A 115,343-nucleotide genomic window follows, 5' to 3' on the forward strand; every position below is an offset into this window, starting at 1 on the left:
CATGAAGAGAAAGAAGCAGCTCAACCAGAACACGCGGAGCCTGCCCTTCGTCATGAAGAGAAAGAAGCAGCTCAACCGGAACACGCGGAGCCCGCACTCTGTCATGAAGAGAAAGAAGCGGCTCAACCGGAACACGCGGAGCCCGCACTCCGTCATGAAGAGAAAGAAGCGGCTCAACTAGAACATGCTGAACCCGCGCTTCGTCAAGTAGCGGATGAAGCTCAGGAGACTGAATCTCAGGCCGTACTCTCCATAGAAGAAAGCAGAGAGAAGAAACCAGCCTCAGCTCCAAATGTGGAGAATGACGAAACCGCTTTACAGCTTCATTTCAATCAAAAAGCAAACTTGGAGGAGGCAACTCAAGAAGAGCCTGCACCGGCATACCGTACCTTCCTGCCCGAACATGAAGAGGAGGATTCTTTTTATTCAGCGCCTAAGTTGCTGGAAGAGGAGGAACAAGCGGAAGAAAGCTTTGAAATTGAAGTGAGAAAAATACCACCGGCGAATGAGCCTGAGGAAGAAACACCTCTTCAGTCCTTCCAGCTGCCTGATACCTCAGAGACTGAAAGGAAGGAAGCGAATGCTGTTCCTAGGGTTGCTCCTGCTGCTGAAACGAAGGAACCTCAAACAAAGGAAAGTGATAATTCTCTTTATTTAACAAAACTCTTTACGAGAGAAGAGGAAGAGTTTTCGAGAATGAAAATATGCATTGTTCAGCAGGAAGATACGATCGAACGTTTATGCGAACGGTATGAAATCACATCCCAGCAGCTGATCAGAATGAATTCTTTAGCCTTGGACGATGAATTGAAAGCAGGACAGATCCTCTATATTCCTCAATATAACAACAGCCATGCGTAAACCGTAAGCGATCGGAAAATGTGGTGAATGGAATGGAAGATACCCAATCGGTTCTTCAGAAATACGGACTGACTGCTCAATTTATTGAGCCTGTCAGTCCTCTTGTGTGGAAAGTGTATACAGACTACGGCATATTTGCCCTGAAAAAATTGAAATCAGCTCGCAGCAAACAGTTCACAGATCATATGGTGGCGATTGAAGAAAAAGGTTTTCGTTCATTTGTTCCCGTTTACAGAACAAATAGCGGTGAGTTTTTCTCAGAAGGTATACAATCCGGAGATTCCTATTATTTAATGCCTTGGCTCCAATTTGACCAGGAGGAAGAACGGGATCAGAAGCATGCCTATTTATTTAGAGAAACAGCCCGCCTTCACGAGAGAACCGCGCAGGAAATAAAGGCGAGCCGTGATGATATTGAACGTTATTACGGACAAACGAAAAAAAAGTGGGAACATGATAAAATTTTTTATGAACAGTTTGTAGACAGAGCAGAGAAGGAATGGTACCTTTCCCCTTTTGAACTCCAGGCCGTAACCTATTTTTCAGAAACCATTTCGGCGGTGAACTTTGCGCTGGAGCGGTTGGAAGACTGGTATGAATCAGCAAAAGAAAAGGGCGTCTCAAGGGTTGTGATAAACCACGGCAGCCTGTCTATACACCATTTTCTATATAATGATGCCGGGGCCGGATATTTCACAAATTTCGAAAGAGCGTCTGCAGGCCCGCCGCAAAACGACTTACTGGGCTTTTATACAAAAATGTTCAGAGGCTTTCCGAAAGCTTGTCCGGAATGCGTCGAATGGTTTTATGCATACACGAAATCATTCCCTTTACGTGATGCGGAAGTCAGCCTTTTTCTCAGCTATATGGCATATCCGACGGCCATGTACAAGGTGCTGAACCGTTATCAAACCGGAAAAAGACAGCATGAAAAAAATGAATGTACGCAATTATTAAAGGCTTATTGGCAAATGAAAAATATAGAGCCGTTTGTGATGAAAATCCATCAGGTAGAACAAGAGAAAAAATTCCAGGCTGAAAACGAGTCCACGTCTTAATGGCGCGGACTTGTTTGTTTATATCCATTCTAAATGAAGGGCGCAAGCTAAAAAGATTAGGATTGCGAGCAGCAAAACATCAAAGGTTGTCGGAAAGAAAATAGTTCTGATTCCTTGAAAAATCGTAATGGGAATAATCACTTGTGCGGATACAAGCCGAATTTGCCTAACCCACGGCGGGAGCGAATAAGAGCTGAAACGTTTCTTCACGGTGCATCCTCCTCTACGCATTTACAAGCATCATATGTAAACTTGGGCAATAGGTGCCTGCCCATCTGTATAGAAAGCGGCGTTTTTGGAAAAGATGATTGACGAATCAAAAACACTTTTACTATAATAAAGAACATAAATAATGTATATAATGAGCTGATAAATACACCTGCTTAGAACGGGAAGAGTACAAAAAAGGCGCATGCAGAGAGAGAAGCCGTTTGCTGAAAGGTTTCTTATGTTGTCTGATTGGAAGGTCGCCCGGGAGCATAATTTCTTGAAAGAGAGTAGAGAAATTCGGGAAACACCCGTTATCCGTTGTAAGTGCATGAACTGATAGAGTTCATGAAAAAAGGTGGTACCGCGAAAGAGCTTTTCGTCCTTTTACAGGGATGAAGAGCTCTTTTTTCGTTCTCAGCCATTTTTAAACATGCTGGAGGGTTATCATGGAAACGAATGAACAAACAATGCCGACGAAATACGATCCGGCAGCAGTTGAAAAAGACCGATATGATTTTTGGCTAAAAGGCAAATTTTTCGAAGCTGGCAGTGACCAGACAAAAGAGCCATACTCTGTTGTCATTCCGCCGCCAAACGTAACAGGAAGACTTCACCTTGGCCACGCGTGGGACACAACGCTGCAAGACATTGTAACAAGAATGAAACGCATGCAGGGCTATGATGTGCTGTGGCTTCCGGGTATGGACCACGCCGGCATCGCGACACAGGCTAAAGTGGAAGCGAAACTTCGTGAAGAAGGCAAATCCCGCTACGATTTGGGCCGCGAGAAATTCCTCGAAGAAACGTGGAAGTGGAAAGAAGAGTATGCTGACTTTATTCGCAGCCAGTGGGCGAAATTAGGGCTTGGCCTTGATTATTCCCGTGAACGTTTTACGCTGGATGAAGGCTTAAGCAAAGCGGTTCGCGAAGTTTTCGTTAAGCTTTATGAAAAAGGCCTGATCTACAGAGGCGAATATATTATTAACTGGGACCCTGCGACAAAAACAGCCCTATCCGACATTGAGGTCATTTACAAGGATGTTCAAGGCGCGTTCTATCATATGAGCTATCCGCTCGCTGACGGTTCAGGTTCGATTGAAATTGCGACGACACGTCCTGAAACGATGCTTGGTGATACAGCTGTTGCTGTTCATCCTGAAGATGAGCGCTATAAGCATCTTATCGGAAAAACGGTGATCCTGCCGATTACAAATCGTGAAATTCCGATTGTCGGTGATGACTACGTTGATATGGAATTTGGTTCTGGTGCAGTGAAAATTACGCCTGCTCATGATCCGAACGATTTCGAGCTTGGCAACCGCCACAATTTAGAACGCATTCTTGTCATGAATGAAGACGGAACGATGAATGAAAATGCCCTGCAATATCAAGGTATGGATCGTTTTGAATGCCGCAAAAAGCTCGTAAAAGATTTACAGGAGGCGGGAGTTCTCTTCAAAATCGAGGATCATATGCACTCTGTCGGCCATAGTGAACGAAGCGGGGTTGTTGTTGAGCCTTATCTTTCTACACAATGGTTTGTGCGCATGCAGCCGCTTGCTGATGAAGCGATTGAGCTGCAAAAGAAAGAAGAAAAAGTCAACTTTGTGCCTGACCGTTTCGAAAAAACGTATTTACACTGGATGGAAAATATCCGCGACTGGTGTATTTCCCGTCAGTTGTGGTGGGGCCACCGCATTCCGGCTTGGTATCACAAAGAAACAGGCGAGTTATATGTCGGGCTTGAAGCGCCTGAGGACAGCGAAAATTGGGAACAGGATACAGACGTACTGGATACATGGTTCAGTTCTGCACTCTGGCCTTTCTCCACTATGGGCTGGCCTGATGTAACGGCTGAAGACTTTAAACGCTACTACCCGACAGACGTACTCGTGACAGGGTACGATATCATTTTCTTCTGGGTATCACGCATGATTTTCCAAGGCATTGAATTTACAGGCGAGCGCCCGTTCAAAGATGTTTTGATCCATGGCTTAATCCGTGACGAGCAAGGCCGGAAAATGAGTAAATCTCTCGGCAACGGTGTCGATCCGATGGATGTCATTGACAAGTATGGAGCCGATTCTCTGCGTTATTTCCTTGCGACTGGAAGCTCTCCTGGCCAAGATCTGCGCTTCAGTTATGAAAAAGTGGAATCGACATGGAATTTTGCCAATAAAATTTGGAATGCCTCCCGTTTTGCATTAATGAACATGGACGGCATGACATACGATGAGCTCGATTTGTCAGGCGAAAAATCAGTTGCTGACAAATGGATTTTAACGCGATTAAATGAAACAATCGAACACGTGACCCAGCTTGCTGATCGATATGAATTTGGTGAAGTCGGACGCCATTTATATAACTTTATTTGGGATGATTTCTGTGATTGGTATATTGAAATGGCGAAGCTTCCGCTTTACGGAGAAGACGAAGCGGCTAAGAAAACAACCCGTTCTATCCTTGCTTACGTACTGGATCAAACGATGCGCCTGCTCCATCCGTTTATGCCATTCTTAACGGAGGAAATTTGGCAGCACCTTCCTCATCAAGGGGAATCGATTACAGTAAGTCAATGGCCTGTTGTAGTACCGGAGCATACCGATACTGAAGCGGCAGCTGACATGAAGCTTCTTGTTGAGCTGATTCGTTCTGTACGTAATATCCGCAGTGAAGTCAATACGCCAATGAGCAAGCAAGTCGAATTGTATATTAAAACAAGCACAGATGAAATAGCAGCCCGTCTCGAAGCGAACCGTTCATATGTTGAACGCTTTACGAATCCGAGCGTGCTTAAAATCGGCACGGATATCGAGGCTGTTGATAAAGCGATGACGGCCGTTGTCTCAGGAGCAGAGGTTATTCTTCCGCTAGAAGGCTTAATTAATATTGATGAAGAAATTGCCCGTCTGCAAAAAGAATTTGATAAGCTGACGAAAGAAGTCGAGCGCGTCCAAAAGAAACTTGGTAATGAAGGGTTTATGAAAAAAGCGCCTGCGCACGTAATTGATGAAGAACGTGAAAAAGAAAAAGATTATGTGGCAAAGCGTGACGCTGTTCAAAAACGAATGGCTGAGCTGAAGGGCTAATGAAAAGCCGGGGCGGTTTCTAGAGAAACCGCCTTGTCTTATAAAAGAGGGGATTATCATTGTTTACTGCATATGAAGAAGCGCGCAGCTGGATTCACGGGCGGCTGAAATTCGGAGTGAAGCCCGGACTTGGCCGAATGGAGCAGCTGATGGCGCGGTTAGGGCATCCTGAAAAGAAAATCCGCGCGTTCCACGTCGCAGGAACAAACGGTAAAGGATCAACTGTCGCTTTTATCCGTTCTATGCTGCAAGAAGCCGGATATACGGTTGGAACGTTTACGTCACCTTATATCATTACGTTTAATGAACGGATCAGCGTTAACGGGACACCGATTTCAGATGAGGAATGGACAGCACTCGTCAATCAGATGAAACCGCACGTTGAAGCGCTGGATCAAACGGAATACGGACAGCCGACAGAATTTGAAATTATGACGGCTTGTGCATTTTTATATTTTGCAGAGTTTCATAAGGTCGACTTTGTTATTTTTGAAACAGGTCTGGGAGGTAGATTCGATTCTACGAATGTAGTTGAACCGCTTTTAACTATGATTACAAGCATCGGACACGACCATATGAATATTCTTGGAAACACCATTGAAGAAATTGCTGGAGAAAAGGCCGGAATTATTAAAGAAGGTATACCTATTGTTACAGCTGTTACTCAGCCGGAAGCCGTACAGGTCATTCGTTATGAAGCTGAACGACATGCTGCGCCGTTCCAGTCATTACATGATACATGTGTTATTTTTAATGAAGAGGCTCTGCCTGCGGGAGAACAGTTTTCATTCAAAACGGCCGAGAAGTGTTATGAAGATGTTCGAACAACTCTGATCGGCACCCATCAAAGACAAAATGCGGCTTTGTCCATTTTGGCTGCTGAGTGGCTTAATAGGGAGAGCATTGCCCATATCAGTGATGAAGCGTTAAGAAGCGGGCTTGTAAAGGCTGCTTGGCCGGGTCGCTTAGAGCTTGTTCAGGAACATCCACCGGTATACTTAGATGGTGCGCATAACGAAGAAGGCGTTGAGAAGTTGGCGGAAACGATGAAACAGCGTTTCCCTGATTCCTGCATTTCTGTGGTGTTTAGCGCGTTAAAGGACAAACCGTATCAAAACATGATTAAGAAACTGGAAACCATAGCGCATGCGATTCATTTTGCTTCTTTTGATTTCCCGCGTGCTTCTCTTGCAAAAGATCTCTATGATGCAAGTGAAATCAGCAATAAAAGCTGGAGTGAAGATCCTGGCGATGTGCTCGAATTCATAGAAAGCAAAAAGGGTTCAAATGAAATTGTGCTGATTACGGGATCACTTTATTTTATTTCTGACATTCGCAAAAGATTGAAATAAGGCGTCCAGCCCCGGCAGTATCAAAAAATGAGATTCTGCCGGGGTTTTTATGTGTAAAATTGAATATTCCCGATTAGAATTCAGCCCGCTCACTTTGCTACAATCCATACCAGTATTTTGTAAAGGTGTGTTGTCTATGCTTCCCATTCTTTTTATCCTCGGGCTAATCCTTGGTTCATTTTATTATACGGCCGGGCGCCGTATCCCCTTACATCTATCTATTATCGCGCCCCGTTCATCATGCTCGTTTTGCCGGCGGACCTTAACTCCTGCAGAATTAATTCCCATCCTGTCATTCCTTTTCCAAAAAGGTAAATGTAAAAACTGCGGGCAGAGGATTTCTATTATGTATCCCGTAATAGAGCTTGTGGCAGCGTGTTTATTTGCCGCCGCAGGAATACGCTTTGGCACGTCGCTTGAACTGTTTCCTGCTGTTGTGTTTATCTCTCTTCTTATCATTGTTGCAGTGACAGATATTCATTTTATGCTAATTCCAAATCGAATATTGGTTTTCTTTCTTCCTTTTTTGGCGGGTGCAAGATTGATTTCTCCGCTTGATCCCTGGTATGCCGGCCTGTTAGGTGCTGCCGCCGGGTTTCTATTTCTGGCCTTAATTGCTGCAATCACCCATGGAGGAATAGGGGGAGGAGATATTAAATTATTTGCGGTGATTGGCTTTGTGCTCGGTGTGAAAATGCTGGCAGCTGCCTTTTTCTTTTCTGTTTTGATAGGTTCATTGTATGGAGCGGCAGCCGTTCTGACTGGTAGACTCGCCAAAGGGCAGCCGCTTCCCTTTGCCCCCGCAATTGCGGCAGGGAGCATTTTAGCCTATTTATACGGTGACTCTATCATTTCTTTTTATATTAAAATGGCAATGGGCTGACCGCTGAAAAATTTGACGAACGTTTTTTGGACAAGACGACAAAAGTCTTGTTCTTTTTTTTTTCGCCTGTGCTAAAGTGTGTAGCATGAAAAGCCGACAAGAACGGTCAAGCAAATGAAGGGAGGAAGCGGAATTGAAAAAAAGAAAGAATAAAAAAAACAGTAAAGCCGCAGAAAAAGCCCTCAAGGTGACGATTAATGGAAAAGAAGAGACGGTTTACGAACAAGAAACGTCTGAGACTGAGACGGATAAAAACATGACATTTTCAAATTGGGAGGAAAAGAGAAAGGCAGAACAGGAGGTCGCGGCTTCCCATGAACATCCCGATGAAGATGAATTTAACTGGGATTCAGAAGAGGACAAGGTGTTTAAAGAAGATCCAAAAGTCGTTCCGCCTTACCAAAAGAAAAAAACAAAGCTGTATGCAAAAGGAAAGGCCGGGACTGCCAAGCCGGTAAAAAGAGTGGCGGCGACGATTGCCTTTGCAGCTGTCATAGGCACCGGATTAGGTTTATTCGCGTTGAACATCTCGGGCAATAAAGAAGCGGCAGCACCAGCCTCTTTAGATGATTCTCTGGGCAGCCAAACGGCAAAAGCCGGAGATGTTTCTGCTGATAAACAAAGCTCAGGCGCGGAGAAACAGGCGGCACCAGCTGAAGGTACATATAAAACGTACGCTGTACAAGCCGGAAAATTTTCAAATGAAAAGGGTGCCGAAACGTTAACAGAACAGCTGACTGAAAAAGGTTATTCCGCCGTTTCACTGTCAAAGGATGACGGGTATACGTATGTCATCGCAGGCTTAGCCAGTGATAAGGATGTGTCACAGCAGTTAGGGCAGCTTTTAATCGACAGCGATTTTGAAGCTTGGGGAGGCAAGGAGCTTTCATTATCAATAGAGTCAGATATGACAGATTCTTTCAAGGAAACAGCTGAGCTTGCAGCAAAGGCGATTCTCGGTGAAGATATTACAAAAGCGAGTGTAGAAAAAATAGAAAAGTCGCTTGGTGAAACAGAAGCATCAGAAGCAGGAGAGAAAAAAGCGATTTTGCAGGCATTAAAGGAATTAGAGGACCCAAGTGCTGAAGCCGGATGGAAGGCTCAGCAGCAACTGTTAGCCGTCATTAAATAAGAGAAAGTGCCTGAGCCTTTGTCCTTTAGTGACAGGCTTTTTTTATTTTGTCATGAAAAAGTTATTTTTCTGAAATTGTGACAAGCCTCGTGATTTGGTAGGATAAACGAGTATCTTTTTTTCTTAAGCAAACCCTGAAAGGATGACGAACATGACAAAGCCGCTAATACTTGCATCACAATCTCCGCGCAGGAAAGAACTCCTCGATCTTCTCCAGCTGCCCTACTCCATTATTGTCAGTGAAGTAGAGGAAAAATTAAATCGAAACTTTTCACCTGAAGAAAACGTCCAATGGTTGGCAAAACAAAAAGCTAAGGCTGTAGCTGATCTCCATCCGCATGCAATTGTTATCGGAGCTGATACAATGGTATGCCTGGACGGCAATTGCCTCGGTAAACCGAAAGATCAAGAAGAAGCTGCTTCTATGCTGCGGAGGCTTTCAGGTCGAAGTCATTCAGTAATCACCGCAGTCAGCATACAAGCCGAAAATCACAGCGAGACTTTTTTTGATAAGACAGAAGTTACGTTTTGGCCTCTCAGTGAAGAAGAGATTTGGACTTATATTGAAACAAAAGAGCCGATGGATAAAGCAGGTGCATATGGCATCCAAGGAAGAGGCGCGCTTTTTGTAAAGAAAATAGACGGAGATTATTATTCAGTCATGGGCCTTCCTATATCAAAAACGATGAGAGCTCTTCGCCATTTTGATATAAAGGCATGACGGTTCTATAAACGGGAAGGGAAAGAAAAGGAGTGCTTGATCATACACGATCTGCCATTAAAACTCAGAGATTTCCCAACGAAAGAAAAGCCAAGAGAACGGCTCCTGAAAGTCGGAGCCGAGAACCTAGCGAGTCATGAACTTTTGGCTATATTATTGCGGACAGGCACTAAACAAGAATCTGTTATGGACCTGTCAAACCGGCTGCTGCGCTCTTTTGACGGGTTGCGGCTGCTGAAAGAAGCCTCTGTTGAAGAGCTGTCGAGCATCCCGGGAATCGGTATGGTAAAAGCGGTTCAAATACTGGCGGCGGTTGAGCTTGGAAGCCGTATTCATAAATTAGCCAACGAAGAACATTTCGTCATTCGCTCCCCGGAAGACGGCGCAAATCTTGTCATGGAGGATATGCGCTTTTTAACCCAGGAGCATTTTGTCTGTTTATACTTAAATACAAAAAACCAAGTCATCCATAAACGCACCGTTTTTATCGGAAGCCTGAATTCATCTATTGTCCATCCGCGAGAGGTGTTTAAAGAAGCGTTTAAACGCTCTGCCGCTTCCTTTATCTGTGTTCATAATCATCCTTCTGGAGATCCGACGCCAAGCAGGGAAGATATTGAAGTGACAAGACGGCTGTTTGAATGCGGAAACCTGATTGGCATCGAGCTGCTTGACCATTTGGTGATCGGGGACAAAAAATTTGTGAGTTTAAAGGAAAAAGGATATTTGTAACACTTTTTTTTTCGTCGAATTAAGCTATAATAGAGTTTATGAGTTTTTCCCTTTAGGGTATTTTTGCTTTAAGAAAGGAAGATACATACATATGTTTGGAATTGGTGCAAGAGACCTTGGTATAGATCTTGGAACTGCGAATACGCTTGTTTTTGTAAAAGGAAAAGGAATTGTTGTGAGAGAGCCGTCAGTTGTCGCTTTGCAAACGGATACGAAGTCGATTGTTGCTGTCGGAAATGATGCGAAAAATATGATCGGACGGACACCGGGCAACGTGGTGGCTCTTCGCCCGATGAAAGACGGCGTTATCGCTGATTATGAAACAACGGCGACGATGATGAAATATTACATCAATCAGGCCATTAAAAATAAAGGCATGTTTGCTAGAAAACCATATGTGATGGTTTGTGTTCCATCAGGTATTACGGCTGTTGAGGAACGCGCTGTCATCGATGCGACTAGACAGGCGGGAGCGCGTGACGCGTATCCGATTGAAGAGCCGTTTGCCGCAGCGATCGGCGCCAATCTGCCAGTTTGGGAGCCGACTGGAAGCATGGTTGTTGATATCGGGGGCGGTACGACAGAGGTTGCGATTATTTCACTCGGAGGCATTGTAACGTCTCAATCGATCCGCGTAGCCGGTGATGAGATGGATGATGCGATCATCAACTACATCAGAAAAACGTACAACCTGATGATCGGTGACCGTACGGCTGAAGCGATTAAAATGGAGATCGGATCTGCAGAAGCTCCTGAAGAATCCGATAAAATGGAAATCCGCGGACGCGATTTACTGACAGGTCTGCCGAAAACAATCGAAATTACAGGAAAAGAAATTTCTAATGCTCTGCGCGACACTGTGTCTACAATTGTTGAAGCAGTGAAGAGCACACTTGAAAAAACACCGCCTGAGCTTGCAGCAGATATCATGGACAGAGGTATTGTGTTAACCGGCGGCGGAGCTCTTCTTCGCAATTTGGATAAAGTCATCAGCGAAGAAACAAAAATGCCGGTCCTTATCGCCGAAGACCCGCTTGATTGTGTAGCGATCGGAACAGGGAAAGCACTGGAGCACATCCATCTTTTCAAAGGAAAAACTAGATAATCGGGAGTTCAATAGAAGAGGTGTAACACGATGCCGAATAAACGGTTAATGCTATTACTTCTGTGTATTATCATATTGGTGGCTATGATTGGATTTTCGCTGAAGGGCGGCCGCAATACCACCTGGCCTGAGAAAGTGATCGGCGATACGACGGGAGTATTTCAAAATATTTTTCATACGCCTGCCGAATTTTTTGCAGGGATATTTGAGAACATTAATGATTTAAAAAACACATACAAAGAAAACGAGCGTCTGAGAGAGAAGCTTGACGGACAGACACAATATGAAGCCAAGCTTCAAGAACTTGAAGAAGAAAACAAATCCTTGCGTGACGAGCTTGGCCATGTCAAATCGATTAAAGATTACAAGCCGATTTTAGCAACGGTCATTGCCAGAAGCCCGGATAATTGGGCGAAACAGGTCACGATTAATAAGGGGACTCAGCAAAACGTAGCGAAAGATATGGCTGTAACAAACGAAAAAGGCGCATTAATCGGCAAGATCAAAAGCTCCGGTCTTAATAATTTTACGTCTACTGTTCAGCTTTTAAGCGATACTGACCGCAATAACAGAGTCGCGACGAAAATTTCAGGAAAAAAAGGCAGCAAAGGCTACGGCCTGATCGAAGGATATGACAAAGAGAAAAAACGTCTTAAGATGACAATTATTGAGCGTAAGGATAAACAAGACGTGAAAAAAGGCGATCTTATTGAAACGTCAGGCACAGGCGGTGTTTTCCCTGAGGGGCTGACAATCGGTGAAGTGACTGATATCGAGTCAGATTCCTATGGATTAACGAAAGTTGCTTATGTAAAACCTGCTGCAGACCTTACCGATTTAAATAATGTGATCGTTGTTAACCGTGATTTGCCGACTGTCGATACAGAGGAGGAAGGATCGTGAAACGTTTCCTTCTCCCTTTCGTTATGATGCTTGTTTTTTCTGCGGAAAGCATTTTTACAGATCTGGTGCATTTTCCGTTCGTTACAGATGATCAGGTGCTTGCCCCGCGTTTTCTGATGGTTGTACTGATATTTATGTCAGCTTTCATCAACCAAAAACACGCGATGATTTACGGATTTATTTTTGGCCTTCTATATGACATGAACTATACAAGTCTATTAGGCGTTTATATGTTTGGTTTTGCCGGGTTATGCTATTTGGCTTCAAAAGCGTTTAAAGTGCTGCACACAAACGCATTTGTAGTGATATTGATAGCAGTTCTAGCTGTCTGCCTGCTCGAATTTTACGTATTCGGCATTCAGTCGTTGATTCATAAGGACATCATGACGTTTAACGGGTTTGTGCTTGATCGCTTTATACCGACAATTTTATTAAATATTGTAGCGGCTCTTATTCTGGTTCTGCCATTTAGATTGTTTTTTATGAGTCTAAAGAAAGAATTGAGAGATGAGTAAAAAGGATTTTATCTTTTTTTGACGAAATGAGTATGTTGTTGAGGTGAATATTGTGAAGACCAAAAAGCAGCAATATGTAACAATAAAAGGAACAAAGAATGGATTAACATTGCATCTGGATGATGCGTGTTCTTTTGATGAGCTTCTCGATGGTCTTCAGAATATGCTGTCAATTGAACAATATACGGATGGAAAAGGCCAGAAAATCAGCGTCCATGTTAAGCTGGGAAATCGCTTTTTATATAAGGAGCAAGAGGAACAGCTAACCGAATTGATTGCGTCAAAGAAAGATTTGTTTGTTCATTCTATTGACAGTGAAGTCATTACTAAAAAAGAAGCACAGCGTATGAAAGAGGAAGCTGAAATTATTTCTGTTTCAAAGATTGTCCGTTCAGGCCAAGTGCTGCAGGTGAAAGGCGACTTGCTCCTGATCGGTGACGTGAATCCAGGCGGAACAGTAATGGCTGGAGGGAACATTTTTGTTCTTGGCTCATTGAAAGGAATCGCGCATGCTGGATTCAACGGAAATAATCAAGCGGTCATCGCCGCCTCTGAAATGCTGCCGACACAATTAAGAATCAATCACGTGTTAAATCGCTCCCCAGACCACATTCAAAAAGGGAACGAAATGGAATGTGCTTATTTAGATACAGACGGAAATATGGTCATTGAACGCCTTCAACATTTGGCTCATTTAAGACCTGATCTAACAAGGCTTGAGGGAGGAATGTGAATTGGGTGAGGCTATCGTAATAACTTCGGGAAAAGGCGGAGTAGGTAAAACGACAACATCTGCTAACCTCGGTACCGCCTTAGCCATTTTAGGGAAGCGTGTATGCTTATTAGATACTGATATAGGACTGCGCAACCTTGATGTTGTAATGGGTCTCGAAAATAGAATTATTTACGATCTAGTAGACGTTGTAGAGGGAAGATGCAAAATGCATCAGGCGCTTGTAAAAGACAAACGTTTCGATGATCTGCTCTATTTAATGCCCGCTGCTCAAACGAGCGATAAGACAGCCGTTGTTCCTGAACAAATTAAAAATATGGTTCAAGAGCTCAAACAGGAATTTGATTATGTCATCATAGACTGTCCTGCCGGAATTGAGCAAGGATACAAAAATGCCGTTTCCGGAGCTGATAAAGCGATTGTGGTCACAACGCCTGAAATCTCAGCTGTTCGTGATGCTGACCGTATTATAGGGCTGCTGGAGCAAGAGGAAAATATTGAACCGCCGCGGCTCGTTGTAAACAGAATCAGAAATCACCTGATGAAAAACGGTGACACGATGGATATCGACGAAATCGTACAGCATTTGTCGATCGATTTGCTCGGAATCGTGGCTGATGATGATGAAGTCATTAAAGCTTCCAACCATGGCGAACCGATTGCAATGGATTCGAAAAATCGAGCTTCCATTGCATATCGCAATATTGCCCGCCGCATCTTAGGCGAATCTGTTCCTTTGCAGGTGCTTGAAGAGCAAAACAAAGGAATGGTGGCTAAGATTAAATCATTTTTCGGAGTAAGATCTTAATGTGATAGAATCAAAGAGAAGAATCTGACAAAGCAAATGCTGTGTCAGGTTTTTTTGTTTTTGTCTGCTTTGTGCTTGAGGATAACGAATATTTGCCATGGACAAGACATATCATGTACAAACCCAACGAATGCAAAGGATGATGGCAATGAGTCACAGAGCAGATGAAATCAGAAAACGATTAGAGAAAAGAAGAAAACATCTTTCCGGCTCAAAACGTTTCTCTACTCAGACAGTTTCTGAAAAGCAGAAACCCCCGTCTTGGGTAATGGTATCGGATCAGGAAAAGCATGGAACTCTTCCGGTCTATGAAGATAACATTTCAACATTCAACGGAAAGCACCCTTTGGTTAAAACAGATTCAATTATCCTGAAATGTCTTCTGTCGGCCTGCATTGTTCTCGTTTCCGCCATAGCCTATAAAACAAACATTGGGCCGGTCAGCCAGATTAAACCCGCTGTTGCCAAAACCTTCGAAACTGAATTTCAATTTGCTTCAGCAAGCCATTGGTTTGAAACGAAATTCGGCAATCCGCTCGCTTTTCTGGCTCCTGAACATAAAAATAAGGAAGAGCAGGTTGAAGTGGGCCAAGACTTGGTCGCGCCTGCATCTGGGAAAGTACAGCAGGATTTTCAGGACAACGGGGAAGGGATTAAAGTTGAAACAAGCAGCGATGCAATTGATAGCATAAAAGAAGGCTATGTAGTTGAAGTCAGCAAAGACAGCCAGACGGGACTGACAGTTAAGGTACAGCACGCTGACAATACCTATAGTATTTATGGCAAGCTCAAAGATGTGGATGTTGCTTTATATGATTTTGTAGATAAAGGAAAAAAACTCGGCTCAATTAAACTTGATGATCATAATAAAGGGGTCTATTATTTTGCCATGAAAGACGGCGATAAATTTATTGATCCGATTCAGGTGATTTCATTTGAATAAATGGCTTGACCTTATCTTGAAGATTCATGTGCATCCTTTTCTTTGGATTATCGCGGCGCTTGGGCTGATCACAGGCCATGTGAAAGCATTATTATGTCTGCTCCTGATTGTACTGGTCCATGAGCTGGGGCATGCTGCTCTGGCCGTGTTTTTTTCTTGGAGAATCAAGCGTGTTTTTTTGCTGCCGTTCGGCGGAACGGTGGAAGTGGAAGAGCACGGGAATCGGCCGTTAAAGGAAGAGTTTGCGGTGATTATTGCCGGCCCTCTTCAGCACATTTGGCTTCAGCTTGCTGCCTGGATGCTTGCAGAATTCTCGGTGATTCATCAGCATACCTTTGAACTCTTCACCTTTTATAATCTTTCTATTTTATTTGTGAATCTGCTGCCGATCTGGCCGCTTGACGGCGGAAAACTGTTGTTTTTGCTGTTTTCCAAACAGCTGCCTTTTCAAAAGGCTCACCGGCTCAACTTAAAAACGTCGCTCTGCTTCTGCCTGTTGCTCGGGTGCTGGGTTTTATTTGTGATTCCTCTGCAAATCAGCGCATGGGTTTTGTTTGTCTTTCTCGCTGTTTCTTTGTTCGAGGAATACAGGCAAAGGCATTATATCCATGTGAGATTTCTCCTTGAAAGGTATTATGGAAAAAACCGTGAGCTTGAAAAACTGCTGCCGCTGACTGTAAAGGCAGAGGACAAAGTCTATCATGTGATGGCAGAGTTCAAACGCGGCTGTAAACATCCGATTATAGTAGAGAAATCAGGCCAAAAGCTCAGCCAGCTTGACGAGAATGAAGTGCTCCATGCTTACTTTGCCGATAAGCGGACGAATTCCTCTATGGAGGAACTGCTGCTGCCTTACTAAAATTGATTGACAAACACCTTGTATTTTGGTATATTTTTTAATGTTATGGATGTAGCACCATTGCTACAACCGCTCAGTACAGGTGTTAAGAGCTTTTACAGCCCCCTGGTATCTGGCGAGTCTTAGTCTAATAGGAGGTGCAGAGAATGTACGCAATCATTAAAACAGGCGGTAAACAAATCAAAGTTGAAGAAGGCCAAACTGTTTTCATCGAAAAACTTGCTGCTGAAGCAGGTGAAACAGTTACTTTTGAAGACGTTTTGTTTGTTGGCGGAGACAACGTGAAAGTCGGCAACCCTACAGTTGAAGGCGCAACAGTAACGGCTAAAGTTGAAAAACAAGGTCGCGCGAAAAAAATCACTGTTTTCAGATACAAACCAAAGAAAAACGTTCATAAAAAACAAGGTCATCGTCAGCCTTACACTAAAGTGACGATCGAAAAAATCAACGCGTAAGCATGATTCAGGCAACAATCAGAAGGTCTCATGATAAAGGCATATTGTCTTTTGAAATGACGGGCCATGCGAATTTTGCTGAACATGGACAAGATCTTGTTTGTGCCGGAGTGACAGCCGTTGTGTTTGGAGCCGTTAACGCGGTCATTGTGCTCGCGGGCTTCGAGCCGCTTCTTGATATAGGGGAGGACGGGGGTTATTTTTACTTTGAATTCCCTGAATCTCTTGATCCGGAGGTGCGTCAAAAAGCTCAGCTGCTGATTGAAGGCATGGTTGTTTCGCTGGAGACAATCGAACGGGATTACAAAGATAACTTGCGTGTGACCACAAACATAATATAGGAGGTGAGCTACATGCTTAGATTAGATCTTCAGTTTTTCGCTTCTAAAAAAGGAGTAGGTTCTACAAAGAACGGACGTGACTCTGAGGCTAAACGTTTAGGTGCTAAACGTGCTGACGGTCAATTCGTAACAGGCGGTTCTATCCTTTACCGTCAACGCGGAACAAAAATTTACCCAGGTGAAAACGTGGGCCGCGGCGGAGATGACACTCTATTTGCGAAAATCGACGGAACTGTTAAATTCGAACGTTTCGGCCGTGACCGCAAAAAAGTGAGCGTATATCCTGTAGCTCAATAATGATTCAAAAAACTCCGGTCGATGATGACTGGAGTTTTTTTTGCAATATGCGGAGTAAACACCAAGAATGAAATGCAGAGTATGTGCGAGCAGACCCCGCCAAGAATGAGAATAAACATCTCAAACCCACTGGATATGTTCCCCAAGCAGTAATACATAAAATGTTCTGCCTGGCTGCAAATCAACCATAGTCAGAAAAAAGGAACATGATATTTCTGGGAAAAACAATTGTTTTTCTAACAAAGCCTTCTCTGTTATAATTCATAATACACACTTATACAGACTCCTAAATAAGAAATTAAATGATTGGGAGTGCGAAAATGAAGGATGTTTCAAAAAATCAAGAAGAAAATATAAGCGACACGGCATTAACAAACGAACTGATTCATCTGCTCGGCCATTCCCGGCATGATTGGATGAATAAGCTGCAGCTGATTAAAGGAAACTTAAGCTTGCAGAAGTATGACCGCGTCTTTGAAATGATTGAAGAAATGGTTATAGACGCAAAGCACGAATCAAAGCTCTCAAACCTGAAAACACCGCATTTGGCGTTTGATTTTCTTACGTTTAATTGGAAAACTCATTATATGACGCTTGAATATGAAGTTCTTGGAGAAATTAAGGATTTGTCGGCTTATGATCAAATGCTGGCGAAACTGATGAGAAAGCTGTTTTATCTGTTTGATCAAGCAGTCAGCAGAGAGAGCGAAAATCATTTAACGGTTTCGCTGCAAACGGATCATCCTGACAGAAAGCTGATTCTGTACCTTGATTTTCACGGCGCCTTTGCCGATCCATCTGCTTTTGATGATATTCGGCAGAATGGATATGAGGACGTTGATATCTTGCGTTTTGAGATCACAAGTCACGAATGTCTGATTGAAATTGGGTTGGACTAGCGGAGTTTTTAACGGTTTAGAACGGAGGACATTATGTTTGTAGATCAGGTCAAAGTATATGTAAAAGGCGGCGACGGAGGCAACGGGATGGTTGCGTTTCGCCGTGAAAAATATGTGCCGAAAGGCGGCCCTGCCGGCGGTGACGGAGGAAAGGGAGGAGACGTCGTTTTTGAAGTGGACGAAGGTCTCCGTACCTTGATGGACTTTAGATACAAAAAACACTTTAAAGCGATTCGCGGCGAGCATGGCATGTCCAAAAACCAGCACGGGCGAAATGCTGATGATATGGTCATTAAAGTTCCGCCAGGCACTGTTGTGACAGACGATGATACAAAGCAGGTCATCGCTGATTTAACAGAGCACGGGCAGCAGGCTGTCATCGCAAGGGGCGGAAGAGGCGGAAGAGGGAATTCCCGCTTTGCTACACCGGCTAATCCCGCGCCTCAGCTTTCAGAAAACGGCGAACCGGGAAAAGAACGCTATGTTGTTCTTGAATTAAAAGTGCTTGCAGATGTCGGACTTGTCGGGTTCCCGAGTGTTGGAAAATCCACTTTGCTGTCTGTTGTCTCATCTGCAAAGCCGAAAATTGCGGACTATCACTTTACAACGCTTGTCCCGAATCTCGGCATGGTTGAAACGGATGATGGACGCAGCTTTGTTATGGCCGATTTGCCGGGGCTGATTGAAGGCGCACACCAAGGCGTCGGACTTGGCCACCAGTTTTTGCGCCATATTGAACGGACGCGGGTTATTGTTCACGTTATTGACATGTCTGGCTTGGAAGGCCGCGATCCGTATGAGGATTATGTGACGATTAACCAGGAACTGAGCGAGTACAATCTGCGTCTCACGGAGCGTCCGCAAATTATTGTTGCAAATAAAATGGACATGCCGCAGGCTGCGGAAAATCTTGAAGCCTTTAAAGAAAAGCTGACGGATGATTACCCGGTATTCCCGATCAGTGCGGTGACAAGAGAAGGCCTTCGTGAGCTTCTGTTTGAAGTCGCCAATCAGCTGGAGAACACGCCGGAATTCCCGCTGTATGACGAGGAAGAGCTTACACAAAACCGCGTTATGTACACGATTGAAAATGAAGAAGTGCCATTTGACATTACACGCGATCCAGACGGTGTATTTGTGCTTTCAGGAGACAGCCTTGAGCGGCTCTTCAAGATGACTGATTTCTCACGTGATGAATCGGTTAAACGGTTTGCAAGACAAATGCGCGGAATGGGTGTTGATGAAGCACTCAGAGAACGCGGAGCCAAGGATGGAGATATTATCAGGCTTCTGGAATTCGAATTTGAATTTATTGATTAATGATGGCAAAAAGGAGAGCCTGGATGTCAGGCTCTCTATTTTAAAGGGGGGATGCAAATGAAAGAGGAGACATTTTATCTTGTCCGTGAAGATGTATTGCCCGATGCGATGAGAAAAACATTGGAAGTCAAAAAGCTGCTTGACCGAAAAAAAGCAGATTCAGTGGCAGATGCCGTTCAAAAGGTCGATTTAAGCAGAAGTGCGTTTTATAAATACAGAGATGCTGTTTTTCCGTTCTACACTATGGTTAAAGAGCAAATTATCACACTTTTCTTTCATTTGGAGGATAGGTCAGGTGCGTTATCCCAGCTCCTGCAGGCGGTAGCGGATTCTGGAAGCAACGTTCTTTCCATTCACCAGACCATTCCGCTTCAGGGCAGAGCAAATGTGACACTGTCTATCAGCACGTCTGCCATGGAAGAGGACATTCATACGTTAATGAATAAGCTCAGGAAGTTTGATTTTGTAGAAAAGGTTGAAATATTAGGTTCAGGTGCATAAGGGAGAGAATATTGTCATGAAAGTCGGTTACTTAGGTCCAGCAGCTACATTCACACATCTAGCAGTCAGTTCTTGTTTTCAAAACGGCGCCGAACATGTTGCTTACCGAACCATACCGGAGTGCATAGATGCGGCAGTTGCAGGCGAAGTTGATTTCGCTTTTGTTCCTTTAGAGAATGCATTAGAAGGATCAGTAAATTTAACGATAGACTATTTAATACATGAACAGCCCTTGCCAATCGTGGGTGAAATGACATTGCCGATTCATCAGCACTTGCTTGTCCATCCTTCCAGAGAGAATGCATGGAAAGAGCTCGACAAAATTTACTCGCACTCACATGCGATTGCGCAATGTCATAAATTTCTCCATCGCCAATTTCCTTCTGTTCCATATGAATACGCCAATTCAACTGGGGCGGCAGCAAAATTTGTCAGTGACCATCCTGAGCTGAATATCGGTGTCATTGCCAATGACATGGCAGCTTCTACATACGAATTAAAAATCGTGAAACGAGATATACAGGATTATAGGGACAATCATACGAGATTTGTTATCCTGGCTCCTGATGAAAACATATCTTTTGAAGTGAATTCCAAATTGAGTTCAAGGCCCAAAACAACCCTAATGGTAATGCTACCTCAGGATGAATCAGGGGCGCTGCACAGAGTGCTGTCTGCTTTTTCTTGGAGAAACTTAAACTTGTCAAAAATTGAGTCACGTCCGACTAAGACCGGATTGGGCCATTATTTCTTTATTATTGATATTGAGAAAGCGTTTGATGAGGTATTGATTCCAGGTGCCATGCAGGAGCTCGAAGCACTGGGCTGCAAAGTGAAACTTCTTGGTGCATATCAGTCCTACCAATTATAAAAAAAGCCCAATAAAGGGCTTTTTTTAGTCTTTAATTAAAATACCGACTGCCTCGAGTGCCTGGCAGGCCTGATCGATGCGGTGTTCATCAGGTGCTGTCAGTGTATGGAGATGCACGCCGTCAGTCAGCTGTGATAAATAGGCAGCGTTCGTAGAATTAATTTTTTTTATGAAATTGCTAACTTCCTTCCGGGTGCCTACTTGGATGGCTGCAGTTAAATCTCCGTATACGGGATGCTCGATTTTTACGTCTTTTACTGTAACACCTTCGTCCACGATGAGCTGCAGTTCCTCTTCTGTCCGTTCAGGATCGTGCAGACAAGCTATGATTCTTTCTGCCTGCTGGTGCTGCTGAGCGGCTGCATCCATGTATACATATCCTTGGCTTGTGGCGATGATCGGTTCATTTTTCGCTTTCAAGAGCGAAATATCCTGAACAATTACTTGTCTTGAAACGTTCGCTTTTTTTGCGAGTTCCCCTCCTGTCAGCGGTGATGCAGATTCCTTCAGCCACAGAAGAAGCTGGTCACGCCTGTTGGCGCCCATAAGCTTTAGTTCTTCGGTCAATATTAAATTCTCCTTTCTTTTGCTCCCAAAGCGCTGTAAACGTATGTAATAACTTATCCAGCTGTTCAGCTGTTGTATGCCTTCCAAAAGAGATGCGGATAAATTGCAGAGCTTCTTTTTCTGTTTTTCTTAATGCCTTCATCGTTGCAGACGGACCGTGATAACCTGCAGAACAAGCGCTGCCCGTTGAAATGCAAATATTACTTCGATTACATTCTAACATAACATATTGTCCTTCAAATGAGTGAAAAAAACACCCGATAATATGCGGAAGACATTCCGTTTGTACAGGGTCTGCCACAAGGGTTACAGGGAGAGACCGAATGCTGATTTGCTCTAAAAAGTGTGTTCTTAATGTCTTATTGCGGGATATCTGTTTATCCATTTCGTTTATGATCAGCTCTGCAGCGGCAGTAAAGGCACCGATTCCGGGGACATTCACGGTGCCGGCTCTGAATCCGTGTTCGTGAGTAATGAGAGGGTAAACGGGTTTCCAAGGGACACCTGGGTGAATATAGACCGCACCCACTCCTTTAGGACCGTGGACTTTATGGCTGGACACTGAGAGTGCATCCACCCCCAGCTCTTTTGTATTGATCGGGATTTTCCCGAATGTTTGAACAGCGTCGCAATGAAGAAGAATACCCCTTTTGTGCAGGTATGAAGACAGGCGTTGAATAGGCTGAATGATCCCAGTTTCAGAGTTGGCATGCTGAATAGATACCAGGCCTGTTTCCGGCCGGATATGAGCTGCTAATATTTCCTCGGTAATAAGTCCATATTCATTCGGTTCAATGATCGTTACATCAAATCCATGCTGTTTTAGAAAAGCAGCACAGCTATGAATGGACTGATGTTCCATGGCAGTCGTAATGAAATGTCTTTTTGTATTTGGCAGGCCGTTTAGTAATGATTGAATGGCTAGAAAATTGGATTCAGTGCCGCCGCTTGTAAAATAGATGCCGTTTGCTTCTCCGCCAATGATGTCGGCGATTTTTTCACGGCAGTACTCCAGTATGTGCTTTGCTTTTCCTCCCGCATCATGCAGGCTGCTGGCATTTCCGTACATATCCATGCTGAGCTTCTGATATACGTTAAGGGCTTCCTCGCAAATAGGCGTTGTCGCTGCATAATCTAAATAAATCATCTGGTCTTCCTCCATCCGTTCTCCATAAAAAACTCTTGAGTTTATTTTATCCTTGTGTAAATATAGGTGTCAAGACAGGTGTAAACGACAGGAGGGTGGCATATGTCTAAAAAGACGATTGCAGTCATCGGTTCAGGGGCGGCGGCACTTTCTTTAGCGTCAGCTTTCCCGCCCTCATACAAAGTGACTGTCATCACAAAAAAAAGCGTCAAAAATAGCAACTCTGTCTATGCGCAAGGCGGGATTGCTGCGGCGTATGCAAAAGGTGACTCGATTGAAGCCCATCTGGAGGATACGTTATATGCAGGATGCGGACATAACGATCTAGCTATTGCAGCAGACGTTTTACATGATGGAAAAATCATGATTCAAAGCCTATTGGAGAGTGAATTTCCATTCGACTGCAATGAACAGGGCGATGTTTGTCTTGGCAGAGAAGGAGCCCACTCATACAACCGCATTTTCCATGCGGGCGGAGACGCAACCGGCAGACTGCTTGTTGATTATTTGCTGAAACAGATCGACAGCAAAATCGAGTTAATCGAGCATGAAACAGCAGCTGATTTGCTTGTTGAGAATGGGCGCTGTATCGGCGTCATGACAAAAGACAGCCAGGGACAGATCAAGGTAAGACACGCGGATGAAGTTGTGCTGGCGGCTGGCGGCTGCGGCAGCCTGTTTCTTCATCATACGAATGATCCATCTGTCACAGGTGACGGCCTTTCTTTAGCTTACCGGGCCGGAGCGGAATTAACTGATTTAGAGTTTACTCAGTTTCACCCGACACTACTTGTGAAAAACGGTGTTACATGCGGCCTTGTTTCAGAAGCTGTCAGAGGGGAAGGCGGATATTTAGTAGACGAAAACGGCCGCCGGATTATGGCTGGACGGCATTCTTTAGGTGACTTGGCTCCAAGGGATATTGTCTCACGGGTTATTCATGAAGAAATGGTAAAAGGAAACCGCGTTTATATCGACTGCAGTGCGATTTCTGATTTCGAAGCACGTTTCCCTACCATCACCGCTATTTGTGAAAAAGCAGGAGTTGATCTCCAAAACGGAAAAATACCTGTTGCCCCGGGTATGCACTTCTTAATGGGAGGTGTTTCAGTTAATCACTGGGGGGAAACGACAGTGCCGGGTCTTTATGCAATTGGCGAGACCGCATGTACCGGTTTACATGGAGCAAATCGGCTTGCGAGCAATTCCTTATTGGAGGCGCTGGTGTTTGGAAAAAGAGCAGCTGAGCATATTATGCAAAAACCGGTTTATAACAGGCAATATCAATCATTATCAGAAATCAGCGTAACCTACGAGGTGCCGAATACAGAGCTGTATGAATTGCAAAGCAGAATGACAAGCCACATGTCTATATTGAGGAAACAAGGCAGTCTGATTGAGCTGAGCAACTGGCTTCATATGCTGCCTTTTCAGGAAGTGAATGTGAAGGATATCACAATACCTCAGCTGGAGCTTTCTCATTTATGGCAGGCGGCAAAGCTGATGACATCTTCTGCGCTTTTGCGGGAGGAAAGCAGAGGGGCTCACTTCCGCACCGATTTTCCTCAAGCTGATGTGCGCTGGCAAGGAAGACAAATTGTCCATACAAAAAAAGGAACGAAGATTAGAAAAAACGAGGGGATTTGGAAAAATGAATCATTTACAGCTGAAAAAATTGCTGAATCACTTTTTTCTTGAGGATATAGGCATGGGGGATCTTACATCACAGTCTATCTTTGGAGAACAGAGCTGTGCAGCGGAGATTGTTGCAAAGTCAGACGGCATCTTTGCTGGAGCTGCAGTGATAAAAGAAGGCTTTACTTTATTAGATGAAAATGTTCAAACCATTTTACACAAAACAGATGGGGACATTTTGCGAAAAGGTGAAGTGATTGCCGTATTACGCGGTCCTGCGGCAGCGCTTCTTTCGGGAGAGCGGGTCGTATTAAATCTTATTCAGAGGCTGTCAGGAATTGCGACGATGACAAGGGAGGCTGTTCGTAGGCTGGATGATGAACAGATTAAAATTTGTGACACGAGAAAAACAACACCGGGGCTGAGAATGCTGGAAAAGTATGCTGTCAGAGCGGGTGGCGGGTATAATCATCGATTCGGCTTGTATGACGGCGTCATGATTAAAGACAATCATATTGCAGCATGCGGCTCTATTTTAGAAGCATGCCAAAAAGCGCGTCAGGCCGTCGGCCATATGGTAAATATTGAGGTGGAAATTGAAACGGAGGAACAGCTCCGGGAAGCAATTGAAGCAGGCGCAGATGTTATTATGTTTGACAATTGCCCGCCTGATAAGGTCTGTCATTTTGCGAATCTCACACCGAACCATATAAAAACTGAAGCTTCGGGCGGGATTACGTTAGAATCTTTGGCTGCTTTTAAAGGGACGGGCGTGAATTATATTTCATTAGGGTTTCTGACTCATTCCGTCAAAAGTTTAGATATCAGTATGGATGTTACATTATCAAATGAATCTGTGGAGGAATGCCGTTATGTCAATTCTTGATATGATAAAACAATCGAATGATATGATGCCTGAAGGTTATAAAGAAATATCGAGAAAGGACATGGAAACGCGTGTTGCAGCCATTAAGAAAAAGTTCGGCAGCAGGCTCTTTATACCAGGCCATCATTATCAAAAAGATGAAGTGATACAATTTGCTGACCAAACAGGCGATTCCCTGCAGCTGGCCCAAATTGCGGAAAAAAACAAAGAAGCGGATTATATTGTTTTTTGCGGCGTGCACTTTATGGCAGAGACCGCTGATATGCTGACAGGAGAAGAACAAACAGTCATCCTGCCTGATATGAGAGCAGGATGTTCTATGGCCGACATGGCTGACATGCAGCAGACCAATAGGGCGTGGGAGAAGCTTCAGCATATATTTGGAGATACGATCATACCTTTAACTTATGTGAACTCCACTGCGGAGATCAAGGCTTTCGTCGGTAAGCATGGCGGAGCGACTGTAACTTCTTCGAATGCGAAAAAAGTGCTTGAGTGGGCGTTTACACAGAAAAAACGAATTTTATTTTTGCCTGATCAGCATTTAGGGAGAAATACGGCATATGATCTGGGTATCGCACTTGAGGATATGGCTGTGTGGGATCCGATGAAAGATGAATTAGTGACTGAATTTGATCATAAGAATGTGAAAGTAATTTTGTGGAAAGGGCATTGCTCTGTTCACGAAAAATTCACCGCGAAAAATATCCAAGATGTAAGGGACCGTGATCCTGACATTCGGATCATTGTGCATCCGGAATGCTCACATGAAGTCGTGATGCTAAGTGACGACAGCGGATCAACAAAATATATTATCGATACAATCAACCAGGCTCCGGCGGGAAGCAAGTGGGCAATCGGAACAGAAATGAATCTTGTCCAGCGGATCATTCACGATCACCCTGATAAACAAATCGAATCACTCAATCCTGATATGTGCCCGTGTCTGACAATGAATCGAATCGATTTGCCGCATTTACTGTGGTCTTTGGAACAAATAGAAAAAGGAGAACCTTCAGGCGTGATCAAGGTGCCAAAAGCCATTCAGCAAGATGCCCTCCTTGCCCTGAATCGAATGCTTTCGATCACGTAAATCAGAAATATTTCCCCTCCTGTACTCATAACTTCTTTTGTTCAGGCATATGTTGTGAAGAAACATATTGTAATCACAGCTGAACTGTTCACGTTTTGCATAGGAGGGGAAAACGTTGAAAATCCATATCGTTCAAAAAGGCGATTCGCTCTTGAAAATAGCTGAAAAGTACGGAGTTGATATTGAGGAAGTGAAGAAGCTTAATACACAGCTCAGCAATCCAGACTTAATCATGCCTGGAATGAAAATAAAAGTGCCGTCTGAAGGTGTCCCGGTCAGAAAAGAGCCAAAAGCGGGCAAAAGTCCGGCGGCCGGGAGTGTGAAGCAAGATCATCCATATGCGAAAGAGAAGCCTAAATCCGTTGTCGACGTAGAAGACACAAAGCCGAAAGAAAAGAAGTCTATGCCGTATGTCCCGCCGATGCCTAATCTGCAGGAAAATGTGTATCCCGAAGCTGATGTGAACGATTATTATGATATGAAACAGCTTTTCCAGCCTTGGTCGCCTCCTAAACCGGAGGAGCCGAAAAAACATCATGACGGAAATATGGATCATATGTATCACATGCAAGACCAAGATCAATTTCCACAACAGGAGGCTATGAGTAATATGGAAAATGCAAATTATCCGAATATGCCTAATATGCCAAAGGCGCCAGAGGTAGGCGGTATGGAAGAAGAAAACGTTCATCATACAGTCCCGAATATGCCGGCTGTTCAGCCTTTCCATCATTATCCGGCTCATTTCGTGCCATGTCCGGTTCCTGTTTCACCAATTCTTCCAGGGTCAGGATTATGCTACCCGTACTTTCCACATGCTTACCCAATGTATCCGCAGCATGGATACCAGCCAAGCTTTGTGTCGCCTCAGTATGATCCGGGTCAGTATGAAAACCAGCATCATGAAAACAGCCATCACGGACATTTCGGTTCATACGGAGCGCCTCAATACGCATCTCCGGCTTATGGATCTCCGTATGGACATATGCCGTATGGCCCTTATGGCACTCCACAAGTGATGGGTGCATACCAGCCGGCAGCGGCCCCAGGATACATGCCGTACAAAGGCCATGACGACTGCGGCTGTGACGATGATCATCAGCCATATTTTTCCGCACCTGGCTATTCGGGACTCGGAGCTTATGGAACCCCTAATATGCCTTACGGCGGAGCGAATCCAAATCCATATGCGGCCGGAGTTTCTATGCCAATGGCGAATCAGCCTTCTGTAAACCAAATGTTTGGCCGGCCGGAAGAAGAAAATGAGTGATTGTTCGGAACGATGTAAATCGTTCCTTTTTTTGTTTCGGCGCAGATTACCGCCAAATGGACAGAACTGACACGCTTAACATGCCCCTCGGACGCACATGATAAAAACGAGCAAACATGCTCAATTTGTCTACGGGGGGTTTTTCCATTGGGTAAAAAAGTGATGATCGCTAGCTTGATTTTAATGACAGCCGGCTTAACAGCATGCGGAGCAAACGATAATGCTATGAATGATACGCGCAATAACGGCAATACCCGTCCAATCGGATATTATACAAATGAAAATGACGCTGACAGACAGGGAGAAGGAATTGTCGACAATGACGGACCTGTTACTGAATTAATGGAGGACCAAAACGACGGTAACCGAAACACCACGAATGTAAATGACCGTCGTGACCGTGTTACTGCTGACGACCGCGTTCCTTTGGCAACTGACGGAACATATAACAACACGAATAACAGAAACATGAATCGAAACGCGACGAACAACGGATATGACAACCAAGAAAACAGAAGACTGGCAGCTAAAATTGCCAACCGTGTGAAGCAAGTGAAAAATGTTAATGACACACAAGTGATGGTAACGGACGACCGAGTAGTCGTCGCCGTCAGAAGCCACAGCGATTTCACAAAGTCCGACAGGGATAATGTCGCAAAAGCCGCACGCAACTATGCGAATGGCCGTGACGTTCAAGTGTCCACAGATAAAGGGCTGTTCACAAGACTTCATAAAATGAACGCTCGCTAAGGATGAAAGGCTGCCGGAAGTGATATTCGGCAGCCTTTTTCTTTGCATCAGTGAACAATACAGATTAAAGTGTACATAGAAAATTCGTAAAAAGAAGGTGAAAACATGGCAGGCCATTCTAAGTGGAAAAACATACAAAAAAGAAAAAATGCGCAGGATGCAAAGCGCGGGAAAATATTTATGAAGCTTGCGAAAGAAATCTATGTGGCAGCGAAAGAAGGTGGAGCTGATCCAGAAGCAAATTCAGCATTGCGTCTTGTCATCGAAAAAGCAAAAGGCGCCAATATGCCGAATGACAATATAGACCGTGCCATTAAAAAAGCAGCGGGGAGCCTGGATGGAAGCAGCTATGAGGAAATCACCTATGAAGGCTACGGCCCATCAGGGATTGCCGTGATGGTTGAATGTGTAACAGATAACAAAAACCGAACGGCGTCAAATGTGCGGACAGCATTTAATAAAAATGGCGGAAGTCTGGGAGAAAGCGGATGTGTAGCCTTTTTATTTGAACGGAAGGGATTCATTGCAATCGACCGTACAGAACGGCAAATAGAAGAAGATGAGCTCATGCTTGATGTGCTGGAAGCAGGGGGAGAAGAGCTGCAGACTGAGGAAGACCAATATGAGGTAATAACAGAGCCCGAGCGTTTTGAAGAGGTAAAAACAGCTCTCGAATCGAATTATCCAATTTCTTCGGCAGAGGTGACCATGCTTCCGAAAACCTATGCAGATGCCGATGATCAGGCTGTTGAGAAGCTGGAAAAATTGATCGACATCCTTGAGGGTGACGATGATGTCCAAGAAGTGTATACCAATTATCGCTTATAAAAAACCGGCACGATGTCATATCGGGCCGGTTTTTTTATATTCAAGAGACACGCTCATTTTCCCGTGTGTATTCTTTCTCCCAGAATTCAGCGTTTTTAATGCCTAGCGCTTTCGGATCAAAGACCGGGTCTAAGCCCTGCTTCCTTTGGCGCTCGTAATCCTTTAACGCGAGAAGCGCCGGTTTGGCAAGCAGCACAATCGCAATGACGTTCAGCCATACCATAATGCCAAGTCCTGCATCGCCTAATGCCCAAGCAAGAGAAGCGGTTTTCACAGTTCCATAGAACGTCGCGGCTAAAATAATCACTTTTAAGACAAGCATTGCCCATTTGCTTTCTCTGCCTAGGGCTAAATAGGCGATATTTGTTTCTGCGATATAGTAATACGCCATAATTGTTGTAAATGCGAAGAAGAATAAAGCGATGGCAACAAAGCCTGCACCGAATCCGGGAAGAACGTTGTCAATGGCCGCTTGAGTGAAACCGGGCCCCGCCTCTACGCCTTTAAGTTGATGAACGATAAAGGAACCATCTGCAGCCTGGGTATTGTACATGCCGGTAAACAAGATCATGAAAGCTGTAGCGGAACATACAAATAGCGTGTCGATATAAACAGAAAATGCCTGAACCAGCCCCTGCTTGACCGGATGAGAAACTTCTGCAGCGGCTGCTGGATGGGGGCCTGTTCCCTGTCCGGCTTCGTTTGAGTAAATGCCTCGTTTGACCCCCCAGGAAATCGCCATGCCGATCAGGCCGCCAAAAGCGGAATCTAAAGCAAAAGCGCTTTTGAAAATCAATGAGATCACAGCAGGCAATTCAGAAACATTCATGGCAATAATGATCAAAGACAGCAGGATATAGCCAATGGCCATAAACGGAACAATCATTTGCGCGGCACTGGCAATTCGTTTGACGCCGCCAAAAATAATGAACCCTAATAATAAAACGAGAACACAGCCTGTAATGGCAGGAGAGATGCCGAATGCATTTTTGACGCCAGCCGCAATGGAGTTGGACTGCACGCCCGGCATCAGAAGGGCCATTGAAATGAGGGCGGCTGCGGCAAATAAGACGGCAAACCACTTAATGCCTAAGCCTTTTTCTATATAATAAGCCGGGCCACCCCGATATTGTCCGCCTTGTTTCACTTTGTAAATTTGGGCAAGAGTTGACTCAACAAAGGCGCTCGCCGCACCGATAAAGGCAATCGCCCACATCCAGAACACCGCACCGGGTCCGCCGAATGCAATTGCTGTCGCCACACCCGCAATGTTTCCTGTCCCCACTCGTCCGGACAGTGCAATCGATAACGCTTGAAAAGAAGAGACACCGGCTTCAGAGCTCTTTCCTTTGAACATCAAAACAATCATTTCTTTCAAATGTCTGACTTGTAAAAAGCGGGTCAAAATAGAAAAAATTAATCCAATTCCCAATAAAATATAAATAACGGGGGTACTCCATAAGACCTCGTTTAAACTAGTAACAAAATCTGCCATCAAGCTTCCTCCTCACTTCATTTCGATTACATGTATAAAAATATTTTGGGCTAATCGAACTATTTCTACAATCGATCTGTCACATTATATGACCGGTAAGTATCAATAAGAAGAGGAAGGGAAAAAGAAAAAACGCCGCGTATTGATTACGCTGCGCTTTTCAGCGTTGCACCATATAGCAGGTTCATACTATCTTTACATTTCCTTAAAATTCACTCAATAAAGCGGTGGTATGATGAAATAAAATAAAGGGTGAGGGGAGACAGAGATGGAAAAAACGTATTGTCATTCCAGCGAGAAAGGCTCAGAAGCGGTCTACTTAACTGTGAGAGGCTATCGAATTAAGCTGTCGCCTCAACAAATGAAGCTGATTTCTGCCATCAGAAAGTAAATATATATGGATGAAGGCAGCCGCGTGTGCGGCTGCCTTTTTGATTTAAGAATATTTTCTTTTCCGCTGTGCGAAATGCCTTTGGAACCAATCTTTCTTATATAAAAATGCGATGATCTCCAGCCAAAAACCCGGAATCTTTTTGGGGAATATCGGTTTTTTGTAGAGTGCATGATACGCTGATTTTAAATCGTCCCACTGGGTGCACGTTTTTGTCTGTTCGAATCTTGCAACATCAATCACCCGCACTGCCCCGGATTCTGTCAGAATCAGATTGCGCAAATGAATGTCTGACGGATTCAAGCCGGCTTTACGGGCGTCAGAAAGTGCTTCTTCAACTTGCTGAATCATGCCATCACTGATCGCAATGCCTTTCTTTAGGCAGTTATAAAAGGTTTCGCCTTTAATATATTCCATAAGAATAAATGAATCACCAGTTTCATAAATGTCAGGATAGAAAGCGGAACCAGCTAATTTTTCATAGATCGCGGCTTCTTTGACGGCTGTCGCTTGATACTCCGGAAAAAATACTTTCAGCGCCATTTTTCGATCGCCTTCTGTTAAAGCAAACACATAGGCGCTTCTTCCCTTGCCGATTAGTGTTAATTCCTCAGGTTTTTCTTTGACTTTATCAAATCTGCTGTTCTTGCGGTATATGACTGAATGGGCCAGTGCCTCTGCTTTTGTCAGCATTTCATTCACCTTCTTTGCTCTATTTTATGCAGTTGTTTATAGGAAAATCATAAACTGTTCAGGAAAAAGAGCCTAATTCTAGTGTATCTGGTCTTGAAGAAGAAGGCTACCTATAAGCATTAATTGTGATAAAAGAGACATAGAGCGATCATTTCCATTCTTGAAAAGCGCTTACAAATGGGATAGTATTAATTTAAAATAAAGCGCTTTCGTGAATGTTCAAGGGGGAACAAGCCATGACAAAACAGATTGTGACAGGGATTATCGGTGCAGGGCGCATCGGCAAACTTCATGTTCAAAATATACGCCGGATTCCTCATATGAAAATAAAAGCAGTCTCTGATATTCAGGCAAGCCGTATAAAAAGCTGGGCTGACAGTCACCAGATTGAATACATAACCTCTGATTATCGCGATTTATTACACGACCCGGATATTGACGCTGTTTTTATTTGCTCACCGACAGCCGTACATGCACAGATGATCAGAGAAGCAGCCGAGGCGAAAAAGCATATTTTTTGTGAGAAGCCCGTCAGTTTCTCTCTGAATGAAACAAAAGAAGCGCTTGCGGCCGTCCGGAAACACGGGGTTGCACTCCAAGTCGGATTCAACCGCCGTTTTGATCCTCATTTTAAGAAAATCAAAACAATTGTTGAAAATGGTGAAATCGGTACGCCTCATTTATTAAAAATCACGTCGCGGGACCCAGAGCCCCCGAATATAGATTATGTACGTACTTCAGGCGGCTTGTTTATGGATATGTCGATCCAAGACTTTGATATGGCCAGGTATATTATGGGAAGCGAAGTGACCGAAGTGTATGCAAAAGGGGCAGCTTTGGTGAATCCTTCTTTTGCTGAGCTGGGTGATATTGATACGGCTGTCATTACACTGACTTTTGAAAACGGTGCCATGGCTGTGATTGACAACAGCCGCCAAGCTGTGTACGGATATGACCAGCGGGTCGAGGTTTTTGGGACGAAAGGCTCTGCAGCAGCGGACAACAGCAGGCCGACGACGGTCGAAGTGTCAACTGCTGATTTTGTGATGAAGGATAAACCGCATTTCTTTTTCCTTGAACGCTATAAGGATGCGTATGAGGAGGAGATTCTTCGGTTTGCAGAAGCGATCGACACCAACCGGGAAACTGCTTGCACCGGCAATGACGGTTTTCAGGCGGAACGGATTGCCAGAGCGGCACAGCAATCGCTTGCTTTTGGCATGCCTGTCAGTATTGAGCATACTGAAAAAGTCGCTTTTTGATTAAACAGGATTACAATTCAGTAAGCTTGGGTATAGAACCTCCATTGATACTTTAGAAAAAAAGTAGGCGGTGGAGAAAATGAATACAGCACATGCTAAAGGAAATGTTTTGAATAAAATCGGAATTCCTTCTCACATGGTTTGGGGTTATATTGGCGTTGTCATCTTTATGATTGGAGACGGGCTCGAACAAGGCTGGCTGTCTCCTTTTCTCGTTGATCATGGTCTCAGCATGCAGCAATCCGCATCGCTTTTTACCATATACGGCATTGCTGTCACCATTTCGGCTTGGCTTTCAGGCACGTTTGTCCAAACTTGGGGGCCGAGAAAAACGATGACTGTCGGCTTGCTTGCATTTATCCTCGGTTCAGTCGCTTTTATCGGCTGGGCGATTCCTCATATGCATTATCCGGCTCTCTTAGGCAGCTATGCACTTAGAGGCTTGGGATATCCGCTGTTTGCGTACTCTTTTCTTGTGTGGGTGTCATACAGCACCTCTCAAAAGCTTCTTGGAAAGGCCGTCGGCTGGTTTTGGTTTATGTTTACCTGCGGCCTTAGCGTGCTCGGTCCGTTCTATTCCAGCTATGCGGTTCCGGCCTTTGGAGAAATCAATACGCTTTGGAGCGCTTTACTGTTTGTAGCAGCAGGCGGACTCCTCGCCCTATTTTTTAACAAAGATAAATTTACACAGGTACAAAAACAAGATCAGCCAAAATGGAAAGAACTGTCGAAGGCGTTTACAATTATGTTTGAAAATCCTAAAGTCGGCATTGGCGGAGTTGTCAAGACGATTAATGCCTTAGGACAATTCGGATTTGCCATTTTTCTCCCGACCTATCTAGCGCGTTACGGGTATTCCGTTTCGGAATGGCTGCAAATATGGGGGACGCTGTTTTTTGTTAATATTGTGTTTAATATCATTTTTGGCGCAGTCGGAGATAAACTGGGCTGGCGCACTACCGTGATGTGGTTTGGCGGTGTCGGGTGCGGTATTTTTACGCTGGCGCTTTACTACACGCCTCAGTTGATCGGGCATCAGTATTGGGTGCTGATGATTATCGCCTGCTGTTACGGTGCTGCATTGGCTGGCTACGTGCCATTAAGCGCGCTTTTGCCAACGCTTGCACCTGATAATAAAGGCGCTGCCATGTCAGTGTTGAATCTGGGATCTGGTTTATGTGCGTTTATCGCGCCGGGCATCGTAAGTCTTTTCATTGGACCGCTCGGTGCAGGCGGTGTCATATGGATCTTTGCGGCATTGTATTTTTTCAGCGCTTTTCTGACACAATTCTTGACCATTTCTGAGAAAAGCGCTGATGTGTATACGGAGGAACGGCTTGTCAGAGAAAACGTGCAAACAAATTTCGAGAGAACGGTTAAGCTGTAGCCTCTTTGGTCAAACTAGTCATAAACGTGTGCAAAGAGGTGTAGAGGGTGAAACGATTTAGCACGGCGTATCTTTTGCTGGGCATTCTTTGCTCAGCCGCAGCTTTTCTGATAGTTGCTTCTCCCCGCGCGCTTGGGGCGGAAGTGGAGCACTATGAACCGCTGCAGGTGCATGTGCAGCTTGAGAAGGTGTATTTGGACGGCGATGTCAGCATTGAGCATAAACGTGAAAAAGTGCTTTCTATGGATGATTTTTGGGCAACTTATGCCGGCTGGACGCTTGTCGAACAAAAAAAGGGATATGTGCTCTTCCGAAAGCAAATGGACGATATTTCTCCGCTCAGTAAGGTGAACGGTTATATCGGTGTATCGGATAATGGAGTGATTTCCACTTTTCACGGCCGGCCTGAGTCAGCTTCCGAACCGATTCAGTCTTTTTTTCAAATTGATCTAGAAAGGCTGGAAAGCCATATGCAAAAAAATCTGCTGAAAGGCATTCCATTTCGGACAAAAGCGGAGTTTGAGGATGTCATAGAACACATAAAGACATACAGCGGGTAACGTCCGCTGATTGAAGACATGTATTCATGTCTTTTTTTTCGTGGAAGAATGAGAGAGAAGCGAACGTATGTTAACTTTTCTATAAGACTTTGGCTGTTTTTATGGTACAATGAAGAACAGTCAAAGAGGTGAATTGCGTGATTGAATTTGTTAAAGGGACGATTGATTATGTATCTCCCCAATATATTGTGATAGAGAACGGCGGCATTGGATATCAGATTTTCACGCCGAATCCGTTTATATATAAGGAGAGAAACCAAGAAACGATTTTTACGTACCATCATATTAGAGAGGATGCTTTTTCGCTCTACGGTTTTTCAACAAGAGAGGAGAAGGCGCTCTTTACAAAACTGTTAAACGTGACCGGTATCGGTCCGAAAGGCGCACTCGCCATCTTGGGCTCGGGTGATCCGGGAGCGGTAATCCAAGCGATTGAAAATGAGGATGAAGCCTTTTTGGTCAAGTTTCCTGGTGTAGGAAAGAAAACCGCACGTCAGATTATTCTTGACTTAAAAGGAAAGCTCGCTGATGTTGTGCCTGAAATGATTGAAAATCTGTTTAATCATGAAGAAAGGCTTGAAAAGCAAACAGCAGAAACGGCCCTCGAAGAAGCGCTTGAGGCCCTCAGGGTTCTTGGATATGCTGAAAAAGAAATCAAAAAGGTGCTTCCTCACCTGAAAGAAGATATTGGGCTGACAACAGACCAATACGTGAAAAAAGCATTACAAAAACTATTGAAGTAAGGTGATGTTCATGGATGAACGGCTCGTCTCAAGTGAAGCAGACAACCATGAATCAGTGATAGAGCAAAGCCTGAGGCCGCAAAATTTGGCGCAGTATATCGGTCAGCATAAGGTGAAAGAAAATTTGCGCGTGTTTATAGATGCGGCAAAAATGAGACAGGAGACGCTTGATCATGTTCTTCTGTACGGGCCGCCCGGACTTGGAAAAACGACGCTTGCTTCCATCGTTGCCAATGAAATGGGAGTTGAATTGCGTACGACATCTGGGCCTGCGATTGAAAGACCCGGTGATTTGGCTGCCATATTAACAGCGCTTGAGCCGGGAGATGTGTTATTTATTGATGAAATACATAGACTGCACAGATCGATTGAAGAGGTGCTTTATCCTGCAATGGAAGACTTTTGTCTGGATATAGTGATTGGGAAAGGCCCTTCTGCCCGCTCGGTCCGGCTTGATCTTCCGCCTTTTACGCTGGTAGGCGCCACGACAAGGGTAGGGCTTTTGACGGCGCCGTTAAGAGATCGATTCGGCGTAATGTCGCGCCTTGAGTACTATACGCAAGAAGAGCTGGCGGACATTGTCACAAGAACTGCTGATGTATTCGAGGTTGAAATCGATAAACCGTCTGCTCTCGAAATCGCGAGGAGATCGAGAGGGACGCCCCGCGTAGCGAACCGCCTGCTGAGAAGGGTCCGGGATTTCGCCCAGGTGCTGGGTGACAGCCGGATCACGGAAGAGATTTCGCAGGATGCGCTGGAGCGGCTGCAGGTTGACCGTCTCGGTTTGGATCATATTGATCACAAGCTGCTGATGGGCATGATCGAAAAATTTAACGGCGGCCCGGTGGGTCTTGATACCATTTCAGCCACGATCGGCGAAGAACCGCATACGATTGAGGACGTGTACGAACCGTACCTCCTGCAAATCGGATTTATCCAAAGAACGCCGCGGGGAAGGATCGTGACACCGGCCGTTTATCATCATTTCCAAATGGAGGCTCCCCGGTATGACTGAATTCCCTAAGATCATTATGATTCTTGGTGCTGTTTTGCTTATCATCGGAGCAGTGTTGCATTTTGTCGGCAAGATGCCGGGAGATATTTTTGTGAAAAGAGGGAATGTTACATTTTTCTTCCCGGTTGTCACTTGTATCATCATAAGTGTGGTATTATCAATTTTGCTTAATCTTTTCGGAAGAATGAAATAACAAAAGACTAGAATAAAGGTGAAATCTCATGAAAGTCGATTTATTTGATTTTGAACTACCGGAACGTTTAATTGCACAAGTGCCGTTGGAGCAGCGTGATGCTTCAAGGCTGATGGTGCTTGATAAACATACAGGAGAGCTGACTGACAGCTCGTTTAAACACATTATCAGCTTCTTTAAAGAAGGAGATTGTCTTGTACTAAACAATACCCGCGTGCTGCCTGCGCGGCTATTCGGCACAAAAGAGGATACCGGCGCGAAAGTGGAATTGCTTTTGCTGAAACAGGAAGCTGGTGACAGGTGGGAAACACTTGCCAAACCGGCGAAACGGGTAAAAAAAGGAACCGTTGTGACATTTGGAGACGGAAGATTGAAGGCTGTCTGCACGGAAGAACTTGAGCATGGCGGCAGAAAAATGGAGTTCCAGTATGACGGTATTTTTTACGAAGTGCTGGAATCCCTTGGAGAGATGCCGCTCCCGCCATATATTAAAGAACAGCTTGATGACAGAGAGCGCTACCAGACCGTGTATTCTAAAGAAATCGGCTCTGCGGCCGCGCCTACTGCTGGCCTTCACTTCACTGAAGAAATCTTGCAGCAATTGAAAGACAAAGGTGTGCAGATTGAGTTCATCACTCTGCACGTAGGCCTTGGAACGTTTCGCCCTGTGAGTGCCGATGATGTTGAAGAGCATAATATGCATGCAGAGTTTTATCAAATGTCAGAAGAAACAGCTGCAGCCTTAAACAAAGTAAGGGAAAATGGCGGCCGGATTATTTCTGTCGGCACGACATCGACACGCACGCTTGAAACGATTGCCGGGGAACATGACGGGAAATTTAAAGCATCAAGCGGCTGGACATCTATTTTTATTTATCCGGGCTATGAATTTAAAGCCATTGACGGAATGATCACAAACTTCCATTTGCCGAAATCGTCATTGATTATGCTGGTCAGTGCGCTTGCGGGAAGAGAAAACGTTCTGCGCGCTTATCATCATGCAGTGGAAGAGGAATACCGTTTCTTCAGCTTCGGAGACGCGATGCTGATTCTATAATTTAAGAACAGGAGGCCTCACCAAAAGTGGCTGAACAACCAATACGCTATGAATTTATAAAAGAATGCAAACAAACAGGGGCGCGGCTGGGAAAAGTGCATACTCCTCACGGCTCCTTTGACACACCAGTTTTTATGCCGGTCGGCACACTGGCGACAGTCAAAACAATGTCACCTGAAGAACTGAAAGCAATGGATGCGGGCATCATTTTAAGCAACACTTATCACCTATGGCTCCGTCCGGGTCACGATATTGTCAAAGAAGCGGGCGGGCTCCATAAATTTATGAACTGGGACCGCGCGATTTTAACAGATTCAGGCGGTTTTCAGGTCTTTTCTCTAAGCAAGTTTCGTAATATAGAGGAAGAGGGCGTTCATTTCCGCAATCACTTAAATGGAGACAAGCTGTTTTTATCTCCGGAAAAAGCGATGGAGATCCAAAACGCACTCGGCTCTGATATTATGATGGCATTTGACGAATGCCCGCCATATCCGGCAGAGTACGATTATATGAAGCGGTCAGTAGAACGGACAAGCCGCTGGGCGGAACGCTGCCTGAATGCCCACAACCGTCAGGATGAACAAGGGCTGTTTGGCATTGTACAAGGCGGAGAATATGAAGATCTGCGCACGCAAAGTGCGAAGGACTTGATTTCCCTTGATTTTCCGGGATATGCTATAGGCGGATTATCTGTCGGTGAACCGAAGGATGTCATGAACCGTGTACTAGAGTTTACAACACCGCTTTTGCCGAAGGATAAACCGAGATATCTGATGGGCGTCGGTTCTCCGGACGCGCTGATTGACGGAGCGATCCGCGGGGTCGACATGTTTGACTGTGTACTGCCGACCCGGATTGCAAGAAACGGCACAGTGTTTACAGCTGAAGGCCGTCTCAATATGAAAAATGCGAAATTTGAAAGAGACTTCCGTCCGATTGATAAAGAGTGTGATTGCTATACATGTAAAAACTACACTCGCGCGTATATCAGACACTTGATCCGCTGCAATGAAACATTTGGCCTTCGATTAACAACTTACCATAACCTTCATTTTCTGTTACACTTAATGGAGCAGGTAAGACAGGCTATTCGCGAGGATCGTCTGGGTGATTTCCGAGAAGAGTTCTTTGAGCGTTACGGCTACAACAAGCCAAATGCGAAAAGCTTCTAAATAAAAATAAATAACAGGCTTACAGAAAGGGGTGAAAATGATGACTGGCACTTTAGGTACATTGGTTCCTATTATTTTAATGTTTGCGGTCCTATACTTCTTGCTGATTCGTCCTCAGCAAAAACAGCAAAAGGCAGTACGCCGAATGCAGGAGGAACTGAAAAAAGGCGATTCAGTAGTGACAATCGGGGGATTGCACGGTACTGTTGACTCTATCGACGAAAGCAAAGTCGTAATTAAGACTGGTGAAAACACACGTCTTACATTCGACCGCCGTGCGATCAGAGAAGTTTCTGCTGCTGAATAACAGCAGGAGCTATACATAGCAAACAAAAAAGAGCGGGTGAACCCGCTCTTTTTTATGTGGAAGACCTGTTTCCCCTCAGGTTCACGCCGAAAATCCCGCCAAGCATGCACACCCCTAAAAATCCAAGATGAAAGAGCAGCTGCTCCGCTGTAAATGTCTTTCCGAATCCTAAATACTGAAACAATAAAATAATCAGAGAAAAGCTTAAGGCAGTCAATGCCCCGATCATCCAGCCTCTTTCCTTCCCTTTCCCGCCAGAAATGAACCCGCCGATGAATAAAGATAGAAATGATACAGCTGTGATCAGCCAGTTGAATGATGACTCTTCCAGCGAGGTTGCCGTCAGTAAAAGAGAAACGGCTAAACTCGTCAGGAGCATGGCTGAGAATATGGCGATTAAGCCGTAAAGAATGCCTTTTCCAACTTGTTTTGTTTCCTCCATGAATGTCTCCTCTCTGCCTATATTAAAAGGCTTCTGTTCTTTTTGAACCAAGCCGCCAGACATGCTGATGGCTCGTCTTTGTAAAAATGTATTCCCCTATCCTATGAATTAGACGTAAAAGCTTTATGAAATACGTTAGGTTTTCGTTACATAAATTGTTCGTTTTGTTGCATCCTATGATGAGTTGGAGGTGCATGATGGAAGAGCTTCTCACTATTACGTTTCGCACAATCATATTGTATTTTGTGATATTGATCATTTTTCGTTTCATGGGCAAACGGGAGATCGGGGAGCTTAGTATTTTAGATCTCGTTGTCTTTATCATGATGGCTGAAATTGCTGTTTTAGCAATAGAAAACGTAGATGATCATCTATTCCACACCATTTTGCCAATGCTTGTATTAATGATCATCCAAGTGACTTTCGCATACTTTTCTTTAAAAAACCGAAAAGTCCGCCAGCTTCTTGACGGAAAGCCGACCATTATTATTAAATATGGGAAAATTGACGAAGACGCCATGAAATCACAGCGTTATAATTTTGATGATTTAATGGTTCAGCTCAGAGAAAATAATATCGACAGAGTAGCTGATGTTTCATTTGCCATTTTAGAGCCGTCAGGCAAACTGACTGTTGTAAAGAAAGAAAACAACGGAGAGCACCGGCAGCTCGAAATGCCGCTTATCATAGACGGATCTATTCAAACAGAAAACCTGTCCAGAATCGGCAAAGACAAACATTGGCTGCTTGAAAAATTAAAAAAACACGGATATGCGAATCCTTCAGACATTTCATTTTGTTCGTTTACTGACGATGAGTTATTTATTGATGAGAAAGATGGGCACCGCACGTGACCTTTAGCGGACGATCAGACGTCCGATAATAGGAATGCGGCGAAGCTCATCTTTTTTAATTAAACGGAAAGCGAGCAGGAGGATGATATAGATGGCAGTACTTATCGTAATCCATCCAGCGACATTCACAGCCTCGGACGATCCAAAGCTTACATATTGTTTGATGGCGGAGCTGATGAATCCGCAAATTACTATAACAGCAAAGCTGAGCGCGTACTCCTTGATTTTGATACTGATCGGCAGCACCTTGCTTACGGTTGCCGCGTGCAAAAGCGTAACGAGCACCATGCCTGTCACAATGGCTAATGCCGCCCCCATAATGCCAAGAGACGGTCTGGTGGCAAGGACGAAAATAAGGCCTGTTTTAACAAGTGCTCCGATTAAGCTGTTCATCATCGCAGCCCCCGCTAAATTAAGCGCCTGCAGCACAGCTTGAAGAGGGCCTTGGAAATAATAAAGCAGAAAAAACGGGGCCATCACTTTTATGAATACAGCTGCGCCAGAGGAACCGTACATCACCCTCATCAGCTCATCCGCAAATACAAATAAAATGACAACTGAAATGCCTCCGCTGAGCAGGCAAAGACGCATGGCCTGTTCCAAGCGGTATTCCACCACCTGCAGTTTTTTCTGCTCCATTCCTTCACTGATCGCAGGAACAAGCGCGGTCGACAAAGAATATGTAATAAAGCTGGGCAGAGTCAGCAGCGTCATGGCAAAGCCGGTCAGCTCCCCGTATTGCTTTGTGGCGGCAACTGTCGCTACACCGGCGATAGCAAGGCTTTGAGCGACGACAATCGGCTCGAAAAACCAAGAAAGGTTGCCAATAAAGCGGCTCCCGGTCGTTGGAAGGGACACACTCATTAATTGGGAAAATGTTTGTTTTCCGTTTTTAATCGATTGGAAAAAGTGCTTTCTGATTTTAATTGTCTTTTTATATTTAAAACAAACAAATAAATACAGGAGTGACGCCAGCTCCCCTGCGACTGAGGATAGCATTGCCCCCGCTGCGGCATATTCAATTCCGTAAGGGAGAAAAATCGTTGTACAGAGAGCGACGAGTGAAATGCGGACGACCTGCTCAAGAACCTGGGACACAGCAAGCGGGTTCATATTCTGTTTTCCTTGAAAGTATCCCCTCAGCACACTTGATATAGCGATAATCGGCACAACCGGCGTAATGGCCAGGAGCGGGTACAGTGTTCTCTTATCTGTCAGCATCGTTTCAGCCATAACCGGGGCGAAAAACAGAAACAGCGGTGTAAAGATCAGGCTGAGCACTCCTGTGATGGTAAGAGACATGACTAAAATATTTTTTGTTTTTTGATGATCTCCGCGCGCGCTGGCTTCAGCGACAAGCTTGCTGATCGCGACCGGCAGACCGAATTGAGTTAATGTAGTGGCCAAGAAGAAGGTAGGCGCCGCCATCATGTAAAGCCCGACTCCTTCTTCACCGATAAAACGGGCGATAACCACCCGGTTGACAAACCCGAGCATTCTTGTAACCATTCCTGCTGCGATCAGAATAAGAGTGCCCCTTAAAAACGTCTGTTTCGCCATTTTTACCCCCTGCCTTCTCAAACTACCTGTAATCATATACAATAAAGATATGCGTATATATCGTCCAAGCATGACAAGTCTTCTTGAAAAACAATAAAAAGGAGCGTGGAATTCATGGAGAAGCATCCTGCTGATCTATATAAAGACCACGTCAGGCCGTTTCTTTACAGCAAACTGGAAGAGTTTAAGATTCTAGGGTATGATGATGTTGAACTCGAAAGTTTGTGGTCATACTTAACAGGCAAGAAGTGGAAAAAGAAAACGGAACTGCACATCTATGAAATGACGAGTGATATTTTATCAGTGAAAATTGGCGAATTTATGAACTATGCAACTGTTGAGTCATTTAAAACGTCTAATTGGCTGGGCAGTGAAGAAGGCCAGGAAGCATTGGAAGAACTGCTGAGATAGCAGGTTGATTCGCACAGGTTTAAGGGAGGATATACATAATGAAAAAAGGACGCTTGATTGCGTTTTTCCTTCTCGTTTTATTGATCGGCACGGGCTTGGGCTACTTTACGAAGCCTGCCGCGAACAATATTACGTTAGGATTGGATTTGCAAGGCGGATTTGAGGTGCTGTATGATGTACAGCCTGTAAAAAAAGGTGACAAAATCACAAAAGACGTTCTGGTCAGCACAGTAGAGGCGTTGAACCGCAGGGCCAATGTTCTCGGTGTCAGCGAACCGAACATCCAAATTGAAGGAGATAACCGGATTCGCGTACAGCTCGCTGGGGTGACAAACCAAAACAGAGCGCGTGAAATCTTGGCCACTGAAGCGCAGCTTTCTTTCAGGGATACAAATGATAAGGAATTGCTGAATGGCTCTGACCTCGTCGAAAACGGGGCTAAACAAACATATGACGCCAAAACAAATGAGCCGATTGTCAGTATTAAACTGAAGGATGCTGATAAATTCGGCGAAGTGACCAAGAAGGTCATGAAAATGGCGCCAAATAACCAGCTTGTCATTTGGATGGATTACGAAAAAGGGGACTCCTTTAAAAAAGAAGTTCAAAAAGAACATCCTAAATATGTATCAGCTCCAAATGTAAGTCAGGAATTAAACACAACAGACGTTACAATTGAAGGACAGTTTACTGTTCAAGAAGCAAAAGATTTAGCCAGCATTTTAAACGCCGGCGCGCTTCCTGTGAAACTGACTGAAAAATACTCAACTTCAGTAGGTGCACAATTCGGCCAGCAGGCGCTCCATGATACGGTGTTTGCCGGTATTGTCGGTATCGCAATTATTTTCTTATTTATGCTTTTCTATTACCGCCTGCCGGGATTTATTGCGGTGATTACGCTATCGGTTTATATCTACATTACACTTCAAGTCTTTGACTGGATGAATGCTGTACTCACGCTTCCGGGAATTGCAGCGCTCATTTTAGGTGTCGGGATGGCTGTCGATGCCAACATCATCACCTATGAGCGGATTAAAGAAGAGCTCAAGCTAGGAAAATCAGTCCGCTCTGCCTTCCGTTCAGGAAACAGACGGTCATTCGCAACGATTCTTGATGCGAATGTTACAACGATTATTGCTGCTGTTGTACTCTTCATCTTTGGGACAAGCTCTGTTAAAGGGTTTGCAACGATGCTGATTCTGTCGATTTTGACAAGCTTTATCACTGCCGTTTTCTTATCAAGATTTCTTCTCGCTCTTCTTGTGGAAAGCAGATGGCTTGATCGGAAAAAAGGCTGGTTTGGCGTCAACAAGAAACACATTATGAATATTCAGGATACAGATGAAAATACAGAGCCGCATACGTTGTTCCAAAAATGGGATTTCACGAGCAAACGCAAGTATTTCTTTATCTTCTCAAGTGCAATCACAATTGCCGGGGTTATTATCCTGCTTGTATTTAAGCTGAATCTGGGCATTGACTTTGCGAGCGGTGCACGGATTGAAGTCCAAAGTGATCATAAGCTGACGACAGAGCAGGTGGAGAAAGATTTTGAATCACTTGGCATGGACCCTGACACCATTGTTCTGTCAGGCGAAAAGAAAAATATCGGTGTTGCCCGTTTTGTTGGAGTGCCAGACAAAGAAACGATTGCCAAAGTAAAAACGCACTTTAAAGACAAATACGGGACAGAGCCAAATGTCAGCACAGTTTCACCGACAGTCGGTAAAGAGCTGGCAAGAAATGCTCTGTACGCACTTGCTATCGCTTCTATCGGAATCATTATTTACGTTTCAATCCGATTCGAATATAGAATGGCGATCGCCGCAATAGCTTCACTGCTATATGACGCATTCTTTATCGTCACGGTTTTCAGTATTACAAGGCTGGAGATAGATGTTACATTCATCGCCGCTATACTGACGATTATCGGGTATTCGATTAACGATACAATCGTTACATTTGACAGGATTCGCGAGCATATGAAGAAGCGCAAGCCGAAAACATTTGCCGACCTCAACCATATTGTAAACCTGAGCCTGCAGCAAACCTTTACACGATCAATTAACACTGTATTAACTGTCGTGATTGTTGTAGTGACACTGCTCATCTTTGGGGCATCTTCGATTACAAACTTCTCAGTCGCTTTGTTGGTCGGGCTGTTAACAGGCGTTTATTCCTCTCTCTACATTGCTGCACAAATTTGGCTTGTATGGAAAGGGAAAGAACTGAAAAAAGATTCAGTGCAATAAAAAATGTCAGGCTGTCCTTTGCGGGCAGCCTGTTTTTTAAGTTTCGTTGAACTTAAAATAGACATTTGCTATAATGACATACGCTTACATTTACACATATAAATGGTGTTAAGAGTGTTTGTGACTGGTTTTCAGATATGTAGGAGGGTTTATATATGAGGGTTCGCGAATCGGAGCTGCCGGGCATAGGGCATAAAGTCGAAATCGTTACTAGAAACCGCGATAAAATATCAATTATCATTCATCATGACGGCCGGAGAGAGTTGTACTATTTTGATGAAAACGATCATGAAGAATGTGTTGCCTCCGTGCAGTTTGATGACGCTGAAGCAAGGCAGATTTCTGCAATTCTCGGCGGAATGGCATATAAACCAAAAGCATTAGAAAGGGTCGAGGCAGCACTTGATGATTTAATCATAGAGTGGTGTAAAGCAGAGACGGGAGCGCCTGCCATTCATCATACAATTGGTGACTTGGATGCGAGGCAGGAATACCATGTGACGGTCATTGCGATTATTAAGAAGAATCAGGATAAACAACTTAATCCGGGATCTGAAACAGTCATTGATGAAGGCGATACACTTGTAATTTCCGGTGATGGACATGGACTGAAGAGACTGATCCGGGAAAAATTAACCGCAAACATGGCTTGACCGAGTGTCAAGCCATGTTTAAAACCAGTCCTGACAGGGAAAGTTACCTCAGGTAAATAAACTTTGGGGGAAAGAGAATGAACAAACAATGGACAATAATATTCGCACTTATTTTCACCTTAATTGTCGCTATTTTTGCAGTTATTAATGTAAGGGCCGTAGAAGTTGATTACCTGTTTGGCAGATCGGAGTGGCCGCTCATTCTAGTCATTTTAGGCTCAGTTTTAATGGGCGCGCTGATCGTATTTTCTGCCGGTATTTTTCAGGTGATGAAATTAAAACGGGAAATAAAAGCGTTGCGGAAAGAAAACAACACAACACAAGAGACGATACATAAACAAGAAGATACACTGTATGCTAAACAGAATGACATACAGGATACATCAACCGGACTTGAGAAAAAAGACTAGTTTTCGAATAATATTTGAAACCCCTCAGCCTGCTCTAGTATAATAGGGTGGTTGAGGGGTGAATTTATGTTAGCGTCAAAAATGCGATGGGAAATCCAGCGACCAGATCAGGATAAGGTCAAATCACTCACAGAACAATTGCATATAACACCTCTTGTTGCGTCCCTGCTTGTAAAAAGAGGCTTTGATACGGCAGAAAGCGCAAGGCTGTTTTTACATACAAAGGATGCCGATTTTTATGATCCTTTCGAAATGAAGGGCATGAAAGAAGCGGCAGATCGAATAAAACAGGCGATTTCACAACAAGAACAGATTATGATATATGGCGATTATGACGCCGATGGAGTTACCAGTACGTCAGTGATGCTCCACACGCTGCAAAAGCTGTCGGCTCAAGTTGATTTTTATATACCTGACCGCTTTAAAGAAGGATATGGCCCTAATGAACAGGCGTTTCGTTTGATTAAAGAACGGGGCTTCTCTCTGATTATTACGGTTGATACAGGAATTGCCGCTGTGCATGAAGCGAAGGTGGCAAAGGAACTCGGATTGGATGTCATTATTACCGATCACCATGAACCGGGACCGGAGCTTCCGGATGTCCATGCGATCGTGCATCCGAAGCAGCCCGGCTGCACCTACCCATTTAAAGAACTTGCCGGAGTCGGAGTCGCGTTTAAGCTTGCCCACGCTTTATTGGGCGAACTCCCAGATGAAGTGCTTGACTTGGCGGCAATCGGCACCATTGCCGATCTTGTCCCGTTGCATGACGAAAACAGATTAATTGCAACACTAGGACTTGAAAAACTTCGTCGGACGAATCGGCTGGGCTTAAAAGAGCTGATCAAGCTGTCAGGCGGAGACATCGGAGAAGCGAACGAAGAAACTGTCGGGTTCCAGATAGCACCAAGGCTGAATGCCGTCGGACGGATCGAACAGGCAGATCCCGCTGTTCATTTGCTCATGTCAGAGGATTCGTTTGAAGCGGAAGGGCTAGCCACTGAAATTGACCAGCTGAACAAAGAGCGCCAAAAAATGGTCAGCAAAATGACGGATGAAGCGATTGAAATGGTTGAACAGCAAGGTCTCGATCAAACTGCAATCGTCGTGGCCAAAGCCGGGTGGAATCCAGGAGTCGTCGGGATTGTGGCTTCAAAGCTTGTGGAGCGTTTCTACCGCCCGGCCATTGTGCTTGGCATTGATGAAGAAAAAGGGATCGCTAAAGGCTCGGCCCGAAGCATCAGAGGTTTTAATTTATTCGAGAGCCTTTCTGAATGCAGAGATATTCTTCCTCATTTCGGCGGCCATCCAATGGCGGCTGGGATGACGCTGAATGCTGAAGATGTGCCGGATTTGCGTAACAGGCTGAATGAAATAGCAGACAATACGCTGACGGAAGAGGATTTTATTCCTGTTCAGGAAGTCGATCTCGTCTGCGGTGTCGAGGACATTACGGTTGAAAGCATCACAGAAATGAACCTGCTGTCCCCGTTTGGCATGCTGAACCCGAAACCGCACGTTCTCGTAGAAAACGCTGTGCTGGAAGATGTCCGCAAGATCGGCGCTAATAAAAATCATGTAAAAATGACGGTCAGAAACGAGTCGTCTCAGCTTGATTGCGTCGGTTTTAATAAAGGTGAGCTCGAAGAAAGCATCGTCCCGGGTTCAAAAATTTCAATTGTCGGTGAGATGTCTATCAACGAATGGAACAATAGAAAAAAACCGCAGCTAATGATTAAGGATGCCGCTGTTTCTGAATGGCAGCTGTTTGATTTAAGGGGAAAACGGATGTGGGAAGACACAGTTTCCGTGCTTCCATCTGCTAAACGGGCCATTGTCTCTTTCAAAGAAGACTCAACAACACTTCTTCAGACTGAAGACCTTCGCCGTGAAGTGCACGTCATCAGCTCTGAAGATCAAGCGAAGGCGTTTGACCTCGATGGTGCATATATTGTATTACTGGATCCGCCGCCTTCCTTGGACATGCTTGCACGATTGCTGGAAGGCAAGACGCCTGAGCGGATATATTTCATTTTTCTCAATCAAGAGGACCACTTTTTATCAACATTTCCCGCAAGAGACCACTTTAAATGGTATTATGCGTTCTTGCTGAAAAGAGGCGCTTTTGACGTAAAAAAACACGGTTCAGAGCTAGCGAGACATAAAGGCTGGTCCGTTGAAACAATCAATTTCATGACAAAGGTGTTTTTTGATCTAGGTTTTGTTAAAATAGAGAATGGTGTGCTGTCTGTGGTTAGCGGAGTAAAGAAACGCGACTTAACAGACTCACAAACATATCAGGCGAAACAGCAGCTGATGGAACTGGATCAAAAGCTGAATTATTCTTCTGCTGAAGAGCTGAAGGAATGGCTGAATAAGCTGATGAAACAAGATTCAGAGGCTTATGAAAGTACGAGGAGGACATAAAACAGATGGATTTAAAACAATACGTAACAATTGTACCGGATTACCCGAAAGAGGGCGTGCAATTTAAAGATATTACGACACTGATGGATAAAGGCGACGTATACCGCTATGCCACAGACCAAATTGTTGAATATGCGAAAGAAAAGCAAATTGATTTGGTCGTCGGCCCTGAAGCGCGCGGCTTTATTATCGGCTGTCCCGTTGCTTACGCGCTTGGCGTAGGCTTTGCGCCGGTCCGCAAAGAAGGCAAATTGCCTCGTGAAGTGATCAAAGTGGACTACGGCTTGGAATACGGAAAAGACGTATTAACGATCCACAAAGATGCAATTAAACCGGGTCAGCGTGTGCTGATTACAGACGACTTGCTTGCGACAGGCGGCACAATTGAAGCAACAATCAAACTTGTTGAAGAGCTTGGCGGCATTGTTGCTGGTATCGCTTTCTTAATAGAGCTTTCTTACCTTGACGGCAGAAATAAGCTTGAAGATTATGACATATTGACATTGATGAAATACTAAAGATAATCGCATAACGAAAAAAGCACTCCATGTCAGGGTGCTTTTTTCCTATTGTTTGCATTTATTTTATATAATATTTGGCTATTTGAACTTCTGCTCTTTACATCTTTCGTTTTTTTCTTGATAATAAACTACAATACAGTTTACATTCTAAAAAAGGTGATTCCATGGCGAACGAACAAGTATTGACTGCCGAGCAAGTTATTGATAAAGCGCGCAGCTATCTATCTGATGAGCATATCGCATTTGTCGAAAAAGCATATCTGTACGCTGAAGATGCTCACCGCGAGCAATACCGCAAATCGGGCGAGCCATATATTATTCATCCGATTCAGGTTGCGGGGATTCTCGTTGATCTTGAAATGGACCCTTCCACAATCGCGGGCGGATTTTTGCACGATGTCGTGGAAGATACAGATGTGACGCTCGATGACCTGAAAGAAGCATTTTCCGAAGAAGTGGCAATGCTTGTGGACGGCGTAACGAAGCTCGGTAAAATTAAATATAAATCTCAAGAGGAACAGCAGGCGGAAAATCATCGCAAAATGTTTGTCGCTATGGCTCAAGATATCCGGGTCATACTGATCAAGCTGGCGGATCGTCTTCACAATATGCGGACGCTGAAACATCTGCCTCAAGAAAAACAGCGGAGAATTTCTAATGAAACACTGGAGATTTTTGCTCCTTTGGCACATCGTCTCGGGATTTCAAAAATTAAGTGGGAATTAGAAGATACGGCGCTCCGTTATTTGAATCCTCAGCAATATTACAGAATTGTCAACCTCATGAAGAAGAAACGCGCAGAACGTGAGCTTTATGTCGAAGAGGTTGTCAATGAAGTGAAGAAACGTGTCGAAGAAGTGAACATCAAGGCTGACTTCTCGGGACGTCCGAAACATATTTACAGTATTTATCGAAAAATGGTGCTGCAAAATAAGCAATTCAACGAAATTTACGATTTACTGGCTGTCCGCATTCTTGTGAATAGCATAAAGGACTGCTACGCGGTGCTCGGCATCATTCACACTTGCTGGAAGCCGATGCCCGGCAGATTCAAAGATTATATCGCAATGCCGAAGCCGAATATGTATCAATCGCTTCATACTACGGTTATCGGGCCTAAAGGTGATCCGCTGGAAGTGCAGATCCGCACCTTTGAAATGCATGAAATTGCGGAATACGGGGTTGCGGCTCACTGGGCTTATAAAGAAGGGAAAGCGGCCAATGAAGGCGCAACCTTTGAGAAAAAGCTTTCTTGGTTCCGTGAAATTTTAGAATTCCAAAATGAATCAACAGATGCAGAAGAATTTATGGAATCACTCAAAATCGATTTGTTTTCTGACATGGTGTATGTTTTTACGCCGAAAGGAGATGTAATCGAGCTTCCGTCCGGTTCTGTTCCGATTGATTTTTCTTACCGGATTCACTCGGAAATCGGCAATAAGACAATCGGTGCCAAAGTAAACGGAAAAATGGTAACGCTGGACCATAAGCTTCGGACGGGTGATATCGTTGAAATTCTCACCTCTAAGCATTCCTACGGTCCGAGCCAGGATTGGGTCAAGCTTGCGCAAACATCCCAGGCGAAGCATAAGATCCGTCAATTCTTTAAGAAACAGCGGCGTGAAGAAAATGTCGAAAAAGGCCGTGAACTGGTCGAAAAAGAAATTAAAAATCTGGATTTTGAAGTGAAGGATGTCTTAACGCCGGAGAATATCCAGAAGGTTGCTGACAAGTTTAATTTCTCAAATGAAGAGGATATGTACGCCGCGGTTGGCTACAACGGCATTACAGCCTTACAGGTGGCAAACCGCCTGACGGAAAAAGAGAGAAAGCAGCGCGATCAGGAAGAACAGGAAAAGATCGTTCAGGAAGTCAATGCGGAATCTAAACCATACCCGCAGGGCAGAAAACGGGAAGCGGGCGTTCGTGTCAAAGGCATCGACAATCTTCTTGTCCGTTTATCAAAATGCTGCAATCCTGTACCTGGTGACGATATAGTCGGATTTATCACAAAAGGCAGAGGGGTTTCGGTCCATCGTGAAGACTGTCCGAATGTCAAAACGAATGAAGCTCAGGAACGGCTGATCCCGGTAGAGTGGGAACATGAGTCACAGGTTCAAAAGCGCAAGGAGTACAATGTTGAGATAGAGATTCTTGGCTATGACCGCCGCGGATTGCTGAACGAGGTGCTTCAGGCAGTGAATGAAACGAAAACAAACATTTCATCTGTCTCTGGCAAATCGGATCGCAATAAAGTGGCAACCATTCATATGGCGATTTTTATTCAGAACATCAATCACTTGCATAAAGTCGTCGAGCGTATTAAACAGATAAGAGATATCTATTCTGTGCGCCGCGTCATGAACTAAAGGGGTTAGAAAATGAGATTAGTTGTTCAGCGAGTAACAGAAGCAAGCGTTACAGTGGATGAAGAGGTCGTCGGCCAAATTGGACAAGGCATCATGGTGCTGGTCGGCATTACTCACGATGATACAGAAGAGGATGCAGCTTATTTAGCCGATAAAGTTGTTCATCTTCGTATTTTCGACGACAGTGAAGGAAAAATGAATCTGTCTCTTTTAGATATAGGAGGAGAGATTTTGTCTGTCTCACAGTTTACGCTTTACGGAGATACGAGAAAAGGGCGCCGTCCGAACTACATGAACGCCGCTAAACCTGATAAAGCTTTAGGTCTATATGAAAAATGGAACGACCTGCTTCGTGAAAAAGGAATCAAAGTGGAGACCGGAACGTTTGGAGCGATGATGGATGTCCAGCTTACAAACTCCGGACCGGTCACGCTCATAATGGATTCAAAATAAAAAAGCTGCCAAAAGGCAGCTTTTTTTATTGGAAGTATTTCTCTAATCCGCTTTCGATTCCGTCTGTAACTTTTTCTTGGTATGAATTGCTATGTACAATGGCTTCTTCCTGCGGATGGCTTACATATCCCAGCTCATACAGCATCGCGGGCTGTCTGTTTTCACGTAGCACATAATAATCTCCGAATAATACGCCGCGGTCCGGGATGGAAGAACGTTTCACCACTTCAGAGTGTACATCCGATGCCAGTTCCTCATCTTTGGCAGGACTGTAGTAGTAAGCAGTGCTGCCTCTCGTGGAAGTATCCGCATAGCTGTCATAGTGAATGCTGATAAATGCGTCAGCGTTGCGATAGTGAGATGTGGAGACACGTGACTGTAAGCTGACAAAGGTATCATCCTGGCGTGTCACATACACATCTGCTCCAGCTGATCTGAGTTTGCTGGCGAGCAGTTTTGCCGTTTTGATTGTCAGGTTTTTCTCGAATTTACCCGAATAGCCGATCGTTCCGCTGTCTTTTCCTCCGTGTCCCGGGTCAACAATAATCGTTTTATTGTTCAGAGAACCGTTTCCGGACGGGGAATCAGAGACAGGGGGTTCACCTGCTTCTTCTGCGCTTTTAGACGTTTGGACCACCCAATTGGCTACATAACCAGTCTGTCCGTTATCAAGCTTAATCTCATACCAGCTGCCCTTTGAACCTGTAATGGTGAACGAATCTCCTTTGGCAGCGCGTTCAACGATCGAAGCTGATGTTGATGCATCACTTCTTACATTCGTTCCTCCGTATACAATATAGGCTTTTTTAGCGGAGGATGAACTGCCGGCATTTGCCGAACTTTCCGCTGGATCAGAACTAGTCAAAAGGTAATGGCTTGCAACCCAGCCTTTCAGCCCTTTCACCTCGATGTGAGCCCAGCCGTTTTTCTCGTTGAGAATCGTCAGCTTCGTTCCGCGATCAAGTCTCGTTATAATCGCTGCGTCATGTGAGGCGGAGGCTCTTACATTTAGTGAAGATACACCGACCGTGCCCGTTGAAGCACCGGAAGATTCGGTTTGAGAACTCTCCGAAGACGCTGAACTGCTGTGGCCTGATGTCACATATTCAGATGACACCCATCCGGTAGCATTTTGATAGGATATCTTGACCCAGCCCGAACCTTTATCAATGACGGACGCTTGGCTGCCTTGCGGGAATTTGCCGATGACTTCGTATGAAGTGCCTGGTCCAGTTCTCATCCGCAGATCGGGGTCTGTTGATGTCACAGTATCACTGCTTTCCGAAGAGCTTGTGCTGGCCTGGCCTTCCTTTGTAATAAGCCAGGAGACCACCCATCCTTTTTCTCCGGAACCAAGCTGTATCTGCACCCAGTCTCCATCTTCCTTTAAAATCGGATAGCGCTCTCCTTTTTTTGCTTCCGCTGTAATGCCGTAGCTAAGCCCAGGGCCGCTTCTGACGTTCATTTCGTCTGTTGCGATGACAGCCTCTCCTTGAGCGGCTGTAACGGAGGAAAGTGGCGGGAAAAGCGCCCCGGCGAAAATAATAGATACAATAAGAACAAAGTATTTCTTGCTCATTGTGTCCTCCTTTCTGATGATCATTAAAAAAAGCATTCTTGCTTATTATCGTAAAGTCCTTTCTGATTTTTAAATAAAAATAAAATGATTTGTTTATACTAGGCGTAAATACAATCAAAAAGGTGTGCAAATCATGAAATATCATCCAAAAATGGGACGTGCATTTCACGACGGTGAAGCAAATCTGCATTACAGCGATCACGAAGATCCTGATACGACCGGTTATCTTACTGAAACAGCATCTGAATTTGGTCTTATGTCTAAAGAAGCAGCGATGAGGAAAAACAACCGGAATAAAGCTTGACAGAGAACCCCAATCCCATTATTATAATAGAAATTGAGTACATAGCAAATGATGAAAGATTTGAACCAATAATGGAGAAGAGTAGGTCAGATTGCATGGCTAGAGAGGAACCGCCCCAGGCTGAAAGCGGATCCCATTGCGTCTTTCTCGAAACAACACTCCGGAGGTTTCCTGCTGAACGCGTTAAACCCGTCATTAGGCAGTGAACGTGAACCTGCGTTAAAGGATCGAGCGGGAATATGAACATATTCCAACTAGGGTGGCACCACGGGTATAACTCTCGTCCCTACTATACATGTATAGTAGGGACGAGAGTTTTTTTCATTTTCATCATTAACGATCATTGTATATTTATAAGGGATACATAAGGAGGTCTACATATGGGATATAGCATTCCAAGAGGAACACAGGATATTCTGCCTGGAGAATCAGATCGCTGGCAGTTTGTTGAACAAGTTATGAGAGACACTTGCCGCACTTATCAATATAAAGAAATTCGAACACCGATTTTTGAGCATACAGAACTGTTTGCCAGAGGCGTCGGAGAATCCACGGATATCGTACAAAAAGAAATGTATACCTTTCAGGACCGAAAAGGCAGAAGCCTGACACTTCGTCCAGAAGGAACAGCAGCGGCGGTTCGCGCTTTTAATGAAAACAAGCTATTCGCAAATCCTGTCCAGCCGACAAAACTTTATTATGTTGGGCCAATGTTCCGTTATGAACGTCCGCAGACGGGCCGCTACCGCCAGTTTTATCAGTTTGGAATTGAAGCGATAGGCTCGAAAGATCCTGCAATCGATGCCGAGGTAATGGCGCTTGCGATGAGTATTTATCAAAAAGCAGGATTGCAAAACGTTAAGCTTGTGATAAACAGTCTCGGCGACCAAGAAAGCCGCAAAAGCTACAGAGAAGCACTCGTAAAACATTTTGAGCCTCGCATCGAAGAGTTTTGTTCAGACTGCCAGTCACGGCTGCACACAAACCCGCTCAGAATCTTGGACTGCAAAAAAGACCGAGATCATGAGCTGATGAAATCGGCACCTTCGATTCTGACTTATTTAAATGAAGAATCGGCCGCTTATTTTGAAAAAGTGAAACAATACTTAAACGATCTGGGCATTTCGTATGAAATTGACCCTAACCTTGTGAGAGGGCTGGATTATTACAACCATACCGCATTTGAAATCATGAGCAATGCGGAGGGCTTTGGCGCAATTACGACACTTGCCGGCGGCGGACGCTACGACGGACTTGTCGAACAAATCGGCGGCCCTGAAGCGCCGGGCATCGGTTTTGCGATGAGCATTGAACGCCTGCTTGCCGCAATTGATGCTGAAAAAAGAGAGCTGCCTGTTGATCAGGGAATCGACTGCTATATTGTCACACTCGGTGAAAAAGCGAAGGATTATTCTGTTTCATTGGTGTACAAACTGAGAGAAGCAGGCATTTCCAGCGAAATCGATTATGAAAATAAGAAAATGAAAGGCCAGTTTAAAACTGCTGACCGCCTGAATGCCAGATTTATTGCGATATTGGGTGAAGATGAGCTTGCCCAAAATAAAATCAATGTAAAGGATGCACAGACGGGCGAACAGATTGAAGTGGCACTTGATGAATTTATACATGTGATGAAGGCAAACCAAAAGGGATAAGGAGTGGAATGCATTGTTTGGAAGAACATATTATTGCGGTGATATAACTGAAAAAGCAATTGGCGAATCTGTAACGCTGAAAGGCTGGGTCCAAAAAAGACGGGACCTTGGCGGATTGATATTTATTGACTTGCGTGACCGTACAGGAATTGTTCAAGTCGTGTTTAACCCTGATGTGTCAAAAGAAGCGCTTGCTATTGCGGAAGGCATTAGAAACGAATACGTTCTTGATGTTAAAGGGAAAGTGGTAGCGCGTGAAGAAGGCACAGTCAATGCGAATTTGAAAACAGGCGCAATCGAAATTCAAGCTGATGGAGTGACCGTATTAAGTGCTGCAAAGACACCTCCGTTTGCGATTTCTGACCAAGCAGAGGACGTATCAGAGGACGTCCGTTTAAAACACCGTTACTTAGATTTGCGCAGACCGGCTATGTTTCAAACGATGCAGATGCGCCATAACGTGACGAAAGCTGCCCGCAGCTTTTTAGATGAAAACGGGTTTCTTGATATTGAAACGCCGATTTTAACAAAAAGCACACCTGAGGGCGCACGTGACTACTTGGTGCCGAGTCGTGTGCACGAAGGTGAGTTCTATGCGCTGCCTCAGTCTCCACAGCTATTTAAACAGCTTCTGATGGTATCCGGCATTGAACGCTATTATCAAATTGCCCGCTGTTTCCGCGATGAAGATTTGCGTGCAGACCGCCAGCCTGAGTTTACGCAAATCGATATTGAAATGTCCTTTATGAGCCAAGAAGACATTATGTCATTGGCTGAGGACATGATGGCAAAGATTATGCGCGAAACAAAAGGCGTGGAACTCAAGCTTCCTCTTCCTCGAATGACGTATGACGAGGCAATGAACAAATACGGTTCTGATAAACCTGATACGCGTTTTGACATGCTTTTGACAGATGTGTCTGACATTGTGAAGGATACCGAATTTAAAGTATTCTCATCAGCAGTGGAAAACGGCGGCGTGGTAAAAGCCATCAATGTAAAAGGCGGAGCCGGCGATTACTCCAGAAAAGACATCGACGCTCTTGGCGCTTTTGCTGCTAACTATGGGGCAAAAGGACTTGCCTGGGTAAAAGTTGAGGCAGACGGAGTCAAAGGCCCGATCGCCAAATTCTTTGATGAAGAAAAGCAGTCTAAGCTGATTGAAGCACTTGATGCTGCTGAAGGTGATTTGCTGCTGTTCGGAGCGGATAAATTCGAGGTTGTAGCCGCATCACTAGGCGCCCTGCGCTTAAAGCTTGGGAAAGAGCGCGGACTGATTGACGAAAACCTGTTCAATTTCTTATGGGTCATCGACTGGCCGCTTTTAGAGCATGATCCGGAGGAAGGGCGTTTTTACGCAGCACACCATCCGTTCACAATGCCTGTCCGTGAAGACCTTGAATTGATTGAAACAGCGCCTGAAGACATGAAAGCACAAGCCTATGACCTCGTCTTAAATGGCTATGAGCTTGGCGGCGGTTCAATCCGTATTTTCGAAAAGGATATTCAGGAAAAAATGTTTGCGCTCCTCGGCTTCTCACAAGAAGAAGCGGCTGAGCAGTTCGGATTCTTACTGGAAGCATTTGATTACGGCGCTCCTCCGCACGGCGGAATCGCGCTTGGCTTGGACCGTCTTGTCATGCTTCTGGCAGGTCGTACGAACCTAAGAGATACAATTGCATTCCCGAAAACGGCAAGTGCAAGCTGCCTGATGACAGATGCGCCAGGGGAAGTGAGCGACGCTCAGCTTGACGAGCTTCACCTTGCTATTAAGAAAAAAGTTAAGAGCTGAATAAGCAGTTCGATTCTTGAAAATCAAAATCGTCTGTGATATGATTTTGACAAGTTAAATAAAGTCCTGATGTGTTAGTTGTACACCTAGTTTTGACCGAACATTTTTTTGATTTGGGAGCCCGCATTTTTAAATGGCGTACATGCCTCTTTTCATTCGGTAAAGAGGACTTACAAGATTTAAAAGAGGGCACCCACCTGCTGAGAGCGGGTTCAAAACAAAGGAAAGCTACAACGGCACTATTGGGACTTTATTTTTGTGCGCAGAAAAAACGGCTGCTTTTGAACAGCCATTTTATAGATGAAACCAGAATACGAATGTGGAGTGAGGTTCTTGTTACACCAGTTTTCACGCAATGAATTAGCTATCGGAAAAGAAGGCCTTGAAACGCTGAAGCACAGCACGGTTGCTGTGCTTGGGGTCGGCGGAGTCGGATCGTTCGCAGCGGAAGCTCTTGCGCGGTCAGGCGTCGGGCGCATTCTGCTTGTCGACAAAGATGATGTGGACATTACAAACGTAAACCGTCAGCTTCACGCGCTTCTTTCAACAGTCGGACAGCCGAAAGTTGATTTAATGAAAGCGCGAATCGCAGACATTAACCCGGAGTGTGAAGTGATCGCGTTAAAAATGTTCTATACGGAAGAAACGTATGAGCAATTTTTTGAATATAATCTTGACTATGTCATTGATGCGTCAGACACCATTCATTATAAAATCCATTTAATGAAAGAATGTTTGAAGCGGGATATTCCGCTCATCTCCAGCATGGGTGCTGCGAATAAAACGGATCCGACACGTTTCCAAATCGCTGATATTTCAAAAACGCACACTGATCCAATTGCGAAGGTCGTCCGTACGAGATTACGCAAAGAAGGCATCAAAAAGGGCGTTCAAGTGATTTTCTCTGACGAAAGCCCGATTGTCATTCGGGAAGATGTCAGAAAAGAAGTGGGAAATGACGAAGCGAAAATCCGTAAAGCAAAAATGCCGCCATCCTCTAATGCTTTTGTACCGTCAGTTGCCGGTTTGATTATGGGCGGGCATGTTGTCATGGATCTTTTGAAAGACATTGAAATCAAACGCGTGAAAGATAAATAACGCATAAAAAACAGCCTTGATAATCAAGGCTGTTTTTGTTTTCTTTTCATTAATTTGTCGTACACCTGCTTTAACGCAGATTCGAATTTTCCTGTCTGTTTCGGCTTGTAATATTGCTTGTTCTTTAAAGGATCAGGAAGATATTGCTGTTCAACCCATCCGTTGTCGTAATTGTGCGGGTATTTATAGTCGATTCCTCTTCCTAATTCCTGAGCTCCTTTGTAATGCGCGTCTTTTAAATGCTTTGGAACATCCCCGATTTTTCCGGCTCTGATATCTGCAAGCGCCTCATCGATTGCCAGAATGGCTGAGTTTGATTTCGGCGAGAGACAAAGTTCAATGACTGCGTTGGCCAGCGGGATTCGCGCTTCGGGAAACCCGACTCGCTCAGCGGTCTGAACAGCGTGCAGCACTCTTGGGCCGGCTTGCGGGCTTGCTAAGCCGATATCTTCATAGGCGATGACAAGCAGTCGTCTTGTGATGCTTTCCAGGTCACCGGCTTCAATTAATCTTGCCAAATAGTGAAGAGCGGCGTTGGCATCAGAGCCGCGGATCGATTTTTGAAAAGCGGACAATACATCATAATGCGCATCACCATCTTTATCGTGAGAAAAGCTCTTTTTCTGCAAACATTCTTCCGCAGTTTCTAATGTAATGTGAATTACGCCGTCGGCTGACTCCTTCGTTGACAAGACGGCCAGTTCAAGCGCATTTAAAGCGGAGCGGACATCTCCTCCGCATCCGTGGGCTAAATGCTCCATCGCCTGATCATCGATCGATACAGAATATGTGCCAAGGCCCCGATGCTCATCACGAAGTGCCCGTTCCAAAGCCTGTTTAATCAGTTCCGGTGTTAACGGCTCAAGCTCAAAGATCTGTGTCCGGCTTCTGATCGCCGGATTAATGGCATGATACGGGTTTGCCGTGGTTGCTCCGATCAAAATGATCATCCCATTTTCTAAATAGGGCAAGAGAAAATCTTGCTTCCCTTTATCCAGCCTGTGAACTTCATCCAGAATTAAAATCACTTTGCCTGACATTTTAGCTTCCTGGGCTACGATCTCCATATCTTTTTTATTGTTAATGACAGCGTTCAGCTTTCGAAAAGCAATACTTGTTGAACCGGCGATTGCTGTTGCGATTGATGTTTTTCCAATTCCGGGTGGCCCGTACAAAATCATGGATGACAAATGTTTTGCCTGAACCATTCTGCCAATAATTTTATCTTCAGCCACCAGATGCTGCTGGCCGATAATATCCTCTATTTTAGTCGGACGCATCCGATATGCCAATGGCTTCATCATCATCTCTCCTTACTTAATTACAGGGTAACGGAAAAGCGGACATTAGAAAAGGGGGAAGGCCCGTTTCCGCCTGCCTCAATGAAAATTAGCTGAAGGTATGTTATAATAACAGTTGGTCTATTAGATAATAAACGGACGAATCATATAGAAATTACCATTATAAATGTGGAAAATCATGAAATAACAGAGGTGTTCATGTTGAAAATATCAACTAAGGGAAGATACGGTCTCACGATTATGATTGAGCTTGCAAAAAAGCATGGTGAAGGCCCGACTTCATTAAAAAGCATCGCACAGACGAATAATTTGTCCGAGCATTATTTGGAGCAGCTAGTATCGCCGCTCAGAAATGCCGGTTTAGTAAAAAGCATCAGAGGTGCATACGGCGGATATGTATTAGGCAGCGAGCCGGTTGCGATTACGGCGGGAGATATTATCCGTGTACTTGAGGGGCCGATTAGTCCTGTTGAAGTGCTGGAAGACGAGGAGCCTGCCAAGCGTGAGCTCTGGATTCGCATACGGGATGCTGTGAAAGAGGTTTTAGACAGTACCACATTAGAGGATCTTGCCAGCTATACAGACGGAGAGCAAGAAGCTTATATGTTCTATATTTAGATCAGAGGTGTAAACATAATGGAACGGATTTATTTAGATCATGCCGCAACGTCTCCGATGGATGACCGGGTGCTGGAAAAAATGATACCGCATTTCTCCGGAAATTTTGGTAATCCATCCAGTATTCATTCATTTGGAAGAGAATCTCGAAAATGGGTGGATGAAGCAAGAGCGCAGATTGCAGAAGAAATCGGAGCGGCAGAACAGGAGATCATTTTTACAAGCGGGGGAACGGAAGCCGATAACTTGGCTATCATGGGAACCGCGCTTGCAAAAAAAGATCTGGGCAGACATATCATCACGACAAAAATTGAGCATCACGCTGTGCTTCATACATGTGAAAAACTTGAGGAAGACGGATTTGAAGTAACGTATTTGGACGTTGATCAAAATGGAAGAGTCAGTGCAAAACAGGTGAAAGAAGCACTGCGTGATGATACAATCCTTGTGACAGTGATGTATGGAAATAATGAAGTCGGAACTGTGCAGCCGATCGGTGAAATCGGTGAGTTGCTCAAAGAACATCAGGCTTATTTTCATACCGATGCTGTTCAGGCATTCGGGTTGCTGCCAATCAATGTGAAAAACAGCCATATTGACCTTCTGTCTGTTTCTGGGCACAAGCTCAACGGGCCAAAAGGGACAGGCTTTTTATATGCAAGTAAAGATGTCAAGCTTTCCCCGCTCTTATTCGGAGGAGAGCAAGAAAGAAAACGCCGTGCCGGAACAGAAAATGTTCCCGGCATTATCGGGCTGAAAGAAGCGATCAAGCTGTCAAATGAAGAACGGGACGAAAAAAACGAGAAGTATCATTCGTTTAAAACAATCTTTGTCGACACGCTTGAAAATGCCGGTGTGGCATTCCAGATTAACGGGGACAATGCGCATAGTCTGCCGCATGTTCTGAATCTTTATTTCCCCGGTGCATCAGTGGAAGCGCTGCTGGTGAATCTTGACATGGCGGGAGTCGCTGTCTCAAGCGGGTCAGCATGCACGGCTGGTTCAGTCCTGCCGTCACATGTTCTGACTGCCATGTTCGGAGAAGAGAGTGACCGGCTGACGTCCTCGATTCGGATCAGCTTCGGCCTTGGCAATACGGCTGAGCAAGTGAAAACTGCTGCCAAACATGTGGCTGACGTTGTAAAACGGCTCACACAATAAGGCAGCTTAGTTATTGGAGTGAATGAAATGGAAAAACGGCCGGAAGATACAAGAGTCGTCGTCGGCATGTCCGGCGGAGTAGACTCATCTGTGGCGGCCCTGCTGTTAAAAGAACAGGGCTATGATGTAATCGGAATCTTTATGAAAAACTGGGATGATACGGACGAAAACGGTTTTTGCACGGCGACAGAGGATTATGAAGATGTGATCCGCGTCTGCAACCAAATCGGAATTCCGTACTATGCCGTTAATTTTGAAAAGCAATATTACGAGAAGGTATTTCAATACTTCCTTGATGAATATAAAGCAGGCAGAACACCAAACCCGGATGTGCTGTGCAACAAAGAAATTAAATTTAAGGCATTTTTAGAGCACGCCCTGTCACTTGGCGCAGACTATCTAGCGACTGGCCACTATGCAAGGGTAGATAGAAGCGGCGGCAAAGTCAGAATGCTGCGCGGCATTGATGAAAACAAGGATCAAACGTACTTCTTGAATCAACTGACAGAAGATACGCTAAGCAAAGTCATGTTCCCGATCGGCGAGCTTCAAAAAAGCCGTGTGCGTGAAATTGCCAAAGAAGCAGATCTTGCAACAGCGACGAAAAAAGACAGTACAGGCATCTGTTTTATCGGTGAACGCAACTTCAAAACATTTCTCAGCCAATATCTTCCTGCGCAGCCGGGCGATATGATGACGATGGACGGCGAAGTAAAAGGACGCCACGACGGGTTGATGTACTACACGATCGGACAGCGTCACGGCCTTGGCATCGGCGGAAGCGGCGAGCCGTGGTTTGCGATTGGTAAAGATCTTGAAAAGAACATTCTCTACGTGGATCAAGGGTTCCATAACCCGCTTCTTTATTCCGACAAAATCACAGCAACCAATATCAGCTGGGTTCGTTCGGATATCATGAAGGGCGAAGAGATTGCCTGCACGGCTAAATTCCGTTACCGCCAAGAAGACCATAAAGTAACGGTGCGCATGACGGGTGAAGGAGAAGCGGAAGTCATCTTTGATGAACAAGTCCGCGCTGTAACGCCTGGACAAGCCGTTGTCTTCTATGAGGGTGAAGAATGCCTTGGCGGCGGAACAATTGATGATGTGTACAAAGACGGAACAAAATTGTGGTACGTATAAAAGATGAAAAACCTCAACACTGAGTTGGGGTTTTTTAATGAAAGGAAGATGATCGGTGGATTATAATCAACTCGGTATAGAGGCGATGCAGGAAGGCGATTACGAGAAAGCGGCAGAGGCATTTACAAAAGCGATTGAAGAAAATAAAGAAGACGCGATTCCGTATATCAATTTTGCTAACCTGCTCTCATCCGTAAACGAGCTGGAACGGGCGCTTGCTTTTTATGATAAAGCGCTTGAATTAGACAATAGCGCAGCCACTGCTTATTATGGGGCAGGAAATGTCTATGTTGTAAAAGAAATGTACAAAGAAGCAAAAGACATGTTTGAAAAAGCGCTTCGAGCCGGGATGGAAAACGGCGACCTGTTTTACATGCTAGGAACGGTTCTTGTCAAACTCGAACAGCCAAAGCTTGCACTGCCTTATTTACAAAGAGCGGTCGAGCTGAATGAAAATGATACGGAAGCGCGCTTTCAATTTGGGATGTGCTTAGCGAACGAGGGCATGCTGGACGAAGCGCTCAGCCAGTTTGCAGCTGTAACAGAGCAAGAACCGGGCCACGCTGATGCATTTTACAATGCCGGTGTTGCTTATGCTTATAAAGAAAATCGAGAAAAAGCGCTGGAAATGCTGGACAAGGCGATCGATATCCAGCCAGATCATATGCTTGCGCTTCATGCTAAAAAACTAATCGACCCATCATAACAGGCACAGGAGGAGGGACAGCTCGTGCAGCAGCATCCGGATCAGCTTAAACTGGAGGAAGAGCCCTATTTAAAGGGGACAGTCAACACAGTCATCTATCATAATGAGACCAATTTATATACGGTTCTGAAAGTGAAAGTTACAGAGACCTCCGAAGCGATTGAAGATAAAGCCGTATCCGTGACGGGCTACTTCCCTGCGCTTCAAGAAGAAGAGACCTACACGTTTTACGGAAAGATCGTAACCCATCCAAAATTCGGGCTCCAATTTCAGGCGGAGCATTTCAAAAAGGAGATCCCGACGACTAAGGAAGGCATCATTCAATATTTATCGAGTGATTTGTTCGAGGGTATCGGCAAAAAAACAGCTGAAGAAATTGTGAAAAAGCTGGGCGACAGCGCGATTAATAAAATTTTGGCTGACGCCTCAGTGCTTTATGATGTACCGAGACTGTCAAAAAAGAAAGCTGATACGCTAGCCGGTGCTTTGCAGCGGCATCAGGGACTGGAGCAAATCATGATTTCCCTGAATCAGTTCGGCTTTGGCCCTCAGCTGTCTATGAAAATCTACCAAGCCTATGAATCCGAGACGCTTGAAAAGATTCAGGAAAACCCTTATCAGCTTGTGAAAGATGTAGAAGGCATCGGATTTGGGAAAGCGGATGAGCTTGGCAGCAGAATGGGGCTATCGGGTAATCATCCTGAGCGGATAAAAGCCGCGATTTTATACACGCTTGAAACGACTTGTCTGTCAGAAGGGCATACGTACATAGAAACGGAGCAGCTGATTATCGACACCCAATCATTGTTGAACCAATCAGCAAGGGAAGGACAGCGCATCACAGAAATGGATGCCGCTAACGCGATTATTGCCCTTGGAGAAAATAAAGACGTTGTCATAGAAGACGGCCGCTGTTATTTTCCATCGCTATTTTACGCAGAACAAAACGTTGCAAAGCGTGTGAAACATATCGCAAGCCAAACCGAATATGATGACCAGTTTCCTGAATCAGAATTTCTGCTCGCTTTAGGAGAACTGGAAGAACGGATGAACGTTCAGTATGCCCCGAGCCAGAAGGAAGCGATTCAAAAAGCCCTTTCCTCACCGATGCTTCTTTTAACGGGAGGCCCGGGAACAGGGAAAACGACGGTTATCAGAGGAATTGTCGAACTGTACGGAGAGCTTCACGGTGTGTCACTAGACCCGTCAGCTTATAAAAAGGATGAAGCATTTCCGGTTGTATTGGCCGCACCGACAGGAAGAGCTGCGAAACGGATGAGTGAATCAACAGGCCTTCCGGCAGTTACAATACACAGGCTGCTTGGCTGGAACGGCGCAGAAGGCTTTACCCATACAGAGGATCAGCCGATCGAAGGGAAGCTGTTAATTATCGATGAAGCCAGCATGCTTGACATATGGCTGGCGAACCATTTGTTCAAGGCGATTCCTGATCATATTCAAATCATCATTGTCGGAGACGAAGATCAGCTGCCTTCTGTCGGTCCGGGCCAAGTGCTGAGAGACCTTTTGGCATCCAAGGTGATCCCGACTGTGAGACTGACAGACATCTACCGCCAGGCGGAGGGGTCATCAATCGTCGAGCTTGCCCACCAGATGAAAAATGGCATGCTGCCAAACAATTTGACTGCCCCTACGAAGGACCGTTCCTTTATTCGCTGCGGTGGCTCGCAAATAAAAGAAGTAGTCGAGAAGGTTGTCGCCAATGCATTGAAAAAAGGCTATACGGCAAAGGACATTCAGGTTCTCGCCCCGATGTACAGAGGAAAAGCCGGCATCAATGAACTGAATGTGATGCTGCAGGATATTTTAAATCCTCCTAAAGAAAAACGGAGGGAATTGAAGTTCGGAGATGTTGTCTACAGAACCGGAGATAAAATTTTGCAGCTTGTCAATCAGCCGGAAAACAATGTTTTCAATGGAGATATTGGCGAAATTACGTCGATATTTTATGCGAAGGAAAATACAGAAAAAGAAGACATGGCCGTTGTTTCTTTTGACGGCAATGAAATGACGTTTACAAAAAAAGATTTTAACCAGTTTACCCACGCGTATTGCTGCTCTATTCATAAATCGCAGGGAAGTGAATTTCCGATAGTGGTTTTGCCTGTTGTGAAAGGCTACTATAGAATGCTCAGAAGAAATCTTCTTTATACCGCAATTACAAGAGCTAAGAAATTTCTCATTTTATGCGGGGAAGAGGAGGCACTGGAGTGGGGCGTAAAAAATAATGACGCAACTGTTCGACAAACTTCCTTGAAAAACAGGCTGTCATTACAGGTTGAGGAAATGGATGCCGAGCTTGAAGCTTTGCAAAAAGAGCTCCCGTTCAGCGTATACGATGCCAATATTGGCATGGAAGGCATTACACCATTCGATTTTATGAAAGAAGAACAGCTGTAAATAGGCTCCCGTGTTAGCGGGAGTTTTTTCATTTGCGGTGGAAGTGATTTCATCGTATGAGTCAAAGGCGCAAAGCAAAACCTAAGCCTGTTCAACAAAAGGTGGTTGATCACACTTTGAGAACATGCCATGAAGTAGAAGGATTCCCAGTATACTCAGAACGTACTTCTTGTTATCTCGGGACAATTTCTGATATTTGTTTTTCTCTGAAAGGAGATTGTCTCGGGTTTATTCTTGCACAAAAACGCTTTTTGCATCATCATCATGCGCTTTTACGGGCGTGTGATATCTCTTGCATTCTTGATGACCGCATATTGGCCTCGGTCAGTTCAGGCCAGCTTCTGCCTCTTCCGAAGTCATGCTTCACATACGAGCAGATGAAAATGAAGCTTGTGAAATCGCAAGAGGGGGATATATTGGGGATGCTGGAAGATGTATACTTTTGTTTGGACAGGGGCATAATCGTAGCATATGAACTCTCGGACGGTTTCTTTTCAGACCTGGCGGGAAGCAAGCGCCAGATCCAAAAAGCGGATTCGCTTGTCGAGGTGCGGAAAGATGAGATCGTTCTGAACGGATAGAGGTGTGAGATATGCTTATATGCCCGAACTGCAAAAGTAAGGATATCGGGAAAATTGGCGTGAACCAATATTATTGCTGGGGCTGTTTTATTGAACTGACAGTGGCGAAAGGGAAGATTGCAACTCATCAGGTGGAAGAAGACGGAACGTTAAGCAGCTTGGATGATTTGTTTTCTGAGGATGAACGCAGCATCAATTTTTGATCATGAAGGGAGATGCGCAGGATGAATCGGACGATGACTTCTCTTTTGGCATTGGGAGCCGGGGCTCTCGTGTACCGAATGGCGACTCAATCCGACATGCTGAATAATCGAAGCATGAAGCGGATGAGAAAAAGAATAACGAAAATGTTTTAATCCCAAAAAAGGATACTCTCTGAAGAGTATCCTTTTTGTTATAAGGAGAAGAATAATTCGCACCGTTCCTCAAAAGATATAGAAGAGGTGAAAGCAGATGCTTCAAAAACCGGTGCAGCTTTTGTTGTGGGTGGCAATTTGTTTGCTGGTCCTGTTAACAGTTTACGTCTTTTTTATGCTTGATATGTTATGGTTCCCCTTTTGGCTCGTTATAAAAACAATCTTTATTCCCTTGATCATTTCCATTTTTATTTCTTATTTATTGCTTCCGGTCTCGGAATGGCTGCACGGCAAAGGATGGCCGAGGACCTTGAGCATCTTGGTGATTTATGTTCTTTTTTTTGGCGGAATTGGCTGGGCGCTGTATAAAGGGGTGCCTGTTTTAATTGTGCAGCTGACGGATTTATCAGAAAATATACCTATGTTTGCCGAAACGTATAACGGGCTCCTTCTTCATGTCCATAACCATACGGATGACTGGCCTGACGGCATGCACCATCGTATAGATAAAATGATCCGCCAAACGGAGGCATTTTTCGCGGGAACGATCGAAGGTGCAATTAGCGGGATCCGCAACGTGCTGGACTATTTCTTAATTGCAGCCACAATTCCTTTTCTCGTGTTTTATATGGTAAAGGACATTGAATTGATGAAAAAGACGGTATGGTACTTGACTCCGAAGTCGTGGAGAAAGCGGGGCAGCGCCTTCTTGCGGGATGTGGATGACTCCCTTGGCAATTACATTCGCGGCCAGCTTCTGGTCTGTTTGATTCTCGGCGTGATGGCGGGCATTACATTCTGGATATTCGGGCTTCCGTATCCGTTGATCTTAGGTCTTATTTCTGGGATAACGAATGTCATACCTTATTTTGGTCCGTTTATCGGAGCGATTCCTGCGCTTTTAATTGCGATGACAATCTCAGTGAAAGCGATTCTTGTTGTGGTGATTACAGTGTTTATTCTGCAGTTTATGGAAGGGAATATCCTCAGCCCCTTCATTGTCGGCAGAAGCCTTAAAATGCATCCTGTCGTCATCATGCTTGCGCTGCTTGCCGGAGGAGAGCTTGCGGGAATCGTCGGAATGATTCTGGCGGTTCCTGCGACGGCTGTTTTAAAAGTGATGATGATCCATTTTTTGCGGATGAGGACGGAGCATTGACATTGGCGTGCAGCTTGTCTATAATTTCTCGTAGAATACATACGAATCTCGAGTGACGGATCTGAGTACGCCGAAGCCCTGTTAAAGAGAGAAGCTCCGTAAGCTGAAAGGAGCTTTATCAGAAGATCGGAGGAAGCTAATCCTGAGTGCAGTTAATCTCTGCCGCACATCCTGCGTTACAGGGTAAAAGGTGACGGGCGAATGATGAAGCCCGTAATCAGGGTGGTACCGCGAGACAGCTCTCGTCCCTGTGTAAACGCGTGGTTTGCATAGGGGGAGGGCTTTTTTGCTGTCACTAAAGAGAATTTCGATTTTTATAGAGGAGGAAATACAATGAAACACTTAACTTCTGCGGAAGTGCGTCAAATGTTTTTGGATTTCTTTAAAGAAAAAGGACATGCTGTAGAACCAAGCGCGTCATTAGTGCCTCATGAGGATCCTTCATTGCTTTGGATCAACAGCGGTGTGGCGACGTTGAAAAAATATTTTGACGGACGTGTCGTTCCGGAAAATCCAAGAATCGTAAACGCTCAAAAAGCGATCAGAACAAACGATATTGAAAATGTAGGTAAAACTGCGCGCCATCACACATTCTTTGAAATGCTCGGTAACTTTTCCATCGGCGATTATTTCAAAGAAGAAGCCATTACATGGGCTTGGGAGTTTTTAACGAGCGACAAGTGGATCGGCTTCGACCAAGAGCTTCTTTCTGTTACGGTTCATCCTGAAGATGAAGAGGCGTATGAGTTCTGGGCGAAAAAAATTGGTATTCCTGAAGAAAGAATTATCCGTCTGGAAGGGAACTTCTGGGACATCGGTGAAGGCCCGAGTGGTCCGAATACTGAGATCTTCTACGACCGCGGTGAAGCATACGGTAATGATCCAGAAGATCCGGAGCTTTACCCAGGCGGAGAAAACGACCGTTACCTGGAAGTATGGAACCTTGTGTTCTCTGAGTTCAATCATAACCCTGACGGCACGTACACACCGCTTCCGAAGAAAAACATTGATACGGGCATGGGGCTTGAAAGAATGGTATCTGTCATCCAGAATGTCCCGACAAACTTTGATACCGATTTGTTTGTTCCGATCATCAAAGCTACAGAATCTATTTCTGGTGAAACGTATGGCGAAGACAATGTGAAAGACACTGCGTTTAAAGTGATTGCCGACCACATCAGAACGGTTGCCTTTGCTGTCAGTGACGGAGCGCTTCCGTCAAATGAAGGCCGCGGTTATGTATTAAGACGCTTATTGCGCCGGGCTGTGCGTTATGCCAAAACGATCAACATCCACCGTCCGTTCATGTACGATTTAGTGCCGGTTGTCGCTGAGATCATGGCTGATTTCTATCCAGAGGTGAAAGAGAAAGCGGATTTCATCGCAAAAGTCATTAAAACCGAGGAAGAGCGCTTCCACGAAACACTTAATGAAGGGCTTGCCATCCTGTCAGAAATGATCAATAAAGAAAAAGACAAAGGCAGCAGCGTTATATCAGGTGCCGACGTGTTTAAACTGTACGATACGTATGGATTCCCGGTTGAGCTGACTGAAGAATACGCAGAAGACGAGAACATGACGGTTGACCATAAAGGCTTTGAAGAAGAAATGAATCAGCAGCGTGAACGGGCAAGAAACGCCCGCCAGGATGTCGGCAGCATGCAGGTGCAGGGCGGTGCATTACGGGATGTTACCGATGAAAGCACATTTGTCGGCTACTCTCAAACAAAAGCTGATGCCAATATCATTGTGCTTCTTCAGGACGGCCAATTAATGAATGAGGCACATGAAGGAGAAAGCGTACAAATTATTCTTGACGAAACACCGTTCTATGCAGAAAGCGGCGGCCAAATCGGCGATAAAGGCTATCTCCGCAGCGAACAGGCAGTGGTAAGAATTAAAGATGTGCAAAAAGCGCCGAACGGCCAGCATGTGCATGAAGGTGTTGTGGAGAGCGGTACTGTTCAAAAAGGCTTGCATGTTACGGCTGAAGTTGAAGACCATATGAGAAGCAGCGTCATTAAAAACCATACGGCAACGCATTTATTGCACCAGGCACTAAAAGACGTTTTAGGAACTCATGTCAATCAGGCAGGATCTCTTGTGACTGAAAACCGTCTTCGTTTTGACTTCTCGCACTTTGGCCAAGTGACAAAAGAAGAGCTTGAACAAATCGAAAGAATCGTAAACGAAAAGATCTGGGCGAGCATCCCGGTCAGCATTGATTTGAAACCGATCGCTGAAGCAAAAGAAATGGGCGCGATGGCTCTGTTCGGCGAAAAATACGGCGATATTGTACGGGTCGTTCAGGTCGGAGACTACAGTTTAGAACTGTGCGGCGGCTGCCATGTCAGAAACACAGCAGAAATCGGACTGTTTAAAATCGTTTCTGAATCTGGAATCGGAGCAGGGACAAGACGGATTGAAGCTGTAACGGGACAAGGCGCTTACGTCGAAATGAACAGCCAGATTTCAGTATTAAAGCAGGCTGCTGACGAGCTGAAAACAAATATCAAAGAAGTGCCGAAACGGGTTGTGGCTCTGCAAGCTGAACTGAAGGAAGCACAAAGAGAAAATGAATCTCTTCTTGCGAAACTCGGTAATGTGGAAGCAGGAGCGATCCTGTCGAAAGTAAAAGAAGTTGATGGTGTGAGTGTGCTTGCGGAAAAAGTAAATGCAAAAGACATGAACCATCTCCGCACAATGGTGGATGAACTCAAAGCAAAGCTTGGCTCTGCGGTGATTGTGCTTGGTGCGGTACAAAACGATAAAGTCAATATCTCTGCCGGAGTAACAAAGGATCTCATTGAGAAAGGCCTTCATGCCGGCAAGCTGGTCAAACAAGCTGCGGAAGTTTGCGGCGGAGGCGGCGGAGGCCGTCCGGATATGGCGCAAGCAGGCGGCAAACAGCCGGAAAAATTAGAAGAAGCTTTGGCTTCTGTAGAAGATTGGGTGAAATCCGTTTTATAATTTGCCCATGTAGTGTAGAATGATGGTAAGATTAGGACCCCAGGCTGAACTTTGCCTGCGAATTTGGGAAAGAGGTGCAAAACGGTGAGCTCGTTTGATAAAACGATGAAATTTAATTTCTCCGATGATTCTGCCGAAACTAACGTAAATGAGGTGCTGATTACAGTGTATGACGCGCTTCAGGAAAAGGGCTACAATCCAATCAATCAGATTGTCGGATACTTGCTGTCAGGTGATCCCGCTTATATTCCTAGGCATCGTGACGCTCGTAATTTAATTCGCAAACTTGAAAGAGACGAATTAATCGAGGAATTGGTGAAGTCTTATTTAGAACAGCATAAAGAGGCGTAAATAAAGAATGAGAATATTAGGACTCGATTTAGGAACCAAAACACTCGGTGTTGCTCTGAGCGATGAAATGGGCTGGACTGCTCAAGGCATTGAGACCATAAAGATCAATGAAGCGGAAGGCGATTATGGTTTATCCCGTTTATCTGAACTGATAAAGGAGTATACTATAGATAAAATCGTGCTCGGCTTTCCTAAGAACATGAACGGAACAGTCGGCCCGAGAGGTGAAGCCAGCCAAACATTTGCGAAAGTGCTTGAAACAACGTACAATGTTCCTGTTGTGCTGTGGGACGAGCGTCTTACCACAATGGCGGCTGAAAAAATGCTGATTGCCGCTGATGTCAGCAGGCAAAAACGAAAAAAAGTCATTGATAAAATGGCGGCTGTCATGATTTTGCAAGGATATCTCGACAGCTTAAATTAAAGCCAGAGGTGAAGGAAATGGAACACGGCGAAAAAAATATTACAATTGTTGACGATCAAGGAAATGAACAGCTTTGTGAAGTGCTGTTTACATTTGAAAACGAAGAGTTTGACAAGTCTTATGTGCTGTACTACCCAATCGAAACAAAAGATGACGAAGAAGTAGAAATTCTCGCTTCAAGCTTCACGCCAAACGAAGACGGTGAAAACGGTGAGCTATTCCCGATCGAAACTGACGAGGAATGGGATATGATTGAAGAAACACTAAACACATTCTTAGCGGACGAAGACGAAGAATAAAACACCGCGCCAAACCAAAGCCGGAGCCATACTGCTCCGGCTTTTTTTCTGCTTTATGAAGGCCTCTTTCACCTTTTTTTGTAATAAATTGCCGAAATACAATGAATCATGTAGTATAAGAGCTGATGGGAGGAGACCTAATGTATATCAATCAGCAAAAAAAATCATTTTTTAATAAAAAAAGAATCATACTGTCTTCCATTATTGTGCTGCTTCTCATCATCGGCGGGGCATTTTTATATGGGAAATCATTGCTTGAACCTGTAGAAAAGGACAGCAATACGACAGTTAACATTAACATTCCAAGCGGCTCGTCTGTTTCGGCTATCGCATCGATATTAAAGAAAAACGATGTCATAAAAAGCGAGAAAGCATTTCAGTATTATGTGAAATATAAAGGTGCTTCGGGGTTTCAGGCGGGATTCTACCATCTGAATAAAGGAATGGATTTGGATGAGATTATTCATAAGCTGACAAGCGGGGCTACAAGCTACGCCTTTCAAATTACGGTGACTGAGGGAGCGCAGCTGACTCAAATCGCGGCCGCTATTGCTGATGAAACGAAATACTCTAAAAAACAAATCATAGCGAAACTGGACGATGAAACATTTATCAATCAGCTGAAGAAAGAATTCCCGGACACTGTGACAAACGATGTTTTCAATAAAAACATTAAGCATCCGCTGGAAGGGTACTTGTTCCCGGCTACATACCCTTTTAACGATCCGGACACGTCACTTGAAGACATTATCACGGCAATGCTCAAACAGACAAATTCTTATGTGGAAACATACAAATCAGAAATGAAGAAAAATAAACTATCTGTGCATAAGCTGCTGACGATGGCTTCTTTAATTGAAGAAGAAGCAACTGAAAAAGCCGACCGCCATAAAATTGCGAGCGTCTTTTATAACCGCCTGAAGAAGAAAATGCCGCTCCAAACGGATCCGACCGTGCTGTATGCGGCAGGCAAGCATAAAGATCGGGTATTTTATAAGGATCTGGAAATCGATTCACCGTACAATACGTATAAAAACACAGGACTGACCCCAGGGCCGATTGCCAACGCCGGCATGTCGTCATGGGAAGCGGCACTGCATCCGGATCAAACGGACTATCTGTACTTCTTGGCCAAATCAAATGGTGAAGTCGTATTTACAAAAACGCTAAAAGAGCATAATAAAGCAAAAGAAAAATACATTTCCTCAAAAAATGAGAAATAAAAGGAGAGCAAAAAGCTCTCCTTTTATTCGCTTTCCGCAAGGTTTTATGATAAAATATATCGGGTTGTTTACCGATGTATCATGATGTATTCAGAGAGTGTCCTGTATAAAAGACTGGGGCACTCCTTTTTAGAACGGGAGGCTGTTTGTTGTGACTGACCGCTATGAACAAATAAATGACTATATAGAAGCATTATTGAAGCCTCGGCCGGAAAATGTGAAGAAGCTTGAAGCATATGCAGAAGAACATCATGTCCCGATCATGGAAAAAGCGGGCATGGAGGTGCTGCTTCAACTTTTGTCTGTGAAACAGCCGAAAAAAATATTAGAAATCGGAACGGCCATAGGTTATTCCGCCATTCGAATGGCGCTGGAGCTGCCGTCTGCTGAAATATATACAATTGAACGCAATGAGAAACGCCATGAAGAAGCGGTAAACAATATCAAGGAATTTCAGCTTGATGACCGGATTCATGTTTTTTACGGAGACGCGCTTGAATTAGCTGACGCCGTTCATGTAACAGCGCCTTACGACGTCATTTTTATTGACGCTGCAAAAGGTCAGTATCAAAACTTTTTTCATTTATATGAACCGATGCTTTCACCGGACGGGGTGATTTTAACAGACAACGTGCTGTTTAAAGGTCTGGTTGCAGAGGATTACAGCAAAATAGAACCGAAAAGAAGGCGCAGGCTGATAACAAAAATTGATGAATATAATCATTGGCTGATGAATCATCCGGATTATCAAACTGCGATTATTCCTGTCGGGGACGGACTTGCGATAAGTAAAAAGAAGAGGTGAACGTCATGAAAAAACCAGAGCTCTTAGTGACGCCGACGAGTACAGCGGACATTTTGCCGCTGATACAGGCGGGGGCAACTGCGTTTTTAGTTGGGGAACAGAGATACGGCTTGAGATTAGCCGGAGAATTTCCTCGTGAGGATGTAACAAAAGCTGTAGAGATCGCTCACAAAGAAGGGGCAAAAGTATACGTTGCTGTAAATGCAATTTTCCATAACGATAAAGTAGGTGAGCTTGGCGAATATCTCGCTTTCTTAGCGGAAACCGGTGTCGATGCAGCGGTATTCGGCGATCCGGCGGTGCTTATGGCTGCTCGTGAATCTGCGCCTGACCTGAAGCTTCATTGGAGCACAGAAACGACCGGCACCAACTACTATACATGCAACTACTGGGGACGAAAAGGCGCGGCGCGTTCTGTGCTTGCCAGAGAGTTAAACATGGACAGCATTGTGGAGATTAAAGAAAACGCTGAAGTCGAAGTTGAAATCCACGTGCATGGAATGACGTGCATGTTCCAATCGAAGCGTTCTTTGATTGGAAACTATTTTGAATACCAAGGTAAAGTCATGGACATTGAAGGAAAGAAAAAAGAATCGGGCATGTTCTTGCACGATAAAGAACGTGATAATAAATATCCGATTTTCGAAGATGAAAACGGCACGCACATTATGAGCCCGAACGATGTATGCATCATTGATGAGCTTGAGGAATTGATAGATGCAGGCATTGATTCTTTCAAAATCGACGGTATCCTGAAATCGTCTGAATACCTAATAGAAGTCACCAAAATGTACAGAGAAGCGATTGATCTGTGTGTGGAAAACCGTGACGAATACGAAGCGAAAAAAGAAGACTGGATTGAACGCATTGAAAGCATCCAGCCCGTTAACAGAAAAATCGATACCGGATTCTTCTTCAAAGAAACGGTTTATTAATCAAAAGGAGGTTAAGCTATGACTGCCGTAAATGATAAGATATCCACAATCGTCGATGGAAAGCGTGTAATTACGAAAAAGCCGGAGCTTCTCGCACCCGCGGGGAATCTTGAAAAGCTGAAAATTGCTGTTCATTACGGAGCGGACGCGGTCTTTATCGGAGGACAGGAATACGGGCTGCGCTCAAATGCCGATAACTTTACGATCGAAGAAATTGCAGAGGGCGTTAAATTCGCAAAGCAATATGGCGCGAAGATCTACGTCACGACAAATATTTTCGCCCATAATGAAAACATGGACGGGCTTGAAGAATACTTAAAAGCACTTGGAGACGCCAACGTTGCCGGCATCATTGTGGCAGATCCGCTTATTATCGAAACATGCCGCAGAGTGGCGCCTAACGTTGAGGTTCACTTGAGCACACAGCAATCTCTTTCAAACTGGAAGGCTGTTCAGTTCTGGAAGGAAGAAGGCCTTGACCGCGTTGTGCTGGCACGTGAAACAAGCGCTCTTGAAATCAGAGAAATGAAAGAAAAAGTAGATATTGAAATCGAATCTTTTATTCACGGTGCGATGTGTATTGCATATTCCGGCCGCTGTGTCCTAAGCAATCACATGACAGCTCGGGATTCCAACCGCGGAGGCTGCTGCCAGTCTTGCCGCTGGGATTATGATCTTTATCAAACAGACGGTGCCAACGCCGTTGCTTTGTATGGTGAAGAAGATGCACCATTTGCGATGAGCCCGAAAGATTTGAAGCTGATTGAATCCATTCCGAAAATGATCGAAATGGGCATCGACAGCTTAAAAATCGAAGGTCGCATGAAATCAATTCACTATGTAGCAACAGTTGTCAGCGTATACCGCAAAGTCATTGACGCTTATTGCGCTGATCCGGATAACTTTGTGATTCAAAAAGAATGGCTTGAAGAGCTTGATAAGTGCGCCAACCGGGACACTGCGACAGCTTTCTTTGAAGGAACGCCAGGCTATGAAGAGCAAATGTTCGGTGAGCATGCCAAAAAAACGACGTTTGATTTTGTCGGCTTAGTGCTGAATTATGATGAAGACACACAAATGGTCACACTTCAGCAGCGCAATTTCTTCAAAAAAGGCGACGAAGTGGAATTTTTCGGTCCAGAAATCGAAAACTTTACACATACGATTGAAACCATTTGGGACGAAGACGGAAATGAGCTAGATGCTGCCCGCCATCCCCTGCAAATTGTCAAATTCAAACTAGACAAAAAGATTTATCCGAGCAACATGATGAGAAAGGGGAAGTAACACCCATGGGTAAGAATCCAGTAGTCATTGGAATCGCAGGAGGTTCCGGTTCAGGAAAAACGAGTGTCACACGGTCCATTTATGAACAATTTAAAGGACACTCGATTTTAATGATCCAGCAAGACCTTTATTATAAAGACCAAAGCCATCTTCCATTTGAAGAAAGGCTCAACACAAACTATGATCATCCGCTTGCGTTTGATAATGACTATTTAATCGAGCATATTCAAGATCTATTGAATTACCGCCCGATTGAAAAGCCGATTTACGACTATAAGCTTCACACACGTTCAGAAGAAACGGTTCACGTAGAGCCAAAGGATGTTATTATCCTTGAAGGCATTCTAGTTCTTGAAGACAAAAGACTCCGTGATCTGATGGATATCAAGCTTTACGTTGATACAGACGCTGACTTGCGTATCATCAGACGGATTATGAGGGATATTAATGAGCGCGGCCGCTCTATTGATTCTGTCATTGAACAATATGTGTCAGTCGTCCGCCCGATGCATAACCAATTTGTCGAGCCGACGAAACGATACGCTGATATCATTATCCCGGAAGGCGGACAGAATCACGTCGCAATTGATCTGATGGTCACAAAAATCCAAACCATTCTTGAACAAAACGCGATTTTGTAATACCATAGCATAGACATAAATAACTCTGACCATATTATGTATAGGCAGGAAGGGGATGTCAAATTCCCTTCTTTCCCTGTTTATAAACGCGAAATATTTGCAGAACGACAAGATTCAGTTTAAGATAAACAGTACCTATATGGGAGAGAAGAACGAGGACTGCCCTGTGTTCTCATTCTTGTATTTTTTAGTTTATGCTCTCATACATAATCGAAGATGATGAGGGACAACCAGAAGGAGTGAAGGGACATGGCACAAGAGAAAGTTTTTCCTATGACTGAAGAAGGAAAACAAAAACTTGAACAAGAATTAGAATATTTGAAAACGGTTAAACGAAAAGAAGTAGTAGAACGCATCAAAATTGCGAGAAGTTTCGGAGACCTTTCCGAGAACTCTGAATACGATTCAGCGAAAGAAGAGCAGGCATTCGTAGAGGGCCGTGTGACGACTCTTGAAAATATGATCCGCAACGCGAAAATCATTGAAGATGACGGCGGCTCTAACGTTGTCGGTTTGGGTAAAACAGTCACTTTCGTCGAACTGCCTGACGGTGACGAAGAATCATATACAATCGTCGGAAGCGCTGAAGCAGATCCGTTTGAAGGAAAAATCTCAAACGACTCACCGATCGCAAAAAGCCTGCTGGGCAAAAAAGTAGATGACGAAGTCACAGTTCAAACACCGGGCGGAGAAATGCTCGTGAAAATTGTGAAAATTTCATAATATCCGTTTAGCAAAGAAACACCTCGTCCACAATGTGGGTGAGGTGTTTTTTTATGAAGATATCGAAACGAATGAAGCTGGCAGTCATTGCTTTTTTGATCGTGTTTTTTCTGCTTCTGCTGCGACTGGCGGAAATCCAGCTGTTTTTCACAGAATCATTTTCTAAAAAGAAAATCAATTTGATCCAAGAAAGTGTAAAACAGCGGACGGAGGAAGTGCTCATTTCTGACGGAAGAGGCTCCTTTTTAGATCGAAACGGGCAGGCGCTGACCGGCAAAAGCGAGCCTGCGGTTGTTTTGTTCCCTTTTCTGCTGACGCAGGATTGGCCGATCAAAAAAGTTGCGGACATCCTTGGCATGTCTGAAGATGAACTGCACCAGACACTTGCAAAGGCGAAAAAACCGGTCATTTTGCAACAAAAGAAAATCAAAACACTTTCGAAACAATCTATCACAAAAATCAATTCTTTGAAATATCCCGGCATTTACGGCGTATATATGGAGAATGAAGACAAGCCCAGCCTTGCTTCACATACGATAGGGAGCACGAATCAAGATCCGGCGCTTCTCCGGAAGAAATATCCTGATAAGGAGAACCTTCCGATTACAACAGAAATCGGGACGACCGGTTTAGAAAGGACATTTGATGAGTTTTTGCTTCCGGAACAAGACACAAAGCTTTTATATCATGTGGACGGAAAAGGAAACCCTTTGTTTGGCATGGACGTCAAATATACAGCTGAAGCCAATACGTTTTATCCGCTCCAGATCAAAACAACGATCGATCAAAGCATTCAAAAAGCGATGGAGGAGGTAGTGGATGAACAGGGGCTGAAAAAAGGAGGAGCTGTGCTGCTGGACATCGAAAATAGCAGTGTTCTGGGCATTGTAAGCAAACCGGATGCCGATGTCTCAAGGCAAAACACGCTTCAAAATTATATGCTGACGCCAATCTATCCCGGTTCTGTTTTTAAAACAGTCATTGCCGCAGCTGCGATCGAAAATGATACGGTGAAGCCGAGCCAAACCTTTAATTGCAATTTAAACCTGTACGGGGAACCGGGCGATGACAAAGGAACCTTGTCTTTTGATGAAAGTTTTGCCCAAAGCTGCAATTACACATTTACGAGTCTTGCAGAACAATTAATGAAAAAAGACAACTCGGTTATTGAAGATATGTCCGGAAAGCTGGCTCTGACTGATCGGGCAGGCTGGGAAGGAAAACTGTATCACGAAACAGATTTCCGCCAGTTGTATAACGAAAAAAGCGGCGTGATTTGGGGGGATGAAAAAGACAAATCAGTCAAAAAAGCCATTGCGCAAACAGCGATCGGGCAGAAAAATGTAAAGGTAACGCCGCTCGAGGTAGCCAATATGATGGCGACAATCGCTCGCGGCGGAGAAAAGCGGCAGGTGAAAATCGCTGAACAAATTGAATATAAAAACGGCACAACACTCGTTAAGTTTAAAGATCAGAAGCTCAAAGGAGAAACGATAGACAAATACACGGCACAGCAGCTTCAAAAAATGCTGAGGCGGGTGGTGGAATCTCCTTCCGGAACGGGCAGAAGGTTTCAGGATCTTCCGTATACTGTAGCAGGGAAGTCAGGCACAGCCCAGACAGGCAAGCTTTCAAAAGAAAAAGAAACGCTCTATGAAAAATGGTTTGCCGGATATTTTCCTGCTGATAAGCCGAAATACGCTCTTGTCGTTTTACACATGGACACGCCGGGGGATAAGGCTCTGACAAATTCCGTGTTTTATGATATTGTTAAAAAAGTACACGAAATTGAAATCAATCAGAAATAGAACAACTTCTCAGCACATGGTAAAATATATGCTGAGCCAAGAGGGATAAAGGAGTGCAGAATTATTGAGCAATAATCAATCTCGTTATGAAAACCGTGATAAGCGCAGGAAAGCTAATTTAGTGCTTAACATTTTAATTGCAATCGTATCCATACTAATCGTCGTAGTAGCAGCTAATCTCTTCATTAACAGTCCTTCTAGCAAAGATGTCAGCAAGGATTCTGAAACAGCGCAAAAACAGGAATCTCCGGCTTCAGGAAAGACGGAAAAGAAATCGGACGAGGATATAAAAGACAGCAAGAAAGATACATCTGACAGCGAAAAGGATTCTGAGAAGTCTTCTGACTCAGACTCAGATTCTAAAAAAGATGATTCTTCTAAGAGTGATGATTCTGATTCAGACTCAAGCTCAGATTCAGATGACCCGCTTAAAGATGCAAAAGTTACTGAAGGCGGCTCATCAAGCGACGTGGAAAAAACGTATGAAAACCCTGACTGGAAAGCAGTCGGAACTGAGCAGACGGGCGAGCATGCCGCCACCTATGACTCAAGCTCACAAGACTGGGCTGAGATGCTAAAAGCCATTTCATATGCAACTGGTGTCTCAACAGATCACATGACGGTGCTCTGGCTCGGAAACAACGGCAGCCCTCAGGATGCCAAAGGCAAGATTTTAGATAAGACGACAGGGGATAAATATCAAGTCACGATTACATGGGTTGATGAAAAAGGCTGGAAGCCGACAAAAGTAGAAAAACTAAAATAAACAAAAGCAGCCGGTGTAGAACCGGCTGCTTTTGTTTTAAGCTTCAGCTGCGAAATGAACAACCGCGCTGTACAATATTCTTCCGTCTGCCACAGCGGTTTGGTGTGAAACAGATTTCACCCGGAGCATGATGGCTTTATTGTTTTCAATTTGTGTATTGATTTTCTTTTCAAGCTCCTGCAATGAAGCCGCTTCGAAAAATTCAACTTTGTCTTTTATCAAATCTAATTGAAAATTCATGTCTCGACCCTCCAGCTTTCACAAGTCATATGAAGTATAAGCTTTTTTGCGGGTAACGCGCAATATAGATGGCATAAAATACACAAAGTGTTTTAGTACCTGCTTTACAGAAGATGTGGTATTATAGGAACTGTTCCATCATTAATTCATAGTATGCTTATAGGAATTATAAAATATGGAGTGTGACAAATATGGGACGTGAATTTATCCCTCTCTTTGAAGATTGGGCAGCAACTTATGATCAAACAGTACAAGGCTTTGATATTCAGTATAAAGAAGCGTTCAGAGGCTACGATAATATCCTTGATGCCATCGTCAGCAAATCTGGAACGCATGTGTTAGAATTTGGCCCGGGGACGGGGAATTTAACAGCCAAGCTGCTGGAGGCGGGTAAATCTGTATTTGGAATTGAACCGTCTCCCGCAATGCGCAAATTGGCTTCTGACAAGCTGTCAGGCAGGGCGGAAATCGTTGACGGAGACTTCCTGACATTTCCCGAGCCGCCATTTCATGCTGACACAATTGTCAGTTCATATGCTTTTCATCATTTGACTGACGAAGAAAAGCGGGCTGCCATAAAGCAATATGGCAAATACCTTCACTTGCATGATAGAATAGTGTTTGCCGATACCGTCTTTGAAGATGTGCAAGCATATCAACGGGCTATTGATAAAGCCCGTTCTCAAGGCTTCTATCAACTGGCAAATGATTTAGAGACGGAGCATTATCCCACATTGGATGCGTTGAAAGAGATGTTTACAGCTGAAGGTTTTGCAGTCCAATTCACTCAGCAAAACGACTTCGTGTGGATAATGGAGGCGATCAAACGGTAAAGTGAAGGGAATGTGAATAGATGAAACTAGCAGTCATCGGAGCAATGGAAGAGGAAGTTACCATCCTAAGAAGCAAACTTGAACATGCAAAAACAGAAACAATCGCACACTGTGAATTTACCACAGGCGAATATGAAGGAACTGAAGTGATTCTTTTAAAATCAGGAATTGGAAAAGTAAATGCTGCCATCAGCACAACACTTTTGCTTGACCGTTACAAGCCTGATTATGTGATTAACACAGGCTCAGCGGGCGGATTTCATCATACACTGAATGTAGGAGATGTCGTTATTTCTACTGACGTTCGCCACCATGACGTAGATGTAACAGCCTTTGACTATGAATACGGCCAGGTTCCGGGTCTTCCGGCTGCTTATGCGGCAGATGAAAAGCTGATCAGCATCACTGAAGAAGCGATTTCTGAACTAGACGGCATTCAGGTTGCAAAAGGGACGATCGCAACAGGCGATTCTTTCATGAACGATCCGAAGCGGGTTGAAGAGGTGCGTGCGAGATTTTCTGATCTGTATGCGGTTGAAATGGAAGCTGCGGCAGTGGCTCAAGTGTGCCATCAATTTAAAACGCCGTTTGTCGTCATCAGAGCGTTATCTGATATCGCAGGAAAAGAATCACATGTATCATTTGACCAATTTTTAGAGCAGGCGGCTGTCAATTCAACAGAGCTTGTGTTAAAAGTGATCAAACGAATTCATTAAAACGGGGGAAGAGTTCTCCTCCGTTTTCCCTAAAAACAACCTCTATCAAGGAGGAGGACATATATGACGGTTATTACGGATATTACCGAGCTGATTGGAAACACACCGCTTCTCCGCCTGAAGAACTTCGATGTTCCTGAAGGAGTCGCAGTGTATGCCAAGCTTGAAATGATGAATCCCGGCGGAAGCATCAAAGACAGACTGGGAGATATGCTGATTCGTGACGCGCTGGAGTCAGGCAAGGTGAAGCCCGGCGGAGTGATTATAGAAGCCACGGCAGGCAATACTGGGATCGGCCTAGCGCTGAGTGCCAGAAAATATGGGTTACAAGCGATTTTCTGTGTCCCTGAACATTTCAGCACAGAGAAACAGCAAATTATGCAAGCGCTTGGAGCTTCAATCATTCATACACCGCGTCAAGACGGAATGCAGGGAGCCATTCAAAAAGCCGTTCAGCTGGAGAGAGAAATTGAAAATTCTTATTGTGTTTTGCAATTTAAAAACCGAGTAAATCCATCGACTTACTATAAGACGCTTGGACCTGAAATATGGGAAGCGCTTAACGGCAATATTCATACGTTCGTCGCAGGGGCAGGATCAGGAGGCACATTCGCAGGAACTGCTTCCTTCTTAAAAGAAAAAAATCCAGCAGTCAAAACAGTGATTGTCGAACCGGAGGGCTCTATTTTAAACGGAGGAGAGCCACATGCTCATAGAACAGAAGGCATCGGCATGGAGTTCATCCCCGATTATATGAATGAGAGCCATTTTGATGAGATCTACACCGTAACAGATGAGAATGCGTTTAGACTTGTGAAAGAAGCGGCAGAAAAAGAAGGTCTGCTGATCGGAAGCTCTTCAGGTGCAGCGCTTTATGCAGCATTGGAGGAAGCGAAAAAAGCATCCGCAGGAACAAACATTGTCACCGTATTTCCTGACAGCAGTGATCGATATATCAGCAAACAAATATACGAAGGAGGCATCTAATATGAAGAAAAAAACATTGATGATTCATGGCGGAATCACAGGTGATGAGAAAACAGGAGCAGTGTCCGTGCCTATTTATCAAGTTAGCACGTACAAGCAGCCGAAAGCAGGGCAGCATACCGGCTATGAGTATTCAAGAACGGCCAATCCGACTAGAACCGCTCTCGAAGCACTTGTGACAGAACTGGAAGGCGGGGAAGCAGGCTATGCGTTCAGTTCTGGAATGGCTGCTATTACAGCGGTTATGATGCTGTTTAACAGCGGAGATCATGTCGTGTTGACTGATGATGTGTACGGCGGAACATACCGCGTGATGACAAAGGTACTTAATCGTCTTGGCATTGAATCAACATTTGTCGATACAAGCAGCAGAAAAGAAGTTGAAAAAGCGATTCGTCCTAACACAAAAGCTATATATATTGAGACACCGACAAACCCGCTGCTCAAAATCACCGATTTGTCGCTCATGGCTGATATTGCAAAAAAAGCAGGTGTTCTGCTTATCGTAGACAATACCTTTAACACTCCTTATTTCCAGCAGCCGCTTACTTTAGGAGCTAATATCGTGCTTCACAGTGCGACAAAATATCTTGGCGGACACAGTGACGTCGTCGGGGGTTTAGTTGTGACAGCTTCGAAAGAGCTTGGAGAAGAGCTGCATTTTGTGCAAAACTCCACAGGCGGCGTCCTTGGCCCTCAAGATTCCTGGCTGTTAATGAGAGGAATTAAAACATTGGGACTCAGAATGGAAGCGATCGATCAAAATGCGCGGAAGATCGCAAATTTTCTTGAGAATCATCCTGGTGTCCAAACGTTATATTATCCTGGTTCTTCAAATCACCCCGGACATGAGCTCGCAAAAACACAAGGGTCTGGCTTCGGCGGCATGATCTCCTTTGATATCGGGAGTGAAGAGCGGGTTGATGCGTTTTTAGGGAATCTGAAACTGTTTACCATTGCTGAAAGCCTGGGCGCGGTAGAAAGCTTAATTTCTGTTCCTGCAAGAATGACACATGCCTCTATTCCGAGAGAGCGCCGGCTTGAACTAGGCATTACGGACGGATTGATCAGAATTTCTGTAGGAATTGAAGATGCGGAAGATTTGCTGGGAGATATCAAGCAGGCGCTTGAAAATATATAACAAATGGATAGAATTACTTTCTCTGTAAGCTGCCAGATTATATTATAATAGTCGTATACTATGAATCTGGCAGGTGATTCTTTTGAATAAAAATAGAATGAAATCTTTAAAAGAAGACTACAAGCATTTTGCTTTTACATTGCTTGCAGTCAGCACTTTTATATATATAGGCGCAGTTCTTCCCGATCAGGGCTTAACGTTAGGCCAGAAATCGATGATGTTTTTAGCGGATTGCGTATTTTTAGCAGGTGCTTTCTTTTGCGCTGATCGTTCATTGGTTTACAAGAAGCGTTTGGAAGAAGCCGACAAATAAAAAACAGCCATCAACTCAGCGATGGCTGTTTTTTTGTTATTTTTCTTGCAGTTCTTTTCCCATGCCTTTTAAAAACTGAAGGCCGAAGCCGACGGCTCTGTTGATATCAGGATCGTTCATTGCTTTTAAAAGGTCAAGAATTCCGACTTTCTTGTCTTCTTTTAAAAAGCTTTGCGCCTGTTCAGTTCCTGCCATCACGCTTTCTATGAGCTTTCCAGTAAACTGCGGATCTGCTTTTGTCAATGCGCCTCCGGCAGCCATCATCGTGTTGATGAGATTGGTGACAGGCTCACGCGAAACCTGGCCAAGCGCTATTTTGGCAATGTCTTCCTTCGCTCTCAGCATGCTTGTTGCCGCGTCAAATATCCCAAGATCATTGAGTTCATTCATTAACGTCATCGTTTTAGAGACAGCATCCTCATTTTCCGCCAGCAGCTCTTTCAGCTCTTCAATTTTTTCAAGCTTCATTTGCTCTGCTGTTTTTGTTTCTTTTTTGATCGTCGTAATAGGAGTGGCCATTCGTATTCCCCCTTTCATTTAATCAGTCAGATGGACATAGCCCGGACGGTTCCATTTTCTTTCTGCTTCCACCCCGTTTTGCGGGTGCCGTTTTTTGTTGCGCGGATTTGTTTTCGGAAGCGGTGCTGTTTCGCAACCTCCAAGCACCTCCATGCGGACCTTTGTCTGTTTATAAGCAGGCGTGTTCGTCCGTTTATCAGCTGCAGGCCCTGTCAGGAAGTTAATCGCTGACTCCTTGTCTGTTGAGTTCATTGGCAGATAGAGTTCATTTTTCCGCACACGGTCTGTGATCAGTGCGTTTAATTTGACTGCTCCGAACGGAGAAACGAGCCGTACAAGCGAACCGTCACAAACACCTCGCTCCTGTGCAAGCTCAGGCGAGATTTCAACAAATACATTCGGCACTTTTGCTTGAATGCCTTTCGATTTATTTGTCATGTTTCCTTCGTGGAAATGCTCCAGCATCCGGCCGTTATTGATATGAAGATCATATTCTTCCGGAAATGCCGCTGGCTCAGTCCAATCAGAAAGGGCAAAACGGGCTTTTTTATCAGGGAAATTAAATCCGTCTTCATACAGAAGCGGTGTGCTTTCACCTGAGTAGCTGCCCCATAGGAAGCTGTTCCAGCCTTCAAGCACCTCATAGCTTGCTTTGCCAAACAGAGGAGAAAGGCTCGCCATTTCTGAGAAAATGTCACTTGGATGGCTGTAATTCCAGTTCGCTCCTAAGCGGTTTGCCACCTCTTGAATAATCCACCAGTCCGGTTTCGCGTCACCAAGCGTCGGAAGCGCCTGATATAATCGCTGCACACGGCGTTCTGTATTGGTAAATGTTCCGTCTTTCTCAAGTGAAGGAGTAGCTGGCAAGACGACATCGGCATATTGAGCTGTTCTTGACAAGAAGATATCCTGAACCACGAAGAAATCAAGGCTTGATAAAATATCATGTACGTGGTTCGCGTTTGAATCGACAAGTGCCATATCCTCGCCAACAAGATACATCGCTTTCATTTTTCCTTCTTCAATGGAATGAAGCATTTGAATATTATCTAAACCAGGCTTTCCGTCAATCGTGACACCATAAGCCTCTTCAAATTTAGCGCGGGCATTATCATCTGTAATATGCTGATATCCCGGCAGCCAGCCTGGCAATGTTCCCATATCGCAAGCGCCTTGAACGTTATTATGTCCGCGCAGAGGATAAGCGCCGGCACCCGGACGGCGATAGTTGCCAGTAGCGAGAAGCAGGTTTGAAATTGCTGCTGACGTATCAGAACCGCCTGTATTTTGTGTGACACCCATCCCCCAAAGGACACAAGTGCCGTCAGCGTCACGAATCATTTCGGCAATTCGAATGATGTTTTCTTTAGAAAGGCCTGTGATGCGTTCTGCATAATCAAGCGTATAGGTTTTAAGCGTTTCTTTATAATCTTCAAAGTAATTCACGTTCTCATCAATAAACGCCTGATCGTGCCAGCCTTGGTCGATCATATATTTCGTAACAGCCATCAGCCAAACTTGGTCTGTGCCTTGTTTAGGGCTGATGAACAGATCAGACCGCTCAGCCATCTCATTTTTACGCAGGTCGGCAACAATCAGTTTTTGGCCGTGGAGCTTGTGCGCCCGTTTGACACGTGTTGCTAGCACAGGGTGTCCTTCTGCCGGATTGGCGCCGACAATGATGACGAGACCGGCTTTGGCAATATCTTTAATCGTGCCGGCGTCACCGCCCATGCCGACAGTGCGGAACAATCCGTCTGTAGCAGGGGACTGGCAGTAGCGTGAGCAGTTATCGACATTGTTTGTTTCAAATACCTGACGCGCTAATTTTTGAATGACATAGTTTTCTTCATTCGTAATCTTAGAAGAAGAAATAAACCCGACAGATCCATTGCCGTACTGCTCTTTAATCGATCCTAATCTGCTTGCGACAAGATCGAGGGCTTCTTCCCAAGAAGATTCAACAAAAGCCCCGTTTTTACGGATTAAAGGCTTTGTGATCCGCTCTTCAGAGTTGACGAAATCCCAGCCGAATTTCCCTTTGACACATGTAGAAATCGCGTTAACCGGAGCGTCAGAAACAGGCTGGATTTTCAAAATATCCCGTCCTTTTGTCCATACTTCAAAAGAACATCCGACACCGCAGAACGTACATACAGTTTTGGTTTTTTTCGTTCTCGTTTCACGCATTGCCGCTTCGACTTCAGAAATGGCAAAAATGCTGCCGTACCCAGGTTCAACGTTTTTCACGAGGTCAATCATCGGCTCCATGACATCCTCTTTGATGCCTGTCATAAAGCCAGCCTGCCCGAGCATTGATTTTTCCATCAGCGCATTACATGGGCATACTGTGACACACTGGCCGCAGCTGACACAAGAAGATTCATTGATCGGAACTCCCTCATCCCAAATCACGCGAGGACGTTCGCGTTCCCAGTCGATTGAGAGTGTTTCATTTACTTGAAGGTTTTGACATACCTCAACACACTGGCCGCAGGCAATACATTGGTTTGGATCATAGCGGTAAAACGGGTGAGACATATCAACCGCGCAAGACGGATCTTCTTTTGGCGTGTATGGGTATTTTTGATGCTCGATACCCATCATTTCTGCTGTGTTATGCAGCGTGCAGTTCCCATTGTTGTTATCGCAAACCGTACAATACAGCAAATGATTTTCAAGAAGGCGGTCCATCGCTTCGGTTTGCGCTTCTTTCACCCGATTGCCCGAAAGGTCAATTGACATTCCATTTTCTGCAACAGTAGAACATGAACGAACCAGCTTGCCGTTTGCCTCTACAATACAAGTATCACAAGTTTGGATTGGGTCTACCTCTGGAACGTGGCAAATCTGCGGGTACTCAATCCCGTTTTCATTTAAAATGTCTAAAATTGTGGCCCCTGCTCGTGCTTGAATTTCTGTTCCGTCAACACGGACACTGATCGACTTAACGTCCATCATATTCATATTCCCCTCCATCTTTCTTTCAAGAAGTCAAAAAAAGCCATGTATAGATACACCTGTCCTTAACTCTAAGAAGGTGTAAACACACATGGCGGAATAGTTCACTAGCAAGTCTTACTAACAGACCAATCCTTGATTTTTATAAAACGATAGACTCATAACAAGATCTTATTACAAATCCATCACACTGCTTTTATTATAATGTGATATTTATTATAATACAATATAGCAGGAAAATTTTAACCAAGTGAAATGTCCTGAGGGGGACCGGGAAAAGCCTTATGAGGCAATATCGGAAGGGGTAATTAGCATGTCTAAAAAAATTCATGAGTTCAATGATATTATTCGAAAACTTCGCAAAGAATTGTTTGGAAAAGGGCCTGAAAGGATTCATACTGTATTTGTAGAAAACATGGCAGTCTCAACACTGTACGGAAATCTGAGTGCAAGCGAGCAGTTTATCGCCCGCACACCTGAAGGAAGAGAAATGGTACATGCGGCTCGGACAAGCCTGATTCAAGATCTTTATTCCAAACAAACGCCGGAAGGAATGGAGGAGCTGATCGGGGCTAAGCTTGTCCATTTGTTTTCTGATATAAAAATTGAGGAAAATATCGCTATATCTGTGTTTGTCTTTGATCGAAAAATAGATGATCAAAAAGAAGCTCTGCAAAGCTAGCATATTTGTCATTGACACAAATTTGTCACATTTGATATGATGTTGCTACAGTTATAGAAGGCTTAAAGCAATGGAATGTATGCACGAACTGTATACGTTCTCTTTCAATATCTTACATTCTGCTTGATATTGTTGTATGGGTATGCATACAAGTTAGGCAGCATTCAAACGCCTGGTTTCACACAGGTTATTTGAGTGCTGCCTTTTTTATTGCCTTTCTGCCATAACTGTAAGAAAAGAAGATACAATGGAGGCGTTTTAGTATGGCTTTTCGGAAACCGGATGAAATAACGGATGCAGCAATTGAAGCAGGGGTGAAAAAAATAAAGCTTCCTCTGCCATCGCTGCTTGTGCTGGGTTTTTTAGGAGGCGCATTTATCGCGCTCGGGTATTTGCTTGATATCAGGGTAATCGGCGACCTTCCGAAAGAATGGGGAAGCCTGTCCAGCTTGATTGGGGCTGCAGTATTTCCCGTCGGCCTGATACTTGTGGTTCTCGCTGGCGCTGAACTGATCACAGGAAATATGATGTCAGTTGCGATGGCTTTATTTTCGAGAAAAATATCTGTTAAAGAATTGGCGGTTAACTGGGGAATCGTCACGATTATGAACTTAATTGGCGCATTGTTTGTTGCTTACTTTTTCGGGCATTTGGTTGGACTGACTGAAACGGGTCCTTATTTAGAAAAAACGATCGCAGTTGCGCAAGGAAAGCTTGATATGAGCTTCGGCAAGGTTCTCATTTCAGGCATCGGCTGTAACTGGCTTGTATGTCTTGCGGTGTGGCTTTCTTTCGGCGCCCAAGACGCAGCAGGAAAAATCCTTGGCATCTGGTTCCCCATTATGGCTTTTGTGGCAATCGGATTTCAGCACGTTGTCGCCAACATGTTTGTGATTCCCGCTGCCATTTTTGCTGGCTCGTTCACGTGGGGGCAGTTTATCGGAAACATCATTCCTGCTTTTATCGGCAATGTCATCGGCGGAGCGGTATTTGTCGGTCTCATTTATTTTATCGCATATCATAAGAAAGACCGCTCCAGAAAAGAAATGAAGCAGGTGTCATGACCAAAGGACAAATCTATTCCATGATTTGCACAATTTCCGTCCATTTTTAGAAAAAGATGTTTACAAAATGGAATTTGGTGGATATACTTACAAAGTAAGAAAAAAGCAAAGGAGGCTGAACAAAATGACAATGAGACAACGACGTCAACCTGTACGTGATACACAAGTAAAAGTTCATGGTTTATTCAGCCTGTGGAAGAGTTCGTGTCCTTCCTTAACCGATGCTTATCGCACGCATTAAATTCGGATTAGTCGGACATACGCAACTCCCCGCAGGCAGTAGAGGCATTGGTTTGGTGTCTTCTTTTGTCTGCGGTTTTTATTTGCCCGCGGCAGAAGGAATGATGCCGCGGGTTATTTCGCTTGAAGCGGACTTTGAAAGGGGGTGAGCGATATGACGATTAACCTATTCTTTTTAACGTTAACGATTAACAAACGGTTTAAAAGCCCGGAGGAATTCGAACGAGAACAGCAGATTGAGCAGATTTACGATGAAATGAAAGAGTCTCAGTTAAAGCATCTTTATTTAACAAACTGGCGCTAAAAGCAATGAAAAAACTGAAGGGGGAGATGACATATGCTTAGAATGGAATTATTGATGCATTATACGATGGAGAAGGATCAAGTTTAGCGAAACAGCTGTCAAGAAAATGCCGGCCTGCATATGATAAATCAACGTTACGGTAAGGCAGGTGATGGCATGATGAACGATTATCAAAAAAGGCTGCCGTCGATAGGCCATGGTTATGCGTCAATGCCGCATTCCTTCAAACATGGTTATGGAAATCCATTCCGTCAGCAGAGGCTGATGGCCATGCATCAGCAAAGGCTGTATGTATTCCCTTATCATTGGCATTAGAAAGAGGGCAGAAAACATTTTGTTTTCTGCCTTTTTTTGCGGAAAAAAATGAAAAAGTTAAGTTCTGTTGAAACATTTTTAAACACATTGCCGTCTAGTTGGTATCTTCATTCCCATTTAGAAATGAAGGCGATGTTTATTTTATTAATATAATAAATGAACATAGGAAACCAAAAGCAGGTGTTTATAATGCTAGAAAATAGACTCTATAACCGATCGAATCTTTTGAAATTATTTTCTCGGAAATATAAGCAAACCAAAACAATTGAGCATATGATGATAGACTCTATAGACATACAAGAAAATGACAGAATTTTAGAAATTGGAATCGGAAATGGCACTGTTTTTAAGAACATAACCGAGAAACTGGAAAAGGGAAGCTTCAAAAGCATTGACCCTTCAAAGCGAAAGGTAAGGCAAATATCACGCGCGAATCGAAAGAAAATGGGGAAAGGGGAGATTTTTCATGGCTATCCTGAGAACATTCCTTTTGATGACCGTACCTTTAATAAAGTGTTTTCCTTACATACGGTTCAGAGCTGCACTGATATGAGGCTTGCATTAAGAGAAATTTACCGGGTGCTTCAAATTGACGGCCGATTTTACATCAGTATTGATGCAAATACCGGTGAAAAAGAGAAAATGTATATTCAACTGCTGAAAGACCAGCATTTCAGGGATCTTTCTGTCATCAGGCGTGATTCCTGTCTTTGCATTGTGGCTGTTAAATAAAATCATTTCTCGGGAAATATATCCAGAGCCTTTTTTGGGGATTTGGGTATATTTTCTTAATTTTTTATTTTTTGCATATACTTTATATTAAAAAAAGTTTTTTTCCTATAAACTGATAACAGAAGAAAGGGTAAAGAGGTGATTCAGACAGATCGGACATTCATTATGAACAAACGGAATGAATATTCATTCCGCGAAAAATCGGAGGTTTTAAGATTACATGTTATCCGCATCGAGCAGTAAACACGACATGATTATGAAAGCGGCGGTCTCACTTTTTACAGAAAGGGGATTTAATGCTACCACTATCCCTATGATAGCTGAACGAGCTCATGTGGGAACAGGAACGATCTACCGCTATTTTGACAGCAAAGAAACACTCGTCAACATCTTGTTTCAAGAAAGCATCCAGCGCTTTACGGAAAAACTGAAGCAAGATTTTTCGGAATTGCCTGTCAGAGAAGGCTTCCACCACGTATTTTGCTGTCTCGTTCAATTTACGAAAGAGAGTGACTATGCGCTTTTTTTTCTTGAAACGAAGAAAGACGCTCATTACTTAAATGACGCAAGCAGAAAAATGATAGAAAATCTGACACATATGCTTAATGACTATTTTAACAAGGGAAAAGCAGAAGGTGTAATTCGCAGCTTGCCCTCTAATGTGTTAATTGCGATTGTGTTAGGGGCATTTCTCAAGATATATCAGCTCGTCCAAACGGGTGATATAGAGATGGACATGGATTTAATTACTGAATTGGAACAATGCTGCTGGGACGCCATTAAGCTTCATTCATCACAAAAATAGGAAAGGAAGATGTATTAATGAAACAGGCAAGCGCAATACCTCAGCCCAAAACATACGGACCTTTGAAAAATCTTCCGCATCTGGAAAAAGAGCAGCTTTCTCAATCCTTATGGCGGATCGCTGATGAATTGGGTCCGATTTTCCGTTTCGATTTTCCAGGGGTGTCCAGTGTTTTTGTATCCGGTCACAATCTCGTGGCTGAAGTGTGTGATGAAAGCCGCTTTGACAAAAACCTTGGCAAAGGCTTGCTAAAGGTGCGCGAGTTCGGCGGAGACGGCTTATTTACAAGCTGGACGCACGAACCGAACTGGCAAAAAGCCCACCGCATTTTGCTTCCGAGCTTCAGTCAAAAGGCGATGAAAGGCTATCATTCTATGATGCTGGATATCGCATCCCAGCTGATTCAAAAATGGAGCCGGCTTAATCCTAATGAAGAAATTGATGTAGCGGACGACATGACCCGTCTGACACTTGATACGATTGGGTTATGCGGGTTTAACTATCGTTTCAACAGCTTTTACCGTGATTCACAGCATCCGTTTATTACCAGTATGCTTCGTGCCTTAAAAGAGGCGATGAATCAATCAAAAAGACTGGGCCTGCAAGATAAGATGATGGTCAAAACGAAGCTGCAGTTTCAGAAGGATATAGAAGTCATGAACTCCCTTGTTGATAGAATGATAGCGGAGCGAAAAGCGAATCCGGATGAAAACATTAAAGATCTTCTATCACTCATGCTTTATGCAAAAGATCCTGTAACAGGTGAAACGCTTGATGATGAAAACATTCGATACCAAATCATCACATTTTTAATTGCAGGGCATGAAACAACAAGCGGTTTGCTTTCCTTTGCGATTTACTGTCTGCTTACACATCCGGAAAAACTGAAAAAAGCGCAAGAGGAAACGGATCGTGTGTTAGTTGATGACACGCCAGATTATAAACAAATCCAGCAGCTGAAATACATACGGATGGTTTTAAATGAAACACTCAGGCTGTATCCAACAGCTCCGGCATTTTCTCTCTATGCCAAGGAAGATACTGTTCTAGGCGGAGAATACCCAATCAGCAAAGGGCAGCCTGTCACCGTTTTGATTCCAAAACTGCACAGGGACCAAAATGTTTGGGGCGAGGATGCAGAAGATTTTCGTCCGGAACGGTTTGAAGACCCTTCGCGTATTCCTCACCATGCGTATAAGCCGTTTGGAAACGGGCAGCGCGCTTGTATCGGCATGCAGTTTGCTCTCCAAGAAGCGACAATGGTTCTCGGTCTTGTATTAAAGCATTTTGATTTGATGAACCATACTGGATACGAACTGAAAATCAAAGAGGCATTAACGATCAAACCGGATGACTTTAAGATTACTGTGAAACCGAGGAAAACAGCTGCAATCAATGTACAGAGAAGAGAACAGGCTGACATCAAAACAGAAACGAAGCCAAAAGAAACACAACCTAAACATGGCACACCATTACTCGTTCTGTACGGTTCAAATCTTGGGACAGCGGAAGGAATAGCCGGTGAACTGGCTGCTTACGGACGCCAGATGGGCTTTACAGCCGAAACGGCTTCGCTCGATGATTATATTGGCAAGCTTCCTGAACAAGGCGCAGTCGTCATCGTTACGGCTTCCTATAATGGGGCGCCGCCTGATAATGCTGCCGGCTTTATAAAATGGCTGGATGAGCTTGAGGAAGGACAATTGAAAGGTGTTTCTTATGCGGTATTCGGCTGCGGAAACCGGAGCTGGGCCAGCACGTATCAGCGGGTTCCCCGCCTCATAGATGACATGATGAAAACAAAGGGAGCATCACGATTAACAGCGATTGGGGAAGGCGATGCCGCCGATGATTTTGAAAGCCAGCGCGAGTCGTGGGAAAACCGCTTCTGGAAGGAAACGATGGAGGCATTTGATATAAACGGAATATCTCAGAAAGAAGACAGGCCTTCATTATCAATTACTTTTCTCAGTGAAGCGACGGAAACGCCGCTTGCCAAAGCATATGGCGCGTTTGAAGGGAATGTTTTAGAGAACCGGGAGCTCCAGACGGCTGATAGCCCGCGTTCCACCCGCCATATTGAATTGCAGATTCCTGACGCCAAAACATATAAAGAAGGCGATCATATCGGCATACTGCCAAAAAACAGCCAGAAGCTTGTTCAGCGGGTCCTCAGCCGATTCGATTTGCAGTCCAATCATGTGATAAAAATAAGCGGAGGCCCTCATATGGCTCATCTTCCGATGGATCGGCCAATCAAAGTGACGGATTTGTTGGGGGCCTATGTGGAGCTGCAGGACCCGGCTTCAAGGCTTCAGCTGCGGGAGCTGGCTTCTTATACAGTCTGTCCGCCGCATAAAAAAGAGCTGGAACAGCTCCTTTCAGATGATGGCATTTATAAGGAGCGGGTACTGGCAAAACGTCTCACCATGCTTGATCTTTTAGAGGACTACCCTGCCTGCGAAATGCCGTTTGAGCGGTTTTTAGCACTTTTGCCATCACTAAAACCGAGATATTATTCCATTTCAAGCTCACCGAAAGTCAACGCCAATATCGTGAGCATGACAGTAGGCGTTGTTAAAGCTTCAGCCTGGAGCGGGCGAGGCGAATACCGGGGCGTCGCCTCTAATTATTTAGCAGAGCTGAATACAGGTGATGCAGCGGCCTGTTTCATCCGAACGCCTCAATCCGGATTCCAAATGCCAGATGACCCTCAAACGCCTATGATTATGGTCGGGCCTGGTACAGGAATTGCGCCATTCAGGGGCTTTATTCAGGCAAGATCTGTTTTGAAGAAGGAAGGAAGCGAGCTCGGTGAAGCTCTTTTATACTTTGGCTGCCGACGACCCGATCATGATGATCTTTACAGAGAAGAGTTGGATCAAGCGGAACAGGATGGTTTGGTTACCATCCGCAGGTGCTACTCACGCGTCGAAAACGAACCAAAAGGATATGTCCAGCACTTGCTCAAACTAGATGCACAGAAGCTGATATCACTTATTGAAAAAGGGGCTCACATTTACGTATGCGGTGATGGATCGCAAATGGCTCCTGATGTAGAGAAAACTTTGCGTCTGGCATATGAAGCTGAAAAAGGAGCAAGTCAGGAAGAATCCTCCTTATGGCTGCAAAAGCTGCAAGACCAAAAACGCTATGTAAAAGACGTTTGGACAGGAATGTAATAAAAATCAAATCCCGCCATCAATCAGATGGCGGGATTGCTTTGCATGTGAGAAAACCGGCACGATAATGAAATCTACTGAAAAGGATGTTATAGGGAGTATCGCGCCGGCCTTATTGTTAATATCGTCAAACAGGGACAAAAGTTTAGGTTTTTCACCTTATTTTTAAAAATAAATAGTCTAAAAGTCTTGTTTTTGAGTTTGCGCATCGTTTTTTTTGGTATATTATACCCACCTATTCCTCAAGATGATCCACCTGTTGAAGATCGATGTTTCAATTTGCGTTCCACATGTTTTCGGTAATGAAAGTCATGAATCAGCCGAATCGTGGGCCTGATTAACAGCAGCAAGCTTCCAATCGCAAACAGCCATATCCCTGCTGACTTGAACTGGTCATAAAAAAAGAAAAAGCTCCCGACGAGAAACAAAGCACCAATGGTAAAATCGTTCACTGTATAAAGAATCTTATATCGTTTTTTGAAAAAAAGTTCGTATCGTTTCAGTTCTTTTTTGATGTCATGTTCTTCATTAGCTGCCACTATCATCCCTCCATTCTATTTTGGCTTACCCTCACGTAAACGACATGTAAACATAAGAATTGGTTTGAAAAAATGGGGATGATGAGAGAAAGATGAGCAATGTTTTTAAATAGGGCTTCTTTTTTTTACAAAAACGATTCCATCGCCTGAACAATAAGACCAGTCAAAGCTTTAGCCCCTTGTGGAACCAAGTGTACGCCATCAGGTGTAAAGTATTCTGGATGCTGAAGAGCCACTGTATGCCAGTCAACTAACGTAACATTTTGATGTGCGTGGGCCTGTTGTTTCAAAGATTCATTTACTTTGCTTTCCCATTGGCGGGGAACTCTAGTATTGACAAGATAGATATGAGCTTTTGAGAAAGATTGAATCAATTGTTCAATTTGGCTGTTTGTAAAGTAGCCATTGGTTCCCAGCTCAATAATGACAGCTCTATTCGGCTGATTAAAAGACTTGTATTCCCTTGTAAGCTCCAAAGCTTGAGACATCTGCCTCCCCACTTTTCCATCAATCGTAACATGTGAAAGTGACTGACGGAGGTGTGAGGCAATATCAAGCATGACGGAATCTCCTATAGCTAACACTTCTTTATCAGAGTCTTTGGGTTCTTTCGCCTGCTGAGATTGCGTGTCTTTATTTTTATTAGCTTCTTGTCTATTATCTTTGTTCTCCTTTTGGTCTTGATTGGAGTCTGTTGTCTTTTGATCGGCATCGTCTTCCTTGTCTTTATCAGCTGCAGCTTTCTTACTATCCTCAGAAGTCTGGCTGGTATGAGCGTTTGTTTCTTGTGAGCTATACGTCCACTTGGTGGGGTGCTTTTGCTCTCCGGCTAGTCCAGACAGTCCTCCCGCAAAGATAAGTAGAGCGAGAATGATGAAACCAATTGACATTTTACTGATGACAGATGTCGTTTTCCATTCCTTGATTCTATGTATAAAAACACGGCGGAAAAAGGATCTAAATCCCTGAGTCCTTATCGGCTTCTCAATGCACTGATAAGAAAACTCTGCGAGTATAAATGTAGCAATGACCTTTAGCACGATATGCCAAAAAACAGGGTTTCCGATTTCTTGGACTGGCGTGCTCAACACAATAACAGGATAGTGCCAAAGATAAATACCATAAGACCTTGTTCCAAGCCAACGGAGCGGCCTCCATGAAAGCAGATTGCCTAAAAAGCTGCTCGGATGGCAAATACATGCAATAAGGATTGCGGCGACCATGCTAATCAAAAGCATGCCGCCTCTGTAAAGAAAAGGCTCGTATTCATCTGTGAAATAGACACACAGCACTAATATACAAAATGCCGTAAGTTCAGTAGCACGCAAAGTGTGCTTCAGTTTGTTTGGCAGCCTGTTGGAAGACAGCCTTTTCATCGGCCATACCAATGCTAAGGCACATCCGATGAGAAGTTCAAACGAACGAGTATCTGTACCGTAATACACGCGGCTCGGATCTGCGCCGGGATCATACAAAAAGCTCATCATCACGGCTGAACAAAGCGCCAGCAATGACACCGCGGCCGCCAATCTGGCGCGGCTTTTAAATATGTACATTCCAGCAACAAGGAACATCGGCCATATCATATAAAATTGTTCTTCAATCGCCAGCGACCAAAGGTTTTTTAGAGGTGATGGGGAACCGAAACTATCAAAATATGATAGCTTGTGAAAAATAAACCACCAATTACTTATATAAAAAAGAGAAGAAATGGCATCTCCGCGTACAGTATGCAATAGTTCCCTATCAAACAATACAACCCAAATAACAGCAGAAAAGATCATAAGGTAAGCTGCTGGCAGGAGCCGCCGAATTCGGCGAACCCAAAAGTCCCGAAAATCAAGGCTGATAGCATTTCCATGTACCGGCAATAGAATGGATGTAATTAAATAGCCGGATAAAACAAAAAAGATATCGACTCCAATGAAGCCGCCATTAGCCCAATTGAAGTTTAGGTGATATGCGATAACTGACAGGACGGCAAAAGCCCGAAGGCCATCGAGTCCAGGGATGTATCGATGATGCTGTGTCTTGTGATACATGGGTATTCCTCCAATAGTATGCAGATATTCTCGTTGTTTTTGATAGCTAGATTACGACCTCAAATAGAGAAGATAGAAAACATCCATCATGTCAGTTGGATGTTTTTTTATTATCGAATATAACGATCTCCCACGAGCAAGCTTGATATGACGCTGGTTGGAATTTTAAACTCGGTAACGCCCATATATCCGGGGGCGACTTCATATTCATCAAATGAGATCACAAGTTTATGATCTTCGGTAATGTAAAACGTTTGATCAGGAAGAATCGTTTTGAATGGTTCTGCATCTTCATCAGTGAGCCAATATATTTTATTTGGATCTTCCTTCATTTGCTGTTTCATTTGTTCTTTGATGTTTTGGCTGATGGCTTTGATATAACGCTCATCTTTGAATAAGCTTTTTAATGTCAGTAAGATATCATTTTTTTTGTCAATTGTGATATAACGGCTTTGGGTGTAAGAAGATGCTTGTGTTTTTTCAATATCGCGCCGGATAGAGAGTAGATCTGGCGTGTCTGTTACTGTCTCGTAATCACTATAGATGCTGAGATGTCCTTTTTTGTTTTTGGATGTGGCCTGTATAAATTCCTTGTACAGCTGCTTGCTTTCTTTCAAGTATTTCTGGTTAATGCTGTTTTCAAGCTCTTTATTAGAAAGTCCGGATAGAGCAGGTGTTTTAACATCGATGCTCGATTGATCTTTTTCTTCTTTAATCTCAATAAAAGTGATGGCTTTGACAATCTTACCGATGACAGGGATTTTCGACATTGCTTGCGCTGCGTCAGGGTTGATGTTTACAAGTGCAGTGAATAAAATAGCCGCCGCAACAGCTGCTGATGTCGGCCACATGACGATTTTTTTCTTTTTTGTTTCTTGCTGAAGGGCATTTTCAACAATGATATCAAGTTCTTTAGGAATCTGAACACTTTTATATTCTTCTCTTAATTGCTGCAATCTTTTATCCATTAAGAAAGATCCTCCTTCGTCAACTGAATGCGCATCAGCTTCAATGCTCTGTATAGGCGCGTTTTGACGGTATTAATGTTTTCCCCTGTTATTTCTGCAATTTCATCTAATTTGAGATCTTCAAAAAAACGCAAAATAATAATGGTTTTATAGCGGTATGGCAACTCGTCAAGCGCTTCATGAAGATCAGTGTCCTTGTAGTGGTCTTCTTTTCCGTTGCTTAAAAACTCTAACGTATCGTCATCCATCACTTTTACCTTTTTTTGTTTGCGCAAAAAATCAATAGCTGTACGTACTAAAATTTTATAAAACCAGCTTTTTATCGTTTCAGGGTTTCTGACCGTTTCAACTGAGCTCAGCGCTTTTTTTATAGATTCTTGAATAATATCTAATGCGTCGTCTTGATTTTTTACATAACTGAAAGCCAACCGGTAGAAATCTTGTTTATGATTAGTTATGCACGTGACAAGCAACGCTTTTATTGTTTGTTTTTTCTTCATTGCAATAAAGGGCTCCTTTTTGTATATACGTATATCATAGGCTGTTACCTAGGATAGACGCGGAAGGCTGAAAAATAGTTTGCGCAGAATAGCATTTTTTTAAAAGAAATGATCAGAGAGGGAGGATCCTAAAAACTTTGTAGAAAGAATGCATAAAAAAACATGGCTTGTTGATACAAGCCATGTTTTTTGTACTATTGTTCTATTCCAAATAATGTTTTTTGAAATCTGAGTGGATAGAAAATTTGCGGCGCAGCTGGATGAGGTTTTTTCCAAAGCTTTCTTCTAAAAGTCCTCTATGTTTTTTCAAAATTTCCATGAGGTACAGATCATGAATGATCACTTCAGTAATAGGCATGACTAATCCTACATGCATTGTCCATGCAGCACGGCTGTCGTTGCCAAGAGAGACGATACCTGCTACGACTTCTGAATCATCTCCGCTATAGACAAGCCACCGTCCGTCATACTCTTCTGTAATTTCACTGCTCATATCATGAAGGTAAACAGTAGCAAAATCAGATACGATGTCTCCGTACGCAATAATGGTGACAATGACACCTTGATTTGCCGCCTGCTTTAGCTCTGATTCTATCTCTTCAAAATCCTCTTTCCATATTTCTAAGAGGATTCTTTTTTTGGCAGATAAAATACAAGCCTTCACCTTTTCAAGAATTTCTTTGCGTCCGGTGATATTCCAGATATTCTCCCGGTCGTTTGCAGTCTGCTCGAATTTTTCAAAGTATTTCTCAGCCTGGTCAAAATGCTCTTCCGCTTTGAGCCGGCGGTTTTTAATCAGTTCTTTAGCGGGGACAGGGACATACTGAGGCGTATTTCCATGACTTACAAAAACATCTCCTCTGATGACAAGGCTTTCCAAGACTTCATAAATTTTAGAACGGGGCACTCCGGATTTTTTGGCGACGGCATAGCCTGTTAAAGGTGAATCTTGCAATAAAGCAAGATATGCTTTTGATTCATATTCGGTAAAATTGAGATTTTTTAAAATGTCTAACATATTTTCCTTCATACATCCTCCAATATAAAAAGCAGTCGTTGCCTTTGTACTCGCTATTTTAACAAACCATATTGATTTATTCCAAACCCATTGATACAATTTTATAAGTAGTTACTTTTGTAGTCACTATATGTTGTGGGGATTTTTTAAAGGGGGAGAAGAAATGCACAGCTTACTCACATACATACCGATCGCTGCCATGATGGTTATTTTACCGGGTGCAGATACAATGCTTGTTATGAAAAATACCCTTAGATACGGCGCAAAGGCTGGCCGTTATAACATTCTTGGATTGGCAACAGGACTTTCCTTTTGGACGGTTATCGCCATTTTAGGTTTATCAGTGGTGATTGCAAAGTCGGTTTTTCTTTTTACAACAATCAAATATTTGGGAGCAGCATACTTAATTTATTTAGGAATCAAAAGTTTTTTTGCCAAAAGCATGTTTTCTATAGATGACATGCAATCCCAAGCAACAACCACGGGAAATTCTCCGAAACGTTATTATAAGACTTCCTTTATGCAAGGATCACTTAGTAACATTCTCAATCCTAAAACTGTTTTGGTTTATGTTACAATCATGCCCCAATTTATCAATCTGAAGGGGAATATAAACCAGCAGCTCATCATTTTAGCTTCAATCCTAACCTTGTTAGCGGTGTTATGGTTCCTGTTTCTCGTTTATATCATTGATTTCGCAAAAAAATGGATGAAAAACTCGAAATTCCAGAAAGCGTTTCAAAAAGTAACCGGTATTATATTGGTAGGTTTTGGCATCAAAACTGGTTTGAATTAAGATTCGGTTCTGTTGGCTGGTCGCCTAAAATACTATTGGAGACCCAAAATATAAGCAGTGTCCGGCGCATACAAAAAAGACAAGGGAGGGTGTATCCCTTGTCTTTTTGTTATTTCATTTTACTTCCTCTGGTGGTCTGTACCTTATACATAATAATCAATAAAATAAACCAGACCGGAGTGACAAACAAAGCTACACGTGTATCATTCGCCAGTGCCAATACGACAAGAATGAATGCGAGAAATGCGAGTGTTAAGTAGTTGGATAATGGGTAAAAAGGCATTTTAAATTTGCTTTCTTTCGCATCATCCTGCCTTGTTTTTCGATATTTCAGATGGCAAATCACCGTAATGCCCCAAATGAAAATGAAACATATAGTAGAAACACTGGTAATCAGTGTGAAGACTTGCTCTGGCATTATATAATTCAGGCTAACGCCAATCAGAATGGCGATGGTTGAAAAGAACAGCGCATTGCTTGGAACTTTAGATGAAGTCAGTTTCTTTAGCAATCCAGGTGCGTGATGATCCTTGGCAAGAGAATAGACCATGCGGCTTGTGCTGAATAAAGCGCTATTGGCTGCTGATGCAGCTGATGTTAATACAACAAAATTGATTATACTGGCAGCGGCAACGATGCCTACAACAGAAAAGACTTGAACAAATGGGCTTTCATTTGGGTTCAAAACATTCCAAGGATAGATACACATAATGACAAAAAGTGCGCCGACATAAAAAAGTAAAATCCGGGCAGGGATTTGATTGATGGCTTTAGGGATTACTTTTTGGGGATTTTCTGTTTCACCTGCTGTCAGGCCAACAAGTTCAATTCCCACAAAAGCGAAGACAACCATTTGGAATGAAAGGATAAATCCATGCCATCCATTTGGAAACATGCCGCCGTGGTTCCAAAGATTCGTGAGGCTGGCTGAGCCGGAAGCTGTGGAAAAACCTTTGGCAATCAAAAAAATACCAGTTACGATAAGAGCCAGTATGGCAATGACTTTGATCAATGCAAACCAGAATTCTAATTCTCCGAAAAGTTTAACGGTGGCAAGATTCATGATCAGCAGGATGATCAGCGCAAGAAGACCTGGCAGCCATTGAGGCACACCTGGCAGCCAATATTGCGTATAAATCCCGACCGCCGTCAAATCAGCCATCGCGAGAGAAATCCAGCAGAACCAGTAGGTCCAGCCAGTGATAAACGCTGCCATGTTGCCTAAATAGTCTCTTACAAAATCAACGAAAGAGTGATACCCCGTATTTGATAAGAGCAGTTCTCCGAGGGAACGCATAATGAAAAAGCAAAATACTCCGGTGATCAAGTAAGCAAATAAAATGGATGGTCCCGCAAAGTGGATGGATTTTCCTGAGCCTAAGAATAAACCAGTCCCGATTGCACCCCCAATCGCCATTAATTGTATATGCCTGTTTTTAAGGCCTCTAGACAATTTTTGTTGTTGTCCCAAATTGTCTTTGTTAGAATTGCCTGTCAATTTTATTTTCCTCCAATAATAAAAGATGAATAAAGTTTTATCGGATATTATACCATTTAAGAGAATATAATGTTTAATTTTTAAATTTTAAAAATATAATTTCATTTACTTGTTTGTAAAGGTGCTAAATATCTCTCACTCTATTTCTACTTTCATTTCTATTTATTAGTAGAGAAAACAGGAAAATGTTCAGTGTTGTTTATATTGAAAAAACTGTAAAATATTCTTGTTCAGCAAAAGAGGAAAAAGTATGAATTCGCTGAAGAAAATGATGTTGATCAGCATTTTCACCCTTGTACTATTGATATTATGCATGACGGTGTCTCCCAAAAGCTCACAAGCAGCTATAAGAGGTTTTATGGGAACTTGGGATTTAGACGGAGACGGCAGCAATGAACTGGCATACAACCTCGGACAACGTCTTGAAATTCAAAATCAGGAGGCTTCAGCTTTACATACCTAATTGGAGCAAGCTGGGGTTTAAATCAGGTGACTGATACAGATGGAGATGGTGTCACTGATTTAGTATTTTTGGCAGTTGATGGCGGTAAACAGGGCGTAAAAGTCTTGCATCATAAAACACATAACTTAAGATTCTATCAAGTCCTTGGTTCACCATCTATCGGGCTATATAAGGACACACCGGGAGTCGATTTAGATGGAATTCCCGGTTCTGAATTAATTGTAAAAAAACAAAATCTATTAATTGTGATACATGATCGTGATGGTTCTATGTATCAATATAATTTAGGCGCAGATAACTGGGGCATTCACTCGATTTCAATTGCGGATTTCGATGCCGAACCAGGAAAAGAGATCTTGGTGAAACGCCCTACTGGCGTAACTGTCATTCGTGACCGAGTGAAAACAGCAACAAATATGTAATGGCAAAAGACATCGTTTTGACGATGTCTTTTTTGTTTTGCTAGGATAGATGATGACAGTATACTTACGAGGGCCAGCTCATTAAAAAGGATACAGGCGAATTGAATGACACGAGGCAGGACATATAGTGAAAATACATACAGCGAAGCTATTGACAATCTTATCAGAATATCGGTTTTTTGATTGGGAGCACCAAAAGAATAACAAACATCGAATCATGATTGGTCTCCCGGAGAATATGCTTATCATAAAAGAGTTTTATCAATCATTCGGTTTTGACTCAGTCGAGAATCCGTATTCAAACATAAACTATCGAAAAAGCAGTGGGTCCATATGGAGGATCTATTTTTTCAATGGATAATTCCTTATCTATCAACTTTCGAACTAACGATTGTTACGCCTTTTCTGAGTAATGACTGGGAGGGAGAATGTCATCTGGACGATATAATGGATGATGAGTTTGCTGACACTTATAAAGCGTACAAGTCTTTTATAATAGATAACGGATTGTATGATCATACGCCCACTTTGATTGAAAACTGCAGGGGATATCAAATTGATCATATCGGTGATTTTTCAATCCTGGGCAAGATGGCTGTTAGAAATCATCATTATTTATTCTTTGCTGATGGAGATAAAGTTTTTAAGTTTACTGATTCATTGACCTTCCAGATGTATTGTAAGAATGAAGAAGTTTTGCATCATGAAAAGAGAAAGATCGAGCAGTTGCTGAATCCTGATTTCTTATCATGAATCACTATGGCGGACACATAAAGTGTCCGCTTTTTTTGTTATTCAATTGATGTCATGGGCGGGAATATGTTTTGGGAAGTTTGTCCTGGTTCATAAGTTTTGTTTTTTGTCATTCATGATTTTGACATCATTCCATTCCTCAAGAATGATAAACTGTTTACTGATCATTACTTTTGAAGGGGTCCTGCCCTTAAGAACTGCGATTCTAAAATACTAATATGAGATGTAAATGATTTGTAGTGATAAACACATAGGTATAAAAGGTAACGTTGTCAATCTGCTATAGAGACCTTTCTGGGAGAATATCAATAGATAAAAACAAGGCTGTCCGCCATAAAGATTCGGAATATTCTTGTTAAGGGCTTATTAATAAGGACAAAGGATGATAGACGTGAAAAGAATAGAAAAAATATACCATCAGCTCATGCATAATTTTCAGGACTCCAGCTTAGATCATCTTTTAAAAGTACAGGGGAATTCAGCAAAGGAAATTGCTGAGCAGCTGAAAATGGAGCGGTCCAATGTCAGTTTTGAATTGAACAATCTCGTCCGGTCCAAAAAGGTTATAAAAATTAAAACATTTCCTGTGCGATACCTGCCAGTCGAGATAGCGGAACGGTTATGCAACAAAAAATGGGATACAGAGATGATGGAAGTGAAAGGCCTGGAGCCATTTTCCGGGAATCCCGAAAAGAATCATCAACATATCTCCACGAATCCTCTAGAGCTTATGATTGGGGCAAAAGGCAGCTTGAAGAAAGCAATCTCCCAGGCAAAAGCAGCTGTCTTTTATCCGCCGAACGGTCTGCATATGCTCCTCTTAGGGCCGACAGGTTCGGGTAAATCCCTTTTTGCGAACCGGATATACCAGTTTGCCATTTACTCTGACATTTTGAAGAGCGGTGCACCATTTATTACATTTAACTGTGCAGATTACTACAACAATCCTCAATTACTGCTTTCTCAACTATTCGGACACAAAAAAGGTTCATTTACAGGTGCCGGCGAGGATAAGGCTGGTTTAGTCGAACAAGCCAATGGAGGCATTCTTTTTATGGATGAAATCCACCGTCTCCCTCCTGAGGGGCAAGAAATGCTGTTTTATTTTATTGACAGCGGTTCTTATAACCGGCTTGGAGAGTCTGAACATAAACGAACATCGAACGTATTGTTTATTTGCGCCACTACAGAAAATCCGAGTTCTGCACTATTGAAAACATTTTTGCGAAGAATCCCAATGACCATTCAGATTCCTTCGCTTGAAGAACGATCGCTTAAAGAAAGAGTGGATCTGACGACGTTTTTATTAGGAAAAGAAGCAGAGCGAATTAAGAAAAATCTGAGTGTGCACATAGATGTCTATAATGCGCTTATTCATTCTGCAAAATTTGGGAATGTGGGACAGCTGAAATCAAATGTCCAGTTAGTTTGTGCACACGGGTTTTTGCACAATCTTGACAGACATGAAGTTATTGAGCTGACTGTTCGGGATCTGCCGGATGAAATCAAGCAAGAATGGATGTCCAGCAGCAAAAATATGCAAAGAAGCAAAGCCATTTCTGAATATGTCAATATAACAACGATTATCTCTCCGATTGTAGAAGATGAAACAACAAAAATGGACGAAGACCTCTCATTTAACTTGTATCATTTGATTGAGGAAAAGGTGAAAACCCTAATGAAAGAAGGGTTATCCAAAAAGGATATTAATCAATACATCTTGACTGATATCCATTTGCATGTCAGAAGTTTTTTTCATCATCGGGCGTTTCAAAAGGACAGCCTGCTGACATTCGTTGAAGATGACGTGATTCAAATGACAAAACAATTAAAAGAAATAGCTGAACATGAGCTCGAATGCACATTTGACCGTAAATTTATTTATTTCTTAAGTATGCATATTGACGCATTTTTAAAGCGCGGAAAGCAAATTGATGTTTTAAATACACAGGAGACTAATGAAATCCGTGATACTCATGTGAAAGAATATCGGGTGGCGATGATTTTTAAAGAAAAAATTCAGGAATATTTTAAAGTGGCCATTCCGGAAATAGAGGTTATCTACCTAACGATGCTGATTCATTCCATCAAATCGTTAAAAGAAAACAAAAGAGTCGGTATTATTGTGGCTGCACATGGGAATAGCACGGCGAGTTCAATGGTTGAAGTTGCGACAGAACTGTTAGGAAGCACTCCAATTGCAGCAGTTGATATGCCGCTTTCTGTTTCACCTTCGGAAATTATCGAATGCGTAGCGGAAAAAATGAAACAGGTTGACGAAGGCGAAGGTGTTTTAATGCTGGTAGACATGGGGTCACTTGCGATGCTGGAAAGTAAGCTTGAGGAAAAGACAGGCATTTCCATTAAAACAATCAGCAATGTTACGACCTCAATGGTGCTGGATGCTGTCAGAAAGGTGAATTATTTGGATTTGAATTTGCATGCAATTTATCAATCGGTCACGAAGGATTTTATTGAGTTATGGGGGCGGCAGCCAGCGGCATCCGGCAAAAAGAAAGCACTGGTCTCCATCTGCACGACAGGCAGCGGAACAGCCAAAAAGCTGGAAGAAATCCTGACCACGATCGTAAACAAGGCCTCCGATACCCCGATTCATATATTGACCGTTTCATCCATTAAATTGGCAAATAGCATAAAAGAAATAGAAAAAGAGTATGAGATCCTTGCGACAGTTGGAACGAAAGATCCTAAAATCAATGCTCCGCATGTATCTTTAGAAGTGTTAATTGAAGGGGAGGGAGAGAAGCTGATTCAACAGGCGATTACTAAAGGCAGCATCCCCTTGAGCAATGGATTGAACGCAAATATCATTGTCAGGGAGCTTTGCGAAGATAGCTTAAAAAAGTACCTTGTCTTTTTGAACCCCCATCATATTAACGAAATGTTATTAGAGTGGCTGCAAACTGTTCAAGATGAGCTGGGAGTCATTTTCAATAATGCAGTTTTGATCAAAGTCATCATGCATACGGCGTTCGCCTTTGAAAGGGTGATTAAGCAGAATCCGATTGCTTTCTCAGAGGAAGAAGAAATAAATGATCAGCTGAAAGAAATGGTAAACGTGACAGAGCGGACATTAGCCCCATATGAACAAAAGCTTGGGCTTCGCATAAGTGATGATGAAAAATTATTTATTGCCGCCATCTTCGCTGAAGAAGTGCATGGCCAGCTGTTTTAAAAGCGGTTTTTTCATGTGAACCTGTATTAAATGGAACGCCATTTTAATACAGGTTTATTTTTTTGATTTCAAGTGTTTCAACAACAGAATGTCATTGGCTGAAATTCAAATGAAAGCGCTTAACACAACTTTGTTGGCACGATCCTTGCATTATAAATGGATGTACAAAACAAAGAAAGGAGCAATGGATATGATTTCAGTTATTATCAGTGGTCATGGAGATTTTCCCATAGCATTAAAAGAGTCTTCAGGGATGATATTCGGTGAAGAAAATAACCTGATTGCAGTGCCGTTTTTTAAAGGAGAAGGGATTCAAACGCTGCAAGAAAAATATCAACAGGCGCTCAAGGATATTCCGGAAGAAAATGAAGTGCTTTTTTTAGTTGATATTTTTGGAGGGACCCCATATAACGCGGCAGCTTCTTTCATTGCTGAGGATCAAAGAATGGATATGGCAGCCGGCGTAAACCTGCCGATTCTGCTTGAGGTATTAAGCCTGAGAGAACATCTGACCCTTAAAGATTTGCTGAACAACTTAAAAGCAATGAGCCAGCAAAGCTTTCAAGTGTGCAGTGAACATTTAGAAAAAGTGAAAACAGCCAATCAAGAAACAAGAGAGGATGAATTGTGATGAACATTGTGTTAGCCAGAATTGATGACCGCTTTATTCACGGCCAAATCCTGACAAGGTGGATTAAAGTGCATGCGGCAGACCGAATTATCGTTGTTTCTGATGATATTGCACAGGACGAAATGAGAAAAACATTGATCCTTTCTGTTGCACCTTCAAATGTAAAAGCGAGTGCCGTTTCGGTTTCAAAAATGGCAAAAGCGTTTCATAGTCCGCGCTATGAAGGAGTAACGGCGATGCTCTTGTTTGAAAATCCGTCCGACATTGTATCTCTTATAGAAGCAGGCGTGCCGATCAAAACCGTAAACGTCGGGGGAATGCGTTTTGAAAACCACCGCAGGCAAATCACTAAATCAGTCAGCGTCACAGAACAAGATATAAAGGCGTTTGAAACGTTAAGCGGCTTGGGTGTGACACTGGAATTGAGGCAGCTGCCTTCAGATGCCAGCGAGGATTTTGTACAGATTTTACGGAACGTAACAAAATAATCAAGGGGATGAGAATATGTCTTCATTACAAATTATTTTGTTGTTAATCATTGCAGCAATCACCGGCATCGCAAGTGTATTGGATGAAGGACAGACACACCGGCCGCTTGTGGCCTGCACGCTAGTTGGCTTGGTGCTCGGAGATTTAAAAACAGGGATTATCCTCGGAGGCACACTGGAACTGATGGCGCTGGGCTGGATGAATGTCGGCCTTGCCATGGCGCCTGATACAGCGATTGCCTCTGTCATCTCAACCATTTTAGTCATTACCGCTGATCAGGGGATTGGAGAAGGTATTGCCGTCGCTGTTGCTTTGGCAGCTGCGGGTCAGGCGCTGACGATTTTTGTGCGGACGATCACTGTCTTTTTCATTCACCGCGCTGATCGATATGCAATAGAAGGAAATATAAAAGGAATTGAAATTATGCATATTACCGCGATGGTGTTTCAAGCTTTGCGCGTCATGATTCCTACATTGATTGTTGCTTTGATTAGTGTCAGCGCTGTTCAGGCGTTCCTCGGAAATATTCCGGATGTGATTACAAAAGGGCTGCAAATAGGAGGAGGCATTATTGTTGTTGTCGGGTATGCCATGGTGATCAATATGATGAATATTCCTTATTTAAAGCCATTTTTCTATATCGGTTTCTTATTAGCGGCGTTTACCGATTTTAACTTAGTGGGATTTGGAGCTCTTGGTCTCTGTCTGGCGCTTTTATACCAGCAGGTGATGCAAAAACATAACGCGCACGGAGCGGTGGCCGCCGCATCAGACAGTGGCCATGTGGCTGTTTATGATGACGATGATGATCTTGATGCCTAAACAATGAGGGGTGATGAAACAATGGAGAAAGAAAAACGGTTAACGAAAAAAGAAATTTTCAGCATGTTTATTCGTTCAAATTTTTTGCTTGGCTCCTTTAACTTCGAACGTGTGCAGGCCATGGGATATTGTTATGTCATGATACCGGCGATCAAAAAATTGTACGGACCCGGAGCGAAAAGAAACGAAGCACTGCAGCGGCATTTGGAATGGTTTAATACTCATCCGTGGCTGACAGCGCCTATATTCGGCGTGACGGCAGCCATGGAAGAAGAAATGGCGAACAATAAAGGAATTGATGGAAAAGCAATAAGTGGAATGAAAATCGGTTTGATGGGCCCGATAGCGGGTGTAGGCGATCCGATTTTCTGGGGAACGGTTCGTCCGGTCTTAGCTGCGTTAGGGGCATCCCTCGCTTTAGGAGGAAACATTGCCGGCCCTTTGTTATTCTTTTTCTTGCTGAACGCCATAAGATTAAGCACAAAATATTACGGGTTAAAGTATGGCTATGTAAAAGGAATGGAGATTCTGCAGGATTTAGCGGGGAATCGCATTCAAAAGCTTACAGAGGGTGCTTCAATTCTCGGGTTATTTGTCATGGGAGCTCTCGTTTCCAAATGGACCACGATCAACATTCCAATCGTTGTGTCCAGGATTAAGGATGAAAGCGGAAAAGTGGATGTTCAAACCGTACAAAATGTGTTAGACAGCATTATGCCGGGTGCGCTGCCTTTAGGGTTAACGTTATTGGTGGCATGGATGCTACGCAAAGGGGTGAATCCTCTTCTCATTATTATCGGGATCTTTATTATCGGGATTCTTGGATATTGGGCTGGATTTTTAGCATAAGCTGTGTGATGTAAGAAAGAAGAGGGAAACTGCAGCAATCTACCATATATCAATCATTCGGATAACAGCGAACAGAGGAGAATTGCCAGAAACGGATCAACTTGCGCAGCAGTCTCTCTTGAAAGTGATCAAACATGAAGAGAGGAGCGAAACAAATGAAAAAGAGACTTATTCAAGTCATTATGATGTTTACCCTGCTGTTCACTATCGCCTTTTCAGTTGAGGCAGCAGATTCAAGCTACTATGATGAAGATTATCGTCCTCAATATCATTTCACACCGGAGGCAAACTGGATGAATGATCCAAACGGGATGGTCTATTATGCTGGAGAATATCATTTGTTCTATCAATACCATCCATACGGGCTTCAGTGGGGCCCCATGCATTGGGGGCATGCCGTGAGCGAAGATTTGGTTACGTGGGAGCACCTTCCTGTTGCGCTGGCTCCGGATGACAAAGGCACAATCTTTTCTGGAAGCGCAGTTGTAGACAGGAATAACACAAGCGGTTTTCAAACAGGCAAAGAGAAGCCGCTTGTGGCCATTTATACACAGGATCGGGAAGGCCATCAAGTGCAAAGCATAGCCTATAGCAATGACAAAGGAAGAACGTGGACGAAATACGCTGGAAACCCTGTCATTCCAAACCCGGGAAAAAAAGATTTTCGAGATCCAAAGGTCTTTTGGTATGAAAAAGAAAACAAGTGGGTGATGGTGCTTGCGGCCGGAGACCGGATCCTTATTTATACGTCCAAAAATCTGAAGCAGTGGACGTATGCAAGTGAATTTGGACAGGGGCAAGGAAGTCATGGGGGAGTATGGGAGTGCCCGGATTTGTTTGAGCTTCCGGTAGACGGCAATCCGAATGAAAAAAAATGGGTGATGCAGGTCAGTGTCGGAAACGGGGCGGTTTCGGGAGGATCAGGCATGCAATATTTTGTAGGGGACTTTGATGGGACGCATTTTAAAAATGAAAATCCGTCAGACAAAGTTCTTTGGACGGATTACGGCAAAGACTTTTATGCGGCTGTATCCTGGTCTGATATTCCAGCCTCGGACGGCCGGCGGCTTTGGTTAGGCTGGATGAGCAATTGGCAATATGCGAATGATGTTCCTACATCCCCATGGAGAAGTGCAGCCTCCATTCCAAGAGAGTTAAAATTGAAAACGCTTACTGGAGGAGTTAGAGTAGTCCAAACGCCAGTAAAAGAGCTGCAAACCATTCGCGGGACCTCTAAGAAGTGGAAGAAAAAGACCATATCGCCCGCAAGCCAAAATGTGTTAGCGGGCCTGTCTGGAGATGCATATGAATTAAATGCAGAGTTTCAAGTATCTCCAGGTTCAGCTCCTGAATTTGGTTTTAAAGTTCGAACAGGCAGAAATCAATTCACAAAAGTCGGCTATGATCGAAAGAACGCCAAACTGTTCGTTGACCGGAGCAAGTCGGGGAACGTCACCTTTAATCCGACCTTTAACACCGGAATACAAACAGCTCCGCTAAAACCGGTAAATGGAAAGTTAAAGATGCGTGTTTTTGTCGACCGCTCTTCAGTTGAGGTATTTGGGAATAACGGACAGCAGGTGATAACTGATATCATTTTCCCGGATAGATCAAGCAAAGGTCTTGAATTATATGCTCAAAATGGCAGTGTAAAGCTAAAATCTTTAACGATCTATCCTTTAAAAAAGGTGTGGGGAATGTCGCCTTTTATCTCAAATTTGACTGGCTGGACGACTGTAAACGGCACGTGGGCCGACACAATTGAGGGGAAACAAGGGAGGTCAGACGGCGATTCCTTTATCTTGTCTTCAGCATCCGGATCAGACTTCACCTATGAAACTGATATCACCATTAAGGATGGAAACGGAAGAGGGGCAGGGGCGCTTATGTTTCGCTCTGATAAAGATGCCAAAAACGGTTATCTTGCCAACGTGGATGCTAAGCATGACCTAGTGAAATTCTTTAAATTTGAGAACGGTGTCGCTACTGTCATTGCTGAATACAAAACGCCGATAGACGTAAATAAAAAGTATCATCTGAAAACTGAAGCACGGGGCGATCACTTTAACATCTATTTAGATGATCGTCTTGTGATCGATGCAAATGATTCCACATTCTCAGAAGGTCAATTTGGCTTGAATGTGTGGGATGCGACTGCTGTCTTTCAGAATGTAAACAAGGAGTCTTAAAATAAAATAATGGGATTTTCATGTCATATATCAAGTTCAATTACTGAAAGAAGGCACAGACCCAAACGGTCTGTGCCTTCTCATTATTTCAACAAATTCAATGATTCGCGGTTAAATGCTTCCAAGTCATCAGGTGTTCTGCTTGTGACAATGTTGTGGCTGACGACTACTTCTGCATCTTTGTAGTTTGCGCCGGCATTGATTAAATCTTTGCGGATGCTGCGGTAGCCTGTGATATCTTTGCCTTTCAGAAGATCAGTATCAATCAGTACTTGCGGGCCGTGGCAAATAGCGAAAACCGGTTTTTCATTTTCGATGAATGCTTTCGCGAATTCACCAGGGCGATCATCTGCACGAAGCAAATCCGGAGAGAATCCCCCAGGAATTAAAAGTGCATCAAATTCACTTGCATCCACATCTGAGATTGCTTTATCAATCTTTACTTTCTCGCCATGCTTACCGGTAACTTCTTTGCCAGCTTCCAAATCGATAGCTACGACACTGTAGCCAGCTTCCTCGTATGCTTTTGCCGGACTTGTATATTCGATATCTTCGAATTGGTCTGTAACGAGAACTGCAATTTTTTTGCTCATAAAAAAAACCTCCTATAACCTCTCTATGCCCATAGAATAACAGGTAGATTGACCGGCCTTCAAAACATTTGCTTAAGGAGGCCGTTTTTCGTGAATTTCTATTAAATAAAAGCAGGTCAGCCCATTTAAGGACTAACCCATTTTTTCGACTTACAATGTGGAAATATCAATCACAAATCGATAACGGACATCACTTCGGAGGATACGTTCGTATGCTTCGTCCACTTGGTCAGCGCGGATTACTTCGATTTTAGGTACGATGCCATGTTCAGCAGCGAAATCAAGCATCTCTTGAGTTTCGGCAATTCCGCCGACAAGGGAACCTGCAATGCTGCGGCGACCCATGATTAAGGAAAACACACTGTATGTGTCCTGCTCAGCAGGTGCTCCGACATTTACAAGTGTTCCGTCAATACGAAGCATTGATAAATAGGCGTCTACATCAAGATTTGCGGATACTGTATTTAAGATCACGTCAAAACGCCCGGCCAATGCAGTGAATGTAGCTGGGTCACTTGTAGCAAAGTAATGATCTGCCCCAAGTTCCAGAGCTTCCTCTTTTTTATTCATGGAGCGGCTCAGGACGGTTACCTCCGCACCCATCGCATGTGCAAATTGAATTGCTAAATGTCCTAGACCTCCAACGCCTACAATGGCAACCTTTTTACCAGGCCCAACATTCCAGTGCTTCAGCGGGGAATACGTTGTGATACCTGCACACAATAGCGGACTCGCAACATCCATTTCCAAACTGTCTGGAATACGGACAACAAATCTGTCAGTGACAACGATTTTTTGGCTGTACCCGCCATACGTCGGATTTCTATCGTAGTCTAGTGAGTTATAGGTTTGAACAACACCCTTTGTGCAGAACTGTTCCTCGCCGCTGAGACAGTATTCGCATTCTCCGCAGGAGTCAACAAAACAGCCGACACCAACGCGGTCTCCGACTGCAAACTTAGTCACTTCTGCTCCAACAGCTGTTACGACACCGGCAATTTCATGTCCGGGCACCATTGGGAATATGCCTCCGCCCCATTCATCAAATGCGCTATGGATGTCTGAATGGCAAATTCCACTGAATTTTATATCGATTAAGACATCATGCGGCTGTAATTCTCTTCGCTCAATCGTCGTTTGCTCAAATTTGGCTTTTGCATGTGATACGCTTAATACACGAGTTTGATGTTGATTACACATATGAACCTATCCTTTCTTTATCATAAGTGTTGTTCGTTAAAACATGCACTTATTAATGGTTTATGGTGTCTTCAACATAACGATAAACCTTAAAGTCAGCTTTAAGGCAAGGGTTTTTTGAAAAAAACCTCATCTCAATTTGAATTGATAGATGATAGCTTGGCTTAACTCAAAATGAGAACATTCTTATAAGGTATAATATAGCTCATCATGAACAGGCTCTAACCAATCCGTTTCCCCCGGCGTAATGGCTAAGTGCACAAACCAGCTGTCTTTGGTCGCACCGTGCCAATGTTTTACATGGGGCGGAATATTGATGATATCTCCAGTTTTGAGTAATTGAGCTGGTTTTCCTTCTTCTTGATACCAGCCTTTACCGCCTGTCACTAACAAAACTTGCCCAATTTTATGAGAATGCCAGTGATTGCGGGCTGCCGGAGCAAAAGTGACATTCCCGATTGAAGCATTGAGCGGCATCTCATCGGTAAATATCATTTGTAAATATGCATCCCCGATAAAGTTTGCTTCTATTTTTTCACCTAACGGAAAGATTGTGCTGTTGCTTAATTGATCAAATGTCATCAGTTGACCTTCTTTCTTTTCATCATTTTTAAAGATTTCTTTTGCAATATGAAATGCTGACCAAGCTTTGGGCCACCCGGCATAGAACGAGAGGTGAGTGATGATTTTCGCCATTTCCTCTTTTGATAATCCGTTTTCCTTCGCTTTTTGAAGGTGCGGAGCTAATTGTTCGATGTTTCCTCCGGCAATTAACGAAGAAACTTGTAATCATGCTGCGACCCGCGGAGACAGTTCATCCTCTCATGCCCAAATGTCACCGAACAGGACATCATCGTTAACTTCAGCAAACTTTGGCGCAAATTCTCCTAGTATATCTCGTCCAGCAGTTTGTTTTTTTGCCATTTAGCAATCCCTCCATCTAAACTGTTTTTATTGCCTGGAGAAGTATAGAGCTTAAAGTGTGCTTTAAGGCAAGTCTTGAATTTTTGAAACAAGATTCAGCTGCTAAAACTTGTTTCTGCTTGACTTAAAGTTAACTTTAAGTGTTACCTTCAAAACATGAAGGACAGAGAGGTGAAAAGTATGAATATTGCGCAGGTGGCAAAGCAGTTCGGCCTCACAGCGGCGACACTCAGATATTACGAACGTGTCGGATTAATCCCGCCGGTAAAACGAAAAGAAAGCGGCATTCGCGATTATGATGAAGAAGATATCAAATGGATAGAATTCATTAAATGCATGCGAAATGCAGGCCTATCGATAGAAGCGTTAATTGAATATACAACGTTATTTACTGAAGGAGATCGTACGGTAGAGGCTCGCAAGAATATCCTGGCTGATGAAAGACAGCGGCTCATAGAGAAGCGGAAAGAAATTGATGAAACAATTAAAAGATTAGATACAAAAATTGAAGATTACGATGGGAAATTGCGCGAAAATGAGGCTAAGCTCAAAAGCAGGCCTAAAACGGAAAGTCTTCACGGATAAGTGACGCAAGATAGCATTCTTTGCGTCCGAAGGGCAGGTTAAAAATAAGTGTGTTGATTTTTCCCCCGTCAAGAAATGGATACCGAAAGAGGTGGCTATGATTTCTTATTCGATTGGAGAATTTGCAAACATCATCGGTGTGCCAACAAGTACCCTCAGGTATTATGGAAAGGAAGGGCTCCTGACTCCCCATTGCAATGAGAATAATATACGCGAATATACGGATCATGATATCGGATGGATGCGATTTTTGCTCCATTTGAAAGATTCAGGAATGTCGATGGAAGAGCTAAAACAATATACAGCATGGCGAGAAATGGGTGATGAAACGATTC

Annotated in this window: 119 protein-coding genes, 1 other RNA gene, 2 pseudogenes and 3 other annotated features (1 of these 125 running past the window's edge); of the genes and pseudogenes, 98 read left to right on the forward strand and 24 right to left on the reverse strand. The window is 43.8% G+C overall.

Annotation, left to right across the window (positions count from 1 at the left end):
• Together AC4CV5_RS11915 and cotN are read left to right on the forward strand one after the other, a co-directional pair.
• Window positions 1–861: LysM peptidoglycan-binding domain-containing protein (locus AC4CV5_RS11915; protein ID WP_490922857.1), on the forward strand; the 861-nt coding region annotated here is incomplete at its 5' end.
• 32 nt (window positions 862–893) lie between these two features.
• Window positions 894–1,919 carry a spore coat protein CotN gene (gene cotN, locus AC4CV5_RS11920; protein ID WP_490922858.1) on the forward strand — a complete coding sequence of 342 codons (1,026 nt, stop codon included), beginning with the start codon at window positions 894–896 and terminating at the stop codon, window positions 1,917–1,919.
• Between the two features lie 18 nt (window positions 1,920–1,937).
• Here the strand turns inward: cotN and AC4CV5_RS11925 are convergent, their stop codons facing one another.
• Window positions 1,938–2,129 (reverse strand): YszA family small membrane protein, encoded by a 192-nt coding sequence (locus AC4CV5_RS11925; protein WP_003222590.1) that lies wholly within the window; start codon window positions 2,127–2,129, stop codon window positions 1,938–1,940.
• A gap of 165 nt (window positions 2,130–2,294) precedes the next feature.
• Window positions 2,295–2,516 (forward strand) — a binding site (T-box leader).
• Between the two features lie 59 nt (window positions 2,517–2,575).
• Here AC4CV5_RS11925 and valS point away from each other — a divergent pair.
• The 16 genes from valS (at window position 2,576) to rpmA (ending at window position 16,997) form a co-directional block, all read left to right on the forward strand.
• Window positions 2,576–5,218: a valine--tRNA ligase gene (gene valS / locus AC4CV5_RS11930; protein ID WP_373923737.1), complete on the forward strand. Its 2,643-nt coding sequence runs from the start codon at window positions 2,576–2,578 to the stop codon at window positions 5,216–5,218.
• Between the two features lie 59 nt (window positions 5,219–5,277).
• Window positions 5,278–6,570, forward strand: coding sequence for a bifunctional folylpolyglutamate synthase/dihydrofolate synthase (locus tag AC4CV5_RS11935; RefSeq protein WP_490922860.1), 1,293 nt, complete (start codon window positions 5,278–5,280; stop codon window positions 6,568–6,570).
• Between the two features lie 136 nt (window positions 6,571–6,706).
• A complete protein-coding gene (locus AC4CV5_RS11940) occupies window positions 6,707–7,453 on the forward strand; it encodes a prepilin peptidase (RefSeq protein WP_490922862.1) in 747 nt (248 codons plus the stop codon).
• A gap of 133 nt (window positions 7,454–7,586) precedes the next feature.
• A complete protein-coding gene (locus tag AC4CV5_RS11945) occupies window positions 7,587–8,585 on the forward strand; it encodes an SPOR domain-containing protein (protein ID WP_166850036.1) in 999 nt (332 codons plus the stop codon).
• A 151-nt stretch (window positions 8,586–8,736) separates the two neighbouring features.
• On the forward strand, window positions 8,737–9,306 hold the full coding sequence (locus AC4CV5_RS11950; protein WP_222143269.1) for a Maf family nucleotide pyrophosphatase: 570 nt from the start codon (window positions 8,737–8,739) through the stop codon (window positions 9,304–9,306).
• A gap of 36 nt (window positions 9,307–9,342) precedes the next feature.
• Window positions 9,343–10,038: a RadC family protein gene (gene radC, locus AC4CV5_RS11955; protein ID WP_166850041.1), complete on the forward strand. Its 696-nt coding sequence runs from the start codon at window positions 9,343–9,345 to the stop codon at window positions 10,036–10,038.
• Window positions 10,039–10,129: 91 nt separating this feature from the next.
• Window positions 10,130–11,143, forward strand: a complete 1,014-nt coding sequence (gene mreB / locus AC4CV5_RS11960; RefSeq protein WP_003222607.1) for a cell shape-determining protein MreB — start codon at window positions 10,130–10,132, stop codon at window positions 11,141–11,143.
• A 30-nt stretch (window positions 11,144–11,173) separates the two neighbouring features.
• Window positions 11,174–12,046, forward strand: a complete 873-nt coding sequence (gene mreC, locus AC4CV5_RS11965; protein ID WP_166850044.1) for a rod shape-determining protein MreC — start codon at window positions 11,174–11,176, stop codon at window positions 12,044–12,046.
• Window positions 12,043–12,561 (forward strand): rod shape-determining protein MreD, encoded by a 519-nt coding sequence (mreD, locus tag AC4CV5_RS11970; protein ID WP_490922864.1) that lies wholly within the window; start codon window positions 12,043–12,045, stop codon window positions 12,559–12,561. Before mreC ends, mreD begins: the two co-directional genes overlap by 4 nt.
• A gap of 52 nt (window positions 12,562–12,613) precedes the next feature.
• Window positions 12,614–13,294, forward strand: a complete 681-nt coding sequence (gene minC, locus AC4CV5_RS11975; protein WP_003222613.1) for a septum site-determining protein MinC — start codon at window positions 12,614–12,616, stop codon at window positions 13,292–13,294.
• Between the two features lies 1 nt (window position 13,295).
• A complete protein-coding gene (gene minD / locus AC4CV5_RS11980; protein ID WP_490922866.1) occupies window positions 13,296–14,102 on the forward strand; it encodes a septum site-determining protein MinD in 807 nt (268 codons plus the stop codon).
• Between the two features lie 148 nt (window positions 14,103–14,250).
• Window positions 14,251–15,045, forward strand: a complete 795-nt coding sequence (gene spoIVFA / locus AC4CV5_RS11985; RefSeq protein WP_166850067.1) for a stage IV sporulation protein SpoIVFA — start codon at window positions 14,251–14,253, stop codon at window positions 15,043–15,045.
• Entirely contained in the window at window positions 15,038–15,904 is an 867-nt protein-coding gene (spoIVFB, locus tag AC4CV5_RS11990) for a stage IV sporulation intramembrane metalloprotease SpoIVFB (RefSeq protein ID WP_166850084.1), read from the forward strand. The genes spoIVFA and spoIVFB overlap by 8 nt, the downstream gene beginning before the upstream one ends.
• Window positions 15,905–15,961: 57 nt before the next feature.
• Window positions 15,962–16,037 (forward strand) — a sequence feature (ribosomal protein L21 leader region).
• Between the two features lie 13 nt (window positions 16,038–16,050).
• On the forward strand, window positions 16,051–16,359 hold the full coding sequence (gene rplU / locus AC4CV5_RS11995) for a 50S ribosomal protein L21 (RefSeq protein ID WP_014114650.1): 309 nt from the start codon (window positions 16,051–16,053) through the stop codon (window positions 16,357–16,359).
• A 2-nt stretch (window positions 16,360–16,361) separates the two neighbouring features.
• Window positions 16,362–16,700: a ribosomal-processing cysteine protease Prp gene (locus tag AC4CV5_RS12000; protein ID WP_166850088.1), complete on the forward strand. Its 339-nt coding sequence runs from the start codon at window positions 16,362–16,364 to the stop codon at window positions 16,698–16,700.
• A 12-nt stretch (window positions 16,701–16,712) separates the two neighbouring features.
• Window positions 16,713–16,997, forward strand: a complete 285-nt coding sequence (rpmA, locus tag AC4CV5_RS12005; RefSeq protein WP_003222623.1) for a 50S ribosomal protein L27 — start codon at window positions 16,713–16,715, stop codon at window positions 16,995–16,997.
• 120 nt (window positions 16,998–17,117) lie between these two features.
• Here the strand turns inward: rpmA and AC4CV5_RS12010 are convergent, their stop codons facing one another.
• Entirely contained in the window at window positions 17,118–17,240 is a 123-nt protein-coding gene (locus tag AC4CV5_RS12010) for a hypothetical protein (RefSeq protein WP_138921989.1), read from the reverse strand.
• A gap of 77 nt (window positions 17,241–17,317) precedes the next feature.
• On the opposite strand from AC4CV5_RS12010, the gene spo0B reads away from it, so the two are divergent.
• From spo0B to pheA, 4 genes are read left to right on the forward strand one after another with little or no spacing between them, the layout of a single operon-like run.
• A complete protein-coding gene (gene spo0B / locus AC4CV5_RS12015) occupies window positions 17,318–17,896 on the forward strand; it encodes a sporulation initiation phosphotransferase Sop0B (protein WP_166850108.1) in 579 nt (192 codons plus the stop codon).
• 33 nt (window positions 17,897–17,929) lie between these two features.
• On the forward strand, window positions 17,930–19,216 hold the full coding sequence (obgE, locus tag AC4CV5_RS12020; RefSeq protein ID WP_166850111.1) for a GTPase ObgE: 1,287 nt from the start codon (window positions 17,930–17,932) through the stop codon (window positions 19,214–19,216).
• A gap of 57 nt (window positions 19,217–19,273) precedes the next feature.
• Window positions 19,274–19,717, forward strand: a complete 444-nt coding sequence (gene thrR / locus AC4CV5_RS12025) for a transcriptional regulator ThrR (protein WP_003222630.1) — start codon at window positions 19,274–19,276, stop codon at window positions 19,715–19,717.
• A 16-nt stretch (window positions 19,718–19,733) separates the two neighbouring features.
• Entirely contained in the window at window positions 19,734–20,588 is an 855-nt protein-coding gene (gene pheA / locus AC4CV5_RS12030; protein ID WP_166850114.1) for a prephenate dehydratase, read from the forward strand.
• 24 nt (window positions 20,589–20,612) lie between these two features.
• Here the strand turns inward: pheA and AC4CV5_RS12035 are convergent, their stop codons facing one another.
• On the reverse strand, window positions 20,613–21,155 hold the full coding sequence (locus AC4CV5_RS12035) for a transcription repressor NadR (protein WP_166850118.1): 543 nt from the start codon (window positions 21,153–21,155) through the stop codon (window positions 20,613–20,615).
• Window positions 21,115–22,302, reverse strand: coding sequence for an IscS subfamily cysteine desulfurase (locus AC4CV5_RS12040; RefSeq protein WP_222143267.1), 1,188 nt, complete (start codon window positions 22,300–22,302; stop codon window positions 21,115–21,117). The genes AC4CV5_RS12035 and AC4CV5_RS12040 overlap by 41 nt, the downstream gene beginning before the upstream one ends.
• 102 nt (window positions 22,303–22,404) lie before the next feature.
• Between AC4CV5_RS12040 and nadB the strand changes: the two genes are divergently transcribed.
• The 6 genes from nadB (at window position 22,405) to AC4CV5_RS12070 (ending at window position 28,764) form a co-directional block, all read left to right on the forward strand.
• On the forward strand, window positions 22,405–24,000 hold the full coding sequence (nadB, locus tag AC4CV5_RS12045) for an L-aspartate oxidase (protein WP_222143266.1): 1,596 nt from the start codon (window positions 22,405–22,407) through the stop codon (window positions 23,998–24,000).
• The gene (nadC, locus tag AC4CV5_RS12050) at window positions 23,954–24,823 is read left to right on the forward strand and encodes a carboxylating nicotinate-nucleotide diphosphorylase (RefSeq protein WP_222143265.1); all 870 of its coding nucleotides are present in this window, start codon (window positions 23,954–23,956) and stop codon (window positions 24,821–24,823) included. The genes nadB and nadC overlap by 47 nt, the downstream gene beginning before the upstream one ends.
• Window positions 24,810–25,916 (forward strand): quinolinate synthase NadA, encoded by a 1,107-nt coding sequence (gene nadA / locus AC4CV5_RS12055; RefSeq protein WP_490922869.1) that lies wholly within the window; start codon window positions 24,810–24,812, stop codon window positions 25,914–25,916. The genes nadC and nadA overlap by 14 nt, the downstream gene beginning before the upstream one ends.
• Before the next feature lie 115 nt (window positions 25,917–26,031).
• On the forward strand, window positions 26,032–27,186 hold the full coding sequence (safA, locus tag AC4CV5_RS12060; protein ID WP_166850133.1) for a spore coat assembly protein SafA: 1,155 nt from the start codon (window positions 26,032–26,034) through the stop codon (window positions 27,184–27,186).
• Between the two features lie 147 nt (window positions 27,187–27,333).
• Complete coding sequence (gene sgpA, locus AC4CV5_RS12065) at window positions 27,334–27,936, forward strand: spore germination protein SgpA (RefSeq protein WP_166850137.1); 603 nt, start codon at window positions 27,334–27,336, stop codon at window positions 27,934–27,936.
• A 105-nt stretch (window positions 27,937–28,041) separates the two neighbouring features.
• Window positions 28,042–28,764 (forward strand): YebC/PmpR family DNA-binding transcriptional regulator, encoded by a 723-nt coding sequence (locus tag AC4CV5_RS12070; RefSeq protein ID WP_166850140.1) that lies wholly within the window; start codon window positions 28,042–28,044, stop codon window positions 28,762–28,764.
• A gap of 40 nt (window positions 28,765–28,804) precedes the next feature.
• On the opposite strand, the gene AC4CV5_RS12075 is transcribed toward AC4CV5_RS12070, so the two are convergent.
• A complete protein-coding gene (locus AC4CV5_RS12075) occupies window positions 28,805–30,259 on the reverse strand; it encodes an alanine/glycine:cation symporter family protein (RefSeq protein ID WP_490922871.1) in 1,455 nt (484 codons plus the stop codon).
• Window positions 30,260–30,527: 268 nt separating this feature from the next.
• On the opposite strand from AC4CV5_RS12075, the gene AC4CV5_RS12080 reads away from it, so the two are divergent.
• On the forward strand, window positions 30,528–30,650 hold the full coding sequence (locus AC4CV5_RS12080; RefSeq protein ID WP_222143262.1) for a hypothetical protein: 123 nt from the start codon (window positions 30,528–30,530) through the stop codon (window positions 30,648–30,650).
• 45 nt (window positions 30,651–30,695) lie between these two features.
• Here AC4CV5_RS12080 and AC4CV5_RS12085 read toward each other — a convergent pair whose 3' ends face one another.
• Entirely contained in the window at window positions 30,696–31,343 is a 648-nt protein-coding gene (locus AC4CV5_RS12085) for a phosphotransferase (protein WP_490922873.1), read from the reverse strand.
• 236 nt (window positions 31,344–31,579) lie between these two features.
• Between AC4CV5_RS12085 and iolG the strand changes: the two genes are divergently transcribed.
• From iolG to yajC, 9 genes are all read left to right on the forward strand, one after another.
• The gene (gene iolG, locus AC4CV5_RS12090; protein WP_490922874.1) at window positions 31,580–32,605 is read left to right on the forward strand and encodes an inositol 2-dehydrogenase; all 1,026 of its coding nucleotides are present in this window, start codon (window positions 31,580–31,582) and stop codon (window positions 32,603–32,605) included.
• Window positions 32,606–32,684: 79 nt separating this feature from the next.
• A complete protein-coding gene (locus AC4CV5_RS12095; protein ID WP_222143260.1) occupies window positions 32,685–33,992 on the forward strand; it encodes an MFS transporter in 1,308 nt (435 codons plus the stop codon).
• Between the two features lie 47 nt (window positions 33,993–34,039).
• A complete protein-coding gene (gene bofC / locus AC4CV5_RS12100; RefSeq protein ID WP_166850151.1) occupies window positions 34,040–34,552 on the forward strand; it encodes a sporulation cell-cell signaling protein BofC in 513 nt (170 codons plus the stop codon).
• 137 nt (window positions 34,553–34,689) lie between these two features.
• Window positions 34,690–35,295 (forward strand): Holliday junction branch migration protein RuvA, encoded by a 606-nt coding sequence (ruvA, locus tag AC4CV5_RS12105; protein WP_166850153.1) that lies wholly within the window; start codon window positions 34,690–34,692, stop codon window positions 35,293–35,295.
• A gap of 10 nt (window positions 35,296–35,305) precedes the next feature.
• The gene (ruvB, locus tag AC4CV5_RS12110; protein ID WP_019259052.1) at window positions 35,306–36,310 is read left to right on the forward strand and encodes a Holliday junction branch migration DNA helicase RuvB; all 1,005 of its coding nucleotides are present in this window, start codon (window positions 35,306–35,308) and stop codon (window positions 36,308–36,310) included.
• On the forward strand, window positions 36,303–36,503 hold the full coding sequence (locus AC4CV5_RS12115; RefSeq protein WP_166850155.1) for a DUF2905 domain-containing protein: 201 nt from the start codon (window positions 36,303–36,305) through the stop codon (window positions 36,501–36,503). Before ruvB ends, AC4CV5_RS12115 begins: the two co-directional genes overlap by 8 nt.
• A 28-nt stretch (window positions 36,504–36,531) precedes the next feature.
• On the forward strand, window positions 36,532–37,560 hold the full coding sequence (gene queA / locus AC4CV5_RS12120; protein ID WP_166850157.1) for a tRNA preQ1(34) S-adenosylmethionine ribosyltransferase-isomerase QueA: 1,029 nt from the start codon (window positions 36,532–36,534) through the stop codon (window positions 37,558–37,560).
• 26 nt (window positions 37,561–37,586) lie between these two features.
• Window positions 37,587–38,732 (forward strand): tRNA guanosine(34) transglycosylase Tgt, encoded by a 1,146-nt coding sequence (tgt, locus tag AC4CV5_RS12125; protein ID WP_490922877.1) that lies wholly within the window; start codon window positions 37,587–37,589, stop codon window positions 38,730–38,732.
• A 40-nt stretch (window positions 38,733–38,772) separates the two neighbouring features.
• Complete coding sequence (gene yajC / locus AC4CV5_RS12130; protein ID WP_003222677.1) at window positions 38,773–39,039, forward strand: preprotein translocase subunit YajC; 267 nt, start codon at window positions 38,773–38,775, stop codon at window positions 39,037–39,039.
• Between the two features lie 52 nt (window positions 39,040–39,091).
• Here the strand turns inward: yajC and AC4CV5_RS12135 are convergent, their stop codons facing one another.
• Complete coding sequence (locus tag AC4CV5_RS12135) at window positions 39,092–39,481, reverse strand: TIGR04086 family membrane protein (protein ID WP_166850161.1); 390 nt, start codon at window positions 39,479–39,481, stop codon at window positions 39,092–39,094.
• 197 nt (window positions 39,482–39,678) lie between these two features.
• Between AC4CV5_RS12135 and AC4CV5_RS12140 the strand changes: the two genes are divergently transcribed.
• Complete coding sequence (locus tag AC4CV5_RS12140) at window positions 39,679–40,335, forward strand: DUF421 domain-containing protein (RefSeq protein WP_166854617.1); 657 nt, start codon at window positions 39,679–39,681, stop codon at window positions 40,333–40,335.
• A 3-nt stretch (window positions 40,336–40,338) separates the two neighbouring features.
• Here the strand turns inward: AC4CV5_RS12140 and spoVB are convergent, their stop codons facing one another.
• Complete coding sequence (gene spoVB, locus AC4CV5_RS12145; RefSeq protein WP_326221346.1) at window positions 40,339–41,895, reverse strand: stage V sporulation protein B; 1,557 nt, start codon at window positions 41,893–41,895, stop codon at window positions 40,339–40,341.
• 114 nt (window positions 41,896–42,009) lie between these two features.
• Here spoVB and comN point away from each other — a divergent pair, with 114 nt between their 5' ends.
• The 8 genes from comN to dtd all read left to right on the forward strand — a co-directional run bounded on the left by comN (window position 42,010) and on the right by dtd (window position 51,391).
• Window positions 42,010–42,306: a post-transcriptional regulator ComN gene (comN, locus tag AC4CV5_RS12150; RefSeq protein WP_003222684.1), complete on the forward strand. Its 297-nt coding sequence runs from the start codon at window positions 42,010–42,012 to the stop codon at window positions 42,304–42,306.
• A 38-nt stretch (window positions 42,307–42,344) separates the two neighbouring features.
• Window positions 42,345–44,558, forward strand: a complete 2,214-nt coding sequence (gene secDF / locus AC4CV5_RS12155) for a protein translocase subunit SecDF (RefSeq protein ID WP_373923722.1) — start codon at window positions 42,345–42,347, stop codon at window positions 44,556–44,558.
• Between the two features lie 155 nt (window positions 44,559–44,713).
• Window positions 44,714–45,211: a cation:proton antiporter regulatory subunit gene (locus AC4CV5_RS12160; protein WP_490922879.1), complete on the forward strand. Its 498-nt coding sequence runs from the start codon at window positions 44,714–44,716 to the stop codon at window positions 45,209–45,211.
• 77 nt (window positions 45,212–45,288) lie between these two features.
• Window positions 45,289–45,621, forward strand: coding sequence for a LapA family protein (locus AC4CV5_RS12165; protein ID WP_490922881.1), 333 nt, complete (start codon window positions 45,289–45,291; stop codon window positions 45,619–45,621).
• 66 nt (window positions 45,622–45,687) lie between these two features.
• Window positions 45,688–48,048: a single-stranded-DNA-specific exonuclease RecJ gene (gene recJ / locus AC4CV5_RS12170; protein WP_166850171.1), complete on the forward strand. Its 2,361-nt coding sequence runs from the start codon at window positions 45,688–45,690 to the stop codon at window positions 48,046–48,048.
• Window positions 48,049–48,053: 5 nt separating this feature from the next.
• Window positions 48,054–48,566 carry an adenine phosphoribosyltransferase gene (locus AC4CV5_RS12175; RefSeq protein WP_166850173.1) on the forward strand — a complete coding sequence of 171 codons (513 nt, stop codon included), beginning with the start codon at window positions 48,054–48,056 and terminating at the stop codon, window positions 48,564–48,566.
• A 167-nt stretch (window positions 48,567–48,733) separates the two neighbouring features.
• On the forward strand, window positions 48,734–50,938 hold the full coding sequence (relA, locus tag AC4CV5_RS12180) for a GTP diphosphokinase (protein ID WP_166850189.1): 2,205 nt from the start codon (window positions 48,734–48,736) through the stop codon (window positions 50,936–50,938).
• A gap of 12 nt (window positions 50,939–50,950) precedes the next feature.
• Window positions 50,951–51,391: a D-aminoacyl-tRNA deacylase gene (gene dtd / locus AC4CV5_RS12185; protein WP_166850192.1), complete on the forward strand. Its 441-nt coding sequence runs from the start codon at window positions 50,951–50,953 to the stop codon at window positions 51,389–51,391.
• Between the two features lie 25 nt (window positions 51,392–51,416).
• Here dtd and AC4CV5_RS12190 read toward each other — a convergent pair whose 3' ends face one another.
• Window positions 51,417–52,970: an N-acetylmuramoyl-L-alanine amidase family protein gene (locus AC4CV5_RS12190; RefSeq protein ID WP_166850195.1), complete on the reverse strand. Its 1,554-nt coding sequence runs from the start codon at window positions 52,968–52,970 to the stop codon at window positions 51,417–51,419.
• Between the two features lie 133 nt (window positions 52,971–53,103).
• Here AC4CV5_RS12190 and AC4CV5_RS12195 point away from each other — a divergent pair, with 133 nt between their 5' ends.
• The 5 genes from AC4CV5_RS12195 to AC4CV5_RS12215 all read left to right on the forward strand — a co-directional run bounded on the left by AC4CV5_RS12195 (window position 53,104) and on the right by AC4CV5_RS12215 (window position 57,819).
• Window positions 53,104–53,274: a YrzK family protein gene (locus tag AC4CV5_RS12195; RefSeq protein WP_166850198.1), complete on the forward strand. Its 171-nt coding sequence runs from the start codon at window positions 53,104–53,106 to the stop codon at window positions 53,272–53,274.
• A 59-nt stretch (window positions 53,275–53,333) separates the two neighbouring features.
• Window positions 53,334–53,565 (forward strand) — a binding site (T-box leader).
• An 89-nt stretch (window positions 53,566–53,654) separates the two neighbouring features.
• A complete protein-coding gene (gene hisS, locus AC4CV5_RS12200; protein ID WP_222143255.1) occupies window positions 53,655–54,929 on the forward strand; it encodes a histidine--tRNA ligase in 1,275 nt (424 codons plus the stop codon).
• Between the two features lie 13 nt (window positions 54,930–54,942).
• On the forward strand, window positions 54,943–56,721 hold the full coding sequence (aspS, locus tag AC4CV5_RS12205; RefSeq protein ID WP_490922884.1) for an aspartate--tRNA ligase: 1,779 nt from the start codon (window positions 54,943–54,945) through the stop codon (window positions 56,719–56,721).
• 60 nt (window positions 56,722–56,781) lie between these two features.
• Window positions 56,782–56,974: non-coding RNA, 6S RNA (gene ssrS, locus AC4CV5_RS12210), on the forward strand.
• Window positions 56,975–57,054: 80 nt separating this feature from the next.
• Window positions 57,055–57,819: a tRNA threonylcarbamoyladenosine dehydratase gene (locus tag AC4CV5_RS12215; protein ID WP_166850204.1), complete on the forward strand. Its 765-nt coding sequence runs from the start codon at window positions 57,055–57,057 to the stop codon at window positions 57,817–57,819.
• 23 nt (window positions 57,820–57,842) lie between these two features.
• Here the strand turns inward: AC4CV5_RS12215 and AC4CV5_RS12220 are convergent, their stop codons facing one another.
• Window positions 57,843–59,120: a replication-associated recombination protein A gene (locus tag AC4CV5_RS12220; protein WP_490922887.1), complete on the reverse strand. Its 1,278-nt coding sequence runs from the start codon at window positions 59,118–59,120 to the stop codon at window positions 57,843–57,845.
• 201 nt (window positions 59,121–59,321) lie between these two features.
• Between AC4CV5_RS12220 and cymR the strand changes: the two genes are divergently transcribed.
• From cymR to AC4CV5_RS12325, 21 genes are all read left to right on the forward strand, one after another.
• Window positions 59,322–59,738, forward strand: coding sequence for a cysteine metabolism transcriptional regulator CymR (gene cymR / locus AC4CV5_RS12225; RefSeq protein WP_166854618.1), 417 nt, complete (start codon window positions 59,322–59,324; stop codon window positions 59,736–59,738).
• Window positions 59,739–59,756: 18 nt separating this feature from the next.
• The gene (locus tag AC4CV5_RS12230) at window positions 59,757–60,899 is read left to right on the forward strand and encodes a cysteine desulfurase family protein (RefSeq protein WP_490922888.1); all 1,143 of its coding nucleotides are present in this window, start codon (window positions 59,757–59,759) and stop codon (window positions 60,897–60,899) included.
• Window positions 60,900–60,926: 27 nt separating this feature from the next.
• On the forward strand, window positions 60,927–62,042 hold the full coding sequence (gene mnmA / locus AC4CV5_RS12235; protein WP_490922889.1) for a tRNA 2-thiouridine(34) synthase MnmA: 1,116 nt from the start codon (window positions 60,927–60,929) through the stop codon (window positions 62,040–62,042).
• 85 nt (window positions 62,043–62,127) lie between these two features.
• Window positions 62,128–62,748, forward strand: a complete 621-nt coding sequence (locus tag AC4CV5_RS12240) for a tetratricopeptide repeat protein (protein WP_217501620.1) — start codon at window positions 62,128–62,130, stop codon at window positions 62,746–62,748.
• Window positions 62,749–62,772: 24 nt separating this feature from the next.
• Window positions 62,773–65,169 (forward strand): SF1B family DNA helicase RecD2, encoded by a 2,397-nt coding sequence (gene recD2 / locus AC4CV5_RS12245; RefSeq protein ID WP_222143250.1) that lies wholly within the window; start codon window positions 62,773–62,775, stop codon window positions 65,167–65,169.
• 56 nt (window positions 65,170–65,225) lie between these two features.
• The gene (locus AC4CV5_RS12250; RefSeq protein ID WP_166850221.1) at window positions 65,226–65,750 is read left to right on the forward strand and encodes a PRC-barrel domain-containing protein; all 525 of its coding nucleotides are present in this window, start codon (window positions 65,226–65,228) and stop codon (window positions 65,748–65,750) included.
• A gap of 11 nt (window positions 65,751–65,761) precedes the next feature.
• Window positions 65,762–65,953, forward strand: coding sequence for a YrzR-like zinc ribbon domain (locus tag AC4CV5_RS12255; RefSeq protein ID WP_003225893.1), 192 nt, complete (start codon window positions 65,762–65,764; stop codon window positions 65,951–65,953).
• Between the two features lie 21 nt (window positions 65,954–65,974).
• Complete coding sequence (locus tag AC4CV5_RS12260) at window positions 65,975–66,106, forward strand: YrzQ family protein (RefSeq protein ID WP_019715211.1); 132 nt, start codon at window positions 65,975–65,977, stop codon at window positions 66,104–66,106.
• Between the two features lie 97 nt (window positions 66,107–66,203).
• On the forward strand, window positions 66,204–67,265 hold the full coding sequence (locus tag AC4CV5_RS12265) for an AI-2E family transporter (protein ID WP_490922891.1): 1,062 nt from the start codon (window positions 66,204–66,206) through the stop codon (window positions 67,263–67,265).
• Window positions 67,266–67,598: 333 nt separating this feature from the next.
• On the forward strand, window positions 67,599–70,235 hold the full coding sequence (alaS, locus tag AC4CV5_RS12270; protein WP_490922892.1) for an alanine--tRNA ligase: 2,637 nt from the start codon (window positions 67,599–67,601) through the stop codon (window positions 70,233–70,235).
• Window positions 70,236–70,319: 84 nt separating this feature from the next.
• On the forward strand, window positions 70,320–70,586 hold the full coding sequence (locus AC4CV5_RS12275) for an IreB family regulatory phosphoprotein (RefSeq protein WP_003225903.1): 267 nt from the start codon (window positions 70,320–70,322) through the stop codon (window positions 70,584–70,586).
• Between the two features lie 7 nt (window positions 70,587–70,593).
• Window positions 70,594–71,010: a Holliday junction resolvase RuvX gene (gene ruvX / locus AC4CV5_RS12280; protein WP_003225905.1), complete on the forward strand. Its 417-nt coding sequence runs from the start codon at window positions 70,594–70,596 to the stop codon at window positions 71,008–71,010.
• Window positions 71,011–71,027: 17 nt separating this feature from the next.
• Entirely contained in the window at window positions 71,028–71,309 is a 282-nt protein-coding gene (locus AC4CV5_RS12285; RefSeq protein WP_003237470.1) for a DUF1292 domain-containing protein, read from the forward strand.
• 140 nt (window positions 71,310–71,449) lie between these two features.
• Window positions 71,450–72,532 (forward strand): endolytic transglycosylase MltG, encoded by a 1,083-nt coding sequence (gene mltG, locus AC4CV5_RS12290; protein ID WP_326221364.1) that lies wholly within the window; start codon window positions 71,450–71,452, stop codon window positions 72,530–72,532.
• 151 nt (window positions 72,533–72,683) lie between these two features.
• Window positions 72,684–73,337, forward strand: a complete 654-nt coding sequence (locus tag AC4CV5_RS12295; protein ID WP_166850235.1) for an O-methyltransferase — start codon at window positions 72,684–72,686, stop codon at window positions 73,335–73,337.
• 5 nt (window positions 73,338–73,342) lie between these two features.
• Window positions 73,343–74,272 carry a peptidase U32 family protein gene (locus tag AC4CV5_RS12300; RefSeq protein ID WP_166850238.1) on the forward strand — a complete coding sequence of 310 codons (930 nt, stop codon included), beginning with the start codon at window positions 73,343–73,345 and terminating at the stop codon, window positions 74,270–74,272.
• 18 nt (window positions 74,273–74,290) lie between these two features.
• Window positions 74,291–75,559 (forward strand): peptidase U32 family protein, encoded by a 1,269-nt coding sequence (locus AC4CV5_RS12305; RefSeq protein WP_166850241.1) that lies wholly within the window; start codon window positions 74,291–74,293, stop codon window positions 75,557–75,559.
• A 5-nt stretch (window positions 75,560–75,564) separates the two neighbouring features.
• Window positions 75,565–76,200 (forward strand): uridine kinase, encoded by a 636-nt coding sequence (gene udk / locus AC4CV5_RS12310; protein ID WP_003225916.1) that lies wholly within the window; start codon window positions 75,565–75,567, stop codon window positions 76,198–76,200.
• A gap of 249 nt (window positions 76,201–76,449) precedes the next feature.
• Window positions 76,450–76,923 (forward strand): transcription elongation factor GreA, encoded by a 474-nt coding sequence (gene greA / locus AC4CV5_RS12315; RefSeq protein WP_166850244.1) that lies wholly within the window; start codon window positions 76,450–76,452, stop codon window positions 76,921–76,923.
• Between the two features lie 53 nt (window positions 76,924–76,976).
• The gene (locus AC4CV5_RS12320) at window positions 76,977–78,731 is read left to right on the forward strand and encodes a peptidoglycan D,D-transpeptidase FtsI family protein (protein WP_490922895.1); all 1,755 of its coding nucleotides are present in this window, start codon (window positions 76,977–76,979) and stop codon (window positions 78,729–78,731) included.
• 64 nt (window positions 78,732–78,795) lie between these two features.
• Window positions 78,796–79,497, forward strand: coding sequence for a YrrS family protein (locus AC4CV5_RS12325; protein WP_490922897.1), 702 nt, complete (start codon window positions 78,796–78,798; stop codon window positions 79,495–79,497).
• 36 nt (window positions 79,498–79,533) lie between these two features.
• Here AC4CV5_RS12325 and AC4CV5_RS12330 read toward each other — a convergent pair whose 3' ends face one another.
• On the reverse strand, window positions 79,534–79,737 hold the full coding sequence (locus tag AC4CV5_RS12330) for a YrzA family protein (RefSeq protein ID WP_003225924.1): 204 nt from the start codon (window positions 79,735–79,737) through the stop codon (window positions 79,534–79,536).
• A 191-nt stretch (window positions 79,738–79,928) separates the two neighbouring features.
• Here AC4CV5_RS12330 and AC4CV5_RS12335 point away from each other — a divergent pair, with 191 nt between their 5' ends.
• The 5 genes from AC4CV5_RS12335 (at window position 79,929) to AC4CV5_RS12355 (ending at window position 83,727) form a co-directional block, all read left to right on the forward strand.
• Window positions 79,929–80,570: a class I SAM-dependent DNA methyltransferase gene (locus AC4CV5_RS12335; protein WP_326221373.1), complete on the forward strand. Its 642-nt coding sequence runs from the start codon at window positions 79,929–79,931 to the stop codon at window positions 80,568–80,570.
• A 20-nt stretch (window positions 80,571–80,590) separates the two neighbouring features.
• Complete coding sequence (gene mtnN, locus AC4CV5_RS12340) at window positions 80,591–81,286, forward strand: 5'-methylthioadenosine/S-adenosylhomocysteine nucleosidase (RefSeq protein ID WP_019259023.1); 696 nt, start codon at window positions 80,591–80,593, stop codon at window positions 81,284–81,286.
• A 63-nt stretch (window positions 81,287–81,349) separates the two neighbouring features.
• Window positions 81,350–82,273 (forward strand): O-acetylserine dependent cystathionine beta-synthase, encoded by a 924-nt coding sequence (locus AC4CV5_RS12345; RefSeq protein WP_490922900.1) that lies wholly within the window; start codon window positions 81,350–81,352, stop codon window positions 82,271–82,273.
• 1 nt (window position 82,274) lies between these two features.
• On the forward strand, window positions 82,275–83,414 hold the full coding sequence (locus AC4CV5_RS12350) for a bifunctional cystathionine gamma-lyase/homocysteine desulfhydrase (RefSeq protein WP_490922902.1): 1,140 nt from the start codon (window positions 82,275–82,277) through the stop codon (window positions 83,412–83,414).
• 82 nt (window positions 83,415–83,496) lie between these two features.
• Complete coding sequence (locus AC4CV5_RS12355; protein ID WP_166850264.1) at window positions 83,497–83,727, forward strand: YrhC family protein; 231 nt, start codon at window positions 83,497–83,499, stop codon at window positions 83,725–83,727.
• Between the two features lie 36 nt (window positions 83,728–83,763).
• Here the strand turns inward: AC4CV5_RS12355 and AC4CV5_RS12360 are convergent, their stop codons facing one another.
• Together AC4CV5_RS12360 and fdhF are read right to left on the reverse strand one after the other, a co-directional pair.
• Window positions 83,764–84,246 carry a helical membrane plugin domain-containing protein gene (locus AC4CV5_RS12360; RefSeq protein ID WP_166850267.1) on the reverse strand — a complete coding sequence of 161 codons (483 nt, stop codon included), beginning with the start codon at window positions 84,244–84,246 and terminating at the stop codon, window positions 83,764–83,766.
• Window positions 84,247–84,264: 18 nt separating this feature from the next.
• A complete protein-coding gene (gene fdhF / locus AC4CV5_RS12365; RefSeq protein ID WP_373923850.1) occupies window positions 84,265–87,207 on the reverse strand; it encodes a formate dehydrogenase subunit alpha in 2,943 nt (980 codons plus the stop codon).
• A 313-nt stretch (window positions 87,208–87,520) separates the two neighbouring features.
• Here fdhF and AC4CV5_RS12370 point away from each other — a divergent pair, with 313 nt between their 5' ends.
• From AC4CV5_RS12370 to cypB, 7 genes are all read left to right on the forward strand, one after another.
• The gene (locus tag AC4CV5_RS12370) at window positions 87,521–87,889 is read left to right on the forward strand and encodes a Na-translocating system protein MpsC family protein (protein WP_166850270.1); all 369 of its coding nucleotides are present in this window, start codon (window positions 87,521–87,523) and stop codon (window positions 87,887–87,889) included.
• 263 nt (window positions 87,890–88,152) lie between these two features.
• On the forward strand, window positions 88,153–88,953 hold the full coding sequence (locus AC4CV5_RS12375) for a formate/nitrite transporter family protein (protein WP_166850273.1): 801 nt from the start codon (window positions 88,153–88,155) through the stop codon (window positions 88,951–88,953).
• 394 nt (window positions 88,954–89,347) lie between these two features.
• Window positions 89,348–89,497 carry a YrzI family small protein gene (locus tag AC4CV5_RS12380; RefSeq protein WP_003237348.1) on the forward strand — a complete coding sequence of 50 codons (150 nt, stop codon included), beginning with the start codon at window positions 89,348–89,350 and terminating at the stop codon, window positions 89,495–89,497.
• A 156-nt stretch (window positions 89,498–89,653) separates the two neighbouring features.
• Window positions 89,654–89,812, forward strand: coding sequence for a hypothetical protein (locus tag AC4CV5_RS12385; RefSeq protein WP_326221909.1), 159 nt, complete (start codon window positions 89,654–89,656; stop codon window positions 89,810–89,812).
• A gap of 189 nt (window positions 89,813–90,001) precedes the next feature.
• Window positions 90,002–90,544 (forward strand): class I SAM-dependent methyltransferase, encoded by a 543-nt coding sequence (locus tag AC4CV5_RS12390; RefSeq protein ID WP_166850276.1) that lies wholly within the window; start codon window positions 90,002–90,004, stop codon window positions 90,542–90,544.
• Between the two features lie 220 nt (window positions 90,545–90,764).
• Window positions 90,765–91,349, forward strand: coding sequence for a transcriptional regulator FatR (fatR, locus tag AC4CV5_RS12395; RefSeq protein WP_166850279.1), 585 nt, complete (start codon window positions 90,765–90,767; stop codon window positions 91,347–91,349).
• Window positions 91,350–91,366: 17 nt separating this feature from the next.
• Window positions 91,367–94,531, forward strand: a complete 3,165-nt coding sequence (gene cypB / locus AC4CV5_RS12400) for a bifunctional cytochrome P450/NADPH--P450 reductase CypB (protein WP_490922907.1) — start codon at window positions 91,367–91,369, stop codon at window positions 94,529–94,531.
• A 242-nt stretch (window positions 94,532–94,773) separates the two neighbouring features.
• Here cypB and AC4CV5_RS12405 read toward each other — a convergent pair whose 3' ends face one another.
• The 5 genes from AC4CV5_RS12405 to AC4CV5_RS12425 form a co-directional block, all read right to left on the reverse strand.
• Window positions 94,774–95,070 carry a YrhK family protein gene (locus AC4CV5_RS12405; protein WP_166850293.1) on the reverse strand — a complete coding sequence of 99 codons (297 nt, stop codon included), beginning with the start codon at window positions 95,068–95,070 and terminating at the stop codon, window positions 94,774–94,776.
• A gap of 125 nt (window positions 95,071–95,195) precedes the next feature.
• The gene (locus AC4CV5_RS12410) at window positions 95,196–97,112 is read right to left on the reverse strand and encodes an acyltransferase family protein (protein ID WP_222143237.1); all 1,917 of its coding nucleotides are present in this window, start codon (window positions 97,110–97,112) and stop codon (window positions 95,196–95,198) included.
• Between the two features lie 110 nt (window positions 97,113–97,222).
• Window positions 97,223–98,080, reverse strand: a complete 858-nt coding sequence (gene rsiV, locus AC4CV5_RS12415) for an anti-sigma-V factor RsiV (RefSeq protein WP_166850296.1) — start codon at window positions 98,078–98,080, stop codon at window positions 97,223–97,225.
• Window positions 98,080–98,580 carry an RNA polymerase sigma factor SigV gene (gene sigV, locus AC4CV5_RS12420; RefSeq protein ID WP_222143235.1) on the reverse strand — a complete coding sequence of 167 codons (501 nt, stop codon included), beginning with the start codon at window positions 98,578–98,580 and terminating at the stop codon, window positions 98,080–98,082. The genes rsiV and sigV overlap by 1 nt, the downstream gene beginning before the upstream one ends.
• A 202-nt stretch (window positions 98,581–98,782) precedes the next feature.
• Window positions 98,783–99,610, reverse strand: a complete 828-nt coding sequence (locus tag AC4CV5_RS12425) for a TrmB family transcriptional regulator (RefSeq protein ID WP_166850311.1) — start codon at window positions 99,608–99,610, stop codon at window positions 98,783–98,785.
• 151 nt (window positions 99,611–99,761) lie between these two features.
• On the opposite strand from AC4CV5_RS12425, the gene AC4CV5_RS12430 reads away from it, so the two are divergent.
• Window positions 99,762–100,394 carry a LysE family transporter gene (locus tag AC4CV5_RS12430; RefSeq protein WP_222143420.1) on the forward strand — a complete coding sequence of 211 codons (633 nt, stop codon included), beginning with the start codon at window positions 99,762–99,764 and terminating at the stop codon, window positions 100,392–100,394.
• Window positions 100,395–100,503: 109 nt separating this feature from the next.
• Here the strand turns inward: AC4CV5_RS12430 and AC4CV5_RS12435 are convergent, their stop codons facing one another.
• Window positions 100,504–101,892, reverse strand: a complete 1,389-nt coding sequence (locus tag AC4CV5_RS12435; protein ID WP_490922910.1) for an amino acid permease — start codon at window positions 101,890–101,892, stop codon at window positions 100,504–100,506.
• A gap of 250 nt (window positions 101,893–102,142) precedes the next feature.
• Between AC4CV5_RS12435 and AC4CV5_RS12440 the strand changes: the two genes are divergently transcribed.
• The 10 genes from AC4CV5_RS12440 to sacC all read left to right on the forward strand — a co-directional run bounded on the left by AC4CV5_RS12440 (window position 102,143) and on the right by sacC (window position 111,706).
• Window positions 102,143–102,355 carry a hypothetical protein gene (locus tag AC4CV5_RS12440; RefSeq protein WP_248602057.1) on the forward strand — a complete coding sequence of 71 codons (213 nt, stop codon included), beginning with the start codon at window positions 102,143–102,145 and terminating at the stop codon, window positions 102,353–102,355.
• A gap of 26 nt (window positions 102,356–102,381) precedes the next feature.
• Window positions 102,382–102,777 (forward strand): hypothetical protein, encoded by a 396-nt coding sequence (locus AC4CV5_RS12445; RefSeq protein ID WP_248602056.1) that lies wholly within the window; start codon window positions 102,382–102,384, stop codon window positions 102,775–102,777.
• A gap of 333 nt (window positions 102,778–103,110) precedes the next feature.
• A complete protein-coding gene (locus AC4CV5_RS12450) occupies window positions 103,111–103,530 on the forward strand; it encodes a hypothetical protein (protein WP_490922913.1) in 420 nt (139 codons plus the stop codon).
• Between the two features lie 391 nt (window positions 103,531–103,921).
• Window positions 103,922–106,726, forward strand: coding sequence for a transcriptional regulator LevR (gene levR, locus AC4CV5_RS12455; protein ID WP_222143232.1), 2,805 nt, complete (start codon window positions 103,922–103,924; stop codon window positions 106,724–106,726).
• 190 nt (window positions 106,727–106,916) lie between these two features.
• Window positions 106,917–107,357: a PTS fructose transporter subunit IIA gene (gene levD / locus AC4CV5_RS12460; protein ID WP_166850329.1), complete on the forward strand. Its 441-nt coding sequence runs from the start codon at window positions 106,917–106,919 to the stop codon at window positions 107,355–107,357.
• The gene (gene levE, locus AC4CV5_RS12465; protein ID WP_166850333.1) at window positions 107,357–107,845 is read left to right on the forward strand and encodes a PTS fructose transporter subunit IIB; all 489 of its coding nucleotides are present in this window, start codon (window positions 107,357–107,359) and stop codon (window positions 107,843–107,845) included. Before levD ends, levE begins: the two co-directional genes overlap by 1 nt.
• Window positions 107,846–107,861: 16 nt before the next feature.
• Window positions 107,862–108,668, forward strand: coding sequence for a PTS fructose transporter subunit IIC (gene levF / locus AC4CV5_RS12470; protein ID WP_490922914.1), 807 nt, complete (start codon window positions 107,862–107,864; stop codon window positions 108,666–108,668).
• Between the two features lie 21 nt (window positions 108,669–108,689).
• Entirely contained in the window at window positions 108,690–109,517 is an 828-nt protein-coding gene (levG, locus tag AC4CV5_RS12475; RefSeq protein WP_326221404.1) for a PTS fructose transporter subunit IID, read from the forward strand.
• Window positions 109,518–109,599: 82 nt separating this feature from the next.
• Window positions 109,600–109,740: a hypothetical protein gene (locus tag AC4CV5_RS12480; protein WP_166850339.1), complete on the forward strand. Its 141-nt coding sequence runs from the start codon at window positions 109,600–109,602 to the stop codon at window positions 109,738–109,740.
• Window positions 109,673–111,706, forward strand: coding sequence for a levanase SacC (sacC, locus tag AC4CV5_RS12485; RefSeq protein WP_490922917.1), 2,034 nt, complete (start codon window positions 109,673–109,675; stop codon window positions 111,704–111,706). The genes AC4CV5_RS12480 and sacC overlap by 68 nt, the downstream gene beginning before the upstream one ends.
• Before the next feature lie 83 nt (window positions 111,707–111,789).
• Here the strand turns inward: sacC and yraA are convergent, their stop codons facing one another.
• The 5 genes and pseudogenes from yraA to AC4CV5_RS12510 all read right to left on the reverse strand — a co-directional run.
• The gene (gene yraA, locus AC4CV5_RS12490) at window positions 111,790–112,299 is read right to left on the reverse strand and encodes a cysteine protease YraA (RefSeq protein WP_222143230.1); all 510 of its coding nucleotides are present in this window, start codon (window positions 112,297–112,299) and stop codon (window positions 111,790–111,792) included.
• A gap of 150 nt (window positions 112,300–112,449) precedes the next feature.
• Window positions 112,450–113,499, reverse strand: a complete 1,050-nt coding sequence (locus AC4CV5_RS12495) for an NAD(P)-dependent alcohol dehydrogenase (protein WP_490922919.1) — start codon at window positions 113,497–113,499, stop codon at window positions 112,450–112,452.
• A gap of 186 nt (window positions 113,500–113,685) precedes the next feature.
• Window positions 113,686–114,081, reverse strand: coding sequence for a cupin domain-containing protein (locus AC4CV5_RS12500; protein ID WP_456521019.1), 396 nt, complete (start codon window positions 114,079–114,081; stop codon window positions 113,686–113,688).
• 48 nt (window positions 114,082–114,129) lie between these two features.
• Window positions 114,130–114,270: pseudogene (locus AC4CV5_RS12505) on the reverse strand (carboxymuconolactone decarboxylase family protein); the annotation flags it as partial.
• Between the two features lie 54 nt (window positions 114,271–114,324).
• A pseudogene (locus AC4CV5_RS12510) lies at window positions 114,325–114,423 on the reverse strand (gamma-carboxymuconolactone decarboxylase); the annotation flags it as partial.
• Window positions 114,424–114,603: 180 nt separating this feature from the next.
• Here AC4CV5_RS12510 and adhR point away from each other — a divergent pair.
• Window positions 114,604–115,008: an aldehyde stress transcriptional regulator AdhR gene (adhR, locus tag AC4CV5_RS12515; RefSeq protein ID WP_490922921.1), complete on the forward strand. Its 405-nt coding sequence runs from the start codon at window positions 114,604–114,606 to the stop codon at window positions 115,006–115,008.
• 100 nt (window positions 115,009–115,108) lie between these two features.
• A protein-coding gene (locus AC4CV5_RS12520) for a MerR family transcriptional regulator (protein ID WP_490923186.1) crosses the window boundary here: on the forward strand, window positions 115,109–115,343 show its 5' portion. Its footprint extends 170 nt past the window's final position; 235 of the gene's 405 nt are visible here — the first part of the coding sequence; the start codon lies at window positions 115,109–115,111; its stop codon lies off the right edge, out of view.

The organism is Bacillus sp. NS1 (assembly GCF_058248265.1).

Coding starts and splice junctions, on each gene's coding strand:
- dtd (WP_166850192.1), top strand. CDS start 50,951: ATGAGATTAGTTGTTCAGCGAGTAACAGAAGCAAGCGTTACAGTGGAT.
- AC4CV5_RS12300 (WP_166850238.1), top strand. CDS start 73,343: ATGAAAAAACCAGAGCTCTTAGTGACGCCGACGAGTACAGCGGACATT.
- AC4CV5_RS12495 (WP_490922919.1), bottom strand. CDS start 113,499: ATGTGTAATCAACATCAAACTCGTGTATTAAGCGTATCACATGCAAAA.
- AC4CV5_RS12430 (WP_222143420.1), top strand. CDS start 99,762: ATGCACAGCTTACTCACATACATACCGATCGCTGCCATGATGGTTATT.
- iolG (WP_490922874.1), top strand. CDS start 31,580: ATGACAAAACAGATTGTGACAGGGATTATCGGTGCAGGGCGCATCGGC.
- nadB (WP_222143266.1), top strand. CDS start 22,405: ATGTCTAAAAAGACGATTGCAGTCATCGGTTCAGGGGCGGCGGCACTT.
- AC4CV5_RS11950 (WP_222143269.1), top strand. CDS start 8,737: ATGACAAAGCCGCTAATACTTGCATCACAATCTCCGCGCAGGAAAGAA.
- spoIVFA (WP_166850067.1), top strand. CDS start 14,251: ATGAGTCACAGAGCAGATGAAATCAGAAAACGATTAGAGAAAAGAAGA.
- AC4CV5_RS12095 (WP_222143260.1), top strand. CDS start 32,685: ATGAATACAGCACATGCTAAAGGAAATGTTTTGAATAAAATCGGAATT.
- AC4CV5_RS12195 (WP_166850198.1), top strand. CDS start 53,104: ATGAAATATCATCCAAAAATGGGACGTGCATTTCACGACGGTGAAGCA.
- AC4CV5_RS12115 (WP_166850155.1), top strand. CDS start 36,303: ATGACTGAATTCCCTAAGATCATTATGATTCTTGGTGCTGTTTTGCTT.
- comN (WP_003222684.1), top strand. CDS start 42,010: ATGGAGAAGCATCCTGCTGATCTATATAAAGACCACGTCAGGCCGTTT.
- fdhF (WP_373923850.1), bottom strand. CDS start 87,207: ATGATGGACGTTAAGTCGATCAGTGTCCGTGTTGACGGAACAGAAATT.
- AC4CV5_RS12070 (WP_166850140.1), top strand. CDS start 28,042: ATGGCAGGCCATTCTAAGTGGAAAAACATACAAAAAAGAAAAAATGCG.
- AC4CV5_RS12140 (WP_166854617.1), top strand. CDS start 39,679: ATGGAAGAGCTTCTCACTATTACGTTTCGCACAATCATATTGTATTTT.
- thrR (WP_003222630.1), top strand. CDS start 19,274: ATGAAAGAGGAGACATTTTATCTTGTCCGTGAAGATGTATTGCCCGAT.
- AC4CV5_RS12350 (WP_490922902.1), top strand. CDS start 82,275: ATGAAGAAAAAAACATTGATGATTCATGGCGGAATCACAGGTGATGAG.
- nadA (WP_490922869.1), top strand. CDS start 24,810: ATGTCAATTCTTGATATGATAAAACAATCGAATGATATGATGCCTGAA.
- levD (WP_166850329.1), top strand. CDS start 106,917: ATGATTTCAGTTATTATCAGTGGTCATGGAGATTTTCCCATAGCATTA.
- AC4CV5_RS12000 (WP_166850088.1), top strand. CDS start 16,362: ATGATTCAGGCAACAATCAGAAGGTCTCATGATAAAGGCATATTGTCT.
- AC4CV5_RS12075 (WP_490922871.1), bottom strand. CDS start 30,259: ATGGCAGATTTTGTTACTAGTTTAAACGAGGTCTTATGGAGTACCCCC.
- AC4CV5_RS12345 (WP_490922900.1), top strand. CDS start 81,350: ATGACGGTTATTACGGATATTACCGAGCTGATTGGAAACACACCGCTT.
- levF (WP_490922914.1), top strand. CDS start 107,862: ATGTCTTCATTACAAATTATTTTGTTGTTAATCATTGCAGCAATCACC.
- AC4CV5_RS12335 (WP_326221373.1), top strand. CDS start 79,929: ATGGGACGTGAATTTATCCCTCTCTTTGAAGATTGGGCAGCAACTTAT.
- AC4CV5_RS12450 (WP_490922913.1), top strand. CDS start 103,111: ATGGAGGATCTATTTTTTCAATGGATAATTCCTTATCTATCAACTTTC.
- AC4CV5_RS12360 (WP_166850267.1), bottom strand. CDS start 84,246: ATGGCCACTCCTATTACGACGATCAAAAAAGAAACAAAAACAGCAGAG.
- AC4CV5_RS12175 (WP_166850173.1), top strand. CDS start 48,054: ATGGATTTAAAACAATACGTAACAATTGTACCGGATTACCCGAAAGAG.
- adhR (WP_490922921.1), top strand. CDS start 114,604: ATGAATATTGCGCAGGTGGCAAAGCAGTTCGGCCTCACAGCGGCGACA.
- AC4CV5_RS12135 (WP_166850161.1), bottom strand. CDS start 39,481: ATGGAGGAAACAAAACAAGTTGGAAAAGGCATTCTTTACGGCTTAATC.
- AC4CV5_RS12440 (WP_248602057.1), top strand. CDS start 102,143: ATGAATTCGCTGAAGAAAATGATGTTGATCAGCATTTTCACCCTTGTA.
- AC4CV5_RS12305 (WP_166850241.1), top strand. CDS start 74,291: ATGACTGCCGTAAATGATAAGATATCCACAATCGTCGATGGAAAGCGT.
- AC4CV5_RS12390 (WP_166850276.1), top strand. CDS start 90,002: ATGCTAGAAAATAGACTCTATAACCGATCGAATCTTTTGAAATTATTT.
- pheA (WP_166850114.1), top strand. CDS start 19,734: ATGAAAGTCGGTTACTTAGGTCCAGCAGCTACATTCACACATCTAGCA.
- AC4CV5_RS12160 (WP_490922879.1), top strand. CDS start 44,714: ATGAGGGTTCGCGAATCGGAGCTGCCGGGCATAGGGCATAAAGTCGAA.
- obgE (WP_166850111.1), top strand. CDS start 17,930: ATGTTTGTAGATCAGGTCAAAGTATATGTAAAAGGCGGCGACGGAGGC.
- AC4CV5_RS12370 (WP_166850270.1), top strand. CDS start 87,521: ATGTCTAAAAAAATTCATGAGTTCAATGATATTATTCGAAAACTTCGC.
- rpmA (WP_003222623.1), top strand. CDS start 16,713: ATGCTTAGATTAGATCTTCAGTTTTTCGCTTCTAAAAAAGGAGTAGGT.
- ruvB (WP_019259052.1), top strand. CDS start 35,306: ATGGATGAACGGCTCGTCTCAAGTGAAGCAGACAACCATGAATCAGTG.
- queA (WP_166850157.1), top strand. CDS start 36,532: ATGAAAGTCGATTTATTTGATTTTGAACTACCGGAACGTTTAATTGCA.
- greA (WP_166850244.1), top strand. CDS start 76,450: ATGGCACAAGAGAAAGTTTTTCCTATGACTGAAGAAGGAAAACAAAAA.
- spo0B (WP_166850108.1), top strand. CDS start 17,318: ATGAAGGATGTTTCAAAAAATCAAGAAGAAAATATAAGCGACACGGCA.
- yajC (WP_003222677.1), top strand. CDS start 38,773: ATGACTGGCACTTTAGGTACATTGGTTCCTATTATTTTAATGTTTGCG.
- AC4CV5_RS12265 (WP_490922891.1), top strand. CDS start 66,204: ATGCTTCAAAAACCGGTGCAGCTTTTGTTGTGGGTGGCAATTTGTTTG.
- AC4CV5_RS12385 (WP_326221909.1), top strand. CDS start 89,654: ATGATGAACGATTATCAAAAAAGGCTGCCGTCGATAGGCCATGGTTAT.
- AC4CV5_RS12250 (WP_166850221.1), top strand. CDS start 65,226: ATGAGTCAAAGGCGCAAAGCAAAACCTAAGCCTGTTCAACAAAAGGTG.
- recJ (WP_166850171.1), top strand. CDS start 45,688: ATGTTAGCGTCAAAAATGCGATGGGAAATCCAGCGACCAGATCAGGAT.
- AC4CV5_RS12380 (WP_003237348.1), top strand. CDS start 89,348: ATGACGATTAACCTATTCTTTTTAACGTTAACGATTAACAAACGGTTT.
- AC4CV5_RS12190 (WP_166850195.1), bottom strand. CDS start 52,970: ATGAGCAAGAAATACTTTGTTCTTATTGTATCTATTATTTTCGCCGGG.
- AC4CV5_RS12230 (WP_490922888.1), top strand. CDS start 59,757: ATGGAACGGATTTATTTAGATCATGCCGCAACGTCTCCGATGGATGAC.
- AC4CV5_RS12085 (WP_490922873.1), bottom strand. CDS start 31,343: ATGCTGACAAAAGCAGAGGCACTGGCCCATTCAGTCATATACCGCAAG.
- sigV (WP_222143235.1), bottom strand. CDS start 98,580: ATGAAGAAAAAACAAACAATAAAAGCGTTGCTTGTCACGTGCATAACT.
- hisS (WP_222143255.1), top strand. CDS start 53,655: ATGGGATATAGCATTCCAAGAGGAACACAGGATATTCTGCCTGGAGAA.
- AC4CV5_RS12220 (WP_490922887.1), bottom strand. CDS start 59,120: ATGAAGCCATTGGCATATCGGATGCGTCCGACTAAAATAGAGGATATT.
- AC4CV5_RS12410 (WP_222143237.1), bottom strand. CDS start 97,112: ATGTATCACAAGACACAGCATCATCGATACATCCCTGGACTCGATGGC.
- alaS (WP_490922892.1), top strand. CDS start 67,599: ATGAAACACTTAACTTCTGCGGAAGTGCGTCAAATGTTTTTGGATTTC.
- AC4CV5_RS12255 (WP_003225893.1), top strand. CDS start 65,762: ATGCTTATATGCCCGAACTGCAAAAGTAAGGATATCGGGAAAATTGGC.
- yraA (WP_222143230.1), bottom strand. CDS start 112,299: ATGAGCAAAAAAATTGCAGTTCTCGTTACAGACCAATTCGAAGATATC.
- mreC (WP_166850044.1), top strand. CDS start 11,174: ATGCCGAATAAACGGTTAATGCTATTACTTCTGTGTATTATCATATTG.
- secDF (WP_373923722.1), top strand. CDS start 42,345: ATGAAAAAAGGACGCTTGATTGCGTTTTTCCTTCTCGTTTTATTGATC.
- AC4CV5_RS12240 (WP_217501620.1), top strand. CDS start 62,128: ATGCAGGAAGGCGATTACGAGAAAGCGGCAGAGGCATTTACAAAAGCG.
- levE (WP_166850333.1), top strand. CDS start 107,357: ATGAACATTGTGTTAGCCAGAATTGATGACCGCTTTATTCACGGCCAA.
- mtnN (WP_019259023.1), top strand. CDS start 80,591: ATGAAACTAGCAGTCATCGGAGCAATGGAAGAGGAAGTTACCATCCTA.
- udk (WP_003225916.1), top strand. CDS start 75,565: ATGGGTAAGAATCCAGTAGTCATTGGAATCGCAGGAGGTTCCGGTTCA.
- mltG (WP_326221364.1), top strand. CDS start 71,450: ATGTATATCAATCAGCAAAAAAAATCATTTTTTAATAAAAAAAGAATC.
- AC4CV5_RS12375 (WP_166850273.1), top strand. CDS start 88,153: ATGGCTTTTCGGAAACCGGATGAAATAACGGATGCAGCAATTGAAGCA.
- cotN (WP_490922858.1), top strand. CDS start 894: ATGGAAGATACCCAATCGGTTCTTCAGAAATACGGACTGACTGCTCAA.
- mreB (WP_003222607.1), top strand. CDS start 10,130: ATGTTTGGAATTGGTGCAAGAGACCTTGGTATAGATCTTGGAACTGCG.
- valS (WP_373923737.1), top strand. CDS start 2,576: ATGGAAACGAATGAACAAACAATGCCGACGAAATACGATCCGGCAGCA.
- AC4CV5_RS12165 (WP_490922881.1), top strand. CDS start 45,289: ATGAACAAACAATGGACAATAATATTCGCACTTATTTTCACCTTAATT.
- AC4CV5_RS12260 (WP_019715211.1), top strand. CDS start 65,975: ATGAATCGGACGATGACTTCTCTTTTGGCATTGGGAGCCGGGGCTCTC.
- ruvX (WP_003225905.1), top strand. CDS start 70,594: ATGAGAATATTAGGACTCGATTTAGGAACCAAAACACTCGGTGTTGCT.
- AC4CV5_RS12040 (WP_222143267.1), bottom strand. CDS start 22,302: ATGATTTATTTAGATTATGCAGCGACAACGCCTATTTGCGAGGAAGCC.
- relA (WP_166850189.1), top strand. CDS start 48,734: ATGGCGAACGAACAAGTATTGACTGCCGAGCAAGTTATTGATAAAGCG.
- fatR (WP_166850279.1), top strand. CDS start 90,765: ATGTTATCCGCATCGAGCAGTAAACACGACATGATTATGAAAGCGGCG.
- AC4CV5_RS12080 (WP_222143262.1), top strand. CDS start 30,528: ATGGAAAAAACGTATTGTCATTCCAGCGAGAAAGGCTCAGAAGCGGTC.
- AC4CV5_RS12320 (WP_490922895.1), top strand. CDS start 76,977: ATGAAGATATCGAAACGAATGAAGCTGGCAGTCATTGCTTTTTTGATC.
- AC4CV5_RS12330 (WP_003225924.1), bottom strand. CDS start 79,737: ATGAATTTTCAATTAGATTTGATAAAAGACAAAGTTGAATTTTTCGAA.
- AC4CV5_RS12285 (WP_003237470.1), top strand. CDS start 71,028: ATGGAACACGGCGAAAAAAATATTACAATTGTTGACGATCAAGGAAAT.
- sacC (WP_490922917.1), top strand. CDS start 109,673: ATGAAAAAGAGACTTATTCAAGTCATTATGATGTTTACCCTGCTGTTC.
- AC4CV5_RS12425 (WP_166850311.1), bottom strand. CDS start 99,610: ATGAAGGAAAATATGTTAGACATTTTAAAAAATCTCAATTTTACCGAA.
- AC4CV5_RS11940 (WP_490922862.1), top strand. CDS start 6,707: ATGCTTCCCATTCTTTTTATCCTCGGGCTAATCCTTGGTTCATTTTAT.
- levG (WP_326221404.1), top strand. CDS start 108,690: ATGGAGAAAGAAAAACGGTTAACGAAAAAAGAAATTTTCAGCATGTTT.
- AC4CV5_RS12500 (WP_456521019.1), bottom strand. CDS start 114,081: ATGACATTTGATCAATTAAGCAACAGCACAATCTTTCCGTTAGGTGAA.
- nadC (WP_222143265.1), top strand. CDS start 23,954: ATGAATCATTTACAGCTGAAAAAATTGCTGAATCACTTTTTTCTTGAG.
- mnmA (WP_490922889.1), top strand. CDS start 60,927: ATGGAAAAACGGCCGGAAGATACAAGAGTCGTCGTCGGCATGTCCGGC.
- cypB (WP_490922907.1), top strand. CDS start 91,367: ATGAAACAGGCAAGCGCAATACCTCAGCCCAAAACATACGGACCTTTG.
- rsiV (WP_166850296.1), bottom strand. CDS start 98,080: ATGGATAAAAGATTGCAGCAATTAAGAGAAGAATATAAAAGTGTTCAG.
- spoVB (WP_326221346.1), bottom strand. CDS start 41,895: ATGGCGAAACAGACGTTTTTAAGGGGCACTCTTATTCTGATCGCAGCA.
- rplU (WP_014114650.1), top strand. CDS start 16,051: ATGTACGCAATCATTAAAACAGGCGGTAAACAAATCAAAGTTGAAGAA.